The 115,343-nt window shown below is 73.6% G+C and carries 87 protein-coding genes, 1 tRNA gene, 1 rRNA gene and 2 pseudogenes (1 of these 91 running past the window's edge); 31 read left to right on the top strand and 60 right to left on the bottom strand.

Translation table 11 applies throughout. From position 1 onward, the window contains the following. Positions 1-170 carry the 5' end (the start) of a citrate synthase/methylcitrate synthase gene (locus tag ACFY0O_RS17795; RefSeq protein ID WP_388947601.1) on the bottom strand. It extends 985 nt beyond the left edge of the window, so the window shows 170 of its 1,155 coding nt (coding positions 1-170); it begins with the start codon at positions 168-170; its stop codon lies off the left edge, out of view. A 70-nt stretch (positions 171-240) separates the two neighbouring features. On the opposite strand from ACFY0O_RS17795, the gene ACFY0O_RS17790 reads away from it, so the two are divergent. After that, a complete protein-coding gene (locus tag ACFY0O_RS17790) occupies positions 241-1,494 on the top strand; it encodes a citrate synthase (protein WP_388947600.1) in 1,254 nt (417 codons plus the stop codon). A gap of 84 nt (positions 1,495-1,578) precedes the next feature. On the opposite strand, the gene ACFY0O_RS17785 is transcribed toward ACFY0O_RS17790, so the two are convergent. From ACFY0O_RS17785 to ACFY0O_RS17770, 4 genes are all read right to left on the bottom strand, one after another. Beyond that, positions 1,579-4,140 carry an ABC transporter permease gene (locus ACFY0O_RS17785; RefSeq protein ID WP_388947599.1) on the bottom strand — a complete coding sequence of 854 codons (2,562 nt, stop codon included), beginning with the start codon at positions 4,138-4,140 and terminating at the stop codon, positions 1,579-1,581. Between the two features lie 90 nt (positions 4,141-4,230). Further along, entirely contained in the window at positions 4,231-5,025 is a 795-nt protein-coding gene (locus ACFY0O_RS17780; RefSeq protein ID WP_388947598.1) for an ABC transporter ATP-binding protein, read from the bottom strand. A 140-nt stretch (positions 5,026-5,165) separates the two neighbouring features. Next, a complete protein-coding gene (locus tag ACFY0O_RS17775; protein WP_388947597.1) occupies positions 5,166-5,843 on the bottom strand; it encodes a response regulator in 678 nt (225 codons plus the stop codon). Further along, on the bottom strand, positions 5,840-7,525 hold the full coding sequence (locus ACFY0O_RS17770) for a sensor histidine kinase (protein ID WP_388947596.1): 1,686 nt from the start codon (positions 7,523-7,525) through the stop codon (positions 5,840-5,842). The genes ACFY0O_RS17775 and ACFY0O_RS17770 overlap by 4 nt, the downstream gene beginning before the upstream one ends. A gap of 404 nt (positions 7,526-7,929) precedes the next feature. Here ACFY0O_RS17770 and ACFY0O_RS17765 point away from each other — a divergent pair, with 404 nt between their 5' ends. After that, positions 7,930-9,546, top strand: a complete 1,617-nt coding sequence (locus ACFY0O_RS17765) for an ATP-binding protein (protein WP_388947595.1) — start codon at positions 7,930-7,932, stop codon at positions 9,544-9,546. A gap of 38 nt (positions 9,547-9,584) precedes the next feature. Beyond that, positions 9,585-10,244 (top strand): response regulator, encoded by a 660-nt coding sequence (locus ACFY0O_RS17760; RefSeq protein ID WP_388947780.1) that lies wholly within the window; start codon positions 9,585-9,587, stop codon positions 10,242-10,244. Positions 10,245-10,262: 18 nt separating this feature from the next. Here ACFY0O_RS17760 and ACFY0O_RS17755 read toward each other — a convergent pair whose 3' ends face one another. The 3 genes from ACFY0O_RS17755 to ACFY0O_RS17745 all read right to left on the bottom strand — a co-directional run bounded on the left by ACFY0O_RS17755 (position 10,263) and on the right by ACFY0O_RS17745 (position 14,597). Then, positions 10,263-11,855: a cation acetate symporter gene (locus tag ACFY0O_RS17755; protein WP_388947594.1), complete on the bottom strand. Its 1,593-nt coding sequence runs from the start codon at positions 11,853-11,855 to the stop codon at positions 10,263-10,265. Beyond that, complete coding sequence (locus ACFY0O_RS17750) at positions 11,852-12,340, bottom strand: DUF485 domain-containing protein (RefSeq protein WP_388947593.1); 489 nt, start codon at positions 12,338-12,340, stop codon at positions 11,852-11,854. The genes ACFY0O_RS17755 and ACFY0O_RS17750 overlap by 4 nt, the downstream gene beginning before the upstream one ends. Before the next feature lie 139 nt (positions 12,341-12,479). Next, complete coding sequence (locus ACFY0O_RS17745; RefSeq protein WP_388947592.1) at positions 12,480-14,597, bottom strand: type IIA DNA topoisomerase subunit B; 2,118 nt, start codon at positions 14,595-14,597, stop codon at positions 12,480-12,482. Between the two features lie 446 nt (positions 14,598-15,043). Between ACFY0O_RS17745 and ACFY0O_RS17740 the strand changes: the two genes are divergently transcribed. Next, the gene (locus ACFY0O_RS17740; protein WP_358891985.1) at positions 15,044-15,280 is read left to right on the top strand and encodes a hypothetical protein; all 237 of its coding nucleotides are present in this window, start codon (positions 15,044-15,046) and stop codon (positions 15,278-15,280) included. 209 nt (positions 15,281-15,489) lie between these two features. On the opposite strand, the gene ACFY0O_RS17735 is transcribed toward ACFY0O_RS17740, so the two are convergent. The 7 genes from ACFY0O_RS17735 to ACFY0O_RS17705 all read right to left on the bottom strand — a co-directional run bounded on the left by ACFY0O_RS17735 (position 15,490) and on the right by ACFY0O_RS17705 (position 26,143). Next, positions 15,490-16,344 carry a S1 family peptidase gene (locus ACFY0O_RS17735; protein WP_388947591.1) on the bottom strand — a complete coding sequence of 285 codons (855 nt, stop codon included), beginning with the start codon at positions 16,342-16,344 and terminating at the stop codon, positions 15,490-15,492. Positions 16,345-16,445: 101 nt separating this feature from the next. After that, positions 16,446-18,023 carry an RNA polymerase sigma factor gene (locus ACFY0O_RS17730; RefSeq protein ID WP_388947590.1) on the bottom strand — a complete coding sequence of 526 codons (1,578 nt, stop codon included), beginning with the start codon at positions 18,021-18,023 and terminating at the stop codon, positions 16,446-16,448. Positions 18,024-18,333: 310 nt separating this feature from the next. Next, positions 18,334-19,221 carry a FadR/GntR family transcriptional regulator gene (locus tag ACFY0O_RS17725; protein ID WP_388947589.1) on the bottom strand — a complete coding sequence of 296 codons (888 nt, stop codon included), beginning with the start codon at positions 19,219-19,221 and terminating at the stop codon, positions 18,334-18,336. 201 nt (positions 19,222-19,422) lie between these two features. Next, entirely contained in the window at positions 19,423-21,381 is a 1,959-nt protein-coding gene (locus ACFY0O_RS17720) for an ATP-binding cassette domain-containing protein (protein WP_388947588.1), read from the bottom strand. A 179-nt stretch (positions 21,382-21,560) separates the two neighbouring features. Then, positions 21,561-22,307, bottom strand: a complete 747-nt coding sequence (locus ACFY0O_RS17715) for an NUDIX domain-containing protein (protein ID WP_079430135.1) — start codon at positions 22,305-22,307, stop codon at positions 21,561-21,563. Positions 22,308-22,424: 117 nt separating this feature from the next. Next, a complete protein-coding gene (locus tag ACFY0O_RS17710; RefSeq protein ID WP_388947587.1) occupies positions 22,425-24,668 on the bottom strand; it encodes a glycogen debranching N-terminal domain-containing protein in 2,244 nt (747 codons plus the stop codon). 212 nt (positions 24,669-24,880) lie between these two features. After that, the gene (locus ACFY0O_RS17705) at positions 24,881-26,143 is read right to left on the bottom strand and encodes a DUF4192 domain-containing protein (RefSeq protein WP_388947586.1); all 1,263 of its coding nucleotides are present in this window, start codon (positions 26,141-26,143) and stop codon (positions 24,881-24,883) included. A 132-nt stretch (positions 26,144-26,275) separates the two neighbouring features. Here ACFY0O_RS17705 and ACFY0O_RS17700 point away from each other — a divergent pair, with 132 nt between their 5' ends. Continuing rightward, entirely contained in the window at positions 26,276-28,435 is a 2,160-nt protein-coding gene (locus ACFY0O_RS17700; protein WP_388947585.1) for a RecQ family ATP-dependent DNA helicase, read from the top strand. 215 nt (positions 28,436-28,650) lie between these two features. Continuing rightward, positions 28,651-29,277: a hypothetical protein gene (locus ACFY0O_RS17695; RefSeq protein WP_388947584.1), complete on the top strand. Its 627-nt coding sequence runs from the start codon at positions 28,651-28,653 to the stop codon at positions 29,275-29,277. A gap of 137 nt (positions 29,278-29,414) precedes the next feature. Here the strand turns inward: ACFY0O_RS17695 and ACFY0O_RS17690 are convergent, their stop codons facing one another. From ACFY0O_RS17690 to nrdR, 8 genes are all read right to left on the bottom strand, one after another. Continuing rightward, positions 29,415-30,047 carry a hypothetical protein gene (locus tag ACFY0O_RS17690; RefSeq protein WP_388947583.1) on the bottom strand — a complete coding sequence of 211 codons (633 nt, stop codon included), beginning with the start codon at positions 30,045-30,047 and terminating at the stop codon, positions 29,415-29,417. A gap of 59 nt (positions 30,048-30,106) precedes the next feature. Next, on the bottom strand, positions 30,107-30,817 hold the full coding sequence (locus tag ACFY0O_RS17685) for a ribonuclease HII (protein ID WP_388947582.1): 711 nt from the start codon (positions 30,815-30,817) through the stop codon (positions 30,107-30,109). Positions 30,818-31,288: 471 nt separating this feature from the next. Then, the gene (locus tag ACFY0O_RS17680; protein WP_388947581.1) at positions 31,289-32,203 is read right to left on the bottom strand and encodes an ADP-ribosylglycohydrolase family protein; all 915 of its coding nucleotides are present in this window, start codon (positions 32,201-32,203) and stop codon (positions 31,289-31,291) included. Between the two features lie 11 nt (positions 32,204-32,214). Continuing rightward, complete coding sequence (locus ACFY0O_RS17675) at positions 32,215-32,874, bottom strand: histidine phosphatase family protein (protein WP_079430125.1); 660 nt, start codon at positions 32,872-32,874, stop codon at positions 32,215-32,217. 71 nt (positions 32,875-32,945) lie between these two features. Beyond that, complete coding sequence (locus tag ACFY0O_RS17670; protein ID WP_045947215.1) at positions 32,946-33,551, bottom strand: YdbC family protein; 606 nt, start codon at positions 33,549-33,551, stop codon at positions 32,946-32,948. Positions 33,552-33,584: 33 nt separating this feature from the next. Further along, positions 33,585-34,421 (bottom strand): arylamine N-acetyltransferase, encoded by an 837-nt coding sequence (locus ACFY0O_RS17665; RefSeq protein ID WP_388947580.1) that lies wholly within the window; start codon positions 34,419-34,421, stop codon positions 33,585-33,587. A gap of 170 nt (positions 34,422-34,591) precedes the next feature. Continuing rightward, positions 34,592-37,474, bottom strand: a complete 2,883-nt coding sequence (locus tag ACFY0O_RS17660; protein ID WP_388947579.1) for a vitamin B12-dependent ribonucleotide reductase — start codon at positions 37,472-37,474, stop codon at positions 34,592-34,594. A gap of 134 nt (positions 37,475-37,608) precedes the next feature. Beyond that, complete coding sequence (nrdR, locus tag ACFY0O_RS17655; RefSeq protein ID WP_388947578.1) at positions 37,609-38,124, bottom strand: transcriptional regulator NrdR; 516 nt, start codon at positions 38,122-38,124, stop codon at positions 37,609-37,611. A gap of 531 nt (positions 38,125-38,655) precedes the next feature. On the opposite strand from nrdR, the gene lexA reads away from it, so the two are divergent. Continuing rightward, on the top strand, positions 38,656-39,450 hold the full coding sequence (gene lexA, locus ACFY0O_RS17650) for a transcriptional repressor LexA (protein WP_358891999.1): 795 nt from the start codon (positions 38,656-38,658) through the stop codon (positions 39,448-39,450). Positions 39,451-39,529: 79 nt separating this feature from the next. On the opposite strand, the gene ACFY0O_RS17645 is transcribed toward lexA, so the two are convergent. From ACFY0O_RS17645 to ACFY0O_RS17625, 5 genes and pseudogenes are all read right to left on the bottom strand, one after another. After that, complete coding sequence (locus tag ACFY0O_RS17645) at positions 39,530-41,500, bottom strand: ATP-dependent DNA helicase (RefSeq protein WP_358892000.1); 1,971 nt, start codon at positions 41,498-41,500, stop codon at positions 39,530-39,532. A gap of 51 nt (positions 41,501-41,551) precedes the next feature. Beyond that, a complete protein-coding gene (locus ACFY0O_RS17640) occupies positions 41,552-43,426 on the bottom strand; it encodes an IucA/IucC family protein (protein WP_388947577.1) in 1,875 nt (624 codons plus the stop codon). A 108-nt stretch (positions 43,427-43,534) separates the two neighbouring features. Next, complete coding sequence (locus ACFY0O_RS17635) at positions 43,535-44,236, bottom strand: GNAT family N-acetyltransferase (RefSeq protein WP_388947576.1); 702 nt, start codon at positions 44,234-44,236, stop codon at positions 43,535-43,537. Between the two features lie 30 nt (positions 44,237-44,266). Continuing rightward, positions 44,267-46,119: pseudogene (locus tag ACFY0O_RS17630) on the bottom strand (IucA/IucC family protein). A gap of 493 nt (positions 46,120-46,612) precedes the next feature. Continuing rightward, a complete protein-coding gene (locus ACFY0O_RS17625; protein WP_388947779.1) occupies positions 46,613-47,953 on the bottom strand; it encodes a diaminobutyrate--2-oxoglutarate transaminase family protein in 1,341 nt (446 codons plus the stop codon). A gap of 347 nt (positions 47,954-48,300) precedes the next feature. Between ACFY0O_RS17625 and ACFY0O_RS17620 the strand changes: the two genes are divergently transcribed. Then, the gene (locus tag ACFY0O_RS17620; RefSeq protein ID WP_388947575.1) at positions 48,301-49,488 is read left to right on the top strand and encodes a trypsin-like serine peptidase; all 1,188 of its coding nucleotides are present in this window, start codon (positions 48,301-48,303) and stop codon (positions 49,486-49,488) included. An 85-nt stretch (positions 49,489-49,573) separates the two neighbouring features. Here ACFY0O_RS17620 and hflX read toward each other — a convergent pair whose 3' ends face one another. The 6 genes from hflX to miaA all read right to left on the bottom strand — a co-directional run bounded on the left by hflX (position 49,574) and on the right by miaA (position 57,721). Beyond that, positions 49,574-51,079, bottom strand: a complete 1,506-nt coding sequence (hflX, locus tag ACFY0O_RS17615; protein WP_388947574.1) for a GTPase HflX — start codon at positions 51,077-51,079, stop codon at positions 49,574-49,576. Positions 51,080-51,240: 161 nt separating this feature from the next. Continuing rightward, entirely contained in the window at positions 51,241-52,761 is a 1,521-nt protein-coding gene (locus ACFY0O_RS17610) for a M1 family metallopeptidase (protein ID WP_388947573.1), read from the bottom strand. Between the two features lie 120 nt (positions 52,762-52,881). Further along, complete coding sequence (locus ACFY0O_RS17605; protein WP_388947572.1) at positions 52,882-54,948, bottom strand: RelA/SpoT family protein; 2,067 nt, start codon at positions 54,946-54,948, stop codon at positions 52,882-52,884. 140 nt (positions 54,949-55,088) lie between these two features. Next, the gene (dapF, locus tag ACFY0O_RS17600; protein WP_388947571.1) at positions 55,089-55,964 is read right to left on the bottom strand and encodes a diaminopimelate epimerase; all 876 of its coding nucleotides are present in this window, start codon (positions 55,962-55,964) and stop codon (positions 55,089-55,091) included. A gap of 85 nt (positions 55,965-56,049) precedes the next feature. Continuing rightward, complete coding sequence (locus ACFY0O_RS17595) at positions 56,050-56,670, bottom strand: hypothetical protein (protein WP_388947778.1); 621 nt, start codon at positions 56,668-56,670, stop codon at positions 56,050-56,052. A gap of 112 nt (positions 56,671-56,782) precedes the next feature. Next, positions 56,783-57,721 (bottom strand): tRNA (adenosine(37)-N6)-dimethylallyltransferase MiaA, encoded by a 939-nt coding sequence (gene miaA / locus ACFY0O_RS17590; RefSeq protein WP_388947570.1) that lies wholly within the window; start codon positions 57,719-57,721, stop codon positions 56,783-56,785. A gap of 227 nt (positions 57,722-57,948) precedes the next feature. On the opposite strand from miaA, the gene ACFY0O_RS17585 reads away from it, so the two are divergent. Both ACFY0O_RS17585 and ACFY0O_RS17580 read left to right on the top strand, forming a co-directional pair. Further along, positions 57,949-58,143: a gliding motility protein gene (locus tag ACFY0O_RS17585; RefSeq protein WP_388947569.1), complete on the top strand. Its 195-nt coding sequence runs from the start codon at positions 57,949-57,951 to the stop codon at positions 58,141-58,143. Positions 58,144-58,191: 48 nt separating this feature from the next. Continuing rightward, the gene (locus ACFY0O_RS17580) at positions 58,192-58,437 is read left to right on the top strand and encodes an antitoxin (RefSeq protein WP_079430111.1); all 246 of its coding nucleotides are present in this window, start codon (positions 58,192-58,194) and stop codon (positions 58,435-58,437) included. A gap of 95 nt (positions 58,438-58,532) precedes the next feature. Here ACFY0O_RS17580 and ACFY0O_RS17575 read toward each other — a convergent pair whose 3' ends face one another. Together ACFY0O_RS17575 and miaB are read right to left on the bottom strand one after the other, a co-directional pair. Beyond that, positions 58,533-59,240, bottom strand: coding sequence for a class III extradiol dioxygenase subunit B-like domain-containing protein (locus ACFY0O_RS17575; protein ID WP_388947568.1), 708 nt, complete (start codon positions 59,238-59,240; stop codon positions 58,533-58,535). A 127-nt stretch (positions 59,241-59,367) separates the two neighbouring features. Further along, positions 59,368-60,888, bottom strand: a complete 1,521-nt coding sequence (gene miaB / locus ACFY0O_RS17570; protein ID WP_358892012.1) for a tRNA (N6-isopentenyl adenosine(37)-C2)-methylthiotransferase MiaB — start codon at positions 60,886-60,888, stop codon at positions 59,368-59,370. 91 nt (positions 60,889-60,979) lie between these two features. Here miaB and ACFY0O_RS17565 point away from each other — a divergent pair, with 91 nt between their 5' ends. Both ACFY0O_RS17565 and ACFY0O_RS17560 read left to right on the top strand, forming a co-directional pair. Then, the gene (locus ACFY0O_RS17565; protein WP_388947567.1) at positions 60,980-61,906 is read left to right on the top strand and encodes a LysR family transcriptional regulator; all 927 of its coding nucleotides are present in this window, start codon (positions 60,980-60,982) and stop codon (positions 61,904-61,906) included. Between the two features lie 482 nt (positions 61,907-62,388). Next, positions 62,389-63,384 (top strand): TAXI family TRAP transporter solute-binding subunit, encoded by a 996-nt coding sequence (locus tag ACFY0O_RS17560; protein ID WP_358899417.1) that lies wholly within the window; start codon positions 62,389-62,391, stop codon positions 63,382-63,384. Positions 63,385-63,390: 6 nt separating this feature from the next. Here ACFY0O_RS17560 and ACFY0O_RS17555 read toward each other — a convergent pair whose 3' ends face one another. Together ACFY0O_RS17555 and ACFY0O_RS17550 are read right to left on the bottom strand one after the other, a co-directional pair. After that, positions 63,391-64,347: an ROK family protein gene (locus tag ACFY0O_RS17555; RefSeq protein WP_388947777.1), complete on the bottom strand. Its 957-nt coding sequence runs from the start codon at positions 64,345-64,347 to the stop codon at positions 63,391-63,393. Between the two features lie 84 nt (positions 64,348-64,431). After that, positions 64,432-65,649: a LacI family DNA-binding transcriptional regulator gene (locus tag ACFY0O_RS17550; protein WP_388947566.1), complete on the bottom strand. Its 1,218-nt coding sequence runs from the start codon at positions 65,647-65,649 to the stop codon at positions 64,432-64,434. Positions 65,650-66,000: 351 nt separating this feature from the next. Between ACFY0O_RS17550 and ACFY0O_RS17545 the strand changes: the two genes are divergently transcribed. Together ACFY0O_RS17545 and ACFY0O_RS17540 are read left to right on the top strand one after the other, a co-directional pair. Further along, the gene (locus tag ACFY0O_RS17545; protein ID WP_388947565.1) at positions 66,001-67,254 is read left to right on the top strand and encodes a glycosyl hydrolase; all 1,254 of its coding nucleotides are present in this window, start codon (positions 66,001-66,003) and stop codon (positions 67,252-67,254) included. A 71-nt stretch (positions 67,255-67,325) separates the two neighbouring features. Continuing rightward, on the top strand, positions 67,326-69,458 hold the full coding sequence (locus ACFY0O_RS17540; RefSeq protein WP_388947564.1) for an endo-beta-N-acetylglucosaminidase: 2,133 nt from the start codon (positions 67,326-67,328) through the stop codon (positions 69,456-69,458). A gap of 19 nt (positions 69,459-69,477) precedes the next feature. On the opposite strand, the gene ACFY0O_RS17535 is transcribed toward ACFY0O_RS17540, so the two are convergent. Together ACFY0O_RS17535 and ACFY0O_RS17530 are read right to left on the bottom strand one after the other, a co-directional pair. Continuing rightward, positions 69,478-70,890, bottom strand: coding sequence for an ATP-binding protein (locus ACFY0O_RS17535; protein WP_388947563.1), 1,413 nt, complete (start codon positions 70,888-70,890; stop codon positions 69,478-69,480). A gap of 12 nt (positions 70,891-70,902) precedes the next feature. Continuing rightward, positions 70,903-71,625, bottom strand: coding sequence for a response regulator transcription factor (locus ACFY0O_RS17530; RefSeq protein WP_388947562.1), 723 nt, complete (start codon positions 71,623-71,625; stop codon positions 70,903-70,905). A 283-nt stretch (positions 71,626-71,908) separates the two neighbouring features. Between ACFY0O_RS17530 and ACFY0O_RS17525 the strand changes: the two genes are divergently transcribed. From ACFY0O_RS17525 to ACFY0O_RS17490, 8 genes are all read left to right on the top strand, one after another. Then, entirely contained in the window at positions 71,909-72,694 is a 786-nt protein-coding gene (locus ACFY0O_RS17525; RefSeq protein WP_388947561.1) for an amino acid ABC transporter ATP-binding protein, read from the top strand. A 98-nt stretch (positions 72,695-72,792) separates the two neighbouring features. Further along, positions 72,793-73,647 (top strand): glutamate ABC transporter substrate-binding protein, encoded by an 855-nt coding sequence (locus ACFY0O_RS17520; RefSeq protein WP_388947560.1) that lies wholly within the window; start codon positions 72,793-72,795, stop codon positions 73,645-73,647. Between the two features lie 86 nt (positions 73,648-73,733). Then, positions 73,734-74,408, top strand: a complete 675-nt coding sequence (locus ACFY0O_RS17515) for an amino acid ABC transporter permease (RefSeq protein WP_079430099.1) — start codon at positions 73,734-73,736, stop codon at positions 74,406-74,408. Continuing rightward, positions 74,405-75,280 (top strand): amino acid ABC transporter permease, encoded by an 876-nt coding sequence (locus ACFY0O_RS17510; RefSeq protein ID WP_388947559.1) that lies wholly within the window; start codon positions 74,405-74,407, stop codon positions 75,278-75,280. Before ACFY0O_RS17515 ends, ACFY0O_RS17510 begins: the two co-directional genes overlap by 4 nt. 169 nt (positions 75,281-75,449) lie before the next feature. Continuing rightward, on the top strand, positions 75,450-77,021 hold the full coding sequence (locus tag ACFY0O_RS17505) for an FAD-dependent monooxygenase (protein ID WP_388947558.1): 1,572 nt from the start codon (positions 75,450-75,452) through the stop codon (positions 77,019-77,021). Between the two features lie 33 nt (positions 77,022-77,054). Next, positions 77,055-77,141 carry a putative leader peptide gene (locus ACFY0O_RS17500; RefSeq protein ID WP_311318651.1) on the top strand — a complete coding sequence of 29 codons (87 nt, stop codon included), beginning with the start codon at positions 77,055-77,057 and terminating at the stop codon, positions 77,139-77,141. Positions 77,142-77,220: 79 nt separating this feature from the next. Further along, on the top strand, positions 77,221-77,754 hold the full coding sequence (locus ACFY0O_RS17495) for a cysteine dioxygenase (protein WP_358899437.1): 534 nt from the start codon (positions 77,221-77,223) through the stop codon (positions 77,752-77,754). Continuing rightward, positions 77,745-78,149 carry a rhodanese-like domain-containing protein gene (locus ACFY0O_RS17490; protein WP_388947776.1) on the top strand — a complete coding sequence of 135 codons (405 nt, stop codon included), beginning with the start codon at positions 77,745-77,747 and terminating at the stop codon, positions 78,147-78,149. Before ACFY0O_RS17495 ends, ACFY0O_RS17490 begins: the two co-directional genes overlap by 10 nt. A gap of 233 nt (positions 78,150-78,382) precedes the next feature. Here ACFY0O_RS17490 and ACFY0O_RS17485 read toward each other — a convergent pair whose 3' ends face one another. From ACFY0O_RS17485 to recA, 3 genes and pseudogenes are all read right to left on the bottom strand, one after another. Next, the gene (locus ACFY0O_RS17485; protein WP_388947557.1) at positions 78,383-80,914 is read right to left on the bottom strand and encodes an FtsX-like permease family protein; all 2,532 of its coding nucleotides are present in this window, start codon (positions 80,912-80,914) and stop codon (positions 78,383-78,385) included. Positions 80,915-81,001: 87 nt separating this feature from the next. Further along, positions 81,002-81,682 (bottom strand): annotated as a pseudogene (gene recX / locus ACFY0O_RS17480) (recombination regulator RecX); the annotation flags it as partial. After that, a complete protein-coding gene (recA, locus tag ACFY0O_RS17475; RefSeq protein ID WP_351880780.1) occupies positions 81,574-82,692 on the bottom strand; it encodes a recombinase RecA in 1,119 nt (372 codons plus the stop codon). The pseudogene recX and the gene recA, both read right to left, overlap by 109 nt. 286 nt (positions 82,693-82,978) lie before the next feature. On the opposite strand from recA, the gene ACFY0O_RS17470 reads away from it, so the two are divergent. Beyond that, positions 82,979-83,443, top strand: coding sequence for an SRPBCC family protein (locus tag ACFY0O_RS17470; RefSeq protein WP_388947556.1), 465 nt, complete (start codon positions 82,979-82,981; stop codon positions 83,441-83,443). 105 nt (positions 83,444-83,548) lie between these two features. Here the strand turns inward: ACFY0O_RS17470 and ACFY0O_RS17465 are convergent, their stop codons facing one another. After that, complete coding sequence (locus ACFY0O_RS17465) at positions 83,549-84,382, bottom strand: serine protease (RefSeq protein ID WP_388947555.1); 834 nt, start codon at positions 84,380-84,382, stop codon at positions 83,549-83,551. Between the two features lie 300 nt (positions 84,383-84,682). On the opposite strand from ACFY0O_RS17465, the gene ACFY0O_RS17460 reads away from it, so the two are divergent. Further along, the gene (locus tag ACFY0O_RS17460) at positions 84,683-85,108 is read left to right on the top strand and encodes a hypothetical protein (RefSeq protein WP_358899431.1); all 426 of its coding nucleotides are present in this window, start codon (positions 84,683-84,685) and stop codon (positions 85,106-85,108) included. Positions 85,109-85,223: 115 nt separating this feature from the next. Further along, a complete protein-coding gene (locus ACFY0O_RS17455; protein ID WP_388947554.1) occupies positions 85,224-85,979 on the top strand; it encodes a Clp protease N-terminal domain-containing protein in 756 nt (251 codons plus the stop codon). Here the strand turns inward: ACFY0O_RS17455 and ACFY0O_RS17450 are convergent. Then, positions 85,933-87,051: an AI-2E family transporter gene (locus tag ACFY0O_RS17450; protein WP_388947775.1), complete on the bottom strand. Its 1,119-nt coding sequence runs from the start codon at positions 87,049-87,051 to the stop codon at positions 85,933-85,935. The two genes, ACFY0O_RS17455 and ACFY0O_RS17450, sit on opposite strands and share 47 nt — an antisense overlap. A 255-nt stretch (positions 87,052-87,306) precedes the next feature. Further along, the gene (locus ACFY0O_RS17445) at positions 87,307-87,501 is read right to left on the bottom strand and encodes a DUF3046 domain-containing protein (RefSeq protein ID WP_388947553.1); all 195 of its coding nucleotides are present in this window, start codon (positions 87,499-87,501) and stop codon (positions 87,307-87,309) included. A gap of 81 nt (positions 87,502-87,582) precedes the next feature. Here ACFY0O_RS17445 and ACFY0O_RS17440 point away from each other — a divergent pair, with 81 nt between their 5' ends. Further along, positions 87,583-88,515, top strand: a complete 933-nt coding sequence (locus ACFY0O_RS17440; protein WP_388947552.1) for a hypothetical protein — start codon at positions 87,583-87,585, stop codon at positions 88,513-88,515. A 9-nt stretch (positions 88,516-88,524) separates the two neighbouring features. On the opposite strand, the gene ACFY0O_RS17435 is transcribed toward ACFY0O_RS17440, so the two are convergent. From ACFY0O_RS17435 to ACFY0O_RS17425, 3 genes are all read right to left on the bottom strand, one after another. Further along, positions 88,525-88,833 carry an AzlD domain-containing protein gene (locus ACFY0O_RS17435; protein WP_358899427.1) on the bottom strand — a complete coding sequence of 103 codons (309 nt, stop codon included), beginning with the start codon at positions 88,831-88,833 and terminating at the stop codon, positions 88,525-88,527. Beyond that, positions 88,830-89,540, bottom strand: coding sequence for an AzlC family ABC transporter permease (locus ACFY0O_RS17430; protein WP_388947551.1), 711 nt, complete (start codon positions 89,538-89,540; stop codon positions 88,830-88,832). Before ACFY0O_RS17430 ends, ACFY0O_RS17435 begins: the two co-directional genes overlap by 4 nt. Positions 89,541-89,751: 211 nt before the next feature. Continuing rightward, entirely contained in the window at positions 89,752-90,591 is an 840-nt protein-coding gene (locus tag ACFY0O_RS17425) for an AraC family transcriptional regulator (RefSeq protein ID WP_388947550.1), read from the bottom strand. 80 nt (positions 90,592-90,671) lie between these two features. Here ACFY0O_RS17425 and ACFY0O_RS17420 point away from each other — a divergent pair, with 80 nt between their 5' ends. The 4 genes from ACFY0O_RS17420 (at position 90,672) to ACFY0O_RS17405 (ending at position 97,907) form a co-directional block, all read left to right on the top strand. Further along, positions 90,672-95,270 carry an ATP-dependent helicase gene (locus ACFY0O_RS17420; RefSeq protein ID WP_388947549.1) on the top strand — a complete coding sequence of 1,533 codons (4,599 nt, stop codon included), beginning with the start codon at positions 90,672-90,674 and terminating at the stop codon, positions 95,268-95,270. A 180-nt stretch (positions 95,271-95,450) separates the two neighbouring features. Further along, complete coding sequence (locus tag ACFY0O_RS17415) at positions 95,451-96,158, top strand: hypothetical protein (protein ID WP_388947548.1); 708 nt, start codon at positions 95,451-95,453, stop codon at positions 96,156-96,158. Positions 96,159-96,291: 133 nt separating this feature from the next. Beyond that, positions 96,292-97,104 (top strand): Fpg/Nei family DNA glycosylase, encoded by an 813-nt coding sequence (locus tag ACFY0O_RS17410; protein ID WP_388947547.1) that lies wholly within the window; start codon positions 96,292-96,294, stop codon positions 97,102-97,104. Positions 97,105-97,136: 32 nt separating this feature from the next. Next, the gene (locus ACFY0O_RS17405; protein ID WP_388947546.1) at positions 97,137-97,907 is read left to right on the top strand and encodes an SDR family NAD(P)-dependent oxidoreductase; all 771 of its coding nucleotides are present in this window, start codon (positions 97,137-97,139) and stop codon (positions 97,905-97,907) included. On the opposite strand, the gene ACFY0O_RS17400 is transcribed toward ACFY0O_RS17405, so the two are convergent. The 9 genes from ACFY0O_RS17400 to ACFY0O_RS17360 form a co-directional block, all read right to left on the bottom strand. Then, positions 97,855-98,124, bottom strand: coding sequence for a hypothetical protein (locus tag ACFY0O_RS17400; RefSeq protein WP_388947545.1), 270 nt, complete (start codon positions 98,122-98,124; stop codon positions 97,855-97,857). The genes ACFY0O_RS17405 and ACFY0O_RS17400 overlap by 53 nt on opposite strands. 211 nt (positions 98,125-98,335) lie before the next feature. Continuing rightward, positions 98,336-98,716, bottom strand: a complete 381-nt coding sequence (locus ACFY0O_RS17395) for a helix-turn-helix domain-containing protein (RefSeq protein WP_007266936.1) — start codon at positions 98,714-98,716, stop codon at positions 98,336-98,338. A gap of 109 nt (positions 98,717-98,825) precedes the next feature. Beyond that, positions 98,826-99,326 (bottom strand): CinA family protein, encoded by a 501-nt coding sequence (locus ACFY0O_RS17390; RefSeq protein ID WP_358899344.1) that lies wholly within the window; start codon positions 99,324-99,326, stop codon positions 98,826-98,828. A 56-nt stretch (positions 99,327-99,382) separates the two neighbouring features. Further along, positions 99,383-100,039 (bottom strand): CDP-diacylglycerol--glycerol-3-phosphate 3-phosphatidyltransferase, encoded by a 657-nt coding sequence (pgsA, locus tag ACFY0O_RS17385; protein ID WP_388947544.1) that lies wholly within the window; start codon positions 100,037-100,039, stop codon positions 99,383-99,385. Then, positions 100,036-101,550 (bottom strand): 30S ribosomal protein S12 methylthiotransferase RimO, encoded by a 1,515-nt coding sequence (gene rimO / locus ACFY0O_RS17380; protein ID WP_388947543.1) that lies wholly within the window; start codon positions 101,548-101,550, stop codon positions 100,036-100,038. Before rimO ends, pgsA begins: the two co-directional genes overlap by 4 nt. 145 nt (positions 101,551-101,695) lie before the next feature. Continuing rightward, the gene (locus ACFY0O_RS17375) at positions 101,696-102,598 is read right to left on the bottom strand and encodes a RodZ domain-containing protein (protein ID WP_388947542.1); all 903 of its coding nucleotides are present in this window, start codon (positions 102,596-102,598) and stop codon (positions 101,696-101,698) included. Between the two features lie 208 nt (positions 102,599-102,806). Then, complete coding sequence (locus tag ACFY0O_RS17370) at positions 102,807-105,581, bottom strand: DNA translocase FtsK (RefSeq protein ID WP_388947541.1); 2,775 nt, start codon at positions 105,579-105,581, stop codon at positions 102,807-102,809. Positions 105,582-105,717: 136 nt separating this feature from the next. Beyond that, complete coding sequence (locus tag ACFY0O_RS17365) at positions 105,718-106,398, bottom strand: response regulator (protein ID WP_358899339.1); 681 nt, start codon at positions 106,396-106,398, stop codon at positions 105,718-105,720. Between the two features lie 234 nt (positions 106,399-106,632). Next, positions 106,633-112,140: a HAMP domain-containing protein gene (locus ACFY0O_RS17360; RefSeq protein ID WP_388947540.1), complete on the bottom strand. Its 5,508-nt coding sequence runs from the start codon at positions 112,138-112,140 to the stop codon at positions 106,633-106,635. A gap of 192 nt (positions 112,141-112,332) precedes the next feature. Between ACFY0O_RS17360 and ACFY0O_RS17355 the strand changes: the two genes are divergently transcribed. Beyond that, a complete protein-coding gene (locus tag ACFY0O_RS17355; protein ID WP_388947774.1) occupies positions 112,333-114,891 on the top strand; it encodes a SpoIIE family protein phosphatase in 2,559 nt (852 codons plus the stop codon). A gap of 119 nt (positions 114,892-115,010) precedes the next feature. Here the strand turns inward: ACFY0O_RS17355 and ACFY0O_RS17350 are convergent. Both ACFY0O_RS17350 and rrf read right to left on the bottom strand, forming a co-directional pair. Further along, a tRNA-Thr gene (locus tag ACFY0O_RS17350) sits at positions 115,011-115,083 on the bottom strand. Positions 115,084-115,088: 5 nt separating this feature from the next. After that, a 5S ribosomal RNA gene (gene rrf / locus ACFY0O_RS17345) occupies positions 115,089-115,205 on the bottom strand. Positions 115,206-115,343 lie beyond the last annotated feature (138 nt).

The following is a 115,343-nucleotide window of genomic DNA, read 5'->3' as shown; positions in this document are numbered from 1 at the left end:
CGGAACATCAGGTGCCAGACGTCCTCGAAGGTGCGGGACGCGGCCAGTTCCACGGCCGAGTACTGGCGGTAGTGGTAGAAGCCTTCGCGGCCTCGGACGTCACCGAGCTGTGTGTCGGTGACCACGACTCCCGCGAGACCGCGGGGCACTTCGACGGTGGTGGTGTTCATGTCTCGACCATCCATCATTGATTGGATCGATGTCAATGTTGATTGAATCAATATATGTAGGCTGAGCGTCATGAGTGACCGTCCGCCGTCCGACTCCCGCCCCGACGCCCCTCGGATCACCACGCAGGAGGCCGCCCGGCTCCTCGGGGTGAAGCCGGCGACCGTGTACGCGTACGTCAGCCGGGGCCAGCTCGGCAGCCACCGGGACCCGGCCGGACGCGGGAGCACCTTCGACGCCGCCGAGGTCGAGGCGCTGGCCCGGCGCAGCCGCCGCGAGGCGGCCGGTCCCCCCGCCGGGGAGCTCGCCGTGCGCACCGCGCTGACCCTCATCGAGCCGGAGACCGACCGCTACTGGTTCCGCGGTGTGGACGCCGTCGAGCTGGCCTCCCGGTACGCCTTCGAGGAGGTGGCCGAGTGGCTCTGGACGGGGGCTCCGGCGCCCGGCGCGCGGTTCGCCGCTCCCCCGGAGCCGCTGGCCGCGGCCCGGCGGGCGGTGGCCGCGATGCCCGAGCACAGCGGGCCCCTGGACCTGCTGCGGGTCGCGGTGGCCGCCGCCGCGGCCGCCGACCCGCTGCGCTTCGACCTGTCCGAGGAGGCCGTACTGGGCTCCGCGCGCTGCCTGATCCCGACGCTCGTCGCGGCCCTGCCGGAGGCGGCCCCCGCGCACCCGGGCGACGGGCGGCTCGCCTGGCGGGTGTGGTCGCGGCTGACCGCCCGGGAGCCGGACCCGGTGGCGGTGGACGCCCTGGACCTGGCCCTGGCCCTGCTGGTCGACCACGACCTGGCCGCCTCCACCCTGGCCGTACGGGTCGCCGCCTCCGCCCGGGCCCATCCGTACGCCGTCGTCTCGGCCGGGCTCGGCGCCCTCGAAGGCCCCCTGCACGGGGCGGCGGGCCGGCTCGCGCACCGGATGCTGGCCGAGGTGGCGGAGCGCGGCGGCGCCGCCCCGGTGGTGGCGGAGCACCTGCGCGCGGGCCGCCGGGTGCCGGGGTTCGGCCACCGCCTGTACCGGGGCGAGGACCCGCGGGCGCGGGCCCTGTTCGGGCGGCTGGAGGAGCTGCCCCCGGCCGCCTCCGACCTGGCCGCGGCACGCGAGGTGGCGGCGGTGATGGCCCGGCACGGGCTGCACCCGAACGTGGACCTGGCGCTGGCGGTGCTGACCCGGTCCTGCGGCATGGCCGCCGAGGCCGGGGAGACCGTGTTCGCGGTGGCCCGGACGGCCGGCTGGATCGCGCACGCGCTGGAGGAGTACCAGGAGCGGCCCCTGCGGATGCGCCCCAGCGGCCACTACACGGGCCCGCGGCCGCCCCGGCCGCTGCCCTGACCTCGGGCGCCCCGGACACGGCGCAGCCGCCGGGCGGTCTCCCCCACCCGGCGGCGTGCGCGTCCCGCGCGGCAGGACGGTGACTCAGCCTCCGGACACCGCGCGCAGCGGGCCGAGCGCGGCGGCCCGGCGGGCCGGGAGCGCGGCGGCCGCGGCGCCGACGGCGAGCGAGAGTGCGGCGACCAGGGCGAGCGTCCCCCAGGGCGGGGAGAACGCGTACTGCGGAATGGCCCCGTTGGCGAGTCCGCTGACCTTCCACGCCCCGAACAGGCCGCCGGCCAGGCCCAGCAGGGTTCCGTAGGCGGCGACGGCGAGCGCCTCAAGGCCGATCATCCGGCGGATCCCGGCGCGGTCCATGCCGATCGCGCGCAGGACGCCGATCTCCCGGGTGCGTTCGGCGACGGACATGGCCAGGGTGTTGACCATGCCGAGGGCGGAGATGACCACGCCGATGGCGAGCAGTCCGAAGACCATGGTCATCAGGTCGCCCGCGACCCCGGCCTGTTCCCGGACGAGCGCCTCCCGGTCCTGGACCTTCAGCAGGGGGTTGTTGTCGACGGCGGCGCGCAGCCGCTTCTCCATGCCGGGTGCGCCCGCCCCCGTGCGGACGAGGACGCGCTGGACGGAGTCGCGCAGGAAGCCGTGCTGCTGGACGTCGGCGCGGTCGGCGAGGACGTCCTGGGCGGTGGGGTTGTCCTCGTAGATCCCGACGACGGTGAAGGACCGGTCGCGGTCGCCCTGTCCGGGCCCGATGCTCCCCTCGATCCGCCCGCCGGTGACGAGCCGGTTCTCGCGGGCGAAGCCGCTGGACACGGCGATCCGGCCCGGCCCGATGGCGGCGGCGGAACCGCTGGTGAAGCGCAGCTTCATGACGGCCCCCACGGTCTTCGGGTCGACGCCGGAGACCTGCCGGGCGAGGGCCCCGGCCGAGAAGGTGGAGTCCGCGACGGCCGAGGCGGTGGACACCCCGGGCAGGGCGGCGATCCGCCGGACGGCGGCCGGGTCGACGGCGGTGGTGTTGCCCCGGGTGCTGACGACGTAGTCGGCGCTCAGTCCGGCCGCCGCCTGGAAGTCCAGGGCGCGGCTGGAGGAGTGCTCGATGACGGCGAGTCCGCAGACCAGGGCGGTGCTGATCATCAGGGCGACGGCGGTGGCCGCCGTACGGCGGGGGTCGCGCAGGGCGTTGTCCCGGGCCAGGTCCCCCACCACCCCGAACCGCCCGGTCAGCCGGCCGAGGAGGCGGATCACCGGGCCCGCGAGGAGCGGGGCCAGCAGGATGAGCCCGGTCACCAAGACCGCGCAGCCGGCCATCGCGGTCCGCAGGTTCGCGTCCGAGGCGTGCTCGGCGCCGCCCAGCGAGACCAGCAGCCCGGCACCGACGAGGAGTACGGCCGCCCCGGCCGCGCCGCGGAGCCGGGACAGGGCGGCGGAGGGGGGCCGCTCGGCGGTGCGCATCGCCTCGACGGGGGCGATCCGGGCCGCGCGGCGCGATGGCAGCCACGCCGCGAGGACCGTGACGCCGACGCCCACGGCCAGAGAGGCGATCACCGGGGCGGGGCCGACGACCAGCGGGCCCCGGGGCAGCGGATCGTCCGCGCCGCCGAGGACGGCGGGCAGGGCGGCGGCGACGCCGAGCCCCAGCAGGAAGCCCAGCGCCGACGCGAGGAGGCCGACCAGGGCCGCCTCGGCGAGCACGGACGCGGTCACCTGCCGTCGGGTGGCGCCGATCGCGCGCAGCAGGGCGATCTCCCGGGAGCGCCGGGTGACGAGCATGGTGAAGGTGTTGACGATGAGGAACGAGCCGATGAAAAGCGACACCACGGCGAAGATCAGGGGCAGCCGGGCGTAGCTGCTGGTCCTGCTGTCGATGAAGACGGACTGCTGGGCGGCGAGGGCGGCCGCGGTGGTCGCCTCGGCCCGGTCGGGCGGCAGGAGGGCTCCGATGCGCCCGGCGAGTTCCTGCGGGGTGGTGCCGGGTGCCGCGGAGAGGTCGATGCCGGTGTAACGGCCCGGGGTGGCGAACAGTTCCTGGGCGGTGGCCCTGTCGAGTACGGCGAGGGTGCCGCCGGACGTGACGCGGGTGTCGGTGGTGGAGACGATGCCGACCAGCTTCAGCCGCCGGACGGGGCCGTCGGTGGCCAGGGTGACGGTGTCGCCGAGGGCGTAGGAGCCGGCCTCGGCGGTGCCCCGGTCGAGGGCCACCTCTCCGGAGGTGCGCGGGGCGCGTCCGGCGGTCAGCGGGTAGCGGGCGTCCTTGCCGTCGGCGCCGGCGATGTAGGCGGCGGCCAGTTTGCCCATGGTGTTGCCAGCGCGCAGCGGGGTGCCGTCCTTGGCGGCCAGGGTGGCCGAGCCGTCGACGGAGGGGCGGGCCGCGCCGACGCCGGGGACGGCGGCGAGCCTGGCCACGAGCGCGTCGTCGAGGACGGACTCGCGCTGGTCGGCGGGGGCGCCGAGGGGGTACTTGGGGTCCACGGTGACCGCGGTCCCGGCGTGGTCGCGCGCCATGGAGGCGCGGTAGGCGGCGGTGGTGGAGTCGGCGAAGACGAGGGAGCCGGAGATGAACGCGACCCCGAGGCAGACCGCGAGGACGGTCATGGCCAGACGGGCCTTGTGCGCGAGGGCGTTGCGCAGGGCTGTTCGCAGCATGGCGGGCTTTCGGGAGGTGTGGCGCGGCGGAGGGGAGAGCGCGGCGGACGGGAGGAGGCGGCGCGGCGGACGGGGCGGCGCGCCGGGGACTCAGGAGGTGCGGCCGCGGGCGTCGAAGGCGAGCATCCGGTCGAGGACGGCTCCGGACGTCGGCTCGTGCAGTTCGTCCACGAGGCGGCCGTCGGCGAGGAACACCACCCGGTCGGCGTGGGCGGCGGCCACCGGGTCGTGGGTGACCATGACCACGCTCTGGCCGAGTTCGCGCACCGAATCGCGCAGGAAGCCGAGGACCTCCGCGCCGGAGCGGGAGTCGAGGTTGCCGGTCGGCTCGTCGGCGAAGACGATCTCCGGACGGGACGCCAGGGCGCGGGCCACCGCCACCCGCTGCTGCTGGCCGCCGGAGAGTTCGGCGGGGCGGTGCGCGAGCCGGCCCGAGAGGCCGACGGTGGCGACGACGGTGTCCAGCCAGGCGGCGTCGGGCCGCCGGCCGGCGAGCCTCAGCGGCAGGGTGATGTTCTCCAGCGCGGTGAGGGTGGGCATCAGGTTGAAGCCCTGGAAGACGAAGCCGACCTTCTCGCGCCGCAGCCGGGTCAGCTGCCGGTCGTTCAGGGAGGACAGCTCGACCCCGCCGATCCGGGCCGAGCCCGAGGTGACGGGGTCCAGGCCGGCCATGCAGTGCATCAGGGTGGACTTGCCGGAACCGGAGGGGCCCATGACGGCGGTGAAGCGGGCCCGGGCGAAGTCCACGGAGACCGCGTCCAGCGCGGTGACCCGGGTCTCGCCCGTGCCGTACGTCTTGGTGAGGCCGCAGGCCCGGGCGGCCGGTTCCGGCAGGGCCGGGTCGGCGGGGGAAGTGGTTGCGTAAGGCGGGAAGGTCCGTGACATGCATCCATCGTCACGGCCTTGACCTGCGGAAACATCGCCCTCAAGGCGGGACCCGGCCTCTGCCGGAAGACAGGGGCCGGGCGCCCCGGCTCTGCCGGAAGGCGGAGGTACGGGCCCGCCGAGCTCCGTCCTCCGGGGGCTCAGCCGGCCAGGCCGGTCCGGTGGGCCAGCAGCGCCGCCTGGACCCGGCTGGTCGAGCCGGTCTTCTCCAGGATGGCGCCCACATGGGTCTTGACGGTGCCGGTCCCGATGCCGAGCCGGGCGGCGATGCCCTGGTTCGACAGGCCCTCGCCGAGCATGGCCAGGACCTCCCGCTCCCGGCCGGTCAGCCGGGCGATCCGGTCGTCCCCGCTCGGGCCCGTGGCGCCGTGCGGCTCGCCGGCCGCCAGCATCCGGGAGATCACCGCCCCGGTCACCCCCGGGGAGAGCACGGCGTCCCCGGCGGCGGCCGCCCGGACCGCGCTGATCAGCTCCTGCGGCCCCTCGTCCTTCAGCAGGAACCCGGCGGCGCCCTCCCGCAGCGCCCGCACCACGTTGTCGTCGTCGCCGAAGGTCGTCAGCATCACCACCCGCGGCGCCGGGTCGAGGGCGAGCAGCGGCGCGATCGCGGCGAGCCCGTCGCGCACCGGCATCCGGATGTCCAGCAGGACGACGTCCGGGCGGTGCGCGGCGGCCAGTTCGACGGCCTGTCGGCCGTCGGGGGCCTCGGCGACGACCTCGATCCCGTCGGCGTGCCGGAGGATCAGGCGGACCCCGGCCCGGATCATGGCCTCGTCGTCGGCGAGTAGCACCCGGATCGGTTCGGCGGACTCGGTCACGGGGTCTCCCAGGGTGTGGTGTCGCGGATCGACGGGACGGTGAAGCGGTCGATGGCGATGAGGCGTTGCGCGGTGTCGAAGCAGTAGCGGGCGATGGTCAGGGAGCCGGGGCGGAACTCGGTGGCCCCGGCGAACGGGTACACGCAGCCGGCCGTGCCGGGCGGGCGCCGCGGCTCACGGCCGGTGGCCGCGGCCCGGACCGCCGCGTTGTCGATGACCCCGCTCCCCATCACCTCGCCGTAGGTCATCCCCACCCGGGGCAGCGGGCGCGGCCCGGCGTCCCGGTGCGGGGCGGTGGCGTAGACGAAGAGGGTCCCGAGGGCCGTCAGCACGCTCAGCCCCGCCAGCCCGAGGGCCAGCGTCAGCGCCTGCGCGGTGCCGCGTTCCGCCGGGCGCGGCGCGGCGGGGGCGCCGCCACCGGTGCCGGGGACCTCCTCCCGCCGGGGGGCGGGGGCCTCGCCCGGTTCGGCGGGCAGGGCGGCCTCCACCCGGAAGCCGCCGGACGGCAGCGGGGCGGCGGCGAAGGTACCGCCCAGCAGTTCCACCCGCTCGCGCAGGCCGGCGAGGCCGCGGCCGGTGCCCTGGTCCGGCACGGGGGTGGCGGGCGGGGCTCCGTTGCGGACGGTGACCCGTACGGTCTCCTCGTCGTGCGCGACGGTGACGGCGACGTGCGCCGCTCCGGCGTAGCGGTGCACGTTGGTCAGCGCTTCCCGCACCACCCGGTGCACCGCCCGCCGCACTCCCGCCGGGCGGCCGTCGAGGTCCGGACCCGTCCAGTCGAGCCGTACGGCGACGCCCCCGTCCCGGGACCCCGCCACCAGCGCCTCGATGTCGGCGCGGGTGCCGGTGGCGTCGGTGAGGGCCTCCGGCCCGGTGTCCCGGCCGAGCGGGCCCAGCACCCCGAGGGCCTGGCGCAGCTCGCGCAGGGCGTCCCGGGTGGTCCGGCGCACCAGGACGGCCTCCTCGCGCAGTTCGGGGTCGGCGCGCTCCAGGGCGAGCTCCAGTCCGCCCGCGTGCAGGGAGATCAGGCTGAGCCGGTGCCCCAGCAGGTCGTGCATCTCTGCGGCGATCCGGGAGCGCTCGTGCGTACGGGCCTCGCTGTCGGCGAGCCGCCGGGCCCGCTCGGCCGCGTCCCCGCGCTCGCGCAGGGCCCGCACCAGGCGCCGCTGCTGCCCGTACGCGGTGCCGACCAGGCCCGGGACGAGGACGGCGGTCGGCGTCAGGACCAGCCCGAGCGCCGGCCCGTACGGCAGGGGGCCCGGGCCGAGCCAGGGCGCGCAGAGCGTCGCGCACACCACCAGCAGGGCGGCCGCCGCCCCCAGCAGCCGGGCCCGGGTCCGCGCCCGCACCGTCCGCCGGGCCACCGTGTACGCGGTCGCCGCGGTGACCGGGCCGACGCACGAGGCCGCCCCGGTCAGCGCGGCGAGGACGAGGAGGACGGGCCCGGGGAAGCGGCGGCGCAGCGGGAACAGGCACCCGGCGGCGGCCAGCGCCGGCAACTGGAGGTACAGGCGGGGCAGCACGCCGAGGTAGGCGACCACCAGCCACACCCCGAACCCGGCGAGCAGCACCCAGGCCGTCTCCGCCACCGCGCGCGCGGGGCCCCGGAGCGGACGACGGAACCGGAACGGAGATGAGCTCACCACGCTGACCAGTATCGATTCCACAACCGGCGACGGCATGCGCCTCACGGCCGATCCGCCCCTCTGCCAAAAGACAGAGGCACCCGCCGCTCGCCCGTCTGGGGGCCCGCCACGACGGCCGTCATCCCCGCGGGACACGGCCCTCGCGCGGTCCGCCGAGGGCCTGTCCGGCGGATCAGGGTCGGACAGGCCGCGGCCCCGGCCATGATCCGCCGGACAGGCCCTCGGGCCCGCCGCCACCGCGTACGGGGTCCACGGCACGACCGCGCCCGCCCACGCCGTCACCTCCGCCCCTGCGCGAAGGCGCGGGCTCGACCCGCGCCAGGCCGTCGCCGCGGTCCGGCGGTGACCGGCCCGCGCCCCGCTCACGGTCGGTGACCGCCCGGGCGGAGCTGAGCGACGGCCGTTCCGCTTCCGCGCCCGCCGACCTACGGTTACCAGTCATGCGGTTCCTCCCCCTGCGCGGCCGGCGCCTCGGCCTGCCCCGACGCGCCGTCTCGCAGATCCTGCTCACCCAGCTGGCCATCGCCGCCGGGGTCCTCGTACTGGCCACGGGGCTCTTCCTGGCGCCCCTGAGCCACCAGCTGGACGACCAGGCGATGCGGCGCGCCCTGGCCATCGCGCAGAGCACGGCGGCCGACCCCACCCTGGCCGCCGACCTGCTCGCCTCGGGCCCCACCGCCGACAGCCCCGTCCAGGCCGCGGCCGAGCGGATCCGCCGCGCGACCGGAGCCGAGTACGTGGTCGTCCTCGACCTGAAGGGGATCCGCCGCTCCCACCCCAGCCCCGACCGCATCGGACTGCCCGTCTCCACCGACCCGGCCGACGCCCTGGCCGGGCACGAGGTGATGGAGATCGACCAGGGCACCCTCGGCCGCTCCGCCCGCGGCAAGGTCCCCCTCCTCGCCGCCGACGGGGAGATCGTCGGGGCCGTCTCCGTCGGCATCGCCTACGACAGCGTGCGCGACCGGCTGCTCGGCGCCATCCCCGGCCTCCTCGCCTACGCCGGCGGCGCCCTGGCCGCCGGGGCGCTCGCCGCCTACCTCCTCTCCCGCCGGATCCAACGGCAGACCCGGGACCTGGCCTTCTCCGACATCGCCGGCCTCCTCGCCGAGCGCGAGGCGATGCTGCACTCCATCCGCGAGGGCGTGATCGCCCTCGACCGCCACGACCGGGTACGCCTCGTCAACGACGAGGCGGCCCGCCTGCTGGGCCTCGACCAGGACCGCGCGGACGCCCTGGCCGGACGCCCCCTGGACGAGGTCCTCGGCGCCGGGCGCACCAGCGACGTCCTGACGGGCCGCGTCACCGGCCGCGACCTGCTGACCGTCCAGGGCCCCCGCGTCCTGGTCGCCAACCGGATGCCCACCACCGACGGCGGCGCCGTCGCCACCCTGCGCGACCGCACCGAACTGGAGCACCTGAGCCGCGAGCTCGACTCCACCCGGGGCCTGATCGACGCCCTGCGCGCCCAGGACCACGAGCACGCCAACCGCCTCCACACCCTCCTCGGCCTCCTCGAACTGGGACTGCACGAGGAAGCGGCCGCGTTCGTGACCGAGGTCGTGGGCGTGCACCGCACCACGGCCGAACAGGTCACCGAGAAGATCCACGACCCCCTGCTGGCCGCGCTGCTGGTGGGCAAGGCCACCGTCGCGGCGGAGCGCGGCGTCCCCCTGCGCCTCGCCCCGGACTCCCTCCTTCCCGACCGCCTGGTGGACCCCGGCGGCCTCGTCACGATCCTCGGCAACCTCGTCGACAACGCCCTGGACGCGGCGGCCGGCTCCACCGCGCCCCTGGTCGAGGTCGGCATCCGCGCGGAAGGACGCACCGCCGTCCTCCGCGTGCGCGACAGCGGCCCCGGGATCCCCGCCGGACGCCGCGAGGAGATCTTCACGGAGGGCTGGTCGACCAAGCAGCCCGCGGCCCACCGCGAGCGCGGACTGGGCCTGCCCCTCGTGCGCCGCCTCGCGGAGCGGCAGGGCGGCAACGCCCGGGCCGGTGAAGCAGAGGACGGAGGGGCGGAGTTCTCCGTCGTACTTCCGGAGGCCCTGCGGTGAAGGAGTCCCCGATCCACGTATTGGTCGTCGACGACGACATGCGTGTTGCCCGTATCAACGCGGCGTACGTGGCGAAGGTTCCCGGGTTCCAGGTGGCGGGCGAGGCCCATTCGGCGGCCGCGGCACTGGAGTTCTGCACCGCGCGCCCGGTGGACCTGGTCCTGCTCGACCACTACCTGCCCGACGGGACCGGCCTGGACCTGGTGCGACGCCTGCGCCAGCTGGGACGGCAGACCGACGTGATCATGGTCACGGCCGCCCGGGACCTGGCCACCGTCCAGGCGGCCATGCGGCTCGGCGCCCTCCAGTACCTGGTCAAGCCGTTCACCTTCGCCGGCCTGCGCACCAAACTGGAGGCCTACGCGGTCCTGCGCCGCTCCCTGTCCGGCGGCGGCGAGGCCGAACAGGCCGAGGTGGACCGGATCTTCGGAGCCCTCGCCTCGGCCGACACCCCCAACGAGCTCCCCAAGGGACACTCCCCGACCACCGCCGACCTGGTCCGCCGGGTGCTGCGCACGGCTGAAGGCCCGCTGTCCACCCAGCAGATCGCCGACCGCGCCGGCATCAGCCGCCAGACCGCCCAGCGCTACCTGAAGCTCCTGGACCGCGCCGGCCGCGTCTCGCTGGCCCTGCGCTACGGCGAGACCGGCCGACCGGAGCACCGCTACACCTGGCTCCCGTCGGGCGGCGGCGCCTGAACCGCCGCCCGGCGCGCCTCACACCGCTCCGGCCCCGGTCAGGGAACGGACCTCCGTCTGGGCGTACTTGCGCTCGTCCGGCTCCTCGGCGGAGGTGACCGTCCCCAGCCAGCCCGCCAGGAAGCCGAGCGGGATCGAGACGATCCCCGGGTTCTGCAGCGGGAAGTACTGGAAGTCCAGGCTCGGGAAGAGGGATCCGGCACTGCCCGACACCACCGGCGACAGGACCACGAGCAGCAGCGCCGGAACCAGCCCGCCGTACACCGACCACACGGCCCCCCGGGTGGTGAAGCCGCGCCAGAACAGCGAGTACAGCAGCACCGGCAGGTTCGCCGAGGCCGCCACCGCGAAGGCCAGCCCCACCAGGAAGGCCACGTTCATGTCCTGGGCGAGCAGCCCGAGGGCGATGGCCGCCGCCCCGACCCCCACGGCCGCCACCCGGGCCACCGCCACCTCGCTGCGCTGCCGGGCCCGCCGCCGCCTCAGCGAGGCGTACAGGTCGTGCGCGACGGAAGCCGAGGAGGCCAGGGTGATCCCGGCGACCACGGCGAGGATCGTCGCGAAGGCGATGGCGGCGACGACGGCGAAGAGCACCGCGCCCCCCGTGGAGTCGGCGCCCCCGCCGAGGAAACCGGCCAGCAGCGGAACGGCCGTGTTGCCGGAGGCACTGGACGCCCGCACCGCCTCGGGCCCCACCAGCGCGGCCGCCCCGAGCCCGAGCACGATAGTCATCAGGTAGAAGCCCCCGATCAGCCCGATCGCCCACACCGCCGACCGGCGGGCGGCCCGCGCGGTGGGGACGGTGTAGAAGCGGGACAGGATGTGCGGGAGCCCCGCCGTGCCCAGGACCAGGGCCAGGCCCAGGCTCATGAAGTCGACGCGCGCCGTCCAGTCCCCGCCGTACTTGAGGCCCGGGCTCAGGAACCGGGCCCCGTGCCCGCTGCGTTCGGCGGCGGTGGACAGGAGCTGGTCGACGTTCCCGTGGAAGCGCAGCAGGACCAGCACGGTGAGGGCGATCGCCCCGCCGATCAGCAGGACGGCCTTGACGATCTGGATCCAGGTGGTGGCCCGCATCCCGCCGAAGGCCACGTAGACCACCATCAGCGCGCCGACCCCGACCACCGTCAGGGTCCGGGCGCCGGGGCCGGTGTCCGACAGCAGCAGTCCCACCAGGCTGCCCGCGCCGACCATCTGCGCGACCAGGTACAGCACCGAGACCACCACCGAGGAGGTCCCGGCGGCGATCCGCACCGGCCGCTCGCTCATCCGCGCGACGACGACGTCGGCGAGGGTGAAGCGGCCGCAGTTGCGGACCAGTTCGGCGACCAGGAACAGCACCATCAGCCAGGCGACGAGGAAGCCGATCAGGTACAGCAGCCCGTCGTAGCCGAAGAGGGAGATCAGCCCGGAGACCCCGAGGAAGGAGGCGGCGGACATGTAGTCGCCGGCGATGGCGAAACCGTTCTCCATGGGCGAGAAGAGCCGGCCGCCCGCGTAGAACTCCTCCGCGGAGCCGTGTCTCCTGCGGCTGACCCAGGTGGTGATGCCGAGGGTCACGGCGATGAACAGGCTGAACAGGATCAGGGTGAGCGTCTGGTGTTCGGAGGTCACCGGCCCTCCCCCCGCCCGCCGCGGCCGCGCTCCTGGCCGCGTTCCCGCTCGAAGACGGTCCAGCGCAGGTCGAGCGCGGCGCTGTCCCGGCGCAGCCGTGCGTGCCGGGCATAGGCCCAGGTCAGCAGGAAGGTGCTGAGGAACTGGCCGAGGCCCGCCAGCAGGGCCACGTTGACCGATCCCACCACGGGCCGGGCCATCAGCCCGGGCGCGGTGGTCGCCGCGACCACGTAGGCGACGTACCAGAGGAGGAATCCGGCGGTCGCGGGGACGACGAACCTCCGGTACCGGCCCCGGACCTCCTGGAAGGCGGCGCTGCGCTGCACTTCCAGGTAGATGTCGGAGGCGCCGGGGGCGCCTCGGTCCGCCCTGGGCCCGGCCAGCGGGAAGGGTTCCGCGCCCTCGCCCCAGCCCACGGCCAGGGCGTCGTACCAGGGGTCGTCCAGCCGGATCGTTCCGGCTTCACGACCTTCGTGCTTGTCCACCGAACTCTCCTTGTCCGCCGCCGCATCGGCGGCGTGCTCCCAAGGATGTGCCGAATGGTCGCTTTCCGGACTGGTGTCCTGGCGCTCTTCACTCCATCAGGTGAGGGGAGTGAAGAACGCCGGACAGCCGAGAGCCGGATCAGGCGTCGATGCGCGAGCGGTCCAGGGTCGCGGCCGAGCTGGTGATGAACTCCTTGCGCGGGGCGACCTCGTTGCCCATGAGGAGGTCGAAGACCTGCTCCGCCGCCTCCAGGTCGCCGATGTTGATCCGCCGCAGGGTGCGGTGGCGCGGGTCCATCGTGGTTTCCGCGAGCTGGTCGGCGTCCATCTCGCCGAGGCCCTTGTAGCGCTGGATGGCGTCCTTGTAGCGGATGTTCTTGCGCTGGAACTCCAGCAGCGTCTGGCGCAGCTCGTGGTCCGAGTACGTGTAGACGTACTTGTCCTGGCCCTTCTTGGGCTGGACCAGCTCGATCCGGTGCAGCGGCGGAACGGCCGCGAAGACCCGGCCCGCCTCGACCATCGGCCGCATGTAGCGCTGGAAGAGGGTCAGCAGCAGGGTGCGGATGTGGGAGCCGTCCACGTCGGCGTCGGTCATCATGATGACCTTGCCGTAGCGGGCGGCGTCGATGTCGAAGGTGCGGCCGGAGCCGGCTCCTATGACCTGGATGATCGCGCCGCACTCGGCGTTCTTGAGCATGTCCGAAACCGAGGACTTCTGGACGTTGAGGATCTTGCCGCGGATCGGCAGCAGCGCCTGGAACTCGGAGTTCCGGGCGAGCTTGGCCGTTCCGAGGGCCGAGTCGCCCTCGACGATGAAGAGCTCGCTGCGGTCCACGTCGTCGCTGCGGCAGTCGGCCAGCTTGGCCGGCAGCGAGGAGGTCTCCAGCGCGGTCTTGCGGCGCTGCGCCTCCTTGTGCTGGCGGGCCGCGATCCGGGTCCGGGCGGCCGCGACGATCTTCTCCATCACGGCGCGGGCCTGCTGCTTGTCGTCGCGCTTGGTGGAGGTCAGGAAGGCCTTGAGCTCCTTGGCGACGACGGCGGCGACGATCCGGGTGGCCGCGGAGGTGCCGAGCACCTCCTTGGTCTGGCCCTCGAACTGCGGCTCGGCGAGGCGGACGGTGACGACCGCCGTCATGCCCTCCATGGCGTCGTCCTTGACGACGTCGTCCTCGGCGACGCGCAGCAGCTTGGCGGAGCGCAGCACCTCGTTGACGGTCTTGGTGACCGACCGCTCGAATCCGGCCACGTGGGTGCCGCCCTTGGGGGTGGCGATGATGTTCACGAAGGACTTGAGGTTGGTCTCGTACCCCGTGCCCCAGCGCAGGGCGATGTCCACGCCCAGCTCGCGGGTGACCTCGGTGGGGGTCATGTGACCGCGGTCGTCGAGGACCGGGACGGTCTCCTTGAACGTGCCCGCGCCGCTGAGCCGCAGCACGTCGCAGACGGCCTTGTCCTGGGCGAGGTAGTCGCAGAACTCGCTGATGCCGCCGTCGTAGCGGAACGTCTCCTCGGTCTTGCCGGCGCCGTCGATGGCCCGCTCGTCGCGGACCACGATGGTCAGGCCGGGGACGAGGAAGGCGGTCTGGCGGGCGCGCTGGTAGAGCGTCTCCAGGGAGAGCCGGGCGTCCTTGAGGAAGATCTGGCGGTCGGACCAGTAGCGGATCCGGGTGCCGGTCTTCCCCTTGGCCACCCGCTTGCCCTTGCGCAGGCCGCTGCCCGGGTCGAAGGGGGCGTCGGGGCCCTCGTCGGTGAACGTGCCCGGGACTCCGCGGCGGAAGCTGATGCTGTGGGTGGTGCCGCGGTCGACCTCGACGTCGAGGCGGGACGACAGGGCGTTGACCACCGAGGCGCCGACGCCGTGCAGACCGCCGGAGGCCGCGTACGAGCCGCCGCCGAACTTTCCGCCGGCGTGCAGCTTGGTCATGACGACCTCGACGCCGGACAGGCCGGTCTTGGGCTCCACGTCGACCGGGATGCCGCGGCCGTTGTCACGGACCTCGACCGAGGCGTCCTCGTGGAGGACGACCTCGATGTGGTCGCAGTAGCCGCCCAGGGCCTCGTCGACGGAATTGTCGATGATCTCCCAGAGGCAGTGCATCAGGCCTCGGCTGTCGGTGGAGCCGATATACATGCCGGGGCGCTTGCGGACGGCCTCGAGGCCTTCGAGGACGAGCAGGTGCCGCGCGGTGTAGTTGGAGCCGTCCCGGTCTGCTCCGGACAGCAGCGCGCTGGAAGGCACGGACGTGTCGGCGGTCACGCAGTTCGCTCCTCGCTGAATTTCTCTTCTGACCCGCTGGGGCGCGGGGGCGGCTCGGTCGCCCGTCGAAGGGTACCGAGGCCTGGTAGAGCCGATGCAACGCCACCCTCGCGCATTCCACAGCCTAGTGCAGATCCGCACGGGTGTTCGATCCCCCGTGAGGGTGAAGCAAACATCACGTTCCCTTCGACGCATGAACCATTTAGGGTTCGGGCACGTCCTCATCAACATCCGGCACTCAGCCGGGGAGGACGAGAACTGCTACAAGCGAACGACTGACAACGCGAAACCGTAAAGCAACGCAATACGGCTCCTTCGCCGCCAACCGGCAGCAGCCGGCCAGCTTCGGAAGGAAGTTTCGAGGAAAAGCCGCGAGCGGGAACGTTTTCGGCCTGGTTGGATGTTGACCCTGGTACGACAGCTCGTCGAGCTAGAGAAGAGGCGACGTGACTACTGTTCTGACCCCCGCGACCCCGCTGACGGCCGCTGACCGATGCGACCGTTGCGGCGCCCAGGCATATCTGCGCGTCGTCCTCCTGAGCGGTGGTGAACTGCTCTTCTGCGCCCACCACGGGCGTAAGTTCGAGCCGGAACTCAAGAAGATCGCCGCGGAAATACAGGATGAGACCGAGCGGCTGACGTCCGCTCCGGCCGCCCACGCAGCCGACAACGAGGACCGCTGACACAGGCCTGACCTCGCATCCGACGAGCCAGGACCGGCAAGGCCGGTCGACGGGCGGTGCCTCTGAGACCCAGAGGCACCGCCCGTCCTCATGTCCGAGACCCTCTCCGCGGCCCTTGCCCGTCCCGCTGGGGCCGGGCTGCCGGCCTCGGCACCCCCGTGCGGGCCGTACGGGCCCCCTGGAGCTCCCGGACGCGTACCCGGCGGCCTTCAGGCCCCGCCGGGCCCGCGACCCCTCTGGGAGCCGCTCACGAAGTCGATCAACGGGGCGATCCGGGTGTACACCCCCGGACTGTCGGCGCGCCCGCAGCCGCGCCCCCAGGACACGAGACCGATCAGCCGCCCCCGGGCCACCAGCGGCCCGCCGCTGTCCCCCTGGCAGGCGTCCTTCCCGCCGGAGCGGTCGCCCGCGCACACCATGGAGTCGGCCCGGTACTGACCGTCCGAGTTGCCCGGGTACGCCCGCCGGCAGACCTCGTCGTCCAGAACGGTGAGCTGCGCCGCGCGCAGCCCGTACGCGTAGTCCCCGAAACCGCTCGTGTCCCCCCAGCCGTACACCGCCGCTCCGGTGCCGGCCTCGTAGCCGGGGTGGCCCTGCCCGGCCATCGGCAGCACGTGGTCCGCCGGCACGGCTTCGGCCAGCTCCAGCACGGCGAGGTCGCCGGCGTTGGTCCCGGGGTCGTACGCGGGGTTCACCCGGGCCGCGCGGACCGCGATCTCCCGCCCCTCGGGGGCGCGCAGCTCCGTACGACCGGTGATCACCCGGAAATCGGCGACGGAGTCGACCGGTCCGCCCAGCACCTGCCGGCCGAGGCAGTGGGCCGCCGTCACCACCGTGGTCGGGGCCACGAGGACACCGCCGCAGAACTGCCCGTCACGGATACCCCCGAACCGGTCACGGCTGGCGAGGGCCACGACCCACGGGCTGTCGGCCACCTTCACCGGCTGCCCGCCTATGACCACGCTGTCCGCTGCCGCCGTGGGCGCCTGGGCCAGCGGCGCCACGGCCGCTCCCGCCACCAGGGTCAGTGCGCCCGCCAGGGCACGGGCGAAGGGTCGACGCATGGGGCCTCCTGACTCCGAGTGTGCATGACTCCACCCAGAGTGGGATGCCCGGTGGCCGCGCGCACCCGCGCGGCCGCCGCCGTGGGCCCCTGCCGACCCGGTCAGTCCAGGTAGTCGCGCAGCACCTGGGAGCGCGAGGGGTGCCGCAGCTTCGACATGGTCTTGGACTCGATCTGGCGGATGCGCTCACGGGTGACCCCGTAGACCTTGCCGATCTCGTCGAGGGTCTTGGGCTGGCCGTCGGTCAGTCCGAAGCGCATCGAGACGACGCCGGCCTCGCGCTCGCTGAGCGTGTCGAGCACCGAGTGCAGCTGCTCCTGCAGGAGCGTGAAGCTGACGGCGTCGGCGGGGACGACCGCCTCGGAGTCCTCGATGAGGTCGCCGAACTCGCTGTCGCCGTCCTCGCCCAGCGGGGTGTGCAGGGAGATCGGCTCGCGCCCGTACTTCTGGACCTCGATGACCTTCTCGGGGGTCATGTCGAGTTCCTTGGCCAGCTCCTCCGGGGTGGGCTCGCGGCCCAGGTCCTGGAGCATCTGGCGCTGCACGCGGGCCAGCTTGTTGATCACTTCGACCATGTGCACCGGGATGCGGATGGTGCGGGCCTGGTCGGCCATGGCGCGGGTGATCGCCTGCCGGATCCACCACGTCGCGTAGGTGGAGAACTTGTAGCCCTTGGTGTAGTCGAACTTCTCGACCGCGCGGATCAGGCCCAGGTTCCCCTCCTGGATCAGGTCCAGGAAGAGCATGCCGCGGCCCGTGTAGCGCTTGGCCAGGGAGACCACGAGGCGGAGGTTGGCCTCCAGCAGGTGGTTCTTGGCGCGGCGGCCGTCCTCGGCGATGATCTCCAGTTCGCGCTTGAGCTTGGGCGCCAGCTTGTCGGAGTTGGCCAGCTTGTCCTCGGCGAACAGGCCGGCCTCGATGCGCTTGGCGAGCTCGACCTCCTGCTCGGCGTTGAGGAGGGGGACCTTGCCGATCTGCTTGAGGTAGTCCTTGACGGGGTCCGCGGTGGCACCGGCCACCACGACCTGCTGGGCGGGGGCGTCGTCCTCGTCGTCGGAGATGACGAAGCCCTTGTTCTCCCCGCCCTCCTCCTCTTCCTCGGCCTCGGCCTTCACCGCCTCGGGACCCTCCTCGACGGCCTCTTCGTCGCCCTCGTCCGGGTCCTTCTTGGCGGCGGTCTTCTTGGCCGCGGTCTTCTTCGCGGCGGCCTTCTTCGCGGGTGCGGCCTTCTTGGCCGCCGTCTTGCGGGCCGCCGTCTTCTTCGCGGCGGGCTCGGCCGCCGGCTCCTCGGCGAGGACGTCGGCGGTGTCGGGTTCCGTCGGCCCGGCCTCCGCCGGGGCCTCGGCCGCGGCCGGGGCGGCGGCCGGTTTGGCGGCGACCGGCCTGGTCGTCGTACGCTTGGCGGGGGTCTTCGCTGCGACGCTCTTGCGTGGGGTGCGCTTGGGCGACTCTGCGGCACTGACCATCAGCGTCACACCCTCTTCCTCGAGGATCTGGTTGAGGCTGCGCAGGACATTCTTCCACTGGGTCGCAGGAATCTGGTCAGCCTCGAAGGCCCGACGCACGTCATCGCCGGCGATCTGCCCCTCGGCCTTGCCCCGCTCGACGAGCGCCATCACAGACTCGGATTCGGCGATCTCCGGCGGGAGCGTACGGGATGTGCTGGCCGACACGAACAACCTCTCGGAACGATGGGAACGGGTTCCGACCCCGGCCTGGTGCTGGACCGGAGCCGACGACCACCGACTGGGGATGGGCCGGGGGCGCGGGCAGGGGCCGGGGAGCTGCACAGCACCCCAAGGGCTGCTGTTTCCCTCCGTCGGCCATCACCGCTTAGGTCATCGCGTGACGTCGCAGAGCGTTACGCCCAATCTTCGTGGCCCAAGTCACACCGTGGTTCCGACCACCCCTCGCACACCGGTGTCGCCGGGCCCGAAGAACGGGCCCGGCGACCTGTGCAGCACCCCCACGCCCCCGTGCGCCGGGGGGTCAGTGCTCGCGCGGGGCGGGCACCACGCGCTCGACCTCCGGATGCACCGTCAGGAGCTGACGCATGGCACTCTCGGCGCCCGCGCTGTCGCCGGTGGCGAGGGCTTCGGCCATCCGCGCGTGGTGGGCCACGCAGGTCTCGCTGGGGCGGTCGCAGGAGGTGACGGGGCTGCCGGACACCTGGAGGGCTGCGGAGACGATCCCCGACAGGTGCTCCAGCATGCGGTTGCCCGCGACCTGGATCAGCAGCGCGTGGAACTCGTTGTCGGCGCGGGCGAAGGTGATCGCGTCGCCCTGCCCGAGGGCGTGGCCCATGATCTCGACCATGTCGGAGAGGCGCTGCTGGACGTCGGGGCGGCCGTGGCCTGCGGCGAGGCGGGCGGCGAGCGGCTCGATCGTCCAGCGGAGCTCGTTGAGCTCGCGGCGCTGGTCGTCGCGCTGGGGGCCGAAGGCGCGCCACTCGATGATGTCGGGGTCGAGGAGGTTCCAGTCGGCGACCGGACGGACCCGGGTGCCCACGTTGGGGCGGGCGCTGACGAGGCCCTTGGCCTCCAGGACCCGCAGCGATTCGCGGACGACGGTGCGGGAGACCTCGAAGCGCTGGCCGATCTCCTCGGGGACCAGGGGGCGGTCCGCGCCGAGGTCGCCGGAGACGATCATCTGGCCGAGCTGCTGGACGAGTTGGCCGTGCAGCCCGCGGCCACGGCTGCCCGCCGCTCGGCGGCCCACACGGCTCAACTCCACGTCGGCGCCGTCCCAGTGGGGCGGACCGACCCGCTCGGTGCCGGTGGCCTCCCCGTAGGGGTAGCGGTCGAGTTCGCCCGGGCCGGCGAGGCCGGTGTCGGCATGGCGGGCGGCGGTCATCATGGTGTGCGCAAGGGTACTCACGAATCCTTTGTCGGCCGTGCCTCCACCGCCCTTGAGGTCTTTGGTGAAAAGCACACGAAAGGGTGATCGGTGCCACCTACGCAATTGACGACTTATCGTAAAGAACCGGGCCTTTTGCGGGGAGTTGCGATCCGCTTCGAGTGATCTGGAGCGAAGCGGACTTCTCCGGTCTCCCCGAAGTCGGCCACCGCACCGGAACGATCACCAACGGACCCGGCCGCGCAGTCCTGTGAACCCATAGGCGCACAACAGGACCATCAACGACAACACCAGCCCGGCTCCGACGGGTTGGACCATCACCCGGAAGGCCCCCAGGACGTAGCGGTCGGTCTCCGCGGGCCACGGCGCCGAGGCCAGGCCGCGCAGCCGGGAGGCGAACCCGTGCACGGGGTACGCGGACGGGCCCTCCAGCGCCTTGCGCACCAGGGGTACGACCATCACCGGTACGGCGAGCACGGCGGCCATGCCGGCCGAGGCCGAGCGGAACACCGCGGAGGCGAGCACCCCGGCCCAGGCACAGCCGACCAGCAGCCCCGCCCAGCTCGCGGCGGGCACCACCCACTCCGACCAGCTGCCCAGCGGGGCGCGGCCGAAGACGAGGTGGAGGGCGGCGGCGTCGGCGGCCCCGGCGAGGGCGCCGAGCAGCAGGGCCAGGGCGGCGCAGACGCCCAGCTTGGCGGTGAGCAGGCCCAGGCGGCGCGGGACGGTTCCCCGGTCGGCGGCGAGGGCGGGGTAGCGGTACTCCTCGCCGAAGGCCAGGGCGCCGAGCAGTCCCGCGCCGAGCGCGGCGGGGGGCAGCGGAACCAGCTCGGGCCAGGCGGCGAGGACGCGGTCGCGCGGGGCCTGCCCGGCCCGGGCGAGCAGCAGGGCGGTCAGGGCGGAGACGGCGACGACGAGCGCCGCGGTGAGGAAGGGGGTGGCGGTGCCGAAGACGCGGCGGAGCTCGTAGCGCAGGGGGCGCAGCGGGCCGCCCACGCGGCGCACCGCCGAGACGGGGGCCTCGGAGCGGGCGTGCGCGGGCCGGGCGGCGGGCGCCGGGCCGTCCTCGGCCTCCGCCCCGGTGGCGGGCCAGGACACGGCCTCGGCGACCGGCACGGCCCGGAGCCCCGCGCCGGGGGCGGAGGTGGTGCGCGGGTCGGTACGGGGGTCCGGCGGGAGGGGGGCGTCGGGGCCTGCGGCGGCGCCCGCGCCGGCCCGGACCGGGGCCCCGGCCTCGACCCGCGCGTCCGCCCTGCCGGCCGCGGCGCCGGCCCCGGTGCGGGCCTGCGGCACGGGCGGGACGGGGGCTCCGGCGTCGCCGGTCTCGTCGGCGAGCTGGTGGACGAGGACCCCGTGCCGGAACGCCGCCTCGCCGATCTCGGCGCAGTTGCTGCCGTACACGGAGAGCCGGCTGCCGCTCTCCTCGACGATCTCCACGGGGCGGTGCGCGGCCCGGGCCTCGCGTCCCAGCACGTCGGCCAGCCGGGCGGCGTGCGGGGTGCGGACGGCGACGCGCGGGCGCAGCCGGGTACGGGCGAAGTCCGCGGCCTCCTGGTCGGCGACGAGGCGGCCCGAGGCGATGGAGACGACCCGGTCGGCGCTGCGGGCCGCCTCCTTGGCGTCGGCGGTGGTGAACAGGACGGCTCCGCCCAGGGAGGCGTGGCCGCGCAGCAGCCCGTGCAGCCAGGCGCGTTCGCGGGGCTGGAGCCCGGCGGCGGGCTCGTCGAGGAGCAGGGTGCAGGGGTCGGCGAGCAGGGCCGCGGCCAGCCCGACGCGGCGGTCCATGCCGGCCGAGAGCGAGCCGAGGCGCTGGTCGCGCAGGCCGGCGATGCCCACGACCTCCATCATGGTGTCCGCCCGGGAGGCCGGGACGCCGACGGCGGCGCAGAGCATCCGCAGCTGGCCCCGGACCGTCCTCGACGGATGCCCGGGGACGTCGCCGAGCAGCACGCCCACCTCACGCCCGGGATGGGGGATCCGGTGCAGCGGACGGCCACGGAAGTAGGTGATGCCGCGGCCCGGTTCGAGTTCGAGCATGAGCCGCAGGGCGGTGGTCTTGCCCGAACCCGGCTCGCCGAGCAGGGCGGTCACGCACCCCGGGCGGGCCTCGAAGGTGAGGTCGTCCACGAGGGGCGGCAGATCTCGACGGGGTGTGCTGGTGAGTCCGATGGCCTGGAGCATCGCTTCTCTCGCAGGGTGTGAGACCGCTCAGCGGCAGGGTGAGTACCGCATGCAAGATAACGCGATATGTCCGATTTTCTAGGCAACCGGCCCGGGCGAGGTCCGGCGGTGCCGCCGTCCGGGGCACCCGGGGCCGGCCCCGCGCCGGAAGCGGAGGCCGGGCCCGCGGTGACGGCGGGTCAGACTTCCGGCCGCAGCATCGGCGGGTTGAGCAGGGTGGCCCCGCCCGCCCTGAACAGCTGGGCGGGCCTGCCGCCCTGACGGGTCGTCGTCCCCCCGGCGGGGACGAGGAACCCGGGGGTCCCAGTGACCTTGCGGTGGAAGTTGCGCGGGTCGAGCGCCACGCCCCACACGGCCTCGTACACCCGACGCAACTCGCCGACGGTGAACTCGGGCGGGCAGAAGGCGGTGGCCAGCGAGGAGTACTCGATCTTCGAGCGGGCCCGCTCGACGCCGTCGGCGAGGATCCGCGCGTGGTCGAAGGCCAGGCTCGTGACGGTCTGGTCGGGACCTTCCAGGAGCTCGTCGACGGGAGCCCAGCGGGCGCTGTTCGCGTCGCCGCCCGCGCGGGGAGCGGGCAGGTCGGGGGCGAGCACCAGGTGCGCCACGCTGACCACCCGCATCCGGGGATCGCGCTGCGGGTCCCCGTAGGTGGCGAGCTGTTCGAGGTGCGCCCCGTTGTCGACGCCGGGAGAGGCGGGGTCGTGCGCGCACAGCCCGGTCTCCTCGGCGAGTTCCCGCGCCGCGGCGGCGGAGAGGTCCTCGTCCCCGCGCACGAAGCCGCCGGGCAGCGCCCAGCGTCCCTGGAACGGCTGCTCTCCCCGTCGTACGACCAGCGCGCAGAGCGCGTGGCGCCGCACGGTGAGCACGACCAGGTCGACGGTGACGGCGAAGGGCGGGAAGGCCGACGGGTCGTAGGGCGACATGCCGCGATCATAGTCGTCTTCCTGACGATAAACAGCGCTTTCGTGATCCCGAGGACGGTGATCTGGAACCCAGTCCGCAGCCTCACGATCAGGCGGGCGCCCCGCCCGGCCGGGGTCTCACCCTCCCAGTTGGAGCTCATCGGCGGCCTCCTCCACCATGCCGACGCCGAGCCGGCTGATCCGGACGGTGAACGGCTCCCCCGCCACCCTCAGCCCCGCCAGCCGCAGGGCGCCGAGGGGGGCTCCCGCGCGCGGGGCGACCGCGACCGTTCCGGCGGGGGCGTCGGGACGGATGCCCGCGAGGGCGGTCAGCGCGTGGATCCCCGCAGCGGCGGCCACGGCCGCGGGCCGGCAGGCCGCCGGATGCGGGAGCGGGGCACTGCCGGCGGTGCGCTGCTCCGCGGCGTACATCTCCGGCAGCCGGTAGCCGAAGACCTCCGCGGCGTCCAGCAGCCCCCGCAGCAGGCCCGCCGCCTCCTTCTCGTGGCCGGCCTGGGCCAGGCCGGCCACGGCGACGGCGCTCTCGTACGCCCGGACCGCGCCCGAGCGGTGGCCGAAGGGGTTGTGGCCCGGTTCCCGGGACGCCATGCTCCGCAGCCCCCATCCGGAATCCATGGCCGGGGCCCCGAGCAGCCGGGCGAGCTGCTCGGTGCGGACCCGGTCCAGCAGGCCCGGTGCGAGGCGTCCGCCGCCCACCAGACCGGTGTCCAGGAGGTGCGCGGCCGCCCCCGTCAGCCGGGCCAGCGGCCGGCCGTCGGGATGCAGGGCGGCGGCGGGGCGGCCCCCGTCCGGGCCGTCGATCCAGAACCGGTCCAGGAACCTCTCCCGCAGGGCGGCCGCCCATTCCCGCCACTCGGCTGCTCCGGCCCGCCCGCACCCGTCCAGCAGATCGGCCCCGAGCAGCGCGGCCCGGTGGGCGTGGGCCTGGGTCTCGCAGCGGCGCGGCCCCGGGTCGGGGTCGGCCAGGAAGCCGTCCTCGCCCAGCGCCCTGCGCAGCCAGTCCAGGCAGCGTTCGGCGGCCGGCAGGAGGCGGGCCACCTCCTCCTCGGGCAGCCCCCACCGGCGGGCCTCGGCGAGCACCGCGGGGAAGCCGAGGGTGGCCTCGGTGCCGGTGCAGCCGGGCGGCAGCTGCGGTCCGGCGGCGCGCAGCGGGCCCGGGATCATGCCGCCCCCGGGGCCCCGCCCGGGGGTCTGGCTGCGGGCCAGTGTCCGCAGCGTGGCGGCGGCGAGCCCGGTGCCGAGGGGCAGTGCCATCCGGGCGGCCCACAGCGACTCGGCCGGAGCCAGCCCGAGCCGCCAGGGCGCTCCGGCCGCCGCGAAGGCGTCAGCGGGCTCCGCGGGGTCCCTCAGCAGCAGGGCCCGCAGGTCCTCGACGCTGGTTCTGAGCCATGCCTCGGCCCTCGGGTCGTCGCCCTCGGCGCGGGCGTCGGCGAGCGGGTTCGCGACCTGTCCGGCGGGGGCCCGCGGGGTTCGGTCCCGGATGGTCCGCAGCTCGATGCTGCGGGACTCCCCCGGGCCCAGTTCGAGCTGCCAGCGCAGCAGTCCGGCGGTGGCGAGCACGTCGTCGGGGGCCGGTTCGGCGGTGGTGACGGCGAGGGCCTCCTCCGTGCTCCAGCGCAGCCCGGCGGCGTGCACCCCGGGGGTGAGCTCCGGGCCGCCCCGGCCGGCCGCCACCGCGGCCAGCTCGGCCAGGTCCGTGCCGAGCGAGACCTCCACCGGCAGGCGCAGCGGCCGTGCGGCGAAGCTGCGTACGGTGATGCGCTCGGTGCCGTCGGCGGACCGGACCCGCTCGACGCCGATGTCGGGGTCGGGGCCTGGTTCGACCCCGGTGCGCACGGTGGCGGTGAAGGCCGCCCGGTCGGCCCCCAGGCTGCGGCCCTGGACGGCGACGGGATCCCGGCCGGCGACGCGCAGCACGCAGCGGGACAGCAGCCGGCGCCCCGACCGGTAGACCCCCTCGACGCCCCGCCCGGTCAGCTGGCCGTGCTCGGGCGAGATGACCAGGCAGGGCGCGGCGACGCAGAGGACGGCGCCGTGCACCGGAGGCAGCTCGGCCCGCCGCCCGCCGTCCGACCCGGGGGGCGGCCCCGGCCGCCGGGCCCCCGAACCGAAGGCGCTCTCGGCCGCGGGCCCCGGCGCGGGGAGGTCGCGCCCCGGCGCGTTCGTCGGCGGGGGCACGGACGGGTGCGCGCCCGAAGCCGGCGTGCTGCCGGGCGGAGCTCCTGGTGGACGTGATCCCGCGGCGGGCGGGGGCCCCGGCGGGTACGGGGCCGTGCCGGGCGGAGCGCCGGGCGGGAACACCGTCGGGCGGGGAGCGGGTGTGGTTCCGGTCGGGCCGGTTTCGGGTGCGGGGGGAGCCATGTGCCGCCTTGTCTGCGCTCCGGCCGGTTCGGCTGGGCGGCGGCGCGGCCGGACCCCCACCGCCCACCGGCTGAACGCCCCCGCACCCGCCCGGGTCACGGGCCCCGGTGGAGGCGGCCCGCAGCGGGTGGCGCCCGGACGGCGCGCGGAGCCGCCCACGGCGCTCCACAGGCGCCTCGGGAGGCGGCCCGGCAGGGGCGCCTGGCGGGCGCTCACTGCCCGCTCCCCTCGGCGCGGCGGGTCGGCCGGCGGCGCGGTCCGGTGCGGCGGCCGGGCGGACGAGTGGTGGCGGCGGTCCGCTTGCGGCGGGGTTCGCGGCGCCTGCGTTCCTCCCGCAGGCACTGCCGCAGGCCCTCGGGGTCGATGCCCTCGTTGCAGGCGTGGTGGAGCAGCTGGGCGAACCGGTACTCGGCGTCGGCCCGCAGGGCCAGTCCGAGGGCGATCCGGGCGGTCGGCTCGTCCCCGCTGGACCACGAGACCCAGCCCGCCAGGGTGAGCGGGGCGGCCGCGTGCTCCGCGTAGGCGCCGACGCAGCGGCGGGCCAGGGCGCGCCACAGGCGCAGGGCGGGGGCTGCCTCGTCGCCCTCCATCCACTCGGCGGCGATGTCGCGGATCGCCCGGTCCTGGAGGCCGAGGATCACGGCGGCCGCCTCGTCGTGGCCGAGCAGCGCGTCGTCCCAGTCGTCCGCCCCGGGCCCGCCCTCCGCGGGCGGGGCCAGGGTCAGCCTCCGCATGAGGGTGCGGGCCAGGCCGAGGGTCCGCGCGCCGACCTCCTCGCGGGTCTCCCCGTCGAGGATCCTCGGCACGAGCTCCGCGGCGGCCCGTTCCAGTGCTTCCTCCTGTTCGGTGGCCCAGGCCCCGCCGAGCGGTGACAGCCGCTTCTCGATGTCCTTGAGGGAGCCGCGGACGTGGAGCCCGGCGAAGGTGGCCGCCGCGGCCATCACCGAGGTGCCGGAGGGTGCGAGCGGGGTTCCCTCGGCGGGGCAGCAGGCCCCCTCGGGGCACACGTACGACCAGTAGCGGCCGCCGGAGAGGCACAGGGCTTCCAGGACCGGGACGTCCAGCGCGCCGCAGGCCGTGCGGAGCCGCTGGGCCAGCGGCCGCAGCCGGGTCATGACCCGCTGCCCGCTCTCGCCGCCGACCGGGTCCTGGCAGAGGAAGACCACGATCCCGTCGGGCTTGTCCCCGCGCCGTTCGCCGCCCTTGATCAGGCAGTCGGCGACCTGGCGGGCGGTGTCCTCCCACTCGGCGGGGGCGGTGGGGATCCCCACGCGGAGCCGGCCGCCGAAGCGGCCGCACGCCCCGTGGACGGAGACCATGACGAGGGAGTCGGTGGGGTGGAAGCCGAGCATGTAGGGCAGCGCGTCGGCCAGTTCGGCCGGGCTGCGCAGGGTGATCTGGGGTTCGGCGGGGGCTCCGGCGGGGCTGATGGACGGCCGGCCGGACGGGCTGCGTGATTCGTGGTTCGTCGTCATGCCTCGACGGTCCCGTGCGTGATCCGATCCGGAAACCCCTGTGGATAACCCGGCCGGCTCGTTGAGTCTTCAACATCCACATGCGGCAGTCCGCATTGGCGCGATGTCAGAGCCATCGGGTTGCATGGGGGCATGAACGCAGACCTGAGGTCCTCCGCCGATTCCGTACTCGCCCGCCTCGTGGGCGACCCCACGGGCACCGCGCGGCTGCGCGAGGACCAGTGGCGGGCGATCGAGGCCCTCGTCGCGCACAAGCGGCGGGCTCTGGTCGTGCAGCGCACGGGCTGGGGCAAGTCCGCGGTCTACTTCGTCGCCACCTCCCTGCTGCGGGCGGCCGGCGCCGGACCGACCGTGATCGTCTCCCCGCTGCTCGCGCTGATGCGCAATCAGGTCGAGGCCGCCGCCCGCGCCGGCATCCACGCCCGCACCATCAACTCCGCCAACCCGGAGGAGTGGGAGGGCATCCAGGCCGAGGTCGCGGCGGGCGAGGTCGACGTCCTGCTGGTCAGCCCGGAGCGCCTCAACAACCCCGAGTTCCGCGACCAGGTCCTGCCCAAGCTCTCTGCCGCCACGGGGCTGCTCGTGGTCGACGAGGCCCACTGCATCTCGGACTGGGGCCACGACTTCCGCCCCGACTACCGCCGGCTGCGCACGATGCTCGCCGACCTGCCGCCAGGCGTCCCGGTCCTGGCGACGACGGCCACCGCCAACGCCCGGGTGACGGCCGACGTGGCCGAACAGCTCGGCACCGGAGCGGGCACGGACGCCCTGGTGCTGCGCGGCCCCCTGGACCGCGAGAGCCTGAGCCTGTCCGTGGTGACCCTGCCCGACGCCGCGCACCGGCTGGCCTGGCTCGCCGACCAGCTCGGCGAGCTGCCGGGATCCGGCATCGTCTACACCCTGACGGTGGCCGCCGCCGAGGAGGTCACCGCCTACCTGCGCCACCGGGGGTACACGGTCTCCTCGTACACCGGAAAGACCGAGAACGCCGACCGCGAGCAGGCGGAGAACGACCTGCAGGCGAACCGGGTCAAGGCCCTGGTGGCCACCTCGGCCCTCGGCATGGGATTCGACAAGCCGGACCTGGGGTTCGTGGTGCACCTGGGCTCGCCCTCCTCCCCCATCGCCTACTACCAGCAGGTCGGCCGTGCCGGCCGCGGCGTCGAGCACGCCGAGGTGCTGCTGCTCCCCGGCCGCGAGGACGAGGCGATCTGGCAGTACTTCGCCTCGGTGGCCTTCCCCCCGGAAGAGCAGGTCCGGCGCACCCTGGACGTCCTCGCCCAGGCCGGCCGGCCCCTGTCGCTCCCGGCCCTGGAGCCGCTGGTCGACCTGCGCCGGACCCGGCTGGAGTCGATGCTCAAGGTGCTGGACGTGGACGGCGCGGTCCACCGGGTCAAGGGCGGCTGGACCGCCACCGGCGAGCCCTGGGTGTACGACGCCGAGCGGTACGCGTGGGTCGCCCGGCAGCGGGCCGCCGAACAGCAGGCGATGCGCGACTACGCCGCGTGCACAGGATGCCGGATGGAGTTCCTGCGCCGGCAGCTCGACGACGAGGAGGCCGCCCCCTGCGGCCGCTGCGACAACTGCGCGGGCGCCCGCTTCACCGCCGCGGTCTCCTCCGCCGCGCTGGACACCGCCCGGGGGGAACTGGGCCGTCCCGGAGTGGAATGGGAACCGCGCAGGATGTGGCCGACCGGACTCGCGGCGGTGGGCGTGGACCTCAAGGGCCGGATCCCGGCCGGTGAACAGGCCGCGCCCGGCCGGGCCCTGGGCAGGTTGTCCGACATCGGCTGGGGCAACCGACTGCGGCCGATGCTGGCCCCCCAGGCACCCGACCAGCCGGTTCCGGACGATGTGGCCCAGGCCGTGGTGGCCGTTCTGGCCGACTGGGCCCGGGGGCCGGGCGGCTGGGCCTCGGGAGCCGAGGACGCCCCGGCCCGGCCCGTGGGAGTGGTCTCGCTGCCCTCGCGCAGCCGCCCGCAGCTGGTCGGCTCGCTGGCCGCGCGGATCGCTGAGGTCGGACGGATTCCGCTGCTCGGGGCCCTGGAGTACACCGACCAGGCCCCGGAGTTCGGGCTTCCGTCCTCGAACAGCGCCCAGCGGGTCCGTGGGCTCCACCAGGCCTTGACCGTGCCGCCAGCTCTGGCGGAGAGCCTTGCCGAGGTCCCTGGTCCGGTGTTCCTCGTCGACGACCGCGCGGAGAGCGGCTGGACCCTCGCGGTGGCGGCCCGGCTGCTGCGGCGAGCGGGGGCGAAGGGGGTGTTTCCGCTGGTGCTCGCGCTCCAGCCGTAGCGGAATGAGTCGACTCCGGCGTGGCGGGGCAAGGATATGAACGGCATACCGGCGAATTCCGGTCCGCGTCCTCAAATGCTCATTGCCCCACCGTCGCGGGCCACGCGAGAATCGGACTGCTCCCGCTCGGCTCGTCGGCACTCTCCTGGGCCGCGCTGCGGCGCGCCCACACCTCAGCCGTGCCCGTTCGCGGGCGTGTACCCGAAGGGAGGACCGTGACCTTCGGATTCGCCCCGCCCGCGACCGTGTCCTTGACAGCGGCCACCGTTGGCGCCAGTCGGCACGGCCGACTGCTCGAACCCTCCGAATGGACCGCCGCGGGGGTCCCCCTGCTGCGCAATCCGCGTGAGGTGGTCAGCGGCCTGCACTCTCGGCACAGCCCGGTGCCCTCGACCGCCGTCATAGCCGTGCTCGGTCCGGAGGAACGGCTGGTCGCCAGCGCCTCGTTCGTGCAGCGCTCGGCCTCGGTGGACGGCTGGGAGTACCGCAACGCCCTGCTCTCCCGGCTGCGCCGGGTCATCCCGCACGACCTGCGGCGGCGGACCCCGGTCCGGACGGCGGTGCTGATGTACTGCCGCGAGGGGGACGAGCGGTGGACCGAGGAGGACGGGGCCTGGATGTGGGGGCTGCGGGACGCCTGCACCCTGCACGGGCTGCGCTGCGGCGCGTACATCACGCTGACCCGCGGGGGTTGGCAGGTGCTGGGCGAAGGCCGTGGTGGGCGGCACCCCAGCTCGGAGTCCAGTCCCGAGCGGCTCGGCTCCATGACCGAGATCGCGTCACTGCCGCTGAGCACCGCCGGCGGGATGGTGGAGCCGCTGCGCCGGGCGACCGCCCGCTAGGCCCCCGCTCCGCCGGGACAGGGCCCAGGCCCGCACGGCCGCACTCCCGCGGAAGGGGGTACGGCTGGTCGGGCCTCGGACCTCAGCGGGGCCGGCACCGGCCCGCCCCGCCCCTCGCCCGTGAGGGAAACGGGGCGTCAGACGCCCGCGCCCAGCACGGAGTTGATCTGCTTCGCGTCACCGCAGACGACGAGCAGCGCACCCGCCCGCGCGAACGCGACCGGCAGTGCGGCGGCGGTCGTCCCGGCCGGTCCGCCGTTGGCCGCGAAGACCACGACGGGACGCCCGGCGGCGCGCTGCACGTGCGCCGCGTCCGCGTAGAAGACGTCGTCCCCGGCGTCGTGCTGGGCCCAGTAGGAGGCCTCGCCGAAGGACAGTTCGTGCGCGGCCCACGGGTGCGGGTCGCCAGTGGTGATCACCAGGATGTCGCCGGGCGCGCGCCCGGTGTCGAGCAGCAGGTCCACGGCCTCCTCGGCCGCGTCCAGCGCACCCTCGGCCGAGGCCGGGATCAGCTGGACCTGCGGCACCGCGGCCGAGACGGACGGCGCGGCGGGGGCTGCGGGAACGGGTCCGGGGGTGGCCTGTCCAGCGCGCTGCGCGGGCGGGGCCGGGGGGACGGGACCGGGGCGCCCGGGCCGGGGTGCGGCGGCGGGACGCGGACCAGGTACGGGGCGGGGGGTCTGCGCGGTGCGGCTCGCGGCCGGCGTGACGCGGGGACCCTGGGCACTCTCGTGAATCTGAGGCTCCTCGATGGCGGGGGTGAGAGGCATGAGTTGATGTCTATCAAACACCGGTACGAAACGTACCGGTGGGTGGCACGTGGGTGCGATCAGAAATCGAAGCCGAGTTGGCCTCCGTTTTCCAGCTCCGTCGACTCCTCGCTGCGGCGGACCTTCTTCAAGTGCCGCCACTGGGGCAGCGCGTCGAGGTACGACCACGAGAGCCGGTGGTACACGGTGGGGCCGCGCTCCTCCAGCGCGGCGCGGTGCACGGGCGACGGGTAGCCGGCGTTGGCGGCGAAGGCGAAGTGCTCCAGCCCCTCATCGGGTTCGCCCAGCGCGGCCATCATCCGGTCGCGCTGCACCTTCGCGATCACGGAGGCCGCGGCGACCGCGATGCAGGACTGGTCGCCCTTGATCACGGTGCGGACCTGCCAGGGCCGGCCGAGGTAGTCGTGCTTGCCGTCGAGGATCACCGCATCCGGCCGCACCGGAAGGGCGTCCAGCGCGCGCACGGCGGCGAGCCGCAGCGCGGCCGTCATCCCCAGTTCGTCGATCTCCTCCGGGGAGGCGTGGCCGAGGGCGTGCGCGGTGACCCAGGCCTGCAGGACGTCGAACATTTCGTCGCGTCGCCTGGGGGTGAGGAGCTTGGAGTCGGTGAGCCCCTCGGGGGGCCGGCGCAGACCGGTGATCGCCGCACACACGGTGACGGGACCGGCCCAGGCCCCTCGTCCGACCTCGTCGACCCCGGCGATGACCTTGGCGCCGGTGGTTGCACGGAGGGAGCGCTCGACGGTGTGGGTGGGTGCTTCGTACGGCATGGCGCCAGCAAGGTTACGCCGCCCCGGGCCGCCTGCACACCCCGGCCCGGGCCAAGTACGCGCACCGGCCGCCCGGCGGTCGGCGCACGGGCCCGCGCGGGGCGGTCGCGCCCCGGTCGCGGGGACTGGGGTGCGGCGCATCGGCCCCCGTCAGCCCGTCGACCGCCTCGGCGAGCTCCCGGTCCGGCCATTCGCTCCCGCACACCTTCACGCGGTACGCCGACACCGCCGGGGCCACCTCGACGATCAGCGGACCCATGGCGTCCGGACGGCCATCTCCCCGCTCGATACCCTCGATACCCGGCGGTGCCAACTCCCGGACCGCCTCGCGCTCCCGCTCGCGACACCCTCGCCGGATCACCCGGCGGACGAGTTCACCGGGGGCCGGGTCGCATTCGTGAAGCACCCCACGGAGCACCGGCTGCCCCTCACCCGGGCCTCCGGCACAGGGTTCCGGGTGAGGGGGACCGGCTAGTGGGCGGCTTCCGGCAGCCAGGCCGGGAGCGCTTCGGTCCGGGCCAGCCAAGTCCCCGGCAGCGCGGCGTCCCCGCGCGCGCCGAGGATCCCGCCGACGATCGCGCACGTGGTGTCCACGTCCCCGCCCACCTGGGCGGTGGTCCAGAAGGCCCGCTCGAAGTCGTCCAGGGCCCGCGCGGCCGACCACAGCGCGAAGGGCACGGTGTCGTGGGCGCTCGTGCGCCGGCCGCAGCCCAGCACGGCCGCGACGGTGTTGGCGTCACCGTAGTCCAGCATGTCGCGCGCCCGGCGCACGCCCGCGCCCACGGCGCTGCGCGGGACCAGCGCGATCACCCCGTCCAGCAGTTCCTCGGCGGTCGGCGCCCCGGCGGGGGCCGCGGCCAGCGCGGCCGCCGCGGCCACGGCCATCGCCCCGCACACCGCTTCGCGGTGCTGGTGGGTGGTGTAGGCGGAGATCTCGGCCTGGTGGGTGGCCTGCTCGGGGTCCTCCGCGTACCAGGCGCCCAGCGGTGCGATCCGCATCGCCGCGCCGTTGCCCCAGGAGCCCTGCCCGTTGAAGAGTTCGGCGGCCAGGGTGCGCCAGTCCTCGCCCTCACGGACCAGGCGCAGCATCCGGTTCACGGCGGGCCCGTAGCCGCGGTCGAAGTCGTGGTGCTCGGCGAAGGAGGAAGCCAGCGCGTCCTGGTCGATGCGGCCGTGCGCGGCCAGCACGGCCACCACCGAGCAGGCCATCTCGGTGTCGTCGGTCCACTGCCACGGCTCGCTGCCGGCCGGCAGCTCGCGCCGCTTGAGCAGCGGGTAGTTGGCGGGGACGAAGTACTGGGAGCCCAGGGCGTCCCCCAGGGCCAGCCCGCGGAGGCTGGACAGGGCGCGTGCGTAGCGCCGTTCGGAAGCGGAATCAGCGGTCATCGCGCGCCACTTTAGCCGTCCAGGTCATAAGGCTCGGGTGTGGTCCACCGCTCAAACGGGCGGTCCATCCGGTACCGGCCGTCGGGGCCGAGCATCAGCACGCGGAATTCGCCGTTGCCGGGGTTGGAGAGGGCCTCGAACTCGGCGACCGACCAGTGGAACCAGCGCATGCAGAACAGCCGCATCGTCAGGCCGTGCGTCACCAGCAGCACGTTCTCGGGGTGGTCGGGGGCCTCGAAGCTGCGGTAGAGGCTCTCCAGGAAGGAGCCCACCCGGTCGTAGACGTCCGCGCCGGACTCTCCTTGCGCGAAGCGGTAGAAGAAGTGGCCGTAGGCGTCGCGGTAGGCCTTCTGGAGCTTGACGTCGTCACGGTCCTGCCAGTTGCCCCAGTCCTGCTCGCGCAGCCGGGGCTCCTCGCGCATCCGCACCCGTGAGGGGTCCAGGCGCAGCTCGCGGAAGGTCTGGAGGGTGCGGCGGTACGGGGAGACGTACGCGCTGATGTGCTCCTCGCCGAAGAGCTCGCGCAGCCGCACCCCCGCCTCGGCGGCCTGTTCCCGGCCGGCGCGGGTCAGGCGCAGGGCGTGGTCGGGCTCGCGCTCGTACACCGTGTCATCGATGTTCCCCTCCGATTCCCCGTGCCGGACGAGGACGATGCGCCGTGGTCGAACCATGCCCCGACCCTATGCGGCGCCGGGGCGGGTGCGGCCCGGGCACGCCGGTCGCGGGGCTGTTCGTCGTACGGTCATACCGTCCAGCTGGGTTCGAGGTCCACGACGTCCCCCGTGAGCGCCTCGACGTCCGCTTCGGTCTGGGCGCGCAGGGAGAGCCGCTCCACCCGCTCCTGCCGGTATTTGCCGTGTTCGGCGGCCGCACGCCACATGGACAGCACCAGGAACTCCCGGCCCGGCGCCTCGCCGAAGAGTCCCCGGATCATGCCGGGCGACCCCGCCATGGCGGGGTTCCAGACCTTCTCCTGCATCAGCGCGAAGTGCTCCACGCGCCCTTCCCTGACCCGGGTGTGCGCGACCCGGACCACGTCGGCGTCGCTGAAGCGCGGCTCGAAGCCGGTCTTCACGTCGAAGCGGTAGTCGAAGAGCGTGACCCGGGCGTCGGTGTAGGTGCCGGTCTGCGCGGCGGCCAGCCTGTCGTGGGAACGAGCCATGAAGGAGTCGTAGAAGGAACGGCTCTCCCAGAACGCGAAGACATGCGCGACCCCCTGCCGGCCTCTGCTCCAGCCGCCACCCTGCCCCCGGAACCCGGGTTCGCCGGGCAGCCCCGCCCACTTGCGCTGCCCGCGCTCGAACCCGCGTCGGTCCGTCACCGTGCAGCGAATCCACTTGACCAGCACCGCGCCATCGTACGGGCCCGAGCCGGGCGCCGGTCAGTCATCGGAGCGGTGGATCCGTACCAGTTCGGCCGCATCCCGCTCGGGCAGCCGAAGGCCGAACTCCCGGTCGAGCAGACCGACCAGCCCGTCCGGCCCGACGGGCTCCCGCTCGGTCCGCCCGTCGGGGTACAGACGCATCAGCTCACGGTCCACGAGCGTCGTGCGGACCTCGTCGCCCGGGAGCTGGACGAGGGTCTTCCCGATGAAGGAGGACCGGGGGTGGCTGGAGCTGTAGTGGTTCAGGACGACGTAGTCGACGGGCAGGTAGCGCTGCGGCGAGAAGGCGTACAGGTCCCGCCACGCGTCCCCGCGGCGGATGCTGAGGACGAGGACTCCGAGCTCTTCCTCCCGGACGGCGAAGGTCCACGGCCCCTGGCGCACCTCGGCCCCGGGCCGTCCGAGCGGAACGGGCTCGCGCGGCCCCTGGTAGCCGAATCCGGCGTCGCAGAGCCACGGTTCGCCGTCGACGGTGACGACGAGGGCGGCGTGCGTCACCGGGGTCACGGCGTCCCCGCGGGTGCGGTTGCGGGCACCGCGCCCGGTGACCTCGAAGCCGATCCGCTCCAGGGCGGCGGCCAGCAGCGAGTTCTGCTCGTAGCAGTAGCCGCCGCGGCGGCCGTGCACGAGCTTGTCCTCCAGGGCCCTGAGCTCCAGCCGGACGGGGCGGCCGAGCAGGACGTCCAGGGACTCGAAGGGGATGGCGGCGGTGTGGGCGCGTTGCACCTCGTACAACGTCCGCAGGTCCGGCCTGAGTTCCCCGGCCCCGCGGCCGAGTCCGATCCGGGTCAGGTACGCGTCCAGGTCCAGCTCGTCACCGTTCCACATGCCCATCCGCTTCCCCCGCCGTCAGGTCCCGGGCCCCCGACGCCCGCGGGCCCCGCCCCATGATCACCGCGTCCGGCCCTCCGCACCAAGCGGATTCACCCGCCCCGCCGCACACGCCGAAGAGGGCGCCGACCCGGAGGTCGGCACCCTCTTCACGTGGTGCCAGGCGTCAGCCGTCAGCTGCAGCCGCTGGTGGAGCCGCAGCCCTCGCAGATGTAGCAGGAGCCGGCGCGCTGCATCTTCGTACCGCAGGAGAAGCAGAGCGGGGCGTCGGCGGAGACACCCATCTGCATCTCGACCAGCTCGGCGTTGCTGTGCGCCGTCTTCGGGGCCGGGACGGGGACGACCGCCACCGGCTGCTTGGCCACGGCGGCGACGGGCGCCGACTGGGCGAGGGACTCGGTGTCGAGCTCCTCCTCGAGCGGCTCGTACGAACCGGTGTCGAGGTGGCGCTGACGCTCCTCGGCGGAGTGGATGCCGAGGGCCGAACGGGTCTCGAAGGGCAGGAAGTCCAGCGCCACGCGACGGAAGATGTAGTCGACGATCGACTGCGCCATCCGCACGTCCGGGTCGTCCGTCATACCGGCCGGCTCGAAGCGCATGTTCGTGAACTTCGCGACGTACGTCTCCAGCGGGACGCCGTACTGCAGGCCGACGGAGACGGCGATCGAGAAGGCGTCCATCATGCCCGCGAGGGTCGAGCCCTGCTTGGACATCTTCAGGAAGACCTCGCCCAGGCCGTCGTCCGGGTAGGAGTTGGCCGTCATGTAGCCCTCGGCGCCACCGACCGTGAAGGAGGTGGTGATCCCCGGGCGGCCCTTGGGCAGGCGCTTGCGGACCGGGCGGTACTCGATGACCTTCTCGACGGCCGTGCGGATGGTCTCCTCGGCCTTCTCGGTGATCTCGGCCTTCTCCTCTTCCTTCTTCTTGGCGGAGAGGGGCTGGCCGACCTTGCAGTTGTCGCGGTAGATCGCGAGAGCCTTGACGCCCAGCTTCCACGCCTCGAAGTAGATCTCCTCGATCTCCTCGACGGTCGCCGTCTCCGGCATGTTGACCGTCTTGGAGATCGCGCCGGAGATCCAGGGCTGGATCGCGGCCATCATGCGGACGTGGCCCATCGGGGAGATGGAGCGCTCGCCCATCGCGCAGTCGAAGACCTCGTAGTGCTCGGTCTTCAGGCCGGGGGCGTCGACCACGTTGCCGTGCTCGGCGATGTGGGTGACGATCGCCTCGATCTGCTCCTCCTGGTAACCCAGGCGGCGCAGGGCCTGCGGGACGGTGCCGTTGACGATCTGCATCGAGCCGCCGCCGACGAGCTTCTTGAACTTGACCAGGGCCAGGTCCGGCTCGACACCGGTGGTGTCGCAGGACATCGCGAGGCCGATGGTGCCGGTCGGCGCGAGGACGGAGGCCTGGGCGTTGCGGAAGCCGTTCTTCTCGCCGAGGCGCAGGACGTCCTGCCAGGCCTCGGTGGCGGCGGCCCAGATCGCGTTGTCCAGGTCCTCGGTGCGCGGCGCGACGGCGTTGGCGTCGGCGTGCTGCTTCATGACGCGCTTGTGCGAGTCGGCGTTGCGGGCGTAACCGTCGTAGGGGCCGACGATGGCGGCCAGCTCGGCGGAGCGCTTGTACGCGGTGCCGGTCATCAGCGAGGTGATCGAGGCGGCGAGGGTCCGGCCGCCGTCCGAGTCGTACGCGTGGCCCGTGGCCATCAGCAGGGCGCCGAGGTTGGCGTAGCCGATGCCCAGCTGGCGGAAGGCGCGGGTGTTCTCGCCGATCTTCTGCGTGGGGAAGTCCGCGAAGCAGATGGAGATGTCCATCGCGGTGATGACGAGCTCGACGACCTTGGCGAAGCGCTCGGCGTCGAAGGACTGGTTGCCCTTGCCGTCGTCGTTGAGGAACTTCATCAGGTTGAGCGAGGCGAGGTTGCAGGACGTGTTGTCCAGGTGCATGTACTCGCTGCACGGGTTGGACGCGGTGATGCGGCCGGACTCGGGGCAGGTGTGCCAGTTGTTGATCACACCGTCGTACTGGATGCCCGGGTCGGCGCAGGCCCACGCGGCCTCGGCGAGCTTGCGGAACAGCGCCTTGGCGTCGACCTTCTCGATGACCTCGCCGGTCATGCGGGCGCGCAGGCCGAACTCGGTGCCGTTCTCGACGGCCGTCATGAACTCGTCGTTCACACGGACGGAGTTGTTGGCGTTCTGGTACTGGACGGAGGTGATGTCGTCGCCGCCCAGGTCCATGTCGAAGCCCGCGTCGCGCAGGGCGCGGATCTTCTCCTCTTCCTTCACCTTGGTGGCGATGAAGTCCTCGACGTCCGGGTGGTCCACGTCCAGGACGACCATCTTGGCTGCGCGGCGGGTGGCGCCGCCCGACTTGATAGTCCCGGCGGACGCGTCGGCGCCGCGCATGAAGGAGACCGGGCCGGAGGCGTTGCCGCCGGAGGAGAGGAGCTCCTTGGAGGAGCGGATGCGGGAGAGGTTGAGGCCGGCGCCGGAGCCGCCCTTGAAGATCATGCCCTCTTCCTTGTACCAGTCGAGGATCGACTCCATGGAGTCGTCGACGGACAGGATGAAGCAGGCGGAGACCTGCTGCGGCTGGGGCGTGCCGACGTTGAACCACACCGGGGAGTTGAAGCTGAAGATCTGGTGCAGGAGGGCGTAGGTCAGCTCGTGCTCGAAGATCTCCGCGTCGGCGGGGGACGCGAAGTAGTCGTAGTCCTCCCCGGCCTTCGTGTAGGTCTTCACGATCCGGTCGATGAGCTGCTTGAGGCCGGTCTCGCGCTGCGGGGTGCCGACGGCGCCGCGGAAGTACTTGCTGGTGACGATGTTGACCGCGTTCACCGACCAGAAGTCGGGGAACTCGACGCCGCGCTGCTCGAAGTTGACCGAGCCGTCGCGCCAGTTGGTCATGACGACGTCACGGAGCTCCCAGTTCACCTCGTCGTACGGGTGCACGCCGGGGGTGGTGTGGATGCGCTCGATCCGCAGGCCGCCTTTGGCGGCCTTGGTCCCCTTGGCGCGGGAACCACGTGCCGAGCTGCTCGCCGTCTCTGTCATGCCGCCTGCCTCCCATATGCGGGCAAAAACGCCCTAAAGTGCCAGCGATATTCCGCGGCACAATGCTGTGTCTTGTATCTACGAATCTCGCCCTGCCGGCCGGCGGGGCCGCACTGCGCTGCGGCCCTGTCCGGTCAGTCGGCGGCGGAGGCGGGCACCGGGACGACCGGGGGGGTCACTCCGGGCTCGCACTCATGGGGGTGAGGCCGCGGCTCGCGAAGTTCCGCGATGGCGGTCTCGAAGTCTTCAAGGGTGTCGAAAGCTTTGTACACGGACGCGAACCGCAGGTACGCGACCAGGTCGAGCTCCTGCAACGGGCCGAGTATGGCCAGGCCCACGTCGTGGGTGGTCAGCTCGGCGCTTCCGGTGGCGCGCACCGCCTCCTCGACCCGCTGGCCGAGCTTGGCGAGGGCGTCCTCGGTGACCGGCCGCCCCTGGCACGCCTTGCGGACGCCAGAGATGACCTTGGTGCGGCTGAAGGGTTCGGTGACCCCGCTTCGCTTGATCACCATCAGCGAGGCCGTCTCCACCGTCGTGAAGCGACGGGAGCAGTCGGGGCACTGACGGCGCCGGCGGATCGACGTTCCGTCGTCGGTGGTGCGGCTGTCGACGACGCGGCTGTCGGGGTGCCTGCAGAAGGGGCAGTGCATGGTTCCCTCACCCTCCTCTTGGCACGACTGAATCACCCCACGGAGCCCTTCGACAACGGAGAGCGAGTCTCCGCCGGGGGCTCGTGAAGCAGCCACAAGCATATGCGATCCCCGAGGTTCGCGCCGACGGCGGACCACAACTTGTGGGTTGCGACGCTCATCCAACCACTAGATCTTGCGTTGGGGAGGATTTACGCGCCTACGCGTGTCGCGGGACCGGATGGCCGGTTTCAAGGGGTTCCGGTGCCAGACTGGGCGGCGACCCGGACGGCGGCGACCCAACCCGGAAGGGTACCGTAAGCAGCAGACGCGGTTCCGAATCCATGTTCGGACGACGGGTCGGCCACACCGCACCCCGGCCGCCGTTCGGACCGGCTGTTCACGCCGACCACCCACCCCGGCCGGCCATACACCCCGCACTCTCATCCGAGTGGACGATCCGCGATTTTTCACTCGAACGTGTGTTTGGCGCAACCTTTCGAAAGCTACTACCGTTGTCCAGCTAGGGAGAACATTTCGAGAGGGGCCGACGTGACCACCACCGCAGACAGTGCCACCATCACTGCCCAGAACCGCTCCCAGAGCCGACTCGAGCCGGTGCATGCCATGAATGACGTAAGTCAGAACCCGGAGGCGGAGGCGAACGTACGCCCCGCGCGCTCGCTGCCAGGGCGACCTCCAGGCATCCGCGCCGACAGCTCCGGGCTCACGGACCGGCAGCGGAGGGTCATCGAGGTCATCCGGGACTCGGTGCAGCGCCGCGGCTACCCGCCGTCGATGCGCGAGATCGGCCAGGCCGTCGGCCTCTCCAGCACCTCCTCCGTCGCCCACCAGCTGATGGCTCTCGAACGCAAGGGCTTCCTGCGGCGCGACCCGCACCGACCCCGCGCCTACGAGGTGCGCGGCTCCGACCAGCCCAGCTCGCAGCCCACCGACACGACCGGCAAGCCCGCCGCCTCCTACGTCCCCCTGGTCGGCCGGATCGCGGCCGGCGGCCCGATCCTCGCCGAGGAGTCGGTCGAGGACGTGTTCCCGCTCCCCCGCCAGCTCGTGGGCGACGGTGAGCTGTTCGTACTCAAGGTCGTCGGCGACTCGATGATCGAGGCCGCCATCTGCGACGGCGACTGGGTCACCGTCCGCCGCCAGCCGGTGGCGGAGAACGGCGACATCGTCGCCGCCATGCTCGACGGCGAGGCCACGGTCAAGCGCTTCAAGCGGGAGGACGGCCACGTCTGGCTGCTTCCGCACAACGCCGCCTACCAGCCGATCCCCGGTGACGAGGCGACCATCCTCGGCAAGGTCGTCGCGGTACTGCGCCGGGTCTGACCCCGCCCCCAGCCAGCTCCGGGACCCTCTGCGCCGGTCCCGGAGCTGTTCCATGCCCGCTGTAGGCCGGCGCGCGGACCTACTTTCCGTCGGCCTGAGCGCTCGCGTCGATCGCGGCCAGCGAGCGGCGGACCTGGTTGCGGTCCGTGGTGTACCAGAAGTCGGGCAGCGAGGCCCGCAGGAAGCTTCCGTACCGGGCCGTGGCCAGCCGGGGGTCGAGGACCGCGACGACACCCCGGTCACCGGAGGCCCGTACCAGCCGGCCCGCGCCCTGGGCCATCAGCAGGGCCGCATGCGTGGCGGCCACGGCCATGAAGCCGTTGCCGCCGTTCTCCTCGACGGACTTCTGCCGCGCGCTCATCAGCGGGTCGTCGGGGCGCGGGAACGGGATCCGGTCCATGATCACCAGCTGGCAGCTGGGGCCGGGAACGTCCACGCCCTGCCAGAGGGAGAGGGTCCCGAACAGGCAGGTGCGCGGGTCGGCGGCGAAGGTCTTGATCAGCTCGCCCAGCGTCTCCTCGCCCTGGAGCAGGATCGGGTTGTCGAGCCGCCCGCGCAGTTCCTCGGCGGCCGCCTTGGCTCCGCGCATGGAGGAGAAGAGGCCGAGGGTGCGCCCGCCCGCCGCCTCGATCAGCTCGGCCAGCTCGTCCATCATGTCGCCGCGGGTGCCCTCCCGGCCCGGCGTGGCCAGGTGCTTGGCGACGTAGAGGATGCCCTGCTTCGGGTAGTCGAACGGGGACCCGACGTCCAGGCCGCGCCAGACGGGTACGTCCTCCCCTTCGACCCCTTCCGGGGAGAGGCCGAGCGAGGCCGCGACGCCGTTGAAGTCCCCGCCGAGCTTGAGGGTGGCCGAGGTGAGGACCACCGAGCGGTCCTCGAAGAGCTTCTCGCGCAGCAGCCCCGACACCGACAGCGGCGCGACCCGGAGGGTGGCGCCGAAGCGGTCGTGGCGCTCGTACCAGACGACGTCGTACTCGGAGCCGAGCATGATCCGCTCCGCCACCGTGTGGACGTTCTCCACCGCCGCCAGGGCCTGCTTGCGGACGGCGTCCTCGTCATGGACGGACTTGTCGCGGGTGGCACCGATCGCAGAGATCACGTTGCGCGCGGAGTCACGCAGGGCGGCCAGCGCGTAACCGAGGTCGTCCGGGATCTGCTCCAGGCGGCCGGGGAGCGCCAGCTCCATCACCCGCTCGAAGGTCTCCGAAGCGGTCTGCAGGGAATCCGCGGTCTTCTCGTCGATCAGCTTGGCGGCGCGCTTCACGGCCCGGTTGACCTGCCCCGGGGTGAGCTCGCCGGTGGCGACGCCGGTGACGCGGGAGACCAGCTCGTGGGCCTCGTCCACGATCAGCACCTCGTGCTGCGGCAGCACGGGGGCGCCCTCGATGGCGTCGATGGCGAGCAGGGCGTGGTTGGTGACCACCACGTCGGCGAGCTTGGCCCGCTCCCGGGCCGCTTCCGCGAAGCACTCGGCTCCGTACGCGCACTTCGTCGCGCCCAGGCACTCCCGGGAGGAGACCGAGATCTGGCTCCAGGCCTTGTCGGAGACGCCGGGGGTGAGGTCGTCGCGGTCGCCCGTCTCGGTCTCGTCGGCCCAGTCGCGCAGGCGCAGCAGGTCCTTGCCGAGCTTGCTGGTGGGGGCGGCGGCTTCGAACTGGTCGAAGAGCCCCTCCTCCTCGTCCTGCGGGGCGCCCTCGTGCAGCCGGTGCAGGCACAGGTAGTTGGACCGGCCCTTGAGCATGGCGAACTGCGGCCGCCGGCGCAGCTGCGGATGCAGCGCCTCGACCGTGCGCGGCAGGTCGCGCTCGACGAGCTGGCGCTGGAGCGCCAGCGTCGCCGTGGCCACGACGACGCGCTCGCCGTGCGCGAGGGCGGGCACCAGGTAGCCGAGGGACTTGCCGGTGCCGGTGCCGGCCTGGATCAGCCGATGGGAGTTGTCGTCGATCGCTTCGGCGACGGCTTCGGCCATGGCCACCTGGCCGGGGCGCTCCGTGCCGCCGACGGCGGAGACGGCGGCGTGCAGCAGGTCGGGGAGGGAGGGCTTCGTCATAGCAGGATCAACCCTACGGGGCGCCGCTGACAGTGACGTACCGATCCGGCCTCACGGATGGTGCAGGGGATTGGGCACGGTGCCGTGGACGACGGCCCGGGGGACGTCCGGGCGATCGCGGTAGCCGTCCTGGTGGAGCCGGTTGCGGTTGAGGCAGAGCCGGTCGATCCGCTCGGTGAGCAGGTCGAAGGTCTCGAAGCGGTCCTTGAGCTCCGGGAAGCGGGCCTGGTGGCGGAGGATCTCCGCCCGCACGAGGGACCAGAACTCGGACTCGGGCACTCCGAGCCGGTCCTCACAGAGGGGGGCGAGGTAGCGGAAGACCCCGACGAAGAGGCCGGCGTGGATGAACTGGGTGAGGAAGGCCGGCGGCTCGGTGAGCAGGACCGCCCGGACCTCGTCGGGCAGGGACGCCTGCTCGGGGAGCGGGACCCGGCTGATGTTGACGTCGTCCACGAAGTCCTTGACCGCCAGGCGGACGGGCACGTCCTGTTCGTCGAAGACCACGATCGCGTTCTCGCCGTGCGGGGAGAATACGGTGCCGTAGCGGTAGAGGAAGTGGAGCAGCGGGGGCAGCAGCGCGGCGAAGAGGCGCTGGAGCCAGGCGGCCGGTGCCAGGCCGGAGCGGGCGACGAGCTCGGCGGTGAAGGCGCGGCCGCGCGGGTCGGTGTGGAGGAGGGAGGCGAGGGTGCGGGCGCGCTCGCCGGGGGCGAGATGCCGGTTCAGGGGCTCGCGCCAGATCGCCCCGAGGAGGCCCTTGTACCGGTAGGGGACCTCGGGGAGCTGGTCGTAGACGGGGTGGTGGACGGTGACGGAGGCGACCTCCCCGAGCAGGATCACCCCGCATTCGTCGCGCAGGAAGGGATCGGCGTCGCGCAGGGAGTGGATCCAGGCGGTCACGGCGGGGGCGGCCAGGGTGTGCTCGCCCGGCAGGCCGCGCCAGACCGTGGTGTTGAAGACGGACAACGGCAGTTTCACGCTGTGGCGGTCGGGACGGGTGAGGTTGAGGAACGTGCGGACGGACTGCTGCGGGAGCCGTTCGTCGGGGTCGGCGGGGAGCGGGACCAGGGCTCCGGAGGCGAGGGCGGGGGCGAAGAGGGGCAGGACGACCTCGTCCCACTGCCAGGGGTGGACGGGCAGGTACAGGTAGCGGAGCGGGTCCAGGCCGCGATCGCGCAGGGTCCGGTCGAAGGCGGCCCGGGTGACGGGGTCGAGCTCGGCGGCGTAGAGGCGCACGGGGTCCTCGAGGCCGGCGCCGCCGCGGTACCGGGCGAGGGAGGTGTGGGCGGCGAGCCAGGGCAGGCGCTGCGGGGTGCGGGCTTCGGGGGCCCAGGCGGCGGCGTCCGCGGCGGACCATCCGATCCGGCCCTTGTTGGGAACGAGCCAGGGGTGGCCCGTCTGGTGTCCTTCGAGGGCGGCGTAGTCCAGGTCGGCGAGGACGTCGGCGGTGAGGGCGTGGTGGTCGAGGCGGGCGTCGGCGGCGAGGGTGGCGCTGAGCTCGCCGATGAGGTGGCCGAGGGTGGGTCCGTCGAGGCCGAGGAGGGTGCGGGCGCGGACGAGGAAGCCGAACGGGTCCGCGAAGGCCTCCGGGGGGCCGGTGGAGGGGGCCGGCGGGGTGAGGGTGATGGTGTCCGGCGCGACCTGCCAGCCGGCGTAGGCGCGGCGGCGGGCGCGGAACCCGAGGCTGCTCCCGTCGTCCAGGGTCAGGGTCCAGGCGTCACCGGCGGCGGCCGGCGCGGGGGCGGGGGCGGGGGCGGGGGCGGGGGTGACGATCTCCTCGTACGCGAACTCGGAGAGCATCTTGGCGAGCAGCCGGCGGCCCGCGTCGTCCCAGGTCGGGCGGTTGAGTTCGGGAGGCGTGCACGGGTGCTGCGGCGACGGGGGGACAGCGGGTTCCGCGGAGTCGGGGGCTGCGGGGCAATTCGGCACGGGACTCCTCGATGATCGGGAACTCCGCGATGCGCCGCGGAGTTTTCGAAGGGAGAGGCGTAAGAAGACGGTCGGTCCTGAGGGCGGCGGACGGCGGGTCGGCGGCGATCAGAGGAGATTGCGCAGCGACCGGTCCCGGATCATCAGGGCGGCGCGCTTCTGGGGGAGTTCGATTTCCGTGGCGTAGCGGAAACCGGCGGCGAGGAAGGCAGAGACGGAGGGGGTGTTGCGGATGTCCGGTTCGGCGATGACCCGTGTGCAGCGGGGGCGGTTGTCGAAGACGAGCTCGGTGACGGCGCGCAGCAGCGTGGTCCCCAGGCCCCGTCCGCGGTTCGTGCCGTCTCCGATCAGCAGGTGGATACCCGTGTCGTGGGGGCGCGCCGGGTAGTGGCGGGAGACGGGGTCGAGGTCGGCCCGGTAGATCTCCCAGTAGCTCATCGGGGCGCCGTCGAGTACGCCGAGGCAGGGGATGCTGCGGCCGTCGCCGTCGAGTTGGGCCCGCAGGTGGGCGGCGGTGACGGCGGAGGCGCCGGCCAGCTCCCAGTAGGCGGCGACGTCGGGGTCGTTCATCCAGCGGGTGAGGAGCGGTAGGTCTCGGCCCGGCCGTACGGGTTCGAGACGGAAGGCTCCAACCGGTGTGGGGAGGGCGCCCCAGCTCGCGGGTGAGTCGAGGAGGTCCGCCTCGGCGAGCAGGGGCAGCAGTCCGACGGCGTAGCGGTGTCCGGTGGTCTCGTGGTGGTCGGCTTCGTGGCGGGCGAGGCCGATGGTGGTGCTGGTGGCGGTGCTGGTGGTCGTTTCGGCGGGGGGCATCGGGCTCTTCTCCGTGTCGGTGGGAGCGCGTCAGTCGTGGAGGGGGTTGGTGAGGGTGACGTAGACGGACTGCGTGTCGACGGGGCCCACGAGTTCGTCGAGGCCGCAGAGGCGGGTGAGCAGGTTCGCCTTGCAGCGCAGGGTGGGTGAGTCCAGCAGCTGCGTGGGGAGCGGGCCGAGGTCTGCGGCCTTGCCGAGGAATCGGCGGAAGGCGGCGAGGAGTACGCGCTCGTCGGCGAGCCGCTGGGATCCGAAGGCCCCGATGAGTCCGAGCACGTTGTTGATGCCGAGGTAGTAGGCGAAGCGCTCGTCGGTGACGGCGTCGGGGACGAAGGTGTCACTGGCGCGGCCGATACCGGGGAGCCGGTCTTCCAGCTCGGTGCGCCGGGACTCGCGGAAGTAGTAGCCCTGGTTGTCGCGGAAGCGGCCGCCGACGGGCCAGCCGGCCCCGTCGAGAAGGACCACGGTGTTCTGCTGGTGGGCTTCGAGGGCGATACCGGCGAGCGCGTCGAAGGCCAGGACGGGCAGGACGACCTGGTCGAGGTAGCGCAGGAACCACTCGGTGGCGACGGCGGAGGTGGGGCGGCCGGTGCTGGTGGCGAGCCGGGAGACGGTGTCGGCGAGCCGGGAGCGCATGGTGGTGTGGCCGGGCCACGGGCGTGGGGAGGTGAGCGCGGCGACGCAGACGGCGTCGTCGTCGGAGCGGAAGGGGTTGTGGCGCAGCAGGGCGTCGAGGCCCGGTACGGGGGTGCCGTCCGGGGTGTCGACGGCGACCCAGGCCGGGTCGCGGACGATGTCGAATCCGGGGTGGGCCGTCTGCCATTCCTCGGCGAGGCCGGTGCGGAGCAGCCGGTGCACCTCGACGCCGCGGTGGAGTTCCTTGCGGAGGTTCTCCCGGCGGGAGTTGGTGATGCGCAGGCCCAGGGAGAGCTTGAGCATCGCGGGGGTGCCGGGGCGGTGGACGGTGCGGACGGAGGAGGTGGGGTACCAGGGGGTTCCGTACGGGCCCAGGTCGGTGAGGAGTCCCGCGTCGCGGAGGGCGGCGACGGCGGGGCGCCGGAGGAGGTCGTGGGCCTGCCAGGGGTGCAGGGGAAGGGGGGTGGTGCCGGCGGGCAGTGGGAGTCCGGGGGCGAGCCGGGCGAGGAGCTGCGCGGCGGTGACGGGGCGGCCGCGTTCGGTCCAGGCGGAGTCGGTGGCGAGGGCGGCCGGTGCGACCGCGAACCAGTGCAGGGGGAAGGAGCCGTGGAGTTCGGGTGAGTAGCGGTGGGCTTCGGTTTCGGAGAGCCCTTCGCGGCTCTTGGGGTCCGGTTGGAGGGGGTGGCCGAGGAGGAGGGACTGTTCGGCGGTGAGGAAGAGGTCCCCGGCGATGGGGGCGGGGGCGGTGGGGCGGCGGCGCCGGTCGGCGATGAACTCGGTGGTACGGCGCACCGAGTCGGCGACCCGGCCGACGAGGTCGCCACCGCGGCCGTTGCCCTCGCGGGCGATGAGGGCGGCGAGGGTGACGGCGTCCACGGCGGGGGCGTGGGCGGGGGCGCCTTCGAGCCGGGCGGGGGCGAAGCGGTGCCAGCCGGTCTCGGACCAGTGCCGGACGGGGACCAGCAGCGCGGCGGCGGATGCGGGGAGGGGGATGCGGAGAAGGGTTCCGGCGGGGCCGTCGGGGCGGCCGATGCCGCTCTCGCGGACCCAGCACCGCAGCAGGTTCTCGACGGTGGCGGCCTGGGCGGCGGTGGCCGGGTCGGGGTGGTCCAGCAGATCGGGCAGCACTGCCGGGTCGGGCCCGGGAGGTCCGGCCGCGCCCGGCCGGGGCGTGCCTGCCTTCTGCCGGGGCACCGTCCCCGCCGCGGCTGCGGCCCGGGGCGCCGGGGCGGCTCCGGCACCGGCACCGGTCCGGGACGCTCCGGGGTCGATGAAGGACCCGGCGGAGGAGGTCGGCCGGGCCCCGGGTTCGGCCCGAGCTCCGGCGTCGGGTTGGGCCCAAGGTCCGGCGCCTTGGGCCCAAGGTCCGGCGCCGGGTTGGACCCGAGGTCCCGCGTCGGACTGGCCTCCGGCGTCGGGTTCGGCCCGAGCCCCGGCGTCGGCCTGACCTCCGGCTTCGGCTTCGGGCCTGGGTGGGGTTGGGGCGGTGGGGGGCTGCCAGGTGTCCCCGGGGGCTGGGGTAGTGGCGGGGGCTTCGGCGCTGGTGGCAGTCCTCGGCGCGGATGGCGGGGTCGTGGCTTCGGTTCCTGCTGCGGGGGCGGCTGTGGGTTGCGCTTCGGGGGCGGGCCGGGGTGGGGCCGGTGCGGGGGTGGGGAGGGGCGGGGATGAGGCTGTGGGGTGGTTGAGGGGAGGTGTGGGGGTCGGGCGGGTCTCGGGGTCGGGCATGGGTGGGGTCCTTGGTCAGTGGGCGGCGGCGGGCACGGCGTCGGCGAGGCGGTCCAGGACGGCTGTGGCCTGCTCGTCGGTGAGGGTGAGCGGGGGCAGCAGGCGGACCACGGCACCGTGACGGCCGCCGAGTTCGACGATCAGACCGCGGTCCAGGCACTCCTGGCGGACGGCGGCGGCGAGGTCGGGTGCGGCGGCTCCCGTGTCGGGGTCGACGATCTCGATGCCGAGCATCAGGCCCCTGCCGCGCACGTCGCCCACGCAGGGCTGGTCGGCCGCCAGGCCGCGCAGGGCCGTGAGCATGCGGCCGCCCAGTTCGGCCGCGCGCTCGGCGAGGCCGTTGCGGCGGACGTAGGCGAGGGTGGCGGTGCCGGCGGCCATCGCGAGCTGGTTGCCGCGGAACGTTCCGGCATGGGCTCCGGGCTCCCAGGCGTCCAGCTCCGAGCGGTAGACGATCACGGCCAGCGGCAGGCTGCCGCCGATGGCCTTGGACAGGACCATCACGTCGGGAACCACTCCGGCGTGGTCGACGCCCCAGAAGGCGCCGGTGCGGCCCACCCCGGTCTGGACCTCGTCCGCGATCAGGGGGATGCCCCGGGTCTCGGTGATCTCCCGCATCCGGCGCAGCCAGTCGTCCGGGGCCGGGTGGACCCCGCCTTCGCCCTGGACGGGCTCGACGAGCATGCCCGCCGGGGCGGGCACCCCGCCCTTGGGGTCGTCGAGCAGGCTCTCGGTCCAGGCCGCCGAGAGGCGGGCGCCCTCCGTGCCGCCGACCCCGAACGGGCAGCGGTGGTCCTGCGGGTAGGGCAGCCGGGTCACACGGACGTCGGGGGCGCCGCCGGACGCGGCCAGGGCCCCGGCCGTCATGCCGTGGTAAGCCCCGGTGAAGGCGAGCAGGCCGGAGCGCCCGGTGGCGATCCGGACCAGCTTGAGCGCGGCCTCGACCGCGTCCGTCCCGGCCGGCCCGCAGAACTGGACGCGGGCGTCGGCGGCCAGCCCGGCCGGCAGGTTCGCGAACAGCTCGGTGGTGAAGGCGTCCTTGACCGGGGTGGCCAGGTCGAGCACGTGCAGCGGGGCGCCCGAGTCGAGGACCCGGCGGATGGCCTCCAGGACCACGGGGTGGTTGTGCCCGAGGGCGAGGGTGCCCGCGCCGGAGAGGCAGTCGAGGTAGCGCCGCCCGTCGGCGCCCTCGATGGTCAGGCCGCGCGCCCGGACCGGGACGATGGGCAGTGAGCGCGCGTACGTGCGGGCCGCGGACTCCCTCAGGGCCTGCCGGCGCAGGATGCCCTCGGCGGCGGCCGGCCCCCGGCCGCCCTGGGGCAGGATCTGTGCCGCGGCTGCGGCCTGCTCGGTCAGGGACACGACTGTCGGACCTCCGCCACGGTTCCTCTTCCGGATTGCGCCTCGAACACGAACGCTGCTGCACCGTCCCCCGTACGTACCAACGACGGCGACGGCGGCGGATCACGGGTTCGGGCGAAGATCCTTGCGGTCCGGGGGGCATGAGGGGCCTTCAGTTTCCGGCCGGGGCGCACCCCGCGGCCCCGGTGAGCAGGGGTCGAGAGCATCGGTGCGCACCGGAACCGCGGACCCGGGGGCCGCCGTCTTCAACGGCGGCGGCATAGTGGGGTGCTGCGAAAGCGAACCGAAGCACCCTGGACGACCCCGTCCCAACATCTCGAAGCACCTGGGGGACTTACGACATGCGACCGAACCGACCGGTCACCGCGGCCCTCTGCGCGGCCGCGCTCGCGCTGACCGCCGCGGCCTGCGGACCCGGCGACGGGGAGGCCGGCGGTGACGCCAAGCCGACCGTGGCAGCGCCCCTCCCTTCCGGCGGCGCCGCGGACGGCCCGATCAAGATCCCGCAGGAGCTCAAGGACAAGCTCAAGCAGCACGGCTTCGACATGGAGAAGTGGAAGGGGGGCGCGTGGAAGAACTGGAACAAGGACGACTGGCTCCGTGAGGCGGGCGACTACGTCAACCCGGTCATCGACGGCCTCTGGGACCCGGAGCGGATGCGGGACGCGGAGCAGCCGCAGCGTCCGTCCGTCGACCCCGACGCCGGCAAGGACCAGGGTGTCACGGACCCGACCCCGGCGCCGGTGACGGCGAAGGCGGCGGCCGCGCCGTACCACTCCAGCGTTCCGGCGTCCGGCAAGGTCTTCTTCGACGGTCCCGAGGGCTCGATGGTCTGCTCGGCGACCGTGGTGAAGGACCCCGCCCACCCCGGCAAGTCCAACCTCGTCTGGACGGCCGGCCACTGCGTGCACGCGGGCAAGGCCGGCGGCTGGTACCGCAACATAGCCTTCGTCCCCTCGTACAACAACGCGGGCCGGCCGGCGGCGGAGCTCAAGGGCGCGCCGCGCGAGCAGGTGGCCCCCTACGGCGTGTGGTGGAGCGACTGGGCGCAGACCTCCGACCAGTGGATCGCGAACGGCGGTCCGACGGGCGGTGCGGGCGCGCCGTACGACTTCGCGGTGCTGCACGTGACGCCGGAGAAGGGCGGCAACGGCAAGTCGCTGGAGGAGACGGTCGGCACGGCGCTGCCGGTGGAGTTCAACGCCCCGGCGGTCCCCAAGATCACGGGGATGACGGCGACGGGCTACCCGGCCGCGGCCCCCTTCGACGGTCAGAAGGCGTACCAGTGCACGGACAAGCCGGGCCGTCTGGCGCTGCACCAGCAGGACCCGGTGATGTACCGGATCGGCTGCACGATGACGGGCGGCTCCTCCGGCGGCGGCTGGATCGCGGCGGGGGCCGACGGCAAGCCCGCGCTGGTCTCGAACACCTCGATCGGCCCGGCGAAGGCGGGCTGGCTGGCCGGCCCGAAGCTGGGGCCGGAGGCCAAGGGGATCTACGACGCCGTGAGCGCCAAGTTCAAGCGCTGAGCGCGCGGCACCCGCGCCGGTAGGCGGGAAACGGCAGAGGGCCCTCCGCAGTCGCGGAGGGCCCTCTGCCGTTTGCCGGGTGGTGCTATCGCTTGGCGGGGACGTACGGCGCCAGTTCCGCCGCGAGTTCCTCATGGACCCGCGCCTTGAGGACGGTGCCCTCCGGGGTGTGCTCCTCGGAGATCACCTCGCCCTCGGCGTGCGCCCGGGCGATCAGCGCGCCGCGGGTGTACGGCACCAGGGCCTCCACCTCGACGGCGGGCCGGGGCAGCTCGCTGTCGATGAGCGCGAGGAGCTCGGCGATGCCCTGGCCGGTGCGGGCCGAGACGGCGATGGAGTGCCGCTCGATGCGCAGCAGGCGCTGCAGGACCAGCGGGTCCGCGGCGTCGGCCTTGTTGATCACGACGATCTCCGGCACGTTGACGGCGCCGACCTCGCGGATGACCTCGCGGACCGCCGCCAGCTGCTCGTCCGGCGCCGGGTGCGAGCCGTCCACGATGTGCAGGATGAGGTCGGAATCACCGACCTCCTCCATCGTGGAGCGGAAGGCCTCGACGAGGTGGTGGGGCAGGTGTCGGACGAAGCCCACGGTGTCGGCCAGGGTGTAGATCCGGCCGGAGGGGGTTTCGGCGCGGCGCACGGTCGGGTCGAGGGTGGCGAACAGTGCGTTCTCCACCAGGACGCCCGCGCCGGTGAGGCGGTTGAGCAGGGAGGACTTGCCCGCGTTGGTGTAGCCGGCGATGGCGACCGAGGGCACCTTGTTGCGGCGCCGTTCCTGCCGCTTGATGTCGCGGCCGGTCTTCATCTCGGCGATCTCCCGGCGCATCTTCGCCATCTTCTCGCGGATGCGGCGCCGGTCGGTCTCGATCTTGGTCTCACCGGGGCCGCGGGTGGCCATGCCGCCACCGCCGCCGCCACCCATCTGCCGGGACAGCGACTGACCCCAGCCGCGCAGTCGCGGCAGCATGTACTGCATCTGCGCGAGCGCGACCTGCGCCTTGCCCTCTCGGGACTTGGCGTGCTGGGCGAAGATGTCCAGGATGAGGGCGGTCCGGTCGACGACCTTGACCTTGACGACGTCCTCGAGGGCGATGAGCTGGCCGGGGCTGAGCTCGCCGTCGCAGACGACGGTGTCGGCGCCGCTCTCCAGCACGATGTCGCGCAGCTCGCGGGCCTTGCCGGAACCGATGAAGGTGGCCGGGTCGGGCTTGTCGCGGCGCTGGATGACACCGTCGAGTACGAGGGCGCCCGCCGTCTCGGCGAGGGCCGCGAGCTCCGCGAGGGAGTTCTCGGCGTCGCCCACCGTGCCGGAGGTCCAGACACCGACGAGGACGACGCGCTCCAGGCGGAGCTGTCGGTACTCGACCTCGGTGACGTCCTCGAGCTCGGTGGAGAGACCGGCCACGCGGCGCAGGGCGGCGCGCTCGGAGCGGTCGAACTGGTCGCCGTCCCGGTCTCCGTCGATCTCGTGGCTCCAGGCGACGTCCTCTTCCATCAGGGCATCGGCCCGAAGGCTCTCGGTGAAGCGCTGCGGGTCCCGCACGTCCTGCGCGTCCCGCGGGTCCTGGGAAGGGGATGAAGAGGAGGTCATTGGATCCTTACGTCGATTCGGTTGCGTGCGCGCCGGCTAGGGCCAAAGGTACCGCCGTGCGTGACTGACTCTGACACGTCCAACGCAGGACCCGGTCCGGTGATTCCCCGGTCCGCCCCGTGGTCGGCCTTGTCGATGGTGACATGCCCGTTCCTGGCCCGTCATACCGTTTTTCCGGCCGCTTCCGCAGCACGGACCGGTGCGTGGACCGGAGCCGCCGCCTTCGGGGCCGCCTTGGCCGCCGGGGCGCTCCAGTCCCGGTGGCCGGGCATCGGCGGGGTCTTCTCGCCGTACAGCCAGGGGTGCAGGAAGGCCGTGAGGTCGCGTCCGGCCTCCTGCGAGGCCAGGCGTACGAAGTCCTCGGTGCCGGCGGTCCCGTCCTTGTGCTCCGCCACCCACCGCCGCTCGACCCGGTCGAAGGCGGCGGTGCCGATCTCCTCGCGCAGGGCGTAGAGGATCAGGGCCGCCCCGTCGTAGACCACCGGCCGGAACAGGCCGATCTTCTGCCCGGGGGCCGCCGCCTTGGGGGCCGCCGGGGGGCCGCCGGCCGCCCGCCACTGGTCGGAGCGCTGATAGGCCTCGCGCATCCGCCGGTCGAGGGAGTACTTGCCGAGGCCGTCCGCGTAGAGGGCCTCGTACCAGGTGGCGTGCCCCTCGTTGAGCCACAGGTCGGACCAGGTGCGCGGGGTGACGCTGTCGCCGAACCACTGGTGGGCGAGCTCGTGGACCATGACGGCCTCGACGTACCACTCGGGGTAGCCCTCGGCCTCCCCGGCGAAGAGGCCGTTCTCGAAGAGCGAGAGGGTCTGCGTCTCCAGCTCGAAGCCGGTGCGGGCCCGGGCGATCAGCACCCCGTAGTTCTCGAAGGGGTAGCGGCCGACCCGCTGCTCCATCCACTCGATGTGCCCGGCGGTCTTGCGCAGCCAGGGCTCCAGCCGCTCCCGGTCGGCGGCGGGCACCACGTCGCGCAGCGGCAGCCCGTGCGGTCCGGTGCGCTGGAGGACGGCGGAGCGGCCGATGGAGACCTGGGCGAGCTCGGTGGCCATGGGGTGCACGGTCCGGTAGGTCCACTCGGTCGTCCCGGCGGCGCGGGTGGCGGGGAGTGCGCCGGGCAGGCCGTTGGCCACGGCGGTGTAGCCCTCGGGGGCGGTGACGTGGAAGGTGAAGTAGGCCTTGTCGGCGGGGTGGTCGTTGCAGGGGAAGACCCGGTGTGCCGCGTCGGCCTGGTTGGCCATGGCCAGGCCGTCCTCGGTGGTGACCCAGCCGCCGTCGGACGAGCCGCGCGGGTCGCTGGTGTGGCGGACGGTGATCCGCAGCGGGGTGTTGGCGGCGACGGGGTGCGCGGGAGTCAGTACGAGGTCCTCCCCCGCGCTCTCGAACCGCGCGGGTTCGCCGTTGACCTCGGCGGAGGCCACCGTCCCGTGGGTGAAGTCCAGGTTGATCCGCTCCAGCGGGGCCAGGGCCCGGGCTTCGATGGCGGTCACCGCGTCGAGGGGGGTGCGGTTGTCCTTGTACGTGAGGGAGAGGTCGTACGAGAGGACGTCGTACCCGGGGTTGCCGAGCTCGGGGAAGAGGCGGTCGCCGATGCCGAGGGGCTTGGGCGGCGGCAGCACGGCGGCGACGAGGCTGAGGGAGGCCGCGGCGAGCAGGGCGGCGCGCAGGCGCGGGGAGGAGAGCTGCATCCACCACCGCTTACCAGCGCCCGTGGCGGGGCCGCGTGCGGCGCGCGACGGATCCACCCGAACGAGACTCCCCCGGCGGCCCCCCGCCCCGCCCTCCCCCCTCGCCCCCCGGTGTCCCCCTCAGGCCCGGCCGACGTCGTACACGCCGGGCACGTCCCGCATGGCCCGCATCAGCCCGGGCAGCAAGGAGGCGTCGGGCAGCTGGAGGGTGTAGCTGTGCCGGACCCGCTGTTCGACGGGCGGCTCGACGGTGGCGGAGACTACCTCGACCCCCTGGCGGGCGATGGCCTCGGTCAGGTCGGCCAGCAGGTGGGGGCGGCCGAACGATTCGGCGAGCAGGGTGACCCGGCAGTCGGCGGTGGCCCGCCAGTGCACGGCGACGGAGGTGCGGCCCAGGGAGCGCATCTGGGCGACGGCCGGGCAGTGCACCCGGTGGACGGTGACGGCGCCGCCCCGGACGACGAACCCGGCGACCGCGTCCGGCGGGACGGGGGTGCAGCAACCGGCGAGGCGGACGTGCGCGTCGGGGAGGTCGGCGACGGCGTTGCCCCCGCCCCCGCGCAGCCCGGGCACCGAGAGGGGGGCGCGGGGGGCCGCGGCGGCGGGTACGGCGCCCTCGGGGTGGGCCTGGAGCCAGCTGCTGATGGCGATGCGGGCGGCCGGCGTCTTGGCGTGCTCCAGCCAGTCGGCGGCGGGCCCGGAGGAGGCGTCCTGGGCGAGCAGCAGCTGGACGGTGTCCCCGTCGGAGAGCGGGGCGGACAGGGAGGTGAGGCGCCCGTTGACGCGGGCGCCGATACAGCCGTGGGCCGCCTCGCCGTACTGGGCGTAGGCGGCGTCGATACAGCCGGCCCCGGCGGGCAGGGCCAGGGTGCCGCCGTCGGCGCGGTAGACGGTGATCTCGCGGTCCTGGGCGAGTTCGGCGCGCAGTCCGGTCCAGAAGGTGTCGGGGTCGGGTGCGGACTGCTGCCAGTCGAGGAGCCGGGAGAGCCAGCCGGGCCGGGTGGGGTCGACGCCCTCGCAGTCGGATCCCTCGCCGGTCGCGTAGGGGTTGCCGAGGGCGACCACGCCGGCCTCGGCGACGCGGTGCATCTGCCGGGTGCGGACGATGACTTCGGCGACGTACCCCTCGGGGACGGCGACGGCGGTGTGCAGCGACTGGTACAGGTTGAACTTGGGGACGGCGATGAAGTCCTTGAACTCCGATACGACCGGGGTGAAGCAGGTGTGGAGTTCGCCGAGGACGGCGTAGCAGTCGGCGTTCTCGCCGACGAGGACGAGGATGCGGCCGAAGTCCGGGCCGCGCAGTTCGCCGCGGGTGCGGGAGATGCGGTGGACGGAGACGAAGTGCCGGGGGCGGACGAGCACCTCGGCGGTGATGCCGGCCTCGCGCAGGACGGTGCGTACGGAGTCGGCGATGGCGAGGAGGGGGTCGTCCGCGCCGCAGTGGGCGGCGATGAGCGCGCGGGTGCGCTCGTACTCCTCGGGGTGCAGGATCGCGAAGACGAGGTCTTCCAGCTCGGTCTTGAGGGCCTGGACGCCGAGGCGTTCGGCGAGCGGGATGAGGACGTCGCGGGTGACCTTGGCGATGCGGGCCTGTTTCTCGGGGCGCATCACGCCGAGGGTGCGCATGTTGTGCAGCCGGTCGGCGAGTTTGATGGACATGACGCGGACGTCGTTGCCGGTGGCGACGAGCATCTTGCGGAAGGTCTCGGGTTCGGCGGCGGCGCCGTAGTCGATCTTCTCGACCTTGGTGACGCCGTCGACGATGAAGGCGACCTCGTCGCCGAACTCGGCGCGGACCTGATCGAGGGTCACCTCGGTGTCCTCGACGGTGTCGTGCAGCAGGGAGGCCGTCAGGGTGGTGGTCTCGGCGCCGAGTTCGGCCAGGATGAGCGTGACGGCGAGCGGGTGTGTGATGTACGGCTCACCGCTCTTGCGCATCTGGCCCCGGTGCGAGGACTCCGCCAGGAGGTACGCACGGCGCAGGATGGACAGGTCCGCGTCCGGGTGGTGGGCGCGGTGCGCTTCTGCTACGTGTCCGATGGCGTCCGGGAGGCGGTCCCGGGACGCGGGCCCGAGCAGGGCGGCTCGGCCCAGGCGCCGCAGATCGAGCCTGGTCCGGCCACGTCTGCGCAGCTCAGGGCGCACTTCGGCATGTGCTTCGGGGTTCGTGGCCTCTGCACTCATGGGCACCTCCGGCGGCTTCGACCGGCGGTGGCGGGCATGGGGTGAGCCCTCAGGGCCGGTGCCTGATGTTACCGACCCCACCACGTGGCGCAGTCCGCCTCTCGCTCAGCGTGAAACGGATCACCCAAGAGAGGGAATCTTCAGGCGAAGGCAGTTTCCCTGAGCCAGTCCGCTTCGAACTCGCCGGCGGCCACGATGACGGCCGGTCCGGTCATGTCGATGCGACCGTCGGGGTGTTCGGTGATGACGAGGGTACCGCCGGGCAGGTCGACCGTGTACGAGACGGGCTCTCCCGTGACGGCGGGGTCGGCTCCGTCGCGCCGGATGGCGGCCACGGCGACGGCGCAGGCGCCGGTCCCGCAGGAGCGGGTCTCGCCGGAGCCGCGCTCGTGGACGCGCATGGCGACGTGCCGCGGGCCTCGGTCGACGACGAACTCGACATTGACCCCGGTGGGGTAGGCGGAGGCGGGGCTGAACGGCGGGGGGCTCAGCAGGTCTCCGGCGTGGTCGAGGCTTTCAACGAACGCGACGGCGTGCGGGTTCCCCATGTTCACGTTGCGCGCGGGCCAGGAGCGGTCGCCGACGGAGACGGTGACCTCGCCCTCGGGGAGCCGGGCGCTGCCCATGGAGACGGTGACGTCGCCGGTCTTCGAGAGGTGGACCTGCTTGACCCCGCCGCGGGTGGCGACCGCGAAGTCGCCGGGCTCGACGTGTCCGGCGTGGTGGAGGTAGCGGGCGAAGACGCGCACGCCGTTGCCGCACATCTCGGCGACGGAGCCGTCGCTGTTGCGGTAGTCCATGAACCACTCGGCCTCGCCGGCCAGGTGCGCGGCCTCGGGGTGGGCGGCGGAGCGCACCACATGCAGCACACCGTCCGCCCCGATGCCGGCCCGGCGGTCGCACAGGGCGGCGACGGCGGTGGGCGGCAGGTCGACGGCGTTGTCCGGGTCGGGGACGATCACGAAGTCGTTCTCGGTCCCGTGGCCCTTGAGGAAGGGGAGGGTGGTGTGCGTCACGAGCCCATGGTACCGAGCGGGACACGGCCCCGGCCGGTGGGCTCGACATGCGGTCGGAGCGCGGTCGGCGCGGTGTCGGCGCTGGTCAGCGCAGGCGTGCCACACGGTAGACGGCGAGTGCCACGACGGCCAGCGCGACCAGCGCGTACAGCCCGGCGATCCGCCAGTCGGGGCGGCGGCCGCTGCCCCGGGGCGGGAGCCCGGGCCAGGAGTAGCCGACGCGGCGGGCGGCCATCATGCCCCAGCCGCCCGCGCAGGAGCTGATGAGGAAGCCGAGCATGGCCACGACCGCGCCGCCGTCGCCGAACTCGAAGGCGAGGGGGAAGGCGAACATCAGGGAGCCGGCGGCGGCCAGCATCACGATGGGGGCGATCTGCCAGATCCGCAGCCTGCGCTGGGGCCGCAGCTCGACCTCGACGGCGGGGGTGTCGGCGGTCTCGCTGCCGGGCTCGGGCGCTTCGGGGCCGTCGGTGGTCAGCCGGGCGGGGTCGGCGGGCAGGCCGAGCCCGTCGGGACCGTCCGGACCGCCGGGGGCTCCCGGCGCGGCGACCGGCTCGTTGCCCGCCGCCGACGCGGCGACGGACTCATTGGCCGCCGCTGGCGCGGCGACGGACTCATTCGCCGCCGCTGGCGCGGCGGACCTGGGTACGTCCGTCTCCCGCTCGGTGTCGTCCCGCCCGGTGTCTCGCCGAGGGCCGGCCTCCATAGCCACGCGCCCTCCCCACTTCGGACTCCGCACGCCACTGTTCAGAAGTTTGATGATGGCACGGTCGGGGGCCTGCGACGGGCGCACGGGGCTTCCCGATGCCATCACGTGATCAGGCTGTGACCGCTCGTTCGACCAACGACTGCGCGAGTCCGGGGAGTTCCCCGCGGTCGGCGGCGGCTCCGCTGAGCCAGTGGACCCGGGGGTCGCGACGGAACCAGGAGTCCTGGCGGCGGGCGAAGCGCTTGGTGGCCCGCACCGTCTCCGCCCTGGCCTCGTCCTCGGTGCACTCGCCGGCGAGGGCGGCCAGTACCTGCTGGTAGCCCAGGGCGCGGGAGGCGGTGATGCCCTCGCGCAGGCCCCGCGCCTCCAGGGAGCGCACCTCCTCGACCAGTCCGGCCTCCCACATCCGGTCGACGCGCGTCGCGATCCGCTCGTCGAGCTCGGGGCGGGCCACGTCGACGCCGATCTGGACGGTGTCGTAGACGGACTCGTGGCCGGGCAGGTTGGCCGTGAAGGGCTTGCCCGTGATCTCGATCACCTCGAGCGCCCGGACGATGCGGCGGGTGTTGCCGGGCAGGATCGCCGCGGCCGCGGCCGGGTCGACGGCGGCCAGGCGGGCGTGCAGGGCTCCGGGACCGCGCAGGGTGGCCTCCTCCTCCAGCCGGGCGCGGACCTCGGGGTCGGTGCCGGGGAACTCCATGGCGTCGAGGGCGCCGCGGACGTAGAGCCCGGAGCCGCCGACGAGGACCGGGGTGCGGCCCTGGGCGAGGAGCTTGTCGATCTCGGCGCGGGCGAGGCGCTGGTACTCGGCGACGCTGGCGGTCTCGGTGACGGCCCAGATGTCGAGGAGGTGGTGCGGGACGCCGCCGCGCTCGTCCATCGTCAGCTTGGCGGTGCCGATGTCCATCCCCCGATAGAGCTGCATGGAGTCGGCGTTGACGACCTCGCCGTCGAAGTGGCGGGCCAGGGCGACGCCCAGGTCGGACTTTCCGGCCGCGGTGGGACCGACGACGGCGATGACCCGCGGGGCGGGGGCTGCATTCCTCACCGGAACAGTCTCGCAGCCCCCGGTCAAGACACCGTCATGTACCCGATCGGGTGAGGTGACGGGGGGTGTCCGGGGTCGTTGCCTTGAAGAGGTTCCGGCCCGGCGCGCGCCTGGCGCACATCTGGTGGAGGCCGGTCCGGCCACAGCGGAACTTCACCCGCACGAGTAACGTTATGGGAGTAGACATGGGCGTTTTTGACCGGATTTTTCGTCGTAAGGAAGAAGCGGTGACCGAGGAGGTCGCGGCCGAGGCCACCACGGCGGAGACGCCGGCCGCGGCGACCGAGCCGGCCGACGGTGCCGGGGAGGACGAGGCGGCTGCGGCCGGGGCTCCCGCGGCGGAGGCCGCCGTGGAGATCCCCAAGCAGCAGTCGGCCGAGGTGGCCGCGGACAGCGAGACCGGCGAAGGCGCCCGTACATAGCCACCGCTCCCCCGGGCTCCGTCCGGGGGGACCCCAGGAAGGTGACCCATGGGCCTGCTCGACAATCTGAAGGCCAAGCTCGCTCCGGCCAAGGAGAAGGTCGGCGACCTCGCGCAGAAGCACGAGGGCAGGATCGGCGAGGGCCTGGACAAGGTCGCCAAGGTCGTGGACTCCAAGACCCATGGCAAGTACAGCGACCGGATCACGACCGGTACGGACAAGGCGAAGGACGCCCTGGGCAAGGTCGCCCACAAGGACGCCCCCGGCGGGCCGACGCCGCCGGCGGCTTCCTGAGACGGGGCGCCCGCAGCGGCGCCGGCAGGATCAAGGGGCGTGGGACCGAGGGTCCCGCGCCCCTTCGCCGTGCGGGCGCTCCCCCGCGCTCCCGGTCAGGACCAGGCGGCCACGAAGTAGCCGACCCCGTACGGGGCGTCCTCGTACAGCAGCCGCCCGCCCAGGCCCGCGCCCTCGGCGGCGCCCGCGAGCACCTGCCAGGGCGCCCGCCCGGCCGCCTGGAGCTCGGCGGCGAGTACGGGGTCCAGCGCGGCCAGCGCGTCGGTGTCGGCGGAACCGAGGGCCCGGCCGGCGGCGGTGTCGAAGGCGGCGGCGCGCTCGTCGAGGTAACCCGGGGCCTTCAGCGTGCGGCAGGCGCTCCCGTCGCCCATGACCAGCAGCGCGACCCGCTCGTCGGCGCCGGCGAGCTCCCGGCCGGTCTCCAGGCAGCGCGCGGCCTCCAGGGAGTCCGCGACGGCGAGCCCCTCGACGGGGGCGGCGCCCCAGCGGGCGCGGCCCAGCAGCCAGGCGCCGACCGCCAGGGAGGCGGGCAGCAGGCGCGGCCCCTCCTCGCCCTCGCCCAGCCGGACCTCGGCGTCGACCCCGAAGCCGTGGAAGCCCCCTCGGGATCCCTGCGGGTACGTCCCCTGGTGGTCGGCGTCGCAGGAGCCGACCACGACCAGCACGTCGGGCCGGGAGGCGGCCAGCACGGCGAGGGCGTCGGAGCAGGCGGTACGGGCCCCGTCGAGTTCGGCGGCGGCGCCGGCGGCGACCTCCGGCACGAGGAGCGGCGGGGCGGGGCAGACGGCTGCGGCTACGAGCATGATCCGCAGCCTAGGCGGTGTCGTGCCGATCGGGCCAGACGTCCCGGTGCGGCGCCCCGGGGGCCGCCGCACCGGTGCCGGGAAGGTTCCCGGGAGCGATCCGGGCGGCTTCCGGTCGGGTCGCGGGTCAGTCGATCGCGCAGCCCGAGGTGGCCACCGGCAGCGGGGCCGGGACGCCGAGGGTGGGGATGCCGAGCATGACGCCCTGGGGCTGGGCCGGGGCGGCGTTGCGCTTCTCCCAGGCGTCGCCCGCCCGCGTGCGGCGCACGGCGGTGGTCGGTCCCTCGGCCAGCAGGTGGTGCGGGGCCGCGTAGGTGATCTCCACGGTCACCACGTCGCCGGGGCGGACCTCCTCGTCCGGCTTGGTGAAGTGGACCAGCCGGTTGTCGGGGGCGCGGCCCGACAGGCGGGCGGTGGCGCCGTCCTTGCGGCCCTCGCCCTCGGCGACCATGACCTCCAGGGTGCGGCCGACCTGCTTCTTGTTCTCCTCCCAGGAGATCTCCTCCTGGAGGGCGACCAGGCGCATGTAGCGGTCCTGGACGACCTCCTTGGGGATCTGCCCCTCCATCTCGGCGGCCGGGGTGCCGGGGCGCTTGGAGTACTGGAAGGTGAAGGCGCTGGCGAAGCGGGCCTCGCGGACCACGTGCATCGTCTGCTGGAAGTCCTCCTCCGTCTCGCCGGGGAAGCCCACGATGATGTCGGTGGAGATCGCGGCGTGCGGGATGGCGGCGCGGACCTTCTCGATGATCCCGAGGAAACGCTCCTGCCGGTAGGACCGGCGCATCGCCCGCAGGATCGGGTCGGAGCCCGACTGGAGCGGCATGTGCAGCTGGGGCATCACGTTCGGGGTCTCGGCCATGGCGGCGATGACGTCGTCGGTGAAGTCCTTGGGGTGCGGGGAGGTGAATCGGACCCGCTCCAGGCCCTCGATCTGCCCGCAGGCGCGCAGCAGCTTGCTGAAGGCCTCGCGGTCGCCGAGGTCGCTGCCGTAGGCGTTGACGTTCTGGCCGAGCAGGGTGATCTCCGAGACGCCCTCGGCGACCAGGGCCTCCACCTCGGCGAGGATGTCGCCGGGGCGGCGGTCCTCCTCCTTGCCGCGCAGCGCCGGGACGATGCAGAAGGTGCAGGTGTTGTTGCAGCCGACGGAGATCGAGACCCAGGCGGCGTACGCGGACTCGCGGCGGGTCGGCAGGGTGGAGGGGAAGGCCTCCAGCGACTCGGCGATCTCGATCTGGGCCTCCTCCTGGACGCGGGCGCGCTCCAGGAGGACGGGCAGCTTGCCGATGTTGTGCGTGCCGAAGACCACGTCGACCCAGGGGGCCTTCTTGACGATGGTGTCGCGGTCCTTCTGGGCGAGGCAGCCGCCGACGGCGATCTGCATGCCGGGGCGCTTGGTCTTCATGGGGGCGAGCCGGCCGAGGTTGCCGTAGAGCTTGTTGTCGGCGTTCTCGCGCACCGCGCAGGTGTTGAAGACGACCACGTCGGCGTCGCCGTCGGAGCCCTCGGGGGCCCGGACGTAGCCGGCGTCCTCCAGCAGACCGGAGAGCCGCTCGGAGTCGTGCACGTTCATCTGGCACCCGTAGGTGCGCACCTCGTAAGTTCCCTTGGGGTCCACCACTGCCGTGCTCCGGTCGCTGCTGCTGGTCATGGAACAAGGGTAGGCGGTGCCGGGGAGCCCCCCGTCCCCCGTACGGCGCAGGCCCGCGGCGGGGCGGCTCCGCGATCTAACATCGCCGCTCATGGAACTGGCTCAGCTGAGGTACTTCGTCGCGGTCGTGGAGGAGGGCGGCTTCACCCGGGCCGCGGGGCGCCTGCACGTGTCGCAGCCGGGGGTGAGCGCGCAGGTCGGGCAGCTGGAGCGGGAGCTGGGGCAGCGGCTGCTGGACCGGTCGGGGCGGCGGGTGACGCCGACGGAGGCGGGCGAGGCGGTGCTGGTCCACGCGCGGGCGGCGCTGGCGGCGGTGGAGGGGATCCGGCGGACGGCCGACGAGTTCTCCGGGCTGCTGCGGGGCCGGGTGGCGCTGGGGCTGATACCGGGGGCGGCCGGGGCGGCGATGGACTCGTTCGACCTGGTGGCGCTGCTGGGCGACTTCCACGACGCGCACCCGCGGGTGGAGATGGCGCTGACCGAGGACACCTCGGAGCGGATGCTGGCCGCCCTGCGGGACGGGCGCCTCGACCTGGCGGTGATCGGGCTGGCCGGGGAGCCGCCGCAGGGGATCACCGCGCGGCTGCTGCTCGACGAGCCGCTGGTGGCGGCGGTACGGGCCGGTGACCCGCTCCTGCGGGAGGCGGTGGACGGGGCCGTTCCGCTGGCGGCGCTGCGTGGGCGGCCGCTGATCGGCCTGCCGCGCGGAACGGGGATGCGGGGGGTGCTGGAGCGGGCCTGCGCGGAGGCGGGGTTCACGCCCCGGGTGGACTTCGAGGCGGCCGCTCCGGCGGTGCTGGCCCGGCTGGCGGCGCGGGGGCTGGGGGTGGCGGTGATCCCGGAGGGGGCGCACGCGCAGGCGGGCCCGGGGGTGCGGGTGCTGCGGATCACGGGGCCGGAGCTGAGCGGCCGGGTGGCGCTGGCCTGGCGCGCCGACGGCCCGTCGGGCCCGGCGGCCCGCGCCCTGCTGGCCCGCCTCCGCGCGGCCCTGCCGCCGGAACCGGGCTCCGGCGGGTAGCCGAGGGGACCGGCGCCGCCCGGACGGCCGGAAGCTGCCGCGGAGTCGGCGCGGCCGCCCGCACTCCGGCCGTGCGGAACGGGGGCCTGCGGCGGGGAGGCGGGGTCGGGCCGGCCCGACGAGGGGGCGACGGGGCGGAATCCGCCGGCGTTTGCCCCGGGGCCGGACCGGGCCGGACGGTGGGCCCGGCGGTGGAGAAGACCCCCGGCCGGGCCCGGACGGCGGGCCGGCCTGCCCGGACCCGGGACCGGGCAGGCCGGGCGGGCCACCGCCTGGAAACCGGGCCGGTTGGGGGCCGGACGCGGAAGGCGACTTGCCGGACGGCGGGCCGGGCGGGCCGGGCTGTGGGCCGGGCGGGGAAGGCGGGCTGTTGGCAGGGGCCGGGCGGGCGGGGCGTGGGGCGGGCGGGCCGGAGGCGGGTGGGCTCCGGGGCGGGGGGCGGGTCGTGACAGGAGCGTGGGGCGGGTGGGAGGATCGCGGGCATGCCCCTCGTACCACCCCGTGTCAGCCCGCGCCGCCTCCTCGTGGGGCTGGTGGCCGTGCTGGCCGTGCTCGGGGTGCTGCTGTGGTGGCTGCGCCCCTTCGGGGAGCCCGCGCTGACCGGAAAGCTCACCTTCAGCACGGGCGTCCGTACCGGCGTCTACCACCGCTACGGGCAGCTGCTGGAGCAGGCGCTCGCGCAGGACATGCCCGGCGTCAAGGTCCGGCTGGAGACCAGTGAGGGCTCGCAGCAGAACCTCCGGCGGGTGGCGTCGGGCGAGGCGGACTTCACCATCGCGACGGCGGACGCGGTCGGCCAGTACCGGGCCGACGGCAAGCCGGGCGCGGAGCAGCTGCGCGGCTGCGCCCGGCTGTACGACGACTACGTGCAGCTGGTGGTCCCGGCTGGGTCGCCGGTGCAGTCGGCCCGTGACCTGCGGGGCAAGCGGGTCGCGGTGGGCCAGGACGGCTCCGGGGTCCGGCTGATCTCGGAGCGGCTGCTGCGCGCGGCCAAGCTGGACCCCCTGCACGACATCACCCCCGTCGCGATCGGCATCGACACCATGCCGGCGGAGCTCCAGGCGGGGCGGATCGACGCCTTCTTCTGGTCGGGCGGACTGCCGACGAACGCGGTGCGCGAGCTGTCGGAGCGCTTCGACATCCGGCTCGTCCAGCTGGGCGACCTGGTGGAGCAGCTCCAGGCCAGCGGCAGCCCGGCGCGGTACTACCGGGCGGCGGTGATGCCGCAGGACGCGTACGCGCGGGCCCGCAACACCTCCTCGGTGGCCACGCTGGCCGTCCCGAACCTGCTGGTCACCAAGGAGGGCACGGACGCCCGGCTGACGGAGCAGTTCACCCAGACGGTGATCCAGAGCCGGGACCGGATCGGGCACGAGGTGCACGCGGCGCAGCTGGTGGACCTGCGGACGGCGATCTACACCGACCCGCTGGACCTCCACGAGGGGGCCCGGCGGTACTACCGCTCGGTCAAGCCCTGAGGCGGGTCAGCCGGCGGGCGCGAGCATCATCGCGGCGGCCGCCGCGCCGATGAGCCCGGCGTGGGTGCCGAGGGCCGCCGGGACGACCCTGAGGTCCTGGACGAAGGACAGGGTGGCGTACGAGGCCAGGTGCCGGCGGACCGGCCCGAGGAGGGTGTCCCCGCTGGCGGCGACCCCGCCGCCGATCACCGCGATGTCGGTCTCGACCAGGGTGGCGGTGGCCGCGATGGCGGCGGCCAGGGCGCGCCCGGCGCGGTCGAAGGCGGCCAGGGCGACCGGGTCGCCCGCGGCGGCGGAGGCGGCGACGCCCGCCGCCGTCGGGTCGGGGCCGGTCCAGCCCTGGTCTCGGGCCCAGCGGGCGATGGCGGTGCCGGAGGCGAGGGATTCGACGCAGCCGCGGCCGCCGCAGGCGCAGGGCTCGCCGTCGAACGCGACGCTGATGTGGCCGATGTGGCCGGCGTTGCCGGTGGGGCCGGCGTGGAGCCGGCCGTTCAGGATCAGCCCGCCGCCGACCCCGGTGGAGACCACCATGCACAGGGCGTTCGCGTGTCCCCGGGCGGCGCCGAGCCAGTGCTCCGCCGCCGTCATGGCCACCCCGTCGCCGGCCAGGACCACCGGGATCCGGGCCCCGCGGGCGCCGAGTTCGGCGGCGATGCGCTCCTGGACGGGGAACCCGCGCCAGGCGCCGATGTTGACCGGGCTGACCGTGCCCCGCGAGGTGTCGACCGGGCCCGCGCTGCCGACGCCGCAGCGGACGGCCCGCTCCCACAGCGGGTCCGCGGACAGGTCCGCGACGACCTCGGCGACCGCCGCCATGACCGCCTCCGGGTCCGTCCCGCGCGGGGTCGGGCGGCGGGTGGCCGCGGTCATCGTGCCGTCGGGGTGCACCAGCGCCCCGGCGATCTTCGTCCCCCCGATGTCGACCGCCACGGTCGGACCGGTGGCCTCGGCGGCGGCGGACACCGCGGCGGCCGGGCGGGGGACGGGGAGGGCTGGGGTGGGGGTGGTCACGGGGGCGCTCCTGAACTCCTGAAAAGGGGCCGGATTTCAGTATGCGGCCGGGGGCGGGGCGGTACTCCCGCGGGGTTCCAGCCGGGGCAGCTCGCTCTCGCGGACCCGGGGCGGGCCGCCGGCCAGGACGTGGAGCAGTTCCTCGGCGGCGAGCCGGCCGAACCCGGCGGTGTCGCGGACCAGGGCGGTCAGCGGAGGGTGGTTGACCCGGCAGAGGGCCGAGTCGTCCCAGGCCACGATGGAGAGCCGGCCGGGCACGGGGATGCCCAGTCCGGCGGCGACCGCGCTGCCCGCCACCGCCATCACGTCGTTGTCATAGACCAGCGCGGTCGGCGGCTCCGGTTCCGCGAGGACCCGGCGGGTGGCCGCGGCGCCCTCGGTGTCGGAGTAGTCCGTGGGCACCGAACGCACCCGGCCGGGCGGCAGCCCGAGCCGGTCGGCCTCGGCGCGCAGCGCCGCGACCCGGCGGGCGGTGTGGGCGAGGCCGGGGAGGCCGGCGATGTGGACGATGCGGCGGTGGCCGAGGCCGTGGAGGTGGTCCAGGACCTCGGTCATGGCCCGCGCGTCGTCGGCCCGCACCACCGCCGGCCCGAACCCACCGTCCCGGCCGTCCCCGGCGTCGTCGGCCGGTACGGCGGCACCGGCATCCCTGGCATCCCCGGCCCCCACGGCGGCACCCGCGTCACGGCTGTCCCCGCCCTCACCGACGGCCCGGCCCTCCGCGGCCCGCGCGTCGGCCCCGTGGCGGGGCGGGTCTTCGGGGCGCCAGGGGGTCGGGGGCGTTCCCGCGCCGCCGCCTATCACGACCGCCGGGAGCCCCAGCCGGGTCAGCAGGGCGGGGCGCGGGTCGCGGGTGCGGGGGTCGACGACGAGGACCCCGTCCACGCGCCGCTCGGCCCACCACTGCCGGTAGACCGCGCACTCGGCCTCGACGTCCTCCACCACCTGGAACAGCAGGGCCGTCCCGGCCGCCGAGAGCACCTCCTGGATGCCCGACACCAGCCGCAGGAAGAAGGACTCGGAGCCGAGGGTGTGCGCGGGGCGGGCCAGGACCAGCCCGACGGCGCCGGAGCGTTCGCCGGACAGGGCCCGGGCGGCGCTGTTGGGCTGCCAGCCGAGCTCCTGCGCGACCGCGCGGATCCGGGCGCGGGTGGCGTCGGAGACACCCGGCTTGCCGTTCAGCGCGAAGGAGACGGCGCTCTCCGACACCCCGGCCTGGCGGGCGATGTCCTTGATGGTGGGTCTGCGGGCCATGGCCGTGCCTGCCTCATCCCTCGGTGACGTGGTCGACGTGGACTCGTTGGCCGGACCGTACGCGATCCGGCCCCGGTGGTCCGCACCGGCGGCGCGGCCCACCGGCCGCCCGCACGGCCTGAATTCCCCTGCCCCTTTCGCCACCGACGCCGGTACGCGCGCCCGTACTGAACCGCATTAGCTCCGGCGACCGCTTGCCCCCGCCGCCCTTGTGCCGGAACGGCTGAAGCGCATAAGTACCCCGCCGCCGGAATTCGGACGAGGGCCTCCGGACGCCCTGTTGACTTTGCCAGGACCGGCCCGGAAGTTTGAGGGCGTCCGGCGAATTCCCCCTGAACTCCGGGACCCCTCATGGACCGCGCCGCCCGCCCCCGCACCCTGCGCTTCGGCGTGAACTACACCCCCGCCCGGGGCTGGTTCCACCACTGGCTGGACTTCGACGCCGACGAGGTGCGGGCCGACCTGGACTCGGTCGCCGCGCTGGGGCTGGACCACGTACGGGTGTTCCCGCTGTGGCCGCTCTTCCAGCCGAACCGGACCCTGATCCGGCCGCGCGCCGTCGAGCAGCTCGTGGCGCTCGCCGACGCCGCCGCCGAGCGCGGCCTCGACGTGCACGTGGACGGCCTGCAGGGGCACCTCTCCAGCTTCGACTTCCTGCCCGCCTGGACCTCGACCTGGCACCGGCGCGGGATCTTCACCGACCCCGACGTGGTGGCCGCGCAGGAGGAGTACCTGCGCACCCTGGCCGCGGCCCTCGCCGCCCGGCCCAACTTCCTCGGGATGACCGTCGGCAACGAGGTCAACCAGTTCTCCGACGCACCCCACCCCGACCCCGACCGGATCACCGCCGGCCAGGCCGGGAGCTGGCTGGAGCGGATGCTGGCCGCCTGCGAGGAGGGCGCGCCCGGCCGGTTCCACCTGCACGCCGAGTACGACGCCGTCTGGTTCCAGGACGGGCACCCCTTCACCCCGGCCCAGGCGGCCCGCCTCGGCGCGGCCACCGCCGTGCACGCGTGGGTGTTCAACGGCACGGCGCAGCGCCACGGGCGCGCCGGGACGGCCACCGAGCAGCACGCCGCGTACCTGATCGAGCTGGCCAAGGCCTGGGCCGAGGACGCGCACCGGCCGGTGTGGCTCCAGGAGGTCGGGGCGCCCGCGCCGCTGATCCCGCCCGAGCACGCGGCGGAGTTCACCGAGGCCACGCTGGCGGCCGCGCTGGACTGCCCCGGCCTGTGGGGGGTCACCTGGTGGTGCTCGCACGACGTGTCCCGGGAGCTGGCCGACTTCCCCGAGCTGGAGTACGGGCTGGGCCTGCTCACCAACGACCGCCGGACCAAGCCGGCCGGGGCCGCGGTGGCCGGGATCGCCGGGGCCTGGCGGGGGCGGGAGCACCGCCCGCCGGTGCGCTCCACCGCGCTGGCCCTGGACACCGGGCCGCGGCGGTCGCTCTGCGCCCCGGGCGGGGCTTTCTTCGAAGCCTGGGCGGTCCTGGCGGCCAAGGGGGTGCGTCCGGCGGTGGTGCGGGCGGAGCACGCCCAGGACCCGGTGCGCCTGGCCGCGCGCGGGATCACGGAGGTGCTCCGCGTGCAGGACGTCATGAGCTGACCCGGGTGGCAGCCGCCCGACCGACCCGACCGCGCCCGTCCCACCCCGCCCCCACCCCGAGGAGCCCCCGCATGTCCGAACCCGGCAACGGCGCCGGTCCTCGTACCGACGCCCCCTTACGGCCGACGCGCCGCACCCTCCTGGCCCTGGGCGCCGGGGCCGGTGCGGCCGCCCTGCTCGCCTCCGGCGCCGCACCCGCCGAGGCGGCCTCCGCCCCGGTGCCCACCCGCGCACCGGAGCCCGGCGGCCTGGCCCCGTACGCCTCCTACTGGTTCCCCGACTCCCTCCCCCAGGGCTCTCCCGGCCCCGGGGTCGTCTGGCGCTCCCTCAAGGAGTGGACCCCGCAGGCCGATCCGGACCTGGCGCACAACACCGCGAGCATCCCCCTGGCCCCACGGTTCACCCCGGTCCCGGCGAACGCGGGCGCCCGCGCCGGCCAGGCCCGGATCACCTCCCTCGTCTCGTTCGGGCCCACGGCCGCGAACCCCTCCCAGGGCTCCGCGACCGCCGACTTCTACGCGCTGACGCACTGGGCGTACCTCGACGAGCTGGTGTTCTGGGGCGGTTCGGCCGGCGAGGGGCTGGTCCTCGCCCCGAACGCGCCCGTGGTCGACGCGGCCCACCGCAACGGGGTGCGGGTCCTCGGCAACGTCTTCCTGCCGCCCGTCGCCTACGGCGGCGACCTGCGCTGGACCCGGGACCTGGTCCGGCGCGACCCCGACGGCCGCTTCCCGCTCGCGGAGAAGCTGGCGGAGGTCGCGCGGGCGTACGGGTTCGACGGCTGGTTCGTCAACGCCGAGACGGACGGCGGCGACAGCGCCCTGGCCGGCCGGATGCGGGAGTTCCTGCGCGCCCTGCGGGCCGCCGGGGCCCGGCACGGGCTGCGCATCACCTGGTACGACGCGATGGACAGCACCGGCGCGGTGGGCTGGCGGGGGGCGCTGGACGCGCTCAACCAGGAGTTCTTCGAGGACCGGGCGGGCCGGGTCGCGGACACGATGTTCGTGGACTTCCGCTGGACGCCCGCCTCGCTGACCTCCTCCGCCGCCCTCGCCGAGCGGCTGGGCCGTTCCCGGCACGAGCTGTGGGCGGCGGTGGACGTGGAGTCCCGGGGCTGGGACTCCGAGGTCCGCTGGGACGCGATCGTGCCGCGCGGCCGCGACCACGTCGTCAGCCTCGGCTTCTACCGGCCGGAGTGGACCCTGGGCCACCTGGCGGACCGCTCCCCCGGCGCCTTCCACCGGGCCGACGACCGGTTCTGGACGGGCGAGTCCCTGGACCCGGCCCGGCCCGCGCCCGGTGCGGTCTGGCGGGCGCCCGCGACGGCCGTGGCCGACCGGTCCACCGTCGACGGGCTCCCGTTCGCCTGCTCCTTCAACACCGGGCACGGGCTGCGCTGGTACGAGGAGGGCCGGGCCGTCTCGGCGGACCCGTGGAACCACCTGGGGCTCCAGGACCGGCTCCCGGGCCGCCGCTGGGTGGTGGACACCGCGGGCAGGCGCCCGGACGTGTCCCTGGACTTCGCGGACGCCTGGCGCGGCGGCTCCAGCCTGCTGGTGACGGGCGCCCTCACCGCCCCCGCCGCCGTGGGCCTGCACGCCGTCCGGCTGCCGCTGACCCCCGGCACGGTCGCGGAGCTGGTCCACCGGGGCGGCGGCCCGGTACCGCTCGACGTCGAGCTCGACGTCGAACTCGGGATCGCGGTCCGCGAGCCGGCCGCCCCGGGCGGGCCCGTCCCGTACACCTGGCTGCGGGCCGGCGCGGCCGACTCCGGCTGGCGGACCTCCCGGATCCCCCTCGCGGCGCTGGCCGGGGAGACCGCGTACGCCCTTGCCGTACGGATCACCGCGCGCGGGACGACACCGGTGTCCTGGCGGCTCGGAGCCCTCTCGCTGCGCGACACCGCCGCCACCCGGCACCCGGCCCCGCCCCCGCACCTGAAGGTCGACGCCTCGGCCCGGCGGGGCGCGGAGGCCGAGCTCCGCCTGTCCTGGGGCCGGGCGCCCGGGCCGGTCCGGCACTACGAGCTGTACCGGCGCCTGCCGGACGGCACCCGCCGCTTCCTGGGCGGCACCTGCGGCACGGCCCTGTACCTGCCCCGGCTGGGCCGCGCGGGGCGGGAGCGGGCGGCCGCCCTGGAGGTGCGGGCGGTGGACGAGGCGTACGCGGTCTCGGCGCCGGCCCTCGCCCGGTTCCGCTGGTGACGGGCCGGGCGGCGGGGGCTCAGCCGGTGTCCGGGCCGGTGCGCGGCACCGCCACCGTCACGCGCAGCCCGTGCGGCGGGTTCTTGGCGTAGGAGATGGTGCCGCCGCCGGTGGCGAGCAGGGCCCGGGAGATGGACAGGCCCAGTCCGGAGCCCTTGACGTTCTGGTGGCGGCCGCTGCGCCAGAAGCGGTCGCCGACGCGCAGCAGCTCCTCCTCGGTCAGACCGGGTCCGCGGTCGGCGACGACGACCAGGGCGCTGGAGCCCTCCGCGGAGACGGAGACCTCGACCTCCTCGCCGGCCGGGGTGAACTTCAGGGCGTTGTCGATGACGGCGTCGAGGGCGCTGGACAGGGCGATGGGGTCGGCCCAGGCGGTGACGGCGGAGCGGCCCGTCTCGCGGAGCCGTACGCCCTTCTCCTCGGCGTACGGCCGCCAGGCGGCCACCCGCTCGGTGGCGAGGGCGCCGATGTCGGTGAGCTTGATCTCGGCGGAGGCGTGCTCGGCCAGCGCCAGGTCGAGGAGGTCGTCCAGCACCTGGGCGAGGCGTTTGCCCTCGGTGCGCACGGAGGCGATCTCCTCGTTGCCCTCGGGGAGTTCGAGGGCGAGGAGCTCGATCCGCAGGAGCAGCGCGGCGAGCGGGTTGCGCAGCTGGTGGGAGGCGTCCGCGACGAACGCCCGCTGCTGCTCCAGTACCTCTTCGACGTTGTCGGCCATCTCGTTGAACGAGCGGGCCAGGCGTCTGAGTTCCGGGGGTCCGCTCGCGGCGGCGACGCGGGAGTTCATGCGTCCGGTGGCGATGCCGTGGGCGGCGGCGTCCAGGGTCCGTACGGGCTTGAGCACCCAGCCGGTCAGGCGCAGGGCGGCGCCGAAGGCGGCCAGCATGGCGGCGGCGAGCCCGGCGGCGATGAGCAGCCAGCCGTGCAGGATCCGGGCGCGCATCTGGTCGGTGGGTGATTCGGTGGCGACGACGGCGACCACGTCACCGTCGAGGACGACCGGGGAGACGACGAGGAGTCTGCCGTCGACCTGCCAGGGCCAGACCTGTCCGGGGTCGTGGCTGCGGCGTCCGGCGAGGGCCTCCTCGAAGGAGCGCCGGGCCTCGCCGGAGTCGGGCAGCTGCCACCAGCCGGGGGCGCGGACCATGGCGTTGTCGTCACGGTAGAAGATGCCGACGCGGATGCCGTACAGCTCCTGGTAGCGGGCGAGTTCCAGCTGGAGGGTGTCGCGCCGCTCGTCGGCGCCGGTGGCGCCGGAGCCCTCGGCGTCGATGACGAACTGGGCGAGGGCGGCGAAGCGGGCGCTGTCGTCGATCCGGTCGACCACCACCCGCTGCTGCTGGGCGGCGGCGAGGCTGACGGCGAGCGGGAACCCGAGGGCGAGCAGCACGCCCGCCATCAGGACGACGAGGAGCGGGAGCAGGCGGGCGCGCACGGCGGGACCCCGCTAGGGCGCGGCCGGGGTGACGAGCCGGTAGCCCACCCCGCGGACGGTCTCGATGAGCGCGGGCATGCCGAGCTTGGAGCGCAGCGAGGCGACATGGACTTCGAGGGTGCGGCCCGTGCCCTCCCAGCTGGTGCGCCAGACCTCGCTGATGATCTGCTCGCGCCGGAAGACCACGCCGGGCCGCTGCGCGAGCAGGGCCAGGAGGTCGAACTCCTTGCGGGTGAGGGGGACGTCGGTGCCGCTCACGGTGACGCGGCGGGTGGGCAGCTCGACGACGACCGGGCCGAGCCGAACCACCCCGGGGGGCTGGGGCGGTCCGTCGGTGTCGGCGATGTCCTCGGAGCCGCCGGTGCGCCGGGCGACGGCGTGGATGCGGGCGAGGAGTTCGCCGGTGTCGTACGGCTTGACCACGTAGTCGTCGGCGCCCATGTTCAGGCCGTGGATGCGGGAGCGGACGTCACCGCGGGCGGTCACCATGATCACCGGCGTGCTGGTGCGCTTGCGGATCTTGCCGCACACCTCGTAGCCGTCCTGGTCGGGCAGGCCCAGGTCCAGCAGGATCACCCCGTAGGGGGAGGACGAGGGCTTGGCCCCGCCGGGCAGCAGCGCCTGGAGGGCCTCCTCGCCGTTGCGGGCATGGGTGACCTGGAAGCCGTGCCGGGCGAGGATCGCGGACAGGGCGGCGGCGACGTGGTCGTCGTCCTCGACGAGCAGCAGTCTCATGGTCGTCCCCCTCTCCTTCTCTCGCTCTTCGGATTCCGTTCGGGTGGCAGATGGCCACCATGCATCCACGCCGATGAAGAGTCCCACGTCAAGGGGGTTCCGGTCCGGCGAGTCTTCCGTTATGCACCCGGTACGCGTACGCGGTGCGCATGTGTGCCCGGCGCACGGAGCGTATCGGGGCGAGTCCCTATCGTTATCCTCAATTCTCGCTCAGATGTCGTGACGGTGTGCGCGCCGCCTCACTACTGTCCTGCCAACCGACGGAGGACGGAGCAAGAAGCCGATGAGCGGAGTATCAGTGGCCAAGGACGCGCAGGACGCGGCGGGTGCCGCGGACGGCCTGGTCGTACTGAGCAACGTCAACAAGCACTTCGGCGCGCTGCACGTGCTTCAGGACATCGATCTGAGCATCGCCCGCGGCGAGGTCGTCGTGGTGATCGGTCCTTCGGGATCGGGCAAGTCGACGCTGTGCCGGACCATCAACCGGCTGGAGACCATCGACTCGGGCACCATCACGGTCGACGGGAAGGAACTGCCCTCGGAGGGCCGGGAACTGGCCCGGCTGCGTGCCGATGTGGGCATGGTCTTCCAGTCGTTCAACCTGTTCGCGCACAAGACGGTGCTGCAGAACGTGATGCTGGGTCAGCTCAAGGTCCGCAAGACCGACCAGGCGACGGCCGCGGAGAAGGCGCAGTCGCTGCTGGACCGGGTCGGCGTCGGCTCCCAGGCCGACAAGTACCCGGCGCAGCTGTCCGGCGGTCAGCAGCAGCGCGTGGCGATCGCCCGGGCGCTGGCGATGGACCCGAAGGTGATGCTCTTCGACGAGCCCACCTCGGCCCTGGACCCGGAGATGATCAACGAGGTGCTGGAGGTCATGCAGCAGCTCGCGGCCGAGGGCATGACGATGGTGGTCGTCACGCACGAGATGGGCTTCGCCCGCTCTGCGGCCAACCGGGTCGTCTTCATGGCCGACGGGAAGATCGTCGAACAGGCCGCCCCGGAGCAGTTCTTCAGCGCCCCCAAGAGCGACCGCGCCAAGGACTTCCTGTCCAAGATCCTGCACCACTGACGCCCGCGTCTGGTAGTGATCCGGTCGACGGCACCCGCCGTCGCACACGACGTGTCCAGCTCGTCGTTCAACAACGTCTCACCCGAGGGAAGTTCACCATGAAGGTTCTCAAGGCCGGCGCGGCAGTGGCCACGGCCGCCGTCCTCGCTCTGACGGCGACCGCCTGTGGCGGCGGCACGAAGGACGGCGCGAGCGACGCGGGCACGTCCGGCGGCGGCAAGTCGGACAAGATCGCCATCGGCATCAAGTTCGACCAGCCGGGCCTGGGCCTGAAGACCCCCGACGGCAAGTTCGAGGGCCTCGACGTGGACGTGGCCACGTACGTCGCCAAGGAGCTCGGCTACCAGCCGGACCAGATCGAGTGGAAGCAGGCGATCAGCGCCGAGCGCGAGAACATGATCTCCAACGGAGACGTGAAGTTCATCGCCGCCACCTACTCGATCAACGACAAGCGCAAGGCGAGGGTCGACTTCGCGGGCCCGTACTTCCTGGCCCACCAGGACCTGCTGGTCCGCGCCGACGACAACTCGATCACCAAGGTCGAGGACCTCAACAAGAAGAAGCTCTGCTCCGTCACGGGCTCCACCTCGGCGCAGAACGTCAAGAAGGACCTGGCTCCTGAGGCCGACCTGCTCCAGCAGGGTGGCTACTCCGAGTGCCTCACCGCCCTTGAGAACAAGGGCGTAGACGCCCTGACCACGGACGACTCGATCCTCGCCGGCTACGCCGCGCAGGAGAAGAACAAGGGCAAGTTCAAGCTCGTCGGCCTGAAGATGAGCAACGAGAACTACGGCATCGGTCTGAAGAAGGGCGACAAGGACCTCCAGACCAAGATCAACGCCGCGCTCAAGAAGATGGTCGCGGACGGCAGCTGGGAAGCGGCCGTGAAGAAGAACCTCGGCCCGGCCAACTACAAGAACGAGCCTGCCCCGCAGATCACCGAAGGCAGCTGATTTCCCGGTGAGGTGCGCGCCGCCGTCCGCCCGTCCGCGGGCGGCGGCGCGCCTCGCCGGCCATCCTGGGGAGAGCGCAGGGCATCGTGTTCGATTTTCTTGATTCCGGGCAGTACGACCTGCTCGGAGCCTTCTGGGTGACGGTTCAGCTCACCCTCTACTCGGCGGTGGGCTCCCTGGTCTGGGGCACCGTCCTGGCCGGGATGCGGGTCAGCCCGGTCCCGCTGATGCGGGCCTTCGGCACCGCGTACGTGAATCTGGTCCGCAACACGCCGCTGACCCTGCTGATCATCGGAAGCTCGCTGGGCCTCAGCCAGACCCTCGGCTTCAACATGGGCGGCAGCACGTTCAAGGAGACCGGCTTCCGCCTCGCCGTCCTCGCGCTGAGCGCCTACACCGGCACCTTCGTCTGCGAGGCGCTGCGCTCGGGCATCAACACCGTGCCCGTGGGTCAGGCCGAGGCCGCCCGTGCGCTGGGGTTGAGCTTCTTCCAGGTGCTCACCCTGATCGTGCTCCCCCAGGCCTTCCGGGCGGTCATCGCGCCGCTCGCCAACGTACTGATCGCCCTCACCAAGAACACCACGGTGGCGGCGGCCATCGGCGTGGCCGAAGCGGCCCTGCTGATGAAGGAAATGGTCGAGAACGAGGCGGACGCGCTCTTCGCCGTCTTCGGGATCTTCGCCCTCGGCTTCTGCCTGCTGACCCTGCCCACCGGTCTGCTGCTGGGCTGGGTGGCCAAGCGAGTGGCGGTGAAGCGATGAGCGCGGTGCTGTACGACGTCCCCGGCCCCAAGGCCAGGGCCCGCAACTGGATCTACACGGCCGTCTTCCTGGTCCTGTTCGCGCTCGCCGCCTGGTGGATCCTGTCCGTCATGGCGGACAAGCACCAGCTCGACGCCGACAAGTGGAGCCCGTTCGTCACCGACGGCCGGGTCTGGACCACCTACCTGCTCCCCGGGCTCGGGGAGACCCTCAAGGCCGGCGCGATCGCCATGGTGATCGCCCTGCCGCTGGGTGCCCTGCTGGGCATCGGCCGGCTCTCCGACCACGCCTGGGTGCGCATTCCGGTCGGCGCGGTGGTCGAGTTCTTCCGCGCCATCCCGGTGCTGATGCTGATGATCTTCGGCTCGGCCTTCTTCGTGCAGTTCGTGCCCGCCGTGTCCTCCGACATACGGCCGCTGTACGCGGTGATCACCGGTCTGGTGCTGTACAACGCGGCCGTCATCGCCGAGATCGTCCGCGCGGGCGTGCTGTCGCTGCCCCGCGGCCAGAGCGACGCCGCCAAGGCGATCGGCATGCGCAAGGGCCAGACCATGGTCCACGTGCTGATCCCGCAGGCCGTCACGCTGATGCTGCCCGCCCTCGTCAGCCAGCTGGTGGTGATCCTCAAGGACACCGCCCTCGGCGGCTCGCTGCTCGGCCTGACCGAGCTCCTCGCCGCCAACCGGCAGATCTCGGCGAACTACAGCAACACCATCGCCACGCTCGTGGTGATCGCCCTGGTCTACATCGCGGTGAACTTCGCCCTCACCTCCTTCGCCTCGTGGCTGGAGGGCCGGCTGCGCAAGTCGAAGAAGAGCACCGGCGCGGCCATCTCCGTGGCCGAGGCCGGGGAGCAGGCCCCGGCGGCCTGACCCGCGGGGGCTGACGTCCGGTCAGCCCGGTGTGACGCGTAGCCTGTGTGGTGCGGCGGACTCTCCGCCGCACCACACTGCTTCGTCCGGACCGGGGTCACTTGACGCCGGAACCTCCAGTGGGTTGCATACGTTCTGTGATCACATACCGGACATCGGGAGCCGCATCATGGACCCGGTGATCGTCGTCGGCTCGGGCCCCGTCGGACTCTCCCTGTCCCTCGCCCTGGCCGGCCACGGCGTGCCCTCCGTCCTGCTCGACGAAGGGCCCGGCAAGGACGAGCCCCGGCCCGCCCGCAGCGTCGTCCTGCACTCCGACACGACGGCGATGGTGCACCGGCTGGGCTGCACCACCCTGGGCGACGAGGGCGCCCGGTACGCGGCCTGGCGCACCATGAGGCGGCGTCAGGAAGTCCGGCGGATCACCTTCGAGGACCGCCCCGGCCCCCTGCACCTCCCGCAGCACGCCCTCGCGCGCGGCCTGCGCGCCGCCGCAGCGGCCCACCCCCTGGTCCAGCTCGCCCCCGACACCAAGCTGGAGTCCCTGGAACAGGACGGGCGCGGGGTCACGGTGCACACCCGGGGCGGGCACACCACCTGGTGGCGCGGCAGCCACCTGGTCGGCTGCGACGGGGCCCGCTCCACCGTGCGCAAGCTGCTCGGCATCCGCTTCCCGGGCCGGACCGCCGTCGAACGGCACGCCGTGGCCGCGCTGCGCGCCGAACTGCCTTGGCCCGGAGAGGCGTTGCTGCACCGCAACCCGCCGTCCGGCCCCGAGGAGATCACCGCCCGGCCGCTGCCCGACGGGATCTGGCGGCTGGACTGGCTGTTGCCGCCGCGCGGGGAACTCGTCACCCCGGACGCCCTCGTCACCCTGATCCGCGACACCCTGGCGCTCTGGTGCGGGGGCAGCACCCCCCCGTACGACCTCATCGACACCGGCGTGCACATCCAGCACCACCGCCTCGCCCGGCGCTGGCGCGACGGCCGGGCCTTCCTCGCGGGGGACGCCGCGCACCTGCTGGGCGCGCTCGGCACCCAGAGCGTCGAGGAGGGGCTGCGCGACGCGGAGAACCTGGCCTGGAAGCTGGCCCTGGACTGGCACCAGGGCGCCTCCGAGGCCCTGCTCGACAGCTACGAGGGCGAGCGGCGCACGGCCGTCGCCGCCCGGCTGCGCGCCGCCGACCAGGCCCTGCCGGTGCTGCGCGGCGGGGCCGGCCTGCGCAGCCTCCTGCCCGGGTCGGGCCGGTCGGCCGAGGGCCTGCTGACCGACGGGCACCTGGGCCGGGGCCCGCTGGGCGGCCGGCCGGTGTACGGGCCGCCGGTGGCGGTGCGCGAGGTCCCGACGGACACGGAGCCGGGCGGGCCCGTGGCGAACGTGCCCGTGTCCGCGCCCGACGGATCCACCGTCCCGCTGCGGGACCTGCTGGGGCGCGGGAAGCTGCTGGTGCTGCTGGTGGCACCGGGGACCGGGGTGTGGGACCGGCGCCACTGGGCGGGGGCCGGGCTGATGCCGCGGCTCGCCGCGGCCGTGACCGCCCTGCCGGTGCCGGCCGAACTCCTGGTGGCGGACGCCTACCCGGGGGCCCCGGCGCACACCGTGCTCCTGGTGCGTCCCGACGGGCACCTCGCCGCGACCTTCGCGGGGGTCCGTCCGGCCGAGCTGTACGCGGCGGCCGACACGGTACGGGCGGGTGCTCCGGCCGGCGCCCCCGCCACACCCGCCCCTGTGATCGATTGACCGCCCTCGGGCACTCGTGGTTCACTCGCCGACATGACCGGCAACGACGTACGCCTGTGGCGGAGGGTTCACATGGACCTGCTCCGCTACGCGGGCTGCGTGTGTCGCCCCTCCTGCTGATTCGCCCCCTTCCCGCGCGCCCCGCCGCCCTTACGGGCCTGCGCGCCCCTTTCGCGAACCCCAGGACGGTCACGCCCCGATGTCTGCTTCCGTGTCCACGCACGCCCCTGCCCGCTCCTCCGCCCCCACCGCGGCCGAGCTCCTCGCCTTCGCCCTGCGCACCGCCTCCGACCCCGAGATCGTCGACTCTCTCCCCCTCGACCCGGAGGGCCGGACCTGGATCCGGCTCGACGGTCCGGGCGGCAGCGAGGCCTGGCTGATCGGCTGGCCGCCGGGCACCGGCACCGGCTGGCACGACCACGCCGAGTCCCGAGGCGCGTTCGCGACCGCACGGGGCCGGCTCACCGAGCACTCCCTGTCGGTGCGGCTGCCCTCGGAGGGGTGGCGGACCCTGGAGCTGGCCCCGGAGGTGGACCGCACCCGCAGCCTCGGCGCGGTGACCGGGCGGGCGTTCGGGGAGCACCACGTCCACGAGGTGCTCAACGAGTCGGACTCCGAGCACGCGATCTCGGTCCACGCCTACTACCCGCCGCTGCCGTTGATCCGCCGGTACAGCCGCAGCGGTGCCGTGCTCCGGCTGGAGCACGTCGAGCGTCCGGCGGACTGGCAGTGAGCGGCCCGGGCCCGGTGGGCATCGACGAGCTCCTGGAGCGGGTGCGCACGACGTACACCCGCGTCGACGCGGACTCCGCGTACGAGGAGTGGCGGGGCGGGGAGGCCCTGCTGGTGGACATCCGCTACCAGGCGCTGCGCGAGCGGGACGGGGTGATCCCGGGCGCGGTGGTGGTGGAGCGCAACGAACTGGAGTGGCGGCTGGACCCGTTGGGGTCGCACCGGCTTCCGGAGGCGGTCTCGCACGACCTGCGGGTGGTGGTGATCTGCAACGAGGGCTACGCGTCCTCGCTGGCGGTGGCCTCGCTCCGGGCGCTTGGGCTCCGCCGGGCGACGGACCTCACGGGCGGCTACCAGTCCTGGCGCTCCGCGGGCCACCCCACCACCCCCGCGTAGGGGCTGCCGCTGCGCGGAGCGGGGTCCCCTACCCGCCCCTCTCCCGCTCACCGGGGGCTCCGCCCCCAGACCCCAGCGCCTCAAACGCCGGCGGGGCTATACGTAGCCCGCGCGGCGTTTGAGCGCACCGGGCGCGGAGCGCACGGTATCGGGGTCAGGGGCGGAGCCCCTGGGAACGGGGGAAGGGCGGGGAGGGGCCAGCCCCGCGCAGCGGCACCCGCACCCCGCCCCGCTCACGACGTCGCCACGTCCACCGGACGGAGCCGCAGGGCCAGGCGGCCCGGGAGGGCTACGGACGGGAGGGCCAGGAGGGCGGCCGCGCCCACCACCCCCGCGCACACCACCGGGAGGACCACGGGCGCGGCCGACCCCGTCATCCCCACGCTGAAGGCCGTCAGCACCGCCGCCGCGATCCCCGACCCCAGCGCCACCCCCAGCAGCAGCACCGCCACCGCCTCGGCTCGCAGCATCCGCAGCACCTGCCGCCGCTGCGCCCCCGCCAGCCGCAGCAGCGCGAACTCCCGGAACCGCTCGGCGGTGGACATCGCCAGGGTGTTGACCACCGCGATGGCGGTGAAGGCCAGGACCAGGCCCATCGCCGGCAGGTTGGTCTCCGCCCCGGCCGCCTGCCGCTGCGCCCGTGCCGCGTCGGCCTGCGCCGCAGTGAGCACCGACACCCCGGCCGCCCCCGCAGCCGCGGCCAGCCGCTCCCGGCCCACACCCGGCTCCGCCGCCACCAGGACACTGCCCGCCAGGGGGTCGTCCACGTGTGCGGCGACCAGCGCGTGCGGCAGGGTCACGTCACCGAAGCCGAGCCCTCGCGCGTACACGGCGGAGACGGTCAGCGTCACCGGGGTGCCGTCCCCCAGGGTCAGCCGCAGCGGGCTGCCCGGCTTCAGCCCCAGCTGCCCGGCGGCGAGTTCGCTGACCGCCGCCCGGCCCTCGCCGAAGCCGTCCAGGGTGCCGCCGGTGACCCCGGGGTCCCAGGTGCGGGTCAGGCCCGCCGGGGTGATGCCCTGGGCCGCGTACTTGGTCAGGCCGACCCGTACCGAGGTGCGCACGACCTCGGTCACGGCCGTGACCCCGGGCGTGCGGCGGAGGCGTTCGGCCGTCTCGGGGCCGACGCCCGGTCCCTGCGCGGTGACCACCCAGGGGGCCCGGATCCCCTCGCGGGCCTGCGTCGCGGCGGCGGCGCCGAGGGTCGGGGTGATGAAGAGGACGGTGCAGGTCATCCCGGTCAGCAGGGTGAGCGGGGTGACGGCGGACGCCATGCGGGTGGCGTTGCCGCGCAGGTTGGCGGTGGCCAGGCGGCCGCCGGGGCCGGTCAGCGCCAGCGGTCCGGCGAGCAGCACCGCCGCTCCCCGCACCAGCAGCGGGCCGAGCAGCGAGACGGCGCCGGCCAGCACGACGACGGCCAGGAAGGTGACCGGCGTGGACGCCGGTTCGGTGCGCAGCGAGCCGAGTACGACGACCAGCACGGCCCCGCCGGCCAGCAGGAGCAGTCCGGCCACGGTGCGGGCCCAGGCGGGGCGGGGCCTCTCGACGGCGGCTTCGGCCAGGGCCTCGGCGGGGCGGATCCGGGCGATGCGCCCTCCGGTGATCCGGGCCGCGGCCCAGCCTCCGAGCAGGCTCGCCGCGACGGCCGCGATCATCGGGAGGATCCCGGCGGTGCGTTCCAGGGTGGCCGGGACGGCCCCGGTGGCGACGAAGCGGCCGTACAGCCAGGCGGCCAGGGGCAGCCCCGCGAGGGCCCCGGCGATCCCGGCGGCCAGGCCGACGAGCAGCGCCTCACGGCCGAGCATCCCGCGCAGCTGCCGGGGGGTGGCGGCGACGGCCCGCAGGAGGGCGAGTTCGCGGTGGCGCTGCTGCACGGAGAGGGCGAAGGTGCCGGCGACCACGAGGATCGCGACGAGGAGGGAGGTGCCGCCCATCGCGCCGCCCAGGGAGACCAGCCTGATGCGCGCGTCGGCCGCGTCGGGGAACTCGACCGGGCCCCGGTCGTCACCGGTGGAAACCCGAGCGGTGGTGCCTTCGAGGGCCCGTGCGACCCGGGCGGCGAGCTGCTCGGCGGGCACCCCGGCGCCGGGCAGGACGCCGATGGCCGAGACCCGGCCGGCGCGGTCGGCGAGCCGCTCGGCTTCGGCATCGGAGAAGAAGAGCGCGCTCTGGTGGCCGAGGCCGGCGGCGGCGCGCGCCACGCCGCTGACGGTGTAGGTCTTCGGATCGCCGGTGGACTGCACGGCGAGCCGGGCCCCGGGCGCGAGGCCGGCCCGGGCGGCCAGGTCGCGGTCGATGACGACCTCGTCGGCGTTCCCGGGGGCGCGGCCTTCGGCGAGGGTGAAGGGGGTGAGCGCGGCGGAGGTCCAGGCGTGCCCGTACGAGGGCTTCGGCGTGCCCGCGGCTCTGGTCAGCGGGACGGCCTGGAAGGTGAGCTCGGGGACGGCCCGTCCGACGCCGGGGACGGAGCGGACGGTGTCCACGGCGGAGGCCGGCAGCCAGGCCCGTTCGGCGACGGGCTTGGCCTTGTGCTTCGTCTTGGTCTTGCCCTTCTTCTCCGTGACCGTGGTCGCGTGGACGTTCTGGTCAGCGGAGACGAGGACCGGCGCGCCCGCGTAGCGCTCGGTGGCGATCCTCCCCCGGAGCCCGGTCTCCAGGAGGGTGCCGCAGGCCGTGATCAGGGCCGCCGCGCACAGCAGGGCGGCGAAGGCTCCGAGGAAACCGGCTTTGCGGTGCCGGACGGTCCGAAGGGCGTAACGCAGCATCATGCGGTCAACTCTGTCGGCGGGAGCCCCTCCCGGCACTGGAGTGCCCCGGCCTCCCCGCCGGGGGGCTACCCCCACCCCCCGAGGGGCTCAGTCCCCGGGGTATCCCAGGTCGTCGGCGTCCTCGCCCTCCGTCTCCAGGGCGCGGCGCACCACCCGCAGGGCCATGCCCTCCGGGTACCCCTTGCGCGCGAGCATCCCCGCCAGGCGGCGGATCCGCTTGTCGCGGTCCAGCCCGCGGGTCGAGCGGAGCTTGCGCTCCACCAGCTCGCGGGCGGTCTGCTCCTCCTGCTCGGAGTCCAGCTGTTCCAGCGCCTCCTGGACGAGGGTGGTGTGCACCCCCTTGGTCCGCAGCTCCTGCGCGAGCGCCCGGCGGGCCAGGCCCCGGCCGCGGTGGCGGGACTCGACCCAGGCCCCGGCGAAGGCGGCGTCGTCGATGAGGCCCACTTCCTCGTACCGGGAGAGGACCGCCTCGGAGACCTCCTCGGGGATGCCCCGCTTCGCCAGGGCGTCCGCGAGCTGCCGCCGGGTGCGCGGCATCCCGGTGAGCAGGCGCAGGCAGATCGCCCGCGCCTGCTCCTCGGGACTCTGGGGCGGCAGTTCCTGGCGGCCCTCCCGGCCGCCCCTCGTCCTGCCGCCCCTTTCCCGCTCTTCCCGCACGGTCAGCTCTTGGCCACGGCGGCCTTGGCCGCCGGCTTGGCCTTCGAGGCCGGGGCGGGCACGGAGGCGTCGCCCGGCGCCGCGGAGGCGGCCGCGTCGGCGCCCTCGGCGTCCTTGGCGTCCTTGCGCACGCCGACGCCCAGCTTCTCCTTGATCTTCCGCTCGATCTCGTTGGCGAGGTCGGGGTTGTCCTTCAGGAAGTTGCGGGCGTTCTCCTTGCCCTGGCCGAGCTGGTCGCCCTCGTACGTGTACCAGGCGCCGGCCTTGCGGATGAAGCCGTGCTCCACGCCCATGTCGATCAGGCCGCCCTCGCGGCTGATGCCCTGGCCGTAGAGGATGTCGAACTCGGCCTGCTTGAACGGGGGCGCGACCTTGTTCTTCACGACCTTGCAGCGGGTGCGGTTGCCGACCGCGTCCGTGCCGTCCTTCAGCGTCTCGATGCGGCGGATGTCGATGCGCACGGAGGCGTAGAACTTCAGCGCGCGGCCACCGGTCGTGGTCTCCGGCGAGCCGAACATCACGCCGATCTTCTCGCGGAGCTGGTTGATGAAGATCGCGGTGGTCTTGGACTGGTTCAGCGCACCCGTGATCTTGCGGAGCGCCTGGCTCATCAGGCGGGCCTGGAGGCCGACGTGCGAGTCGCCCATCTCGCCCTCGATCTCCGCCTTCGGCACGAGGGCCGCGACGGAGTCGATGACGATCAGGTCGAGGGCGCCGGAGCGCACCAGCATGTCGACGATCTCAAGGGCCTGCTCACCGGTGTCCGGCTGGGACAGGATCAGGTTGTCGGTGTCCACGCCGAGGGCCTTGGCGTACTCGGGGTCGAGCGCGTGCTCGGCGTCCACGAAGGCGACGGTGCCGCCGGCCTTCTGCGCGTTGGCCACGGCATGCAGCGTGAGGGTCGTCTTACCGGAGGACTCCGGGCCGTAGATCTCGACCACACGGCCGCGCGGCAGACCGCCGACGCCGAGGGCGATGTCCAGCGCGGTCGACCCGGTGGGGATGACCTCGATGGGGTCGTTCGGCTTGTCGCCGAGGCGCATGACCGCACCCTTGCCGAATTGCCGTTCAATCTGTGCGAGCGCGGCGTCGAGAGCCTTCTCGCGGTCGGTGCCTGCCATGGGTTCCACCCGGTTTGCTTGAGTCGATCGCTTCACGCCATTGACGCTAACGCCTGCCACTGACAATGCGCTCCCACGCCCGTTTCGGCTGTGGATAACTCATCAGAATGGATGTTCGATTTCCCTGTCAAGCCGACCACGCCGCGCCCCGCGACCCCTGCACGCCGAAGGCGGAACGCCCTCCACCGCCCTCGGCGTGTGGCGCGCGTCACATCCGGTGCTTGTCACGCCCGGCCGCCCCCGGCTGTCCCCACGACAGGAGCACCCGACCGAGAGGGAGACCGCCATGGAGACCGTGACCGTCGAGCGCGTCATCGCCGCACCCGTCCAGGACGTGTTCGGCTGGCTCACCACGACCACCCACTACGAGGCGTCGCCCCTGGTCCTGCGCTGCCGCCTGACCCGCCCCGGCGCCGGGGCGCCCTACGGGGCCGGCGCCGTCCGCCGCCACCTGTGGACCGTCGGCTGGTTCGAGGAGCGCATCACCCGCTACGACCCCCCGTACGCCACCGAGTACACCGTCACGCGGAGCCTGCCGCCGTCCCGGCACGAGCTCGGCCGGATGACCTTCACCGAGGTCGACGGCGGCACCCTCGTCCGGTGGACCACCCGCGCGGAGGTCCGCGTCCCCTTCCTGGGCCCCCGGCCCACCCGCCGGCTCACCCGGCTGCTCGTCCACCCCCCGGTCACCCGGGCCTTCGGCAGCATCCTCGACGCCGCCGCCACCGCCCTCACGGGCCGGGCCGGGTGAGGACGCGCGCCGCGGCCCGTCACGCACCGCGGCCCCGCCGCCTCCGGGCGTCCGGAGGCGGCGGGGCCGCGGGAGTGCGCGAGTGCGGGTGGTGCGGGGAAGGGGCTACGGCTTGGGCAGGGTGCAGCCGGGGCGGTTCAGGTCGATCTGGTTGCCGGGGCCGATGCACGGGACGAGGACGTAGGTCTCCTGGGCGTAGTTGATGCCCTGGCGGACCGTCACGTTGCCGGCCTGGTCCACCTCGCACGGGTTGTTGTCCGTGCAGCGCTGACCGTCCTCGTTGCCGGTGTTGTTGACGGCGACGACCTTGCCGGTCGTCGTGTCGATCACCGGGGAGCCGGAGGTGCCGCCGATGGTGTTGCAGGACGAGGTGTAGCGGACCGAGTCCTTCCAGGTCCACTCCCCCTCCTTGAGCCGGTACGCGAACCCGTCGACGCTGCAGCTGTAGGTGCGCTTCCAGTAGCCGGAGACCACCTTGATCGAGGAACCCTGCACGGGGTGCGCGTCGTTGAGGGTGAGGGCGGCGATGCCGTACTGGCTCTGGATCTGCGCGTACGTCTTGGTCAGCTGGTAGAGCGAGACGTCGGTGTCCGTCATCGTGCCGTACGCGATCTTGCTCGCGCGCAGGGTCGCGACCTTGGAGCCCGCGGCGTTGAGCAGGGAGAAGCTGCGGCTGGACGCCCGGTTGACGAGGACCTCGCCGGCCGCCGGGAAGCCGGTCTCCAGGCAGTGCCCGTTGGACAGGACCAGGGCCGGGTCGTCCGGCTGCGAGGCGGGCGTGCGGACCACGGAGCCGGAGCAGTTGCTGAGCGCGACCGTGCCCGCGTAGCTGACCGCGACGGCGGCGGGCCGGGGCGCGGAGGCCTGGGCCACGGCCGGCGTCGCCGCCGCTCCGGTCAGGAGCAGGGACAACACGGCGCCGGCGAGAGGCTTGTTCATGTGGGGGTTCCCCTCTGGTGACGAATGCGACCGAAGATCCTTCGGTTGACATGTGCACTGCATTCTTGATCCGGCGGGGTCAACGCACAATAGGGCAAGGGGAGTTGTGGGCCAGGATGGCCGAACAGCCCCGTCAGTAAACGGAATCAATCATTCCAACCCCCCGCGAGGCGGGCGCCCCGGCCCAATTCAGGGCGCATGGCCCCACGCCCCCGGGCTGGCGCGAAACCCTCGACACATGGCCGGTACTCTGCGGTGCCCCCGACGACGGGGGCCGTGAATTTCCGCTCAGGAGGACCCATGGCCGTCAAGAAGGCCACGATCCAGCAGCAGGTGGCCGAAGCCCTCGCCCAGGCCAACCCCGCCGACCGCCCCCTCGTCACGATCCAGGCCATCGCCGGCCCGAGCGTGTGGCTGATGAGCATGCTCGGCCTCATCGGCCAGGCGTTCCTCAGCTACTACTTCGTCACCGTGACCGAGCAGGCCGTGGTGCTGCACCGGGCGAGCCGGATGAGCAACCGCCCGCAGGAGATCGTCTTCGCCATACCGCCGCACGAGGCCGTCGGCACCATCACGGAGGTCAAGCGCAACGCCATCTGGAGCTCGTTCCGCATGCAGCTCCCCGGCCAGGCGACCCCGACGCGGATGAACGTGCACCGCATCTGGCGGAACGAGATGGACCAGCTGCTCGGCCTGCTGACCGGCCAGAACCAGCCGGCCGCCTGACGGCAGGACACGCGGCCACGGCCACAGGTGGAGGGGGCGCGTCCCCAGCCCCCTCCACCCCCCAAGTGACAACCCATGGTTGACACCCCCCGGGTGTCAACCTAGGGTTGCACCTATGACGAACCCTTCAGTGGAACCCGTCCGGATCGCCCATCCCGTGCGCCTCGACGACCTGATCGAGGCCATCAAGAACTCCCACGCCGACACCCTGGAGCAGCTCAGCGGCGCCGTCGTCGCGGCCGAGCACCTCGGTGACGTGGCGGACCACCTCATCGGCCACTTCGTCGACCAGGCCCGCCGCTCCGGCGCCTCCTGGACCGACATCGGCCGCAGCATGGGGGTCACCCGCCAGGCCGCCCAGAAGCGCTTCGTCCCCAAGGCCGACAAGGAGGGCGACCCGGGCCTCGACCCCGAGGCGGGCTTCGCCCGGTTCACCCCCCGCGCCCGGGGCGTCGTCGTCGCCTCGCAGAACGAGGCCCGCGCCGCGAACAACGCCGAGATCCGCACCGAGCACCTCGCACTGGGCCTGCTCGCCGAGCCCGAGGGCCTGGCCGGACTCGTCCTCGCCTCCCAGGGCGTCTCGGCGGAGGCCCTCCGGGCCGCCGCGACCGCCACGCTGCCCCCGGCATCGCCGGAGATGCCCGCGCTCGTCCCCTTCGACGCCAACGCCAAGAAGGTCCTGGAGCTCACCTTCCGCGAGGCCCTGCGCCTGGGCCACGGCTACGTGGGCACCGAGCACGTCCTGCTCGCCCTGCTGGAGCTGGAGAACGGCGAGGGCACGCTCAGCGGACTCGGCCTTGACAAGGCCGCCGTCGAGTCGGCCGTCACCGAAGCCCTGGCAGCCGTACTCGGCGCGGACGGGCAGCAGTAGGCTCCCCGCCCGCCGCCCCGCCCCCGTCACCGTCGCCGGCCTCGCCCGCCACCTCGTACCGCCTCACGTAGGCGCCGAGGAAGGCCTGCAGGGTGGCCACGGCCGGGATCGCGATGAGCGCCCCGACCGCACCCAGCAGGGCGGTGCCGGCGATGACGGAGCCGAAGGCCACCGCCGGGTGGATGTCCACCGTCCTGGCGGTCAGCTTCGGCTGGAGCACGTAGTTCTCGAACTGCTGGTAGACCACCACGAACCCCAGCACGTACACCGCGTACCAGGGGTCGACGGTGAAGGCGATCAGCGTCGGCACCGCACCCGCCAGGTAGGTGCCGATCGTGGGGATGAACTGGGAGACCAGTCCCACCCACACCGCGAGCGCGGGCGCGTAGGGCACCCCCAGCACCGCGAAGACCACGTAGTGCGCGACACCGGAGACCAGCGCCATCAGCCCGCGCGAGTACAGGTAGCCGCCGGTCTTCGCGACGGCGATCTCCCAGGCGCGCAGCACCTCCGACTGCTTCGCGGGCGGCAGTACGGAACACAACGCGCGGCGCAGCCTCGGACCGTCGGCGGCGAAGTAGAAGGAGAACAGGCCGACCGTCAGCAGCCGGAACAGCCCGCCGAGCACGGTGGCGGACACGTCGAGCACCCCGCTGGCGCTGTTCTGCACGTACTTCTGGAGCCAGTCGGAGTGCACCAGGCTGTCCTGGATCTCCAGCCGGGACAGCTCCGTGTGGAAGGTGCGGTTGATCCAGTCGATCACCGTGTCGAGGTAGTGGGGGAAGCCCTCCACCATGTCGACGATCTGCCCGGCGAGCATCGAGCCGAGCAGTGCGAGGAACCCGGCGCTCGCGACGAACACACCGAGGAACACCAGGAAGGTGGCGAGCCCGCGGCGCATGCCGCGGGCCGCCATCCTGGCCACGGCGGGTTCGACGGCGAGTGCCAGGAAGAACGCGATCAGGATGTTGACGAGCAGCCCGATCAGCTGGTGGAAGGCCCAGCTGCCGAGCTGGAAACACGCGACGAGCGCCAGTACGAGGAGCACCGCGCGCGGCAGCCAGCGCGGCATCCGTTCCCGCCCCCCGGCCGGGCCCGCACCCGATGACGGGCCCTCGGGCCCGCCGCCCGGACCGCCTGCGGCCTGCGCCGGGGCGGGGTCCTCCACGGGGGCCGGGGTGCCGGCCGCCGCGGGCCCTCCCGGGAGCGGCCGGTCCCGCGGGTCTTCGGGCCGGCTGGGGGTCTCGTCTGTCACTGCCACGCGGCCCAGTCTGTCCCACCGGCCGCGCGGACCACGAAACGAGGTCCCGGGCCCTCGCTCGCCACGTCAGCGCAGGGAGGCGGGCACGTCCATCGCCGAGCACACCGCGCGCCACACGTCCTTCGTCTCCCAGCCCGCCTCCAGCGCCTGGTGGACCGTGCGCCCGCCGAGCTCGGTCATGACGTGGTCCCGCGCGAAGGACTCGGCGTAGGCCGCGCCGAAGTGCTCCGCCATCCGCTCCCAGAAAATCGTCAACCGCATGCCCCCAGTATCCCGCCCCGGAGAGTGCACCCTCCCCGTTGCCGCCCTCGGGCGCCGGGCGCGCGCCCTACGGTGGCTCGCATGCCTGGAGACGAAGCTTCCGCGCCGGCCCCCGCGGCCGCGTCGGCCCGCGCCGAGCAGTTCATCTGGCTCACGGCCCGGGTGCTGGAGCAGCACCGGTTCGCCTACCACTTCCTCGGTGGTGACGCCGATCCGGTCGACACCGCCCTCGGCTCCTACCTGGGCGAGGACGGCGGCTACGGCCACGGCCTGGACCCCGATCTGCGCGGTCCGCTCAGCCAGCCCCTGCACACCGCGCACGCCCTGCGGATCCTCGACGGCCTCGGCAGGTGCGCGGGTCGGCGCATCGAGCGGCTCTGCCGCCACCTGACCCGGATCTCCACCCCGGAGGGCGCGCTCCCGCTGGCGGTCCCGGCCCCGCGCGGCCATCCGGCCGCGCCGTGGCTGCCGGTGGAGGACGACCCGCCGGGCGAGCTGGTGACCACGGGCCCGGTCGTGGGGGTGCTGCACCGCAACCGGATCTGGGACGCGTGGCTGTTCCGCGCCACGGAGTTCTGCTGGGAGCGGGTGGAGAACCTGCGCCACCCGCACCCGTACGAGGTCCGGGGCGCGGTGGCCTTCCTCGACGGGGTCCCGGAGCGGGCCCGCGCCGCGGCGGCCGCGGACCGGCTGGGCCGGCTGGTGCGCGAGCGGCGCCTGGCGGTGCTCGACCCGGCCCGGGTCGAGGAGTACCCGCTCTCCCCCGGCTACGCGCCGGGCGAGCGGCTGTTCCCGTACGACTACGCGCGGCGGCCGGAGTCGCTGGCCCGGGGCTGGTTCACCGACGAGGAGATGCGGCGTTCGCTGGACTTCCTCGCGGCGGAGCAGCAGCCCGACGGCGGCTGGCCGGTCCGCCGCCGGGCCTGGGCCCCGGGCAGCGCCCTGGAGCGGCGGCCGATCGTCACCATCGAGGCCCTGCTGACGCTGCGGGCGTACGGGTGGACACCGGCGTAGACCGGGGGTTCAGCCGCCGAGGGCGCGCACGCCGGCGGTGACCACCACCGCGGCCCCGACCACGACCAGGAAGGGGGCGCGCAGCAGCAGCGCGACGGCGGCGGCCGCCAGCCCGGCGGCCCGGGCGTCGAGCACCAGGTCGTGGCCGGTGCTGAAGGTCTGCTGGGCGGTGAGCGCCGCGAGCAGCGCGACCGGCAGCAGGGCGGAGAGCCTGCGCACGGCCGGCCGCTCCAGGGCTCCGGCGGGTACGAGGAGCCCGGCGAGCTTGACGGCGTAGCATCCGGCGACGGTGAGGCCGATGGCGATCCAGACGTTCACGGACGGCGTCCCTTCAGCCACAGCACGGCGGGGGCGGCCAGCGCGGCGATCAGTACGGGCACCCCGGCGGGCAGGACGGGCAGGAAGCCCAGGCCGAGGACGAGGGCGAGCCCGGCGACGGCCCGTTCGGTGCTGCTCTTGAGCATGGGTGCGAGGAGGGCGAGGAAGACGGCGGGACCGGCGGCGTCCAGCCCCCAGGCGGCGGTGTCCCCGATGGCCTCGGCGCCGAGCGCGCCGAGCAGGGTGGTGAGGTTCCACAGGACGAAGAGGGTGAGCCCGGCGACGGTGAACCCGAGCCGGGCCGACCTGCGGTCGGGCTGGGCCAGGGCCACGGCGGTGGTCTCGTCGATGACCCAGTGCGCGGCGAGGGGCCGGACGGCCTTCGGCAGGGCGAGCAGTTGGGACAGCCGCAGCCCGTAGAAGGCGTTGCGGGTGCCGAGGAAGAAGGCCCCGGCGGCGGCGGTGAACGGGTTCCCGCCGGCTGCGAGCGCTCCGACCAGGGCGAACTGCGAGGCGCCGGTGAAGACGAGGAGGCTCAGCGCGCAGGCCTGGAGCACGCTGATCCCGGCTCCGGCGGCGGTGACCCCGAACGCGAACCCGGACAGCCCGACGGCCACCCCGACGCCGAGCGCGTCCCGTACGACGGCGGCCCGCGGCCGCCCGGCCCCGTCGGGGGCTTCTTGTATGACCAGCTGTTCTGTTCCCACCCGGCGAAGGTAGGGGGGCGGACCGGCCGGGGTCTTGTACGTTCTTGCGCGTCCGGCCTCGGCGGCGGCGAGCAGCGGGGTCCTGGCGCCGCACGGCCGCGGCCGTCGGGGGCTGCGCCAGGGGCCCGTCCCGCCGCACCACCGCGCCGACCGGGGGCCGCTCGGACACCCGCGCCCCCGCACACGCGTGTCGTACAGCTCCAGCACCCCCCTAGCCCGCCCGCCCCCGCCGGTAGGCGCCCGGCGGGACGCCGACGATGCGGGTGAAGTGGCGGTTGAGGTGCGGCTGGTCGGTGAAGCCGACGGCGACGGCCACCTCCGCGGGGGCGCCGCCCGCGTCCAGCAGGCTGCGCGCCCGCCGCACCCGCGCGTCGGTGAGCCAGGTGTGCGGCGGCATCCCGTACCGCTCCCGGAAGGCCCGCAACAGGGCGAACGGGCTGGTCCCGAGCTCCGCCGCGAGCCGCTCCAGCGACGGCGGCCCGGCCATCCGCTCCTCCAGCAGGGCCCGCGCCCGCTCGGCGGCGGCGGTCCCCGCGCTCGCCGCCGCGCGGGCGGGCAGCGGGGCGGCGTACCGGCCGAGCATCCGGGCCACGACGGTCCGCAGCAGGGTGTCGGCGGCCAGGGCGTTGCCGGCCTCGGCGGCCCGGTGCACCTCGGTGATCAGCTTCGCGCCCCGGGAGTCGAGGACCATCTCGGTGGTGAAGCCGGGGGTGCCGCGCAGGGTGCCGGTCTCAGTAGCCACCTCGGCGATCAGCTCCCGGGAGGGGTAGAGCGTGGAGTACGCCCAGCCCTCGGGCTCCCCGGCGCGGGCGGTGTGCGGGACCTCGGGGTTGATCAGCACCACGCTGCCCGGACCGGCCCGCAGGGTGCCGCCGGGCATGCCGATCTCCTCGATGCCGCCGGTGACGGCCGCGATGACGTACCCCTCGTGGGCGTGGCGCGGGAAGGTGTGGCGGACGTAGTGGGCGCGCAGCAGGTCCAGTCCGGGCAGCTGCGGGTAGCGCCAGTGCCGGGCCCACTCCCGGCCCGCCCCGTCGTCTTCCTTCCCCATCCCCTCATTCTGCGCTCCCGCGCCACCGGGCGTTCGCCCAGGTCCGGCCGGTTGTCAGTGGCCGGGTGCACGATGGGGGCATGGCAGGCGCTGCGCTCGACTCGTTCTCCCCCGCGACCCGCTCGTGGTTCACGGGGGCCTTCCGTACGCCCACTTCCGCGCAGGAGGGTGCCTGGCGGGCCATCGGGGAGGGGTCGGACGTGCTGGTGGTGGCGCCCACCGGCTCCGGCAAGACGCTGGCCGCCTTCCTCGCCGCCCTGGACCGGCTGGCCTCGCAGCCGCCGCCGGCCGAGCCGAGGAAGCGCTGCCGGGTGCTGTACGTGTCGCCGCTGAAGGCGCTCGCGGTGGACGTGGAGCGCAATCTGCGCAGCCCGCTGACGGGGATCCGGCAGGAGTCGGCCCGCCTGGGGCTGCCCGAGCCGGACGTGCGGGTGGGGATCCGCTCCGGGGACACGCCGGCCGCGGAGCGCCGGGCGCTGGCGCTGCGGCCGCCGGACATCCTGATCACCACGCCGGAGTCGCTGTTCCTGATGCTGACCTCGGCGGCCCGTGAGGCCCTGTCCGGGGTCGAGACGGTGATCCTGGACGAGGTGCACGCGGTGGCGGGGACCAAGCGCGGCGCCCATCTGGCCCTGTCGCTGGAGCGGCTGGACGAGCTGCTGCCGCGCCCGGCCCGCCGGATCGGGCTGTCGGCGACGGTCCGGCCGGTGGAGGAGGTGGCCCGCTATCTGGCGCCGCGCGGGCGGGTGGAGATCGTGCAGCCGCCGTCGGACAAGGAGTTCGACCTGTCGGTGGTCGTGCCGGTGGAGGACATGGGCGAACTGGGCGGCTCTCCGGCCACGGAGGGCCGGGAGGGCGGGGACAAGCCGTCGATCTGGCCGCATGTGGAGGAGCGGATCGCGGATCTGGTGCAGGCCCACCGCTCGACGATCGTGTTCGCCAACTCCCGCCGTCTCGCGGAGCGGCTGTGCAACCGGCTCAACGAGATCGCGTACGAACGCGCGACCGGCGAGCTGCTCGGCGAGGGTGCGCCGCCGCCGGCCGAGATCATGGCCCAGTCGGGGGCCGCGCAGGGCGCCCCGCCGCTGCTGGCCCGCGCGCACCACGGCTCGGTGTCCAAGGAGCAGCGGGCCCTGGTCGAGGAGGACCTCAAGGCGGGCCGGCTGCCCGCCGTGGTCGCGACCTCCAGTCTGGAACTGGGCATCGACATGGGCGCCGTGGACCTGGTGGTGCAGGTGGAGTCGCCGCCGTCGGTGGCCTCGGGGCTCCAGCGGGTGGGCCGGGCGGGGCACCAGGTGGGCGCGGTCTCCACGGGGGTGGTCTTCCCCAAGTACCGGGGGGACCTGGTGCAGGCGGCGGTGGTGACGGAGCGGATGCGGACGGGGGCGATCGAGTCCCTGCGGATCCCGTCCAATCCGCTGGACGTGCTCGCCCAGCAGCTGGTCGCGATGACCGCGATGGACAGCTGGCAGCTGGACGACCTGCTGGCGCTGGTGCGGCGGGCGGCGCCGTTCGCGGCGCTCCCGGAGTCGGCGTTCACCTCGGTGCTGGACATGCTGGCGGGCCGCTACCCGTCGGACGCGTTCGCCGAGCTCAGACCCCGGGTGGTGTGGGACCGGGTGGCGGGGACGGTCACCGGGCGGCCGGGCGCGCAGCGGCTGGCGGTGACCTCCGGCGGGACCATCCCCGACCGCGGGCTGTTCGGGGTCTTCCTGGCGGGTGCCGACCCGAAGAAGGGCGGCGGCCGGGTCGGCGAGCTCGACGAGGAGATGGTCTACGAGTCCCGCGTGGGCGACGTGTTCACCCTGGGCACGACCTCGTGGCGGATCGAGGACATCACCCGCGACCGGGTCCTGGTGACGCCGGCTCCCGGGGTGCCGGGGCGGCTGCCGTTCTGGAAGGGCGACCAGCTGGGCCGCCCGCTGGAACTGGGCCGCGCGGTCGGGGCGTTCCTGCGCGAGCTCGGCGGGCTCTCCGAGGAGGACGCCCGGCTGCGGCTGCTGGCGGCGGGGCTGGACGCCTGGGCCGCGGACAACGTCCTGGCCTACCTCGCGGAGCAGCGGGAGGCCTGCGGGCACGTGCCGGACGACCGGACCATCGTGGTGGAGCGGTTCCGCGACGAGCTGGGTGACTGGCGGGTCGTGGTGCACTCCCCCTTCGGCGCCCAGGTGCATGCGCCGTGGGCGCTGGCGCTGGGCGCCCGGCTGGCGGAGAAGTACGGCATGGACGCCCAGGTGATGCATGCCGACGACGGCATCGTGCTGCGCCTGCCGGACGCCGACCTGCTCTCCATGGACCTGGACCTCCTCGACCACGATCCGGCCCGGCCCCCGTCGTTCGAGTTCGACGACGAGCAGGCCCCGCTGGGCGCGGCCGACGTCGCCTTCGACCAGGGGGAGGTGGCCCAGATCGTCACCGACCAGGTCGGCGGATCGGCCCTGTTCGCCTCCCGGTTCCGCGAGTGCGCGGCGCGCGCCCTGCTGCTGCCGCGCCGCAGCCCCGGCAAGCGGACCCCGCTGTGGCAGCAGCGCCAGCGGGCCTCGCAACTGCTCCAGGTGGCCTCCGAGTTCGGTTCCTTCCCGATCGTGCTGGAGGCCGTGCGCGAGTGCCTCCAGGACGTGTTCGACGTGCCGGGCCTGACCGAGCTGATGGGGGACGTGGAGGCGCGCCGGGTGCGGCTGGTGGAGGTCACCACCCCCGAGCCCTCGCCGTTCGCCCGCTCCCTGCTGTTCGGGTACGTCGCCCAGTTCCTCTACGAGGGCGACTCGCCGCTGGCCGAGCGGCGGGCGGCGGCGCTGTCGCTGGACTCGCGGCTGCTGGCGGAGCTGCTGGGCCAGGCCGAGCTGCGCGAGCTCCTGGACGCCGAGGTGCTGGAGGAGCTGGAGCGGGAGCTGCAGTGGCTGACGGAGGGCCGGCGGGCGAAGGACGCCGAGTCGGTGGCCGATCTGCTGCGCCTGCTGGGCCCGTTGACGGAGGCCGAGCTGGCGGAGCGGGGGGCGGAGCCGGGCTGGGCCGCTTCCTTGGAGGCCGCCCGGCGGGCGATCCGGGTGCGGATCGGCGGCGCGGAGCACTGGGCGGCGATCGAGGACGCGGGCCGGCTGCGGGACGCGCTGGGCACGGCGCTGCCGGTGGGGGTCCCGGAGGCGTTCACCGAGCCGGTCAAGGATCCGCTGGGCGATCTGCTGGCCCGCTACGCGCGGACGCACGGCCCGTTCACCACGACCGCCGCCGCCACCCGGTTCGGCCTGGGCGCGGCGGTGACCGAGGGCGCCCTGCACCGGCTCGCGGCGGCGGGCCGGGTGGTGCAGGGCGAGTTCCATCCGGCGGGCATCGGCCAGGAGTGGTGCGACGCGGCGGTGCTGCGCCGGCTGCGGCGCCGTTCGCTGGCGGCGCTGCGCCGGGAGCTGGAGCCGGTCCCGCCGGCCTCGCTGGCCACCTTCCTGCCGCAGTGGCAGCATCTGGGCGGTGGGCTGCGCGGGATCGACGGCCTGGCGCGCGCGGTGGAGCAGCTCCAGGGCGCGCCGGTCCCGGCCTCGGCGCTGGAGCGGCTGATCCTGCCCTCCCGGGTCGCGGGGTACGCGCCGACCCTGCTGGACGAACTGACCACCACGGGCGAGGTGGTGTGGGCGGGGGCCGGGGCCCTGCCGGGCAAGGACGGCTGGATCTCCCTGTACCTGGCGGAGGCGGCTCCCCTGCTGCTGCCGCCACCGCACCCGCTGGAGCTGGGCCCCCTGCACCAGGCGGTGCTGGAGGCCCTGTCGGGCGGGTACGGCCTGTTCTTCCGTCAGCTCACGGAATCCGTGCGGGCCCGCCATCCCGAGGCCACGGACCTGGAACTGTCCTCCGTGCTGTGGGACCTGGCCTGGTCGGGCCGGCTGACCAACGACACCCTGGCCCCGCTGCGCTCCCTGCTGGGCTCGGGCCGGACGGCGGGCGCCACCGCCCACCGGGCCCGCCGCACGGTCCCGCGCGGCCGGTACGGGAGCCTGAGCGCGACCGTCTCGCGCACCGGCCCGCCGACGGTCTCGGGCCGCTGGTCGCTGCTGCCGGCGCCCGCCCCGGAGCCGACCCAGCGGGCGCACGCCCTGGCCCGCACCCTGCTCGACCGGCACGGGGTGGTCACGCGCGGGGCGGTGGCGGCGGAGGGCGTCGAGGGCGGCTTCAGCGCGGTGTACCGGATCCTGTCGGCGTTCGAGGACAGCGGGCAGGCCCGCCGGGGTTACGTGGTGGAGGGGCTAGGCGCGGCCCAGTTCGCGATGGACGGGGCGGTGGACCGGCTGCGCGCCGCCGAGAAGAACCCGCCCCCGCTGGCGGCGGTGGTCCTGGCCGCCGCCGATCCCGCGAACGCGTACGGGGCGGCCCTGCCCTGGCCGGAGCCCCCGGGCGGCGCCAGCCACAAGCCGGGCCGCAAGGCGGGCTCCCTGGTGGTCCTGGTCGACGGCGAGCTCGTGCTCTACCTGGAGCGCGGCGGCAAGACCCTGCTGGCCTGGCCGGATGCCGGTGACGCACGCCTCGCGGCGGCCACGGCGGCCCTGGTGGCGGCCTCGCGCGCGGGCACCCTGCCGGACCTGACGGTGGAGCGCATCAACGCCGCCGCGGCCCTCACCTCCCCCGTCGGGCAGACCCTGGAGACGGCCGGTTTCCACGCCACCCCGAGGGGTCTGCGCCTGCGCAACTAGCCTTCCCCGCCCGGGGGGAACGGCTGGAACTCGCTCCGGTCTCGACTCAGACACGTATGTCTTGGCCATGTCACGAAACCGCTGCCAGCCGCTCCTTGGCTGGCCCCGGCGCTTATCCATGGCTTATCAAAGGTGATCACAGGCACCGCATTGGCGGTGCACAGTCATGGGGGAGAAGAAGTGAGCAGCATCAGCATGCGCAAGACCACCCTGGCCGCCGCCGGCCTCGCCGTGGCCGGAACCCTGGTCCTGACGGGCTGCAAGGACGGCAACGAAGAGGTGCCCGCGGCTCCGGCCGCCCCGTCCGCCCAGGCGTCCCAGCCGGGAGGCTACGCCACCCCGCCGGCCGGCGCCCCGAGCTCCCCGGCCGCGGGCGGCTACGCCGACGGCTCCTCCGGCGCCCCCGCCGCCGGCGGCGGCGCGGTGGCCACCTCCGGCCAGTCCTTCAAGATCGGCCAGGCGGCGACCGTCCCGTTCACCTCCGGCAGCAAGAGCGGCCAGCTCGCCCTCACGGTCACCAGCATCGAGGCGGGCAACCCGGCCGACCTGGCCTCCCTGAACGTCGCCGACAAGGTGAAGGGCAAGACCCCCTTCTACATCCACTACACGGCCAAGAACACCGGCACGACGGACCTGTCCTTCGCCTCCGTCGGCCACATGAAGGGTCTGCTCGACGGCGGCGCCGAGTCCGACACCCTGCTGATCGCCGGCAAGTTCGAGAAGTGCCCGAACGAGTCCCTGCCGTCCGGCTTCACCAACGGCAAGACCCAGGCCTCCTGCGCCGTCGCCCTCGCGCCGACCGGCACCAAGGTCACCGGCGCCGAGTACTGGGGCGACCCGTACAACAACCTGAACAAGCCGGCCCAGAAGGGCCTGACCTGGAAGTGACGGGCGGCCCCACCGGGCCCCGCACCTCCTGATCGCGCGAACCCCCCGCGGCGGCCACCCCGCCCGGGGGGTTCCGCGTTCCCCCCGCCCGCGGCTCCCCCCGCCCGCGCCCGGGCGGCGCGACAATGGCCCCATGCCCGAAGGAGACAGCGTCCACCGCGTCGCGGCCCGCCTGCACGCCGCCCTCGCGGGCAAGCCCCTCACCCACGCCGACCTGCGCGTCCCCCGCTTCGCCACCGCCGACCTCGCCGGCCGCACCACCCTGGACGTCACCCCGCGCGGCAAGCACCTCCTGACCCGCCTCGAAGGCGGCCTCACCCTCCACAGCCACCTCGGCATGGACGGCGCCTGGTACCTCTTCGGCCCCGCCCAGAAGTGGCGCGGCGGCCCCTCCTACGAGATCCGGGCCGTCCTGGCAGCCGCGGACACCACCGCCGTCGGCTACCGCCTCCCCGTCCTCGAACTGCTGCGGACCGCCGACGAGGCCCTGGCCGTGGGCCATCTGGGCCCCGACCTCCTCGGCCCCGACTGGGACCCGGACCGGGCCGCGGGCAACCTCCTCGCGGCCCCCGCCCGCCCCCTCGGCGAGGCCCTGCTCGACCAGCGGAACCTGGCGGGCATCGGGAACATCTACAAGTCCGAGCTCTGCTTCCTGGCCGCCGTCACCCCCTGGACCCCGGTCGGCGAACTGCCCGACCCCGAGGTGACCGCCGTCCGCGTCGCGGCCGCCGCCCAGCGCCTCCTCGCCGCGAACACCGGCCACGGCGGCCCCCGCAACACCACCGGCAGCCGCCGCCCGGGCCGGGAGCTGTTCGTCTACGGCCGCGCCCGCCGCCCCTGCCTGCGCTGCGGCACCCCCGTGCGCGAGGCCCCGCAGGACGGCCGCCCCACCTACTGGTGCCCCCGCTGCCAGTCCGGCCCCGTTCCGGAGTCCCCGACCAATTGACGGGCCGTCAGATCCGCTCGTACCGTCCTGGCATGCCCACACCCATCAGGACGTACGAGCTCACCGACCGCACCGCCCTCGTCACCGGAGCCGCCGCCGGCATAGGCCGGGCCACCGCCCTCCTGCTCGCCGCGGCGGGGGCCGCCGTGCACTGCGCGGACCGCGACGAACGAGGACTGGCCGAGACCACGGCCCTGATCGCCAAGTCCGGCGGCACCGCCACCGCCCACCCCCTCGACGTCACCGACCGCGCCGCCCTGCGGGCCGCCGTCGCCGCGGCCGGGCCACTCGACATCGCCGCCGCCATCGCCGGGGTCATGCACACCAGCAGCGTCCTGGAGACCACCGACGAGGACCTCGACCGGATCCTGGACGTCAACTTCAAGGGGGTCCTGCGCACCTGCCAGGAGGCCGTCCGCGCCATGATCGCCGCCGGCCGCCCCGGCTCGGTCGTCACGATGGCCTCCGGCGCCGTGGACGCCGCCCAGCCCGGCCTGCTCTGCTACAGCGCCGCCAAGGCCGCCGTGGTGCAGCTGACCAAGACCCTCGCCACCGAGAGCGGCCCCCACGGCATCCGCGTCAACGCCGTCGCCCCGGGATGGATCCGCACCCCGATGACCGCGCGCCACACCCCCGAGGCCCAGGAGCAGACCGAGGCCGCGATGGTCCGGATGTCCCCGCTGCGCCGGGTCGGCGAGCCCGAGGACGTCGCCCACGCGGTGCTCTACCTGGCGTCGGACGCCTCGTCCTTCATGACGGGCCAGATCCTCCGGCCGAACGGAGGGGTGTCGATGCCCTGGTGACCTCCGCCTCCGGCGGGTCCGCGCCGTCCCCGCCCCGGGCCCTGCGGACGGGCCCCGGTACACAGTGCACGGGCAGCAGTCCCAGCCCCCAGCCGCCCATGGCTATCGCCCCCTCCACGGGCCCCGCCTCGGCCGGCACCACCGCCAGCCGCAGGACGGCCCACCACCACAGCGCGCCCAGCGCCAGCGCGAGGGGCAGGGCGAGCACGAGGGGCACAGCCACAGGTATGCGGAGCAACAGCCGCACGGCCACCTCCCAGAGGGCCGGTTCCCGGTCGCGCCCATCCTCCCCCGAACCCGCAGCCCCCGCACCCAGAACACCGGGCGCACGGCGGCGCGAGGGGGGCCGGATACGGCAGGGAGCCCCGGCCGGTGCCTCACGCACCACCCGGGGCTCCCGCCACACCCACGTGTCCAGCTCGCGGTACTCAAGCGGCTACGACGTTCACCGCTTCCACGGGCGCCTTGATGGTCACCCGTTCGGGTCCGCCCGTGACCGAGGCCACGGAGACCGAATTGAGCATCGGGCGCACCGGTGCCGGCACCGGTTCGCTTGCGGCTGCCGACTGCGCGAGCTCGGCCAGCGACAGCTCGTCACTGACTTCGCGCATCAGCTCGGACATCCGTACGTCCAACGCGTCGCAGATCGCGGAGAGCAGCTCGGAGGATGCCTCCTTCTGCCCCCGCTCCACCTCGGAGAGATAGCCGAGCGAAACTCGGGCGGACGAGGAGACTTCGCGCAGAGTACGGCCCTGGCGCTGGCGCTGCCGACGCAGCACGTCACCCAGCAGGCGACGGAGCAGAATCATCGGTGGCTCCCTCCTCTGACCGTGTAGCCGTAACCTTCACGCCCCACCGTACCGCCTCGCGCCGCGGCCGTGCGGGGAGCGATGTCGTGTTCACTCAGGGCTGCAAACATCAAATCCCCCCGTTCTGTTCCGTATCCTGCCCCCGCAGATTCTCGCGGAGTTCGCTCGAGAGCAGTTCGAGCACTGTGCGTGCACTCTCCCTACGGATGTCCGTACGGGAGCCGTTCAACCGCAGCCGGGCCGTTTTCCTGCCCCCCGGACCCGCCACGGCGACGAAGACGGTGCCGACCGGCTGCCCGTCCTGGGGGTCGGGGCCGGCCACCCCGGTCGTCGCGATCCCCCACGAGGCGCCCATCACGCGCCGTACGCCGCTGGCCATCTCGGCCGCGACCTGGGCGTTCACCGCGCCTTCGGCGGCGAGCAGCGCGGCGTCCACCCCGAGGACCCGGTGCTTGAGTTCAGTGGCGTACGCCGTGACCGACCCGCGGAAGGAGCGCGAGGCCCCCGGCACCGCCGTGAGCTCGGCGGCCACCATCCCCCCGGTCAGCGACTCCGCCACGGCGAGGCTCTGGTCACTCTCCGCAAGCAGTCGCAGCACGTCTTCGGCCACGCGCGCGGCACCTTCCCCCGCTCCCACGGATCCCGACGCCTCCCCCGACCCGTCCGTCACTTCGCGGCCCCCTCCGCGGCCAGTCCCGCCCGGCGCAGCACCACGGCCTGCCGGACGTAGTCCAGACCGGTGACCACGGTCAGCACGACGGCCACCGCCATCACCCAGAAGCGCAAGGTCGCCAGCGGCCCGGTCAGCGCGAGCACGTACATGCCCACCGCCGTGCCCTGGGCCAGGGTCTTGAGCTTGCCGCCCCGGCTGGCGGGGATCACCCCGTAGCGGATCACCCAGAACCGCATCAGCGTGATCCCGAGCTCCCGTCCGAGGATCACTCCGGTCACCCACCAGGGCAGGTCGCCGAGCCAGGAGAGACACACGAGCGCCGACCCCATGATCGCCTTGTCGGCGATGGGGTCGGCGATCTTCCCGAAGTCCGTGACCAGGTTGTACGTCCTGGCCAGGTGGCCGTCGAAGATGTCCGTGATCATGGCGACGGCGAAGGCCGCCCAGGCCAGCGCCCGCCAGACGGGGTCATAGCCCCCGTCGGCGAGCAGCAGCATGACGAATCCCGGAACGAGGACGAGCCGGATCATCGTCAGGATGTTGGCGATGTTCCAGAGGCTGGCCTGGTTGACGGCCGCAGTCCCGAGCTTCGCGCCGGGCGTGGGCCGGCGGCCGGTCCCGCCCGCCGCTGATGCCGGGACTCCGCTCATCCGGCCGCCTCCTGGATTTCCGAGAACTCCGTGCCCAGGGGCTCGGCCACCAGGTCCACGCCCAGCGTGCCGACCACCTTCGCCGTGACGATGCTCCCGGGGACCAGGCCGGTGCCGTCGGTGAAGACGACCTGGCCGTCGGTCTCGGGGGCCTGGTGGGCGGCGCGCCCGTAGGCGCCCTCGCCCTCCTCCGCCTCGTCGAACGGGACGACCGTCTCGACGAGTACCTCAAGGGTCTCGCCGATCCGCTCTTCCGCACGCTGGGAGGTGAGCTCCTCGGCGAGCCGCTGCATGTGCGCGAGGCGCTCGGCGACGGTCTCCTCGTCCAGCTTGTTCTCGTACGTGGCGGCCTCGGTGCCGTCCTCGTCGGAGTAGCCGAAGACGCCGATGGCGTCGAGGCGGGCGTGGGTGAGGAAACGCTCCAGCTCGGCGAAGTCCTCCTCGGTCTCGCCGGGGAAGCCGACGATGAAGTTGGAGCGGACGCCGGCCTGCGGGGCCTTGGAGCGGATGGTGTCCAGCAGCTCCAGGAAGCGGTCGGTGTCGCCGAAGCGGCGCATGGCGCGCAGCACGTCGGGGGCCGAGTGCTGGAAGGACAGGTCGAAGTACGGGGCGACCTTGGGGGTCGAGGTGAGCACGTCGATCAGACCGGGCCGCATCTCGGCGGGCTGGAGGTAGCTGACGCGGACGCGCTCGATGCCGTCGACGGCGGCCAGCTCGGGCAGCAGGGTCTCCAGCAGGCGGATGTCGCCGAGGTCCTTGCCGTACGAGGTGTTGTTCTCGGAGACCAGCATGATCTCCTTGACGCCCTGCTCGGCGAGCCAGCGCGTCTCGCCCAGCACGTCGGAGGGGCGGCGGGAGATGAAGGAGCCGCGGAACGAGGGGATCGCGCAGAAGGAGCAGCGGCGGTCGCAGCCGGAGGCCAGCTTCACCGAGGCCACCGGGCTCTTGTCCAGGCGGCGGCGCAGCGGGGCGCGCGGCCCGGAGGCGGGCGCGACGCCCTCGGGCAGGTCCGCGGGGGCCTCGGCGGGCTCCTCGGCGGCGTCCTGGGCGTGTCCGGGCAGGGCCACGGAGGCCTTCTGGCGCTCGGCCGGGCTGATCGGCAGCAGCTGGCGCCGGTCGCGCGGGGCGTGGGCCTCGACGCTGCCGCCGCTGAGGATGGTCTGGAGGCGGCTGGAGATGTCGGCGTAGTCGTCGAAGCCGAGGACCCCGTCGGCCTCGGGGAGCGCTTCGGCGAGTTCCTTGCCGTAGCGCTCGGCCATACAGCCGACGGCGACGACGGCCTGGGTCCTGCCGTGATCCTTGAGATCGTTGGCTTCCAGCAGGGCGTCTACGGAGTCCTTCTTGGCGGCTTCGACGAAGCCACAGGTGTTGACGACGGCTACGTCCGCGTCGGCGGCGTCCTCGACGAGCTCCCAGCCATCCGCCGCCAAGCGGCCTGCGAGCTCCTCCGAGTCCACCTCGTTACGGGCGCAGCCAAGAGTGACAAGGGCGACGGTACGGCGTTCGGGCATGGACTCAAGACTACTTCGTCCCGGCGCCGGCCCCCGCCCCGTGTCCCCCCACGACAAGATCCCCGGGAGCCGGCGGCAGGTGCCGCACGGGTCCCGGGGATCCGGAATTTTTTATTCCGCGCCGGTCGTCGAAGATCGGGGCCGGTCAGCCCGCCTGGGCCTGGCCCTGGCGGGGGTCGTTCTTGGTGTAGGTGAGCCGCTCGACCTGACCCGACTCGAACCTGTCCTTGATCTCCTTGCCGTTCACGAACAGCTTGACGGCGCCCGCGTCGCCCAGGACGAGGTCCACGGACTCCTTGTCGGTGAAGGTCTTCGACTCGCCCTGCGCGAGGGTGCCGTCGAACAGCAGCCGGCCGCTGTGGTCCTTCGCCGAGATCCAGCTCTCGCCGACGTCGGCCGTCAGGACCACCGTGACGAGGTCCTTGGGCGCGGCCGCGATGGCACTGTCCGAGGGCTCCGGCTTGGGGGCCTTGGGTGCCTGCGGGGTCTGGGCCGGGGGCTGCTGGCCGCCCGCCGACTGCTTGGGCGCCGGCTGCGGGGAGGCGGAACCTTCCGCCACCGGGTGCTTGGCCTTCTCCTCGCCGCCGCCGAAGGCGGTGAACCCGACGAAGCCGATCACGGCGACGATGGCGGCGACCATGGCGGCGGTCCAGTTGGGCCGCTGCCGTTCCGGGCGGATCCGCTCGGCGTCGAACATCGGCGCGGCGGGGGTGGGGGCCGGCCGTCCGCCGTGGGCCGCGTCGTACATCTCGACCAGGGGTACCGGGTCGAGGTGAACGGCGCGGGCGAGCGTACGGATGTGACCGCGGGCGTACACGTCGCCGCCGCACCGCGTGAAGTCGTCCTCCTCGATCGCGTGCACGATCGGAATGCGCACGCGCGTCGTGGAGGAGACGTCGTCGACTGTGAGCCCGGCGGCGATCCGGGCCTTCTTGAGGGCCGTCCCGATGGACGGTCCTTCGACGGAACGTTCGACGAGCCGGTCCTCGGACCGGTCGTCGGTCGAAGGCCGCTCTTCTTCGGGGGAGTTGGAGTTGCCGATGGACACGAGGGCGCCTTTCGAGCGTGTAGCCACCTGCTGGATGTCCAGTCTAGGGGGGTGACGAAAGGGTGGGGCAACCGGAGGGTCCGCTTCCTACGCCATCCGTATGGCGAGGGCGCCACCCGCCGCTGCCTCCCTCAACTTGACGCAGACCCAAGGGAAACGGTTGCCCGCCGATCCCCCTCCGGCCGGGTGAGCCGGGCGGATCCCCGTTCTACGGCGCCTCGCCCCGGATGACGGCCAGCACCCCGTCCAGTTCGTCGGGTTTGACCAGGACGTCGCGGGCCTTGGAGCCCTCGCTGGGGCCCACGACGCCCCGGGACTCCATCAGGTCCATCAGCCGCCCCGCCTTGGCGAAGCCCACGCGCAGCTTGCGCTGGAGCATCGAGGTGGAGCCGAACTGGGTCGAGACCACCAGCTCCGCCGCCTGGCACAGCAGGTCCAGGTCGTCGCCGATCTCCTCGTCGATCTCCTTCTTCTGCTTCTGGCCGACCGTGACGTCGTCCCGGAAGACGGGGGCCATCTGGTCCTTGCAGTGCTGGACGATCCCGTGGATCTCGTCCTCGGTGACGAAGGCGCCCTGGAGGCGGACCGGCTTGTTCGCGCCCATCGGCAGGAACAGTCCGTCACCCTTGCCGATCAGCTTCTCGGCACCGGGCTGGTCCAGGATGACCCGGCTGTCGGCGAGCGAGGAGGTGGCGAAGGCCAGCCGCGAGGGCACGTTCGCCTTGATCAGTCCGGTCACCACGTCCACCGAGGGCCGCTGGGTGGCGAGCACCAGGTGGATGCCGGCCGCGCGGGCCAGCTGGGTGATGCGGACGATGGAGTCCTCGACGTCGCGCGGGGCCACCATCATGAGGTCCGCCAGCTCGTCGACGATCACCAGCAGGTACGGGTAGGGGCTCAGCTCCCGCTCGCTGCCGGGCGGCAGTTTGATCTTGCCGTCGCGGATCGCCTGGTTGAAGTCGTCGATGTGCCGGTACCCGAAGGCGGCCAGGTCGTCGTAGCGCAGGTCCATCTCGCGCACCACCCACTGGAGGGCCTCGGCGGCCCGCTTGGGGTTGGTGATGATCGGCGTGATCAGGTGCGGGATGCCCTCGTAGGCGGTCAGCTCGACCCGCTTGGGGTCGACCAGGACCATCCGGACGTCCTCCGGGGTGGCCCGGACCATGATCGAGGTGATCAGGCAGTTGATGCAGGAGGACTTGCCGGACCCGGTGGCGCCCGCGACCAGCACGTGCGGCATCTTCGCGAGGTTGGCCATGACGTAGCCGCCCTCGACGTCCTTGCCCAGCGCGACCAGCATCGGGTGGTCGTCCTCGGCGGCGTCCGCCAGCCGCAGGACGTCGCCCAGGTTGACCATCTCCCGGTCGGTGTTCGGGATCTCGATGCCGACCGCCGACTTGCCCGGGATCGGGCTGATGATCCGCACGTCCGGCGAGGCCACGGCGTAGGCGATGTTCTTGGCCAGCGCCGTGATCCGCTCGACCTTCACCGCGGCGCCGAGCGTCACCTCGTAACGGGTGACCGTCGGACCCCGGGTGAAGCCGGTGACCTGCGCGTCCACCTTGAACTCGGTGAACACGTTGGTCAGCGCCGCCACCACCGAGTCGTTGGCCGCGCTGCGGGTCTTGCCGGGGCCGCCCTTCTCCAACAGGTCCAGCGAGGGCAGCGCGTACGTGATGTCCCCGCGCAGCTGGAGCTGCTCGGCGCGGGGCGGCAGCGCCTGCGTCTGGGGCGGGGCCTTGGTCAGGTCCGGGACCGACAGGGTGCCCGAGGCCGCGGCGGTGCGCTCGTGCGGCGCGTCGGCCGGATCCGGCTCCGCCGGGGCGGCGGCGGGCGCGGAGGGGCGCTCCTCGCGGGCGGGCGGCACCGGAGCGGTGATCTCCACCCCGTCCCGCTGCGGGGTGATCCCCTGGGTCAGGTCGGCCACCAGCGGGTTCGGGGGCAGCCCCCCGTAGACCACCCCGTCCAGCGCGGCGGCGGCCGCGGCCGCCACGTCGACGGCGTCCATCTCCCGCTCCCCCGGCCGCGCGGCGGCCCGCCGGGGCCGGCGCCGCTTGGCCAGGGCCGCCTCCTCGGCGGCGTCGCCGGGAGCGCCCGGCCCGCCCGCGCCCTCGGCACGGGCCCGCCACTGCTCGGCGTCGTGCCGGTCGGGACGGCCGCCGCCGGCCTCCCCGTACCCCTCGTCGTAAGAGTTCGGGGCGATGATCCCCAGCCGGATCCCCAGCCGCCGCAGCCGCTGCGGGATCGCGTTGACCGGGGTCGCCGTGACCACCAGCAGGCCGAAGACGGTGAGCAGCACCAGCATCGGCACGGCCAGCGGCGCGCCCATGGTGAAGATCAGCGGCTTGGAGGCGGCCCAGCCGATCAGTCCGCCCGCGTTCTGCATGGCGGTGGTGCCCTCGTCGCGGCCGGGGGCCCCGCAGGCGATGTGCACCAGTCCGAGGACGCCGATGACCAGGGCGGACAGGCCGATGCCGATGCGCCCGTTCGCGTCGGTCTGGTCGGGGTGGCGGATGAAACGTACTGCCATGACGCCGAGCAGGACCGGCACGAGCAGGTCCAGGCGCCCGAAGGCCCCGGTGACCAGCATCGTGACCAGGTCCCCGACGGGCCCGCTCAGGTTGGACCAGGTCCCGGCGGCGACGATCAGCGCGAGTGCGAGCAGCAGCAGCGCCACGCCGTCCTTGCGGTGCGCGGGGTCGAGGTTCTTCGCGCCCCGGCCGATGCCCCGGAAGGCCTTGCCGACGAGGTGGGCGAGCCCCAGCCAGCAGCTGCGGACCAGCCACACCACGCCCCCCGTCGGGGACGGCGCCGCCTTCGCGGCGGTCTTCTTCACCGGGGCGCGCCGGGCCGCCGCGGCCTTCTTCGCGGGAGGCTTGCGCGCCGGGGCCGTCTTCTTGGCCGGCGCCGTCGTACGGCCGGAGCGGCCCTTCGCGGCGCCCGCGGTGCTCGGGGAACCCTTGCCGGACGTACTTGAGGCCATGCGCCCGAGGTTACCGGTGCGCGCCCCGGTGGACACGCGTGCCCACCCCTTCACCCGTTCGTGTCGCCCCGTCCGTACGCCTCTTGACACACCGGCAGACCTGACGGCCCGCCGGCCGGGCTCCGCGCACGGCCCGTCAGCCCTGTGCGGGCAGGACCGGCGCGGTTCCGCCGGTCCCCGGCTCCAGCGCGTCCAGCGCCCGGCGCAGCCCGGTCAGCTTGCGCTCCAGATGGGCGGCCGTCGCCACCACGGCCGCGTCGGCGGAGTCCTCGCCGAGCTGCTTGGTCAGCGCCTCCGCCTGCTCCTCGACCGCCGCGAGCCGCGCGGAGAGCTCGGCCAGCAGCCCGGCCGCCTCCTTGCTGCCGTCGCCGTTGGAACCGCCGCCCTCCAGCTGGAGGCGGAGCAGGGCGGCCTGCTCCCGCAGCTGGCAGTTCTTGGTGTAGAGCTCGACGAAGACCGACACCTTGGCGCGCAGCACCCAGGGGTCGAACGGTTTCGAGATGTAGTCCACCGCGCCCGCCGCGTAGCCGCGGAAGGTGTGGTGCGGACCGTGGTTGATCGCGGTGAGGAAGATGATCGGGATGTCCCGGGTCCGTTCGCGCCGCTTGATGTGCGCGGCGGTTTCGAAACCGTCCATACCCGGCATCTGGACATCCAGCAGGATGACCGCGAAATCGTCCGTCAGCAGCGCTTTGAGCGCTTCCTCCCCCGACGACGCCCGGACCAGTGTCTGATCGAGCGCGGAGAGGATGGCCTCCAGCGCCAGCAGATTCTCCGGCCTGTCGTCGACCAGGAGGATCTTGGCCTTCTGCACCATGCCCTGTCCTCCTCGCCCCGGCATGGGGCCTCCCCGGCTCCGGGCGCCGGCCTGTGTACCGGGGCCCGCCCCAGAGGACGACACCTTCACGCCGTCCGTCCTTGTGCCGGTCATCGTAGCCCCACTCCCGAGATCGCCACACCCTGTCACCAAGATGTCACTGTGCACAGAGCGGGAACGCGTCGGGAGGGCCGAAGGTTCCCCCGCGCCCTCCCGTCACGCCCCGGTCCCCGGTCATTCCCCGCGCATGTGCTGCTCCATGACCGACAGCAGGTAGTCGGGTTCGACCGGCTTGGTGACGTAGTCGGAGGCCCCGGAGTCGATGGCCTTCTCCCGGTCCCCCTTCATCGCCTTCGCCGTCAGCGCGATGATCGGCAGCCCCTCGAACTGCGGCATCCGCCGGATCGCCGAGGTCGTCGCGTACCCGTCCATCTCCGGCATCATGATGTCCATCAGCACGACCGCCACGTCGTCGTGCTGCTCCAGCACCTCGATGCCCTCCCTGCCGTTCTCGGCGTAGAGCACCGCCAGCCCGTGCTGTTCCAGCACGCTCGTCAGCGCGAAGACGTTGCGCACGTCGTCGTCCACGATGAGCACCCGCTCGCCGTGGAAGTCGTAGGTGCGCGGCGCCGCGGGGGCCGCCTCCTGCTCCTCCCACGCCACCCCGTCCGGCTGCCCCGGCACCTCGGTGCGCGGCAGCGGACCGGCCGCCGGCTTGCGGCGCCGCCGGAACAGCGCCGAGGAACCCTGCGCGGCCGGCTCCGCCACCGGCAGCGCCTGCCGCACCGGGACCGCGTTCTTCGGGCCCGCCGGCAACGCGGCCACCGGCGCCGGCGGCGGCACCGGCAGCGCCTCCTCCACCGCCCTGCGGTACTCGCCGCGCGCCCCGCCCGGCGCGGGCGCCGCGTACCCCTGCGGGGGCAGCTCGCTCGGGTGCAGCGGCAGGTACAGGGTGAAGGTCGACCCGCGGCCGGGCTCACTGGCCGCGTGGATCTCCCCGCCCAGCAGCCGGGCGATCTCCCGGCTGATGGACAGCCCCAGCCCCGTACCGCCGTACTTGCGGCTCGTCGTCCCGTCCGCCTGCTTGAACGCCTCGAAGATCACCAGCATCTTGCTCGCCGCGATCCCGATACCGGTGTCGGTCACCGAGAACGCGATCAGGTCCGCGTCCGCGTCACGCAGCGAGCCGGCCTCCAGCAGCTGCTCGCGGATGGCCGTCGGCACGTCCGCCCCGGCGGGCCGGATCACCAGCTCCACCGCCCCGTTGTCGGTGAACTTCACCGCGTTCGACAGCAGGTTGCGCAGCACCTGGAGCAGCCGCTGCTCGTCGGTGTGCAGGGTCGCGGGCAGCTCCGGGGAGACCCGCACCGAGAAGTCCAGGCCCTTCTCCGCGGTCAGCGGCCGGAAGGTGGCCTCCACGTAGTCCACCAGCTGGACCAGCGCGATCCGCGTCGGCGAGACGTCCATCTTCCCCGCCTCGACCTTCGACAGGTCCAGGATGTCGTTGATCAGCTGGAGCAGGTCCGAGCCCGCCCCGTGGATGGTCTCCGCGAACTCCACCTGCTTCGGCGAGAGGTTCTCGTCCGCGTTGTCCGCCAGCAGCTTCGCCAGGATCAGCAGCGAGTTCAGCGGGGTGCGCAGCTCGTGCGACATGTTCGCGAGGAACTCGCTCTTGTAGCGCATCGAGACCGCGAGCTGCTCGGCGCGCTCCTCCAGGACCTGCCGGGCCTCCTCGATCTCGGTGTTCTTCACCTCGATGTCCCGGTTCTGCCGGGCCAGCAGCTCCGCCTTCTCCTCCAGCTCCGCGTTCGCCGCCTGGAGGGCCTTCTGCCGGTTCTCCAGCTCGTCGGAGCGCTCGCGCAGCTGCTCGGTCATCTCCTGGGACTGCTTGAGCAGCATCTCCGTCTTGGAGTTCACGGAGATGGTGTTGACGCTCGTGCCGATCATCTCGGCGATCTGGCTGAGGAAGTCCTTCTGGATCTGCGTGAACGGCTGGAAGCCGGCCAGCTCGATGACCCCGAGGACCTTCCCCTCGAACAGCACCGGGAGCACGATCACGTGCGCCGGCGGCGCCTCGCCCAGCCCCGAGGAGATCTTCAGGTAGCCCGGCGGGGTGTTCTCCACCAGGATCGTCCGCTTCTCCTCGGCGACCATCCCGATCAGCCCCTCCCCCGGCCGGAAGGAGATCGGCATCTGCCCGCCCGCATAGGCGTAGCTCCCGCGCATCCGCAGCTCGTACGAGCCCTCCGCGCCGCCGTCCGTCCCGATCTCGGGGCTGCCGCCGGTCGGCACCGCGAGGAAGAACGCGCCGTGCTGCGCGGCGACCACCGGGGTCAGCTCGCTCATGATCAGCTTGGCCACGTCGTCCAGGTCGCGGCGGCCCTGCATCAGGGCGGAGATCCGGGCGAGGTTGCCCTTGAGCCAGTCCTGCTCCTTGTTGGCCAGGGTGGTGTCGCGCAGGTTCGCGATCATCGTGTTGATGTTGTCCTGGAGGGCCTGGATCTCGCCCGACGCGTCCACGTCGACCTTCAGGCTCAGGTCCCCGCGGGTCACCGCGGTGGCCACGGCCGCGATGGCCCGCACCTGCCGGGTGAGGTTGCCGGCCATCTCGTTCACGGACTCGGTCAGGTCCCGCCAGGTGCCGTCCACGTCGCGCACCCGGGCCTGGCCGCCCAGGATCCCCTCGGTACCCACCTCACGGGCCACGCGGGTCACCTGGTCGGCGAAGGAGGACAGCTGGTCGACCATCGTGTTGATGGTCGTCTTGAGCTCCAGGATCTCCCCGCGCGCGTCGATGTCGATCTTCTTGGTCATGTCGCCCTTGGCGATGGCGGTCGTGACCATGGCGATCTGGCGCACCTGGCCGGTGAGGTTGGAGGCCATGAAGTTCACCGAGTCGGTGAGGTCCTTCCACGTGCCCGAGACCCCGGGGACGTGCGCCTGGCCGCCGAGCCGGCCCTCCGTGCCCACCTCGCGGGCCACGCGCGTGACCTCGTCCGCGAACGAGGACAGGGTCTTGACCATCGTGTTCACCGTGTCGGCGAGCTGCGCGACCTCGCCGCGCGCCTCCACGGTGACCTTCTTCGTCAGGTCGCCGTTGGCGACGGCCGCCGAGACCTGGGCGATCCCGCGCACCTGCGCCGTCAGGTTCCCGGCCATCGTGTTGACGTTGTCCGACAGGTCCTTCCAGATGCCGGTCACCCCGCGCACCCGGGCCTGGCCGCCGAGGATGCCCTCGGTGCCCACCTCGCGGGCCACCCGCGTCACCTGCTCGGCGAAGGAGGACAGCTGGTCGACCATCGTGTTCACCGTGGTGACCAGTTCGAGGATCTCGCCCTTGGCGTCGACGGTGATCTTCTTGGACAGGTCGCCCATGGCGACCGCCGTGGTCACCTCGGCGATGTTGCGGACCTGGGAGGTCAGGTTGTTCGCCATGAAGTTGACGGACTGGGTGAGGTCCTTCCAGGTGCCGGAGACCCCCTTGACCTCCGCCTGGCCGCCCAGGATGCCCTCGGTGCCCACCTCACGGGCCACCCGGGTCACCTGCTCCGCGAAGTTGGAGAGCTGGTCGACCATCGTGTTGATGGTGTTCTTCAGCTCCAGGATCTCCCCGCGCGCGTCCACGTCGATCTTCTGCGACAGGTCACCGCGCGCCACCGCCGTCGCCACCTGGGCGATGTTGCGGACCTGCGAGGTCAGGTTCCCGGCCATGCCGTTCACCGAGTCCGTCAGGTCACGCCACACGCCGGCCACACCGGGCACCTGCGCCTGACCGCCGAGCCTGCCCTCCGTACCCACGTCCCGGGCCACCCGGGTGACCTGCTCCGCGAAGGACGAGAGCTGGTCGACCATCGTGTTGATGGTGTTCTTCAGCTCCAGGATCTCCCCGCGCGCGTCCACGTCGATCTTCTGCGAGAGGTCGCCCTTGGCCACCGCCGTCGTCACCTGGGCGATCTGGCGCACCTGGGAGGTCAGGTTCCCGGCCATGAAGTTGACGGAGTCGGTCAGCTCCTTCCAGGTCCCGGACACCCCCTCGACCCGGGCCTGGCCGCCCAGGCGGCCCTCCGTGCCCACGTCCCGCGCCATCCGCGTGACCTGGTCGGCGAAGGAGGACAGCTGGTCCACCATCGTGTTCACGGTGTTCTTCAGCTGGAGCATCTCGCCGGACACGTCCACGGTGACCTTCTGCGACAGGTCGCCGTTGGCCACCGCCGTCGTCACCTGCGCGATGTTGCGGACCTGGCCGGTGAGATTGCGGAATGCGGTGTTCACCGAGTCGGTGAGGTCCTTCCACGTGCCGGCGGCCCCGGGCACCTGGGCCTGACCGCCCAGCTCACCCTCCACGCCGACCTCACGGGCCACCCGCGTCACTTCCGAACCGAAGGACTGGAGCTGGTCCACCATCGTGTTGACGGTGTTCTTCAGCTCCAGCATCTCCCCGGCCACGTCGACCGTGACCTTCTGCGACAGGTCGCCGTTGGCCACGGCGGTCGTCACCTGCGCGATGTCCCGCACCTGCGTGGTCAGATTGCGGAAGACCGTGTTCACCGAGTCGGTGAGGTCCTTCCAGGTCCCCGCCGCCCCCGGCACCTGCGCCTGGCCGCCGAGCGTTCCCTTGGCCCCGACCTCGCTGGCCACGCGCGTGACCTCGTCCGCGAAGGTCCGCAGGGTCTCCGTCATCTGATTGATCGTTTCGGCTAGCTGCGCCACCTCGCCGCGCGCGCTGACCCGCACCTTCTGCGACAGGTCGCCGTTGGCCACCGCCGTCGTGACCTGCGCGATCCCCCGCACCTGCGCCGTCAGGTTCCCCGCCATCGTGTTGACGGAGTCGGTCAGGTCCTTCCAGACGCCCGCGACCCCGGGCACCTTCGCCTGACCGCCCAGCTCGCCCTCGGTCCCCACCTCGCGGGCGACGCGGGTCACCTCCGAGGAGAACGAGGACAGCTGGTCCACCATGGTGTTCACGGTGTTCTTCAGCTGCAGCATCTCGCCGGCCACGTGCACCGTGACCTTGCGCGACAGGTCGCCCTTGGCCACCGCCGTCGTGACGAGAGCGATGTCACGCACCTGAGCGGTGAGCCGGTAGGCCATGGTGTTGACGGAATCGGTCAGGTCCTTCCACGAACCCGACATTCCGCGCACCTGGGCCTGACCGCCCAGCTTCCCCTCGGTACCGACCTCCAGCGCCACCCGCGTCACCTCGTCGGTGAACGCCGACAGCTGGTCGACCAGGTTGTTGACCGTCCGCCCGACCTTGAGGAACTCCCCGCGCAGCGGATGCCCCGCCCCGTCGGCGGCCTGCGCCCGCAGGTCCATCCGCTGGTCCAGGTCGCCCTCGGCCACCGCCGACAGCACCCGCCCCACCTCGGACACCGGCCGGGCCAGATCGTCCACCAGCTGGTTCGAGGCGTCGATCGCCGCCGCCCAGGACCCCTCGCAGGCCCCGGTCTCCAGCCGCTCGCTCAGCTTGCCCTCGCGGCCCACCATGCGCCGGACCCGCGACAGCTCCCCGGTCAGGTGCAGGTTCCGGTCGGCGACCTCGTTGTAGACGGCGGCGATCTCCGCCATCACGCCCTCGCCGGACACCGTCAGCCGCTTGCGGAAGTTTCCGTCCCGCATCGACACCAGGGCCGTGAGCAGCCTGTTCAGTGCGGCGGTATCGACCTCCGTCGTCCCGTTGCGCCGGGCCCTGCCCCCCTTGGGGCGCGTTCCCGTACGCCGCACCGCTGCGCCAGACTCCACCGTGTCCCTCCCGAAAGGGTCGACCACTGTTCCACCGGATCCCCGGCTGTCCAAGAGCCGGCTCTCCAAGCCTGCCCAGTGTTTCACCCCGGCCGAACCCGGCCATAACACTTCGGCACCTTCGCACACGGTCCACACCCCGCGGGTGGAATCCCGTATGACCGTCTCACGGCGACCGAGAAGGTAAGTAACCTGGCATCCGATGTCCCACCGCGTCGAAGGAGACTTGTGATCACGGCACGGGCGGCTGCCAGTTTCACCCCGCAAGGGCGGTCGGTAGCCGCTGCCCGCGCGTTCGTCCGCGACACCCTCCAGGGCTGGGGCTTCGCGGACATCGTCGACGACGCGGTGGTCCTGACCAGCGAGCTCGTCACCAACGCCGTGGTCCACGCCGGAACCCAGGCCGAGGTCCTGTGCCTGCGCGCCGAGGACGGCGTACGCGTCGAGATCGCCGACCGGTACCCCGAGCGCGAGCTCCCCCTGCGCCACCCCGACGAGCGCCCCTACGCCGACCCGGACCGCGAGAGCGGCCGCGGCCTGATGCTCTGCGCCGCCCTGGCCACCCGCTGGGGCGTGGAGTACACCGCCACGCACAAGCACGTCTGGTTCCGCCTCGACCTCCCGGACCGTCCGGTCGGTACCCGCTCGGCGGGCCCCGTCGTCCCGGACCAGTTCCTGCCCCTGGCCGACAGCCGGGTGCGCGTCGCGGTCGTCCAGGTCGACGCCGCCGACACCGTCTCCGCCTGGAACGAGGACGCCGAGCACGTCTTCGGGTACGCCGCCGAGAAGGTCCTCGGCCGCCCGCTCGCCGAGCTCGCCGCCTGGCCGCAGACCCCCGGCACCGGCACCGGCATCGCCGAGGCCCTGCGCCTGTCCCGCTGGGAGGGCAGCTACGGCATCCGCGGCGCCGACGGCCGCGTCATCCCCGTCTACGCCTCCCACCTGCGCGTCCGCGACGCCCACGGGGAGCCTTCCATCGTCTGCCTCCTCGTCCACGACGACGAGCGCGCCCTCCTCCAGACCCCGGTCCGGGCCGCGCCCTCCGACGGCCAGCTCTCCGAGCCCCGCCCCGCGGACCCCTTCGAGGTGTTCATCGGCTCCCCCGCCCCCGACGACCTGGACGGCCTGCTCCAGCGCACCGTCGAGCGGGCCCGCGACATGCTCGACGCCGACGCCGCCTTCCTGCTGCTGGCCACCGACGACGAGACCGAACTGGAGGTCCGCGCCACCACGGGCCTGCCCTCCACCCGGCAGCGCTTCGCCCGCGTCCCCGTCGAGGCCGGCACCAGCCGCTACGGCTCCGCCCGGCTGCCCGCCGTCCACGACGACCTCTCCGCCGTCCCCGGGGCCGTACCGCTCCTGGAGTCCACCGGCATGCGCTCGGTGGTCACCGTCCCCCTGAAGGTGGAGGGCCGGCTGACCGGCTCGCTGGGCGTGGCCGCCGAGGGCCCGGGCCGCTACACGAACGAGGAGGCGCTGCGCCTCCAGTTCGCCGCGGACCGCATCGCCCTCGCCGTGGAGTCCGCCCGCCTGGGCGAGCTGGAACGGCTGCGCCGCGGCTCCCTGTCCTTCCTCGTCGAGGCCTCCGACCTGCTGGCCGGCACCCTCGACCGGGACCAGACCCTGGCCCTGATGGCCCAGATGACGGTCCCGACCCTGGCCACCTGGTGCGCCGTCTACACGATCGCCGACCAGACCTCCGACCCCTACCTCGCCTACGTGCTGCACGAGGACGAGGAACGCATCGACGACCTCAAGGAACTGCTGTCGCGGGTCCACCCGCCGGAGCCCGTCCGCGAGGCCGGGGCCCGCCCCTGGCCGGCGACGGCCGCCGCGGTGGGCGGCGAGACGGTCGTCCTGCCGCTCCTGGCCCGCAACCGGGTGATCGGCATGCTGACCCTGGGCAAGCCCAGGGAGGAGCACTTCCGCCAGGAGATCCTCGAACTGGCCGACGACCTGTCGCGCCGGGCGGCCCTGGCCCTGGACAACGCCCGCCTGTACTCGGAGCGCACGGCGATCAGCCGCTCCCTCCAGCGCAGCCTGCTGCCCCCGGGCTCCCCCGCGATCCCCGGGATGGAGGTCGAGGTCATCTACCGCGCGGCCGGCGAGGGCAACGAGGTGGGCGGCGACTTCTACGACGTCTTCCCGATCCGCGACGGCGCGTACGGCTTCGCCATCGGCGACGTCTGCGGCACGGGCCCGGAGGCGGCCGCCGTCACCGGCCTGGCCCGGCACGCCCTGCGCCTGCTGGCCCGCGAGGGCCTGGGCGGCCCGGCCGTCCTGGAGCGGCTGAACGCGGCCATCCTCGACGAGGGCGCCCGCAGCCGCTTCCTGACCCTCCTCTACGGGGAACTGCACCCGCAGCCGGACGGCGGCGCCCTGATGAAGGTGGTCTGCGCGGGCCACCCGCTGCCGCTGCGCCTGCGCCCGGACGGCGAGGTCACCGCGGCGGCGGAACCGCAGCCGCTGCTGGGCGTGATCGACGACCTGGACCTCTACGAACAGACCCTGTCCCTGGACCCGGGCGACGTCCTGCTCTGTGTCACGGACGGCGTCACGGAACGCCGGGAGGGCGCGCGGATGCTGGGCGACGACGGCCTGGCCGACGTCCTGACCACCTGTACGGGCCTCACGGCCGGCGCGGTCGCCGCCCGCGTCCTGCGCGCGGTGGAACGCTTCGCGGCAGAGCCCGCCTCTGACGACATGGCCATCCTGGCCTTCCGCGTCCCCCACCCGCGCGAGGGCGCGTAACCGGATCCGCTCCCCGGCCCGGGCAGCAGCCCGGGCCGGCCTCCATCGCGGCCCCGCTCTCCTCACCGCAAAAACGCAAAAAAGGCCCCCGCCATGAGGCGGGGGCCTTTTCACTTCGGAGCCCTTTAACGGAATCGAACCGTTGACCTTCTCCTTACCATGGAGACGCTCTACCGACTGAGCTAAAAGGGCGGGTTGTTCGGCGGCGTCCTACTCTCCCACAGGGTCCCCCCTGCAGTACCATCGGCGCTGAAAGGCTTAGCTTCCGGGTTCGGAATGTAACCGGGCGTTTCCCTAACGCTATGACCACCGAAACACTATGAAGTTGGAACTCCAGCCGACAAGGCGAGTTCGTTACTTCAGAACTAACACAGTGGACGCGAGCAACTGAGGACAAGCCCTCGGCCTATTAGTACCAGTCAGCTCCACCCGTTACCGGGCTTCCACATCTG

It is taken from the genome of Streptomyces sp. NPDC001594, from assembly GCF_042893675.1.
Taxonomy (GTDB): Bacteria; Actinomycetota; Actinomycetes; order Streptomycetales; family Streptomycetaceae; genus Streptomyces.
Note: the sequence above shows the minus strand (reverse complement) of the source record. Positions and strands in the feature narration are given on the sequence as shown.

Bases quoted from the DNA above. Each gene is read 5' to 3' on its own strand.
- ACFY0O_RS17410 (WP_388947547.1), top strand. From the start codon at position 96,292: ATGCCCGAAGGAGACAGCGTCCACCGCGTCGCGGCCCGCCTGCACGCC.
- ACFY0O_RS17365 (WP_358899339.1), bottom strand. From the start codon at position 106,398: ATGGTGCAGAAGGCCAAGATCCTCCTGGTCGACGACAGGCCGGAGAAT.
- ACFY0O_RS17690 (WP_388947583.1), bottom strand. From the start codon at position 30,047: ATGCCTCTCACCCCCGCCATCGAGGAGCCTCAGATTCACGAGAGTGCC.
- ACFY0O_RS17510 (WP_388947559.1), top strand. From the start codon at position 74,405: ATGAGCGCGGTGCTGTACGACGTCCCCGGCCCCAAGGCCAGGGCCCGC.
- ACFY0O_RS17395 (WP_007266936.1), bottom strand. From the start codon at position 98,716: ATGATTCTGCTCCGTCGCCTGCTGGGTGACGTGCTGCGTCGGCAGCGC.
- ACFY0O_RS17580 (WP_079430111.1), top strand. From the start codon at position 58,192: ATGGGCCTGCTCGACAATCTGAAGGCCAAGCTCGCTCCGGCCAAGGAG.
- ACFY0O_RS17785 (WP_388947599.1), bottom strand. From the start codon at position 4,140: ATGCTGCGAACAGCCCTGCGCAACGCCCTCGCGCACAAGGCCCGTCTG.
- ACFY0O_RS17675 (WP_079430125.1), bottom strand. From the start codon at position 32,874: ATGGTTCGACCACGGCGCATCGTCCTCGTCCGGCACGGGGAATCGGAG.
- ACFY0O_RS17765 (WP_388947595.1), top strand. From the start codon at position 7,930: ATGCGGTTCCTCCCCCTGCGCGGCCGGCGCCTCGGCCTGCCCCGACGC.
- ACFY0O_RS17445 (WP_388947553.1), bottom strand. From the start codon at position 87,501: ATGCGGTTGACGATTTTCTGGGAGCGGATGGCGGAGCACTTCGGCGCG.
- ACFY0O_RS17405 (WP_388947546.1), top strand. From the start codon at position 97,137: ATGCCCACACCCATCAGGACGTACGAGCTCACCGACCGCACCGCCCTC.
- ACFY0O_RS17620 (WP_388947575.1), top strand. From the start codon at position 48,301: ATGCGACCGAACCGACCGGTCACCGCGGCCCTCTGCGCGGCCGCGCTC.
- ACFY0O_RS17550 (WP_388947566.1), bottom strand. From the start codon at position 65,649: ATGGCCCGCAGACCCACCATCAAGGACATCGCCCGCCAGGCCGGGGTG.
- ACFY0O_RS17720 (WP_388947588.1), bottom strand. From the start codon at position 21,381: ATGCTCCAGGCCATCGGACTCACCAGCACACCCCGTCGAGATCTGCCG.
- ACFY0O_RS17780 (WP_388947598.1), bottom strand. From the start codon at position 5,025: ATGTCACGGACCTTCCCGCCTTACGCAACCACTTCCCCCGCCGACCCG.
- ACFY0O_RS17370 (WP_388947541.1), bottom strand. From the start codon at position 105,581: ATGGCCTCAAGTACGTCCGGCAAGGGTTCCCCGAGCACCGCGGGCGCC.
- ACFY0O_RS17495 (WP_358899437.1), top strand. From the start codon at position 77,221: ATGTCTGCTTCCGTGTCCACGCACGCCCCTGCCCGCTCCTCCGCCCCC.
- ACFY0O_RS17505 (WP_388947558.1), top strand. From the start codon at position 75,450: ATGGACCCGGTGATCGTCGTCGGCTCGGGCCCCGTCGGACTCTCCCTG.
- ACFY0O_RS17520 (WP_388947560.1), top strand. From the start codon at position 72,793: ATGAAGGTTCTCAAGGCCGGCGCGGCAGTGGCCACGGCCGCCGTCCTC.
- ACFY0O_RS17715 (WP_079430135.1), bottom strand. From the start codon at position 22,307: ATGTCGCCCTACGACCCGTCGGCCTTCCCGCCCTTCGCCGTCACCGTC.
- ACFY0O_RS17455 (WP_388947554.1), top strand. From the start codon at position 85,224: ATGACGAACCCTTCAGTGGAACCCGTCCGGATCGCCCATCCCGTGCGC.
- ACFY0O_RS17770 (WP_388947596.1), bottom strand. From the start codon at position 7,525: ATGCCGTCGCCGGTTGTGGAATCGATACTGGTCAGCGTGGTGAGCTCA.
- rimO (WP_388947543.1), bottom strand. From the start codon at position 101,550: ATGCCCGAACGCCGTACCGTCGCCCTTGTCACTCTTGGCTGCGCCCGT.
- ACFY0O_RS17465 (WP_388947555.1), bottom strand. From the start codon at position 84,382: ATGAACAAGCCTCTCGCCGGCGCCGTGTTGTCCCTGCTCCTGACCGGA.
- ACFY0O_RS17735 (WP_388947591.1), bottom strand. From the start codon at position 16,344: ATGCGTCGACCCTTCGCCCGTGCCCTGGCGGGCGCACTGACCCTGGTG.
- ACFY0O_RS17560 (WP_358899417.1), top strand. From the start codon at position 62,389: ATGCCCCTCGTACCACCCCGTGTCAGCCCGCGCCGCCTCCTCGTGGGG.
- ACFY0O_RS17645 (WP_358892000.1), bottom strand. From the start codon at position 41,500: ATGACGAAGCCCTCCCTCCCCGACCTGCTGCACGCCGCCGTCTCCGCC.
- ACFY0O_RS17575 (WP_388947568.1), bottom strand. From the start codon at position 59,240: ATGCTCGTAGCCGCAGCCGTCTGCCCCGCCCCGCCGCTCCTCGTGCCG.
- nrdR (WP_388947578.1), bottom strand. From the start codon at position 38,124: ATGCACTGCCCCTTCTGCAGGCACCCCGACAGCCGCGTCGTCGACAGC.
- ACFY0O_RS17530 (WP_388947562.1), bottom strand. From the start codon at position 71,625: ATGAGACTGCTGCTCGTCGAGGACGACGACCACGTCGCCGCCGCCCTG.
- ACFY0O_RS17500 (WP_311318651.1), top strand. From the start codon at position 77,055: ATGACCGGCAACGACGTACGCCTGTGGCGGAGGGTTCACATGGACCTG.
- ACFY0O_RS17760 (WP_388947780.1), top strand. From the start codon at position 9,585: ATGCGTGTTGCCCGTATCAACGCGGCGTACGTGGCGAAGGTTCCCGGG.
- miaB (WP_358892012.1), bottom strand. From the start codon at position 60,888: ATGACCAGCAGCAGCGACCGGAGCACGGCAGTGGTGGACCCCAAGGGA.
- ACFY0O_RS17450 (WP_388947775.1), bottom strand. From the start codon at position 87,051: ATGCCGCGCTGGCTGCCGCGCGCGGTGCTCCTCGTACTGGCGCTCGTC.
- ACFY0O_RS17660 (WP_388947579.1), bottom strand. From the start codon at position 37,474: ATGACAGAGACGGCGAGCAGCTCGGCACGTGGTTCCCGCGCCAAGGGG.
- ACFY0O_RS17425 (WP_388947550.1), bottom strand. From the start codon at position 90,591: ATGGGGAAGGAAGACGACGGGGCGGGCCGGGAGTGGGCCCGGCACTGG.
- ACFY0O_RS17790 (WP_388947600.1), top strand. From the start codon at position 241: ATGAGTGACCGTCCGCCGTCCGACTCCCGCCCCGACGCCCCTCGGATC.
- ACFY0O_RS17565 (WP_388947567.1), top strand. From the start codon at position 60,980: ATGGAACTGGCTCAGCTGAGGTACTTCGTCGCGGTCGTGGAGGAGGGC.
- ACFY0O_RS17680 (WP_388947581.1), bottom strand. From the start codon at position 32,203: ATGACCGCTGATTCCGCTTCCGAACGGCGCTACGCACGCGCCCTGTCC.
- ACFY0O_RS17705 (WP_388947586.1), bottom strand. From the start codon at position 26,143: ATGACGACGAACCACGAATCACGCAGCCCGTCCGGCCGGCCGTCCATC.
- ACFY0O_RS17635 (WP_388947576.1), bottom strand. From the start codon at position 44,236: ATGCCCCCCGCCGAAACGACCACCAGCACCGCCACCAGCACCACCATC.
- ACFY0O_RS17710 (WP_388947587.1), bottom strand. From the start codon at position 24,668: ATGGCTCCCCCCGCACCCGAAACCGGCCCGACCGGAACCACACCCGCT.
- ACFY0O_RS17665 (WP_388947580.1), bottom strand. From the start codon at position 34,421: ATGGGCATGTGGAACGGTGACGAGCTGGACCTGGACGCGTACCTGACC.
- ACFY0O_RS17545 (WP_388947565.1), top strand. From the start codon at position 66,001: ATGGACCGCGCCGCCCGCCCCCGCACCCTGCGCTTCGGCGTGAACTAC.
- ACFY0O_RS17595 (WP_388947778.1), bottom strand. From the start codon at position 56,670: ATGGAGGCCGGCCCTCGGCGAGACACCGGGCGGGACGACACCGAGCGG.
- ACFY0O_RS17470 (WP_388947556.1), top strand. From the start codon at position 82,979: ATGGAGACCGTGACCGTCGAGCGCGTCATCGCCGCACCCGTCCAGGAC.
- hflX (WP_388947574.1), bottom strand. From the start codon at position 51,079: ATGACCTCCTCTTCATCCCCTTCCCAGGACCCGCGGGACGCGCAGGAC.
- ACFY0O_RS17540 (WP_388947564.1), top strand. From the start codon at position 67,326: ATGTCCGAACCCGGCAACGGCGCCGGTCCTCGTACCGACGCCCCCTTA.
- recA (WP_351880780.1), bottom strand. From the start codon at position 82,692: ATGGCAGGCACCGACCGCGAGAAGGCTCTCGACGCCGCGCTCGCACAG.
- pgsA (WP_388947544.1), bottom strand. From the start codon at position 100,039: ATGAGCGGAGTCCCGGCATCAGCGGCGGGCGGGACCGGCCGCCGGCCC.
- ACFY0O_RS17685 (WP_388947582.1), bottom strand. From the start codon at position 30,817: ATGCCGTACGAAGCACCCACCCACACCGTCGAGCGCTCCCTCCGTGCA.
- ACFY0O_RS17485 (WP_388947557.1), bottom strand. From the start codon at position 80,914: ATGATGCTGCGTTACGCCCTTCGGACCGTCCGGCACCGCAAAGCCGGT.
- ACFY0O_RS17440 (WP_388947552.1), top strand. From the start codon at position 87,583: ATGCCTGGAGACGAAGCTTCCGCGCCGGCCCCCGCGGCCGCGTCGGCC.
- ACFY0O_RS17700 (WP_388947585.1), top strand. From the start codon at position 26,276: ATGAACGCAGACCTGAGGTCCTCCGCCGATTCCGTACTCGCCCGCCTC.
- ACFY0O_RS17420 (WP_388947549.1), top strand. From the start codon at position 90,672: ATGGCAGGCGCTGCGCTCGACTCGTTCTCCCCCGCGACCCGCTCGTGG.
- ACFY0O_RS17525 (WP_388947561.1), top strand. From the start codon at position 71,909: ATGAGCGGAGTATCAGTGGCCAAGGACGCGCAGGACGCGGCGGGTGCC.
- ACFY0O_RS17605 (WP_388947572.1), bottom strand. From the start codon at position 54,948: ATGAGTGCAGAGGCCACGAACCCCGAAGCACATGCCGAAGTGCGCCCT.
- ACFY0O_RS17610 (WP_388947573.1), bottom strand. From the start codon at position 52,761: ATGCAGCTCTCCTCCCCGCGCCTGCGCGCCGCCCTGCTCGCCGCGGCC.
- ACFY0O_RS17460 (WP_358899431.1), top strand. From the start codon at position 84,683: ATGGCCGTCAAGAAGGCCACGATCCAGCAGCAGGTGGCCGAAGCCCTC.